75 protein-coding genes (1 of these 75 running past the window's edge) are annotated in these 115,343 nt (G+C 51.9%); 39 read left to right on the top strand and 36 right to left on the bottom strand.

Going from position 1 to position 115,343, the window contains the following annotated elements; translation table 11 throughout:
• Positions 1 to 23: 23 nt before the first annotated feature.
• Positions 24 to 641: a trimeric intracellular cation channel family protein gene (locus EHSB41UT_RS03875; RefSeq protein WP_087107110.1), complete on the bottom strand. Its 618-nt coding sequence runs from the start codon at positions 639 to 641 to the stop codon at positions 24 to 26.
• A gap of 247 nt (positions 642 to 888) precedes the next feature.
• Here EHSB41UT_RS03875 and EHSB41UT_RS03880 point away from each other — a divergent pair, with 247 nt between their 5' ends.
• Positions 889 to 2,139: a C1 family peptidase gene (locus tag EHSB41UT_RS03880; RefSeq protein ID WP_165767137.1), complete on the top strand. Its 1,251-nt coding sequence runs from the start codon at positions 889 to 891 to the stop codon at positions 2,137 to 2,139.
• Here the strand turns inward: EHSB41UT_RS03880 and EHSB41UT_RS03885 are convergent.
• From EHSB41UT_RS03885 to EHSB41UT_RS03895, 3 genes are read right to left on the bottom strand one after another with little or no spacing between them, the layout of a single operon-like run.
• A complete protein-coding gene (locus EHSB41UT_RS03885; RefSeq protein ID WP_087107113.1) occupies positions 2,126 to 2,920 on the bottom strand; it encodes a hypothetical protein in 795 nt (264 codons plus the stop codon). The two genes, EHSB41UT_RS03880 and EHSB41UT_RS03885, sit on opposite strands and share 14 nt — an antisense overlap.
• A 48-nt stretch (positions 2,921 to 2,968) precedes the next feature.
• The gene (locus EHSB41UT_RS03890) at positions 2,969 to 3,763 is read right to left on the bottom strand and encodes an aldo/keto reductase (RefSeq protein ID WP_087107115.1); all 795 of its coding nucleotides are present in this window, start codon (positions 3,761 to 3,763) and stop codon (positions 2,969 to 2,971) included.
• A 27-nt stretch (positions 3,764 to 3,790) separates the two neighbouring features.
• Positions 3,791 to 4,996 carry an FAD-dependent oxidoreductase gene (locus EHSB41UT_RS03895; RefSeq protein ID WP_087107117.1) on the bottom strand — a complete coding sequence of 402 codons (1,206 nt, stop codon included), beginning with the start codon at positions 4,994 to 4,996 and terminating at the stop codon, positions 3,791 to 3,793.
• Between the two features lie 160 nt (positions 4,997 to 5,156).
• Between EHSB41UT_RS03895 and waaA the strand changes: the two genes are divergently transcribed.
• A complete protein-coding gene (gene waaA / locus EHSB41UT_RS03900; RefSeq protein ID WP_087107119.1) occupies positions 5,157 to 6,455 on the top strand; it encodes a lipid IV(A) 3-deoxy-D-manno-octulosonic acid transferase in 1,299 nt (432 codons plus the stop codon).
• Positions 6,456 to 6,702: 247 nt separating this feature from the next.
• The gene (locus tag EHSB41UT_RS03905; protein WP_087107121.1) at positions 6,703 to 7,980 is read left to right on the top strand and encodes an NRAMP family divalent metal transporter; all 1,278 of its coding nucleotides are present in this window, start codon (positions 6,703 to 6,705) and stop codon (positions 7,978 to 7,980) included.
• A gap of 82 nt (positions 7,981 to 8,062) precedes the next feature.
• On the opposite strand, the gene EHSB41UT_RS03910 is transcribed toward EHSB41UT_RS03905, so the two are convergent.
• Together EHSB41UT_RS03910 and EHSB41UT_RS24595 are read right to left on the bottom strand one after the other, a co-directional pair.
• Positions 8,063 to 9,466 carry a TolC family outer membrane protein gene (locus EHSB41UT_RS03910; RefSeq protein WP_165767138.1) on the bottom strand — a complete coding sequence of 468 codons (1,404 nt, stop codon included), beginning with the start codon at positions 9,464 to 9,466 and terminating at the stop codon, positions 8,063 to 8,065.
• 162 nt (positions 9,467 to 9,628) lie between these two features.
• Positions 9,629 to 9,775, bottom strand: coding sequence for a hypothetical protein (locus EHSB41UT_RS24595; protein WP_165767139.1), 147 nt, complete (start codon positions 9,773 to 9,775; stop codon positions 9,629 to 9,631).
• A 262-nt stretch (positions 9,776 to 10,037) separates the two neighbouring features.
• On the opposite strand from EHSB41UT_RS24595, the gene EHSB41UT_RS03915 reads away from it, so the two are divergent.
• From EHSB41UT_RS03915 to EHSB41UT_RS03925, 3 genes are all read left to right on the top strand, one after another.
• Positions 10,038 to 10,529 (top strand): DUF1249 domain-containing protein, encoded by a 492-nt coding sequence (locus EHSB41UT_RS03915; RefSeq protein ID WP_165767140.1) that lies wholly within the window; start codon positions 10,038 to 10,040, stop codon positions 10,527 to 10,529.
• Between the two features lie 84 nt (positions 10,530 to 10,613).
• Positions 10,614 to 11,405 carry a 3',5'-cyclic-AMP phosphodiesterase gene (cpdA, locus tag EHSB41UT_RS03920; RefSeq protein WP_165767141.1) on the top strand — a complete coding sequence of 264 codons (792 nt, stop codon included), beginning with the start codon at positions 10,614 to 10,616 and terminating at the stop codon, positions 11,403 to 11,405.
• Between the two features lie 136 nt (positions 11,406 to 11,541).
• The gene (locus EHSB41UT_RS03925) at positions 11,542 to 11,775 is read left to right on the top strand and encodes a PA3496 family putative envelope integrity protein (RefSeq protein WP_087107129.1); all 234 of its coding nucleotides are present in this window, start codon (positions 11,542 to 11,544) and stop codon (positions 11,773 to 11,775) included.
• Between the two features lie 22 nt (positions 11,776 to 11,797).
• On the opposite strand, the gene EHSB41UT_RS03930 is transcribed toward EHSB41UT_RS03925, so the two are convergent.
• The gene (locus EHSB41UT_RS03930; RefSeq protein WP_087107130.1) at positions 11,798 to 12,592 is read right to left on the bottom strand and encodes an alpha/beta fold hydrolase; all 795 of its coding nucleotides are present in this window, start codon (positions 12,590 to 12,592) and stop codon (positions 11,798 to 11,800) included.
• A 111-nt stretch (positions 12,593 to 12,703) separates the two neighbouring features.
• Here EHSB41UT_RS03930 and EHSB41UT_RS03935 point away from each other — a divergent pair, with 111 nt between their 5' ends.
• The 4 genes from EHSB41UT_RS03935 to EHSB41UT_RS03950 all read left to right on the top strand — a co-directional run bounded on the left by EHSB41UT_RS03935 (position 12,704) and on the right by EHSB41UT_RS03950 (position 18,994).
• The gene (locus EHSB41UT_RS03935) at positions 12,704 to 15,478 is read left to right on the top strand and encodes a xanthine dehydrogenase family protein molybdopterin-binding subunit (protein ID WP_087107132.1); all 2,775 of its coding nucleotides are present in this window, start codon (positions 12,704 to 12,706) and stop codon (positions 15,476 to 15,478) included.
• A gap of 87 nt (positions 15,479 to 15,565) precedes the next feature.
• Positions 15,566 to 17,383 (top strand): Na/Pi cotransporter family protein, encoded by a 1,818-nt coding sequence (locus EHSB41UT_RS03940; protein WP_087107133.1) that lies wholly within the window; start codon positions 15,566 to 15,568, stop codon positions 17,381 to 17,383.
• A 24-nt stretch (positions 17,384 to 17,407) separates the two neighbouring features.
• Positions 17,408 to 17,974, top strand: coding sequence for a DUF4202 domain-containing protein (locus EHSB41UT_RS03945; protein ID WP_207626560.1), 567 nt, complete (start codon positions 17,408 to 17,410; stop codon positions 17,972 to 17,974).
• Between the two features lie 108 nt (positions 17,975 to 18,082).
• Positions 18,083 to 18,994, top strand: coding sequence for a DMT family transporter (locus EHSB41UT_RS03950; protein ID WP_087107137.1), 912 nt, complete (start codon positions 18,083 to 18,085; stop codon positions 18,992 to 18,994).
• Positions 18,995 to 19,008: 14 nt separating this feature from the next.
• On the opposite strand, the gene pdxR is transcribed toward EHSB41UT_RS03950, so the two are convergent.
• Positions 19,009 to 20,490 (bottom strand): MocR-like pyridoxine biosynthesis transcription factor PdxR, encoded by a 1,482-nt coding sequence (gene pdxR / locus EHSB41UT_RS03955; RefSeq protein WP_087107139.1) that lies wholly within the window; start codon positions 20,488 to 20,490, stop codon positions 19,009 to 19,011.
• A gap of 96 nt (positions 20,491 to 20,586) precedes the next feature.
• Between pdxR and EHSB41UT_RS03960 the strand changes: the two genes are divergently transcribed.
• A complete protein-coding gene (locus EHSB41UT_RS03960; protein WP_087107141.1) occupies positions 20,587 to 21,222 on the top strand; it encodes a pyridoxamine 5'-phosphate oxidase family protein in 636 nt (211 codons plus the stop codon).
• Positions 21,223 to 21,228: 6 nt separating this feature from the next.
• Here the strand turns inward: EHSB41UT_RS03960 and EHSB41UT_RS03965 are convergent, their stop codons facing one another.
• The 4 genes from EHSB41UT_RS03965 to EHSB41UT_RS03980 form a co-directional block, all read right to left on the bottom strand.
• Positions 21,229 to 22,365 carry a protein-tyrosine phosphatase family protein gene (locus EHSB41UT_RS03965; RefSeq protein WP_087107143.1) on the bottom strand — a complete coding sequence of 379 codons (1,137 nt, stop codon included), beginning with the start codon at positions 22,363 to 22,365 and terminating at the stop codon, positions 21,229 to 21,231.
• Positions 22,366 to 22,432: 67 nt separating this feature from the next.
• Positions 22,433 to 23,266: a thymidylate synthase gene (locus tag EHSB41UT_RS03970; protein ID WP_087107145.1), complete on the bottom strand. Its 834-nt coding sequence runs from the start codon at positions 23,264 to 23,266 to the stop codon at positions 22,433 to 22,435.
• Between the two features lie 2 nt (positions 23,267 to 23,268).
• On the bottom strand, positions 23,269 to 24,153 hold the full coding sequence (gene lgt, locus EHSB41UT_RS03975) for a prolipoprotein diacylglyceryl transferase (protein WP_087107147.1): 885 nt from the start codon (positions 24,151 to 24,153) through the stop codon (positions 23,269 to 23,271).
• A gap of 18 nt (positions 24,154 to 24,171) precedes the next feature.
• The gene (locus tag EHSB41UT_RS03980; RefSeq protein ID WP_087107149.1) at positions 24,172 to 24,966 is read right to left on the bottom strand and encodes a sulfite exporter TauE/SafE family protein; all 795 of its coding nucleotides are present in this window, start codon (positions 24,964 to 24,966) and stop codon (positions 24,172 to 24,174) included.
• Between the two features lie 98 nt (positions 24,967 to 25,064).
• Here EHSB41UT_RS03980 and EHSB41UT_RS03985 point away from each other — a divergent pair, with 98 nt between their 5' ends.
• From EHSB41UT_RS03985 to EHSB41UT_RS03995, 3 genes are all read left to right on the top strand, one after another.
• On the top strand, positions 25,065 to 25,862 hold the full coding sequence (locus tag EHSB41UT_RS03985) for an NRDE family protein (protein ID WP_165767142.1): 798 nt from the start codon (positions 25,065 to 25,067) through the stop codon (positions 25,860 to 25,862).
• 105 nt (positions 25,863 to 25,967) lie between these two features.
• On the top strand, positions 25,968 to 27,206 hold the full coding sequence (locus EHSB41UT_RS03990) for a hypothetical protein (protein ID WP_087107153.1): 1,239 nt from the start codon (positions 25,968 to 25,970) through the stop codon (positions 27,204 to 27,206).
• A 488-nt stretch (positions 27,207 to 27,694) separates the two neighbouring features.
• Positions 27,695 to 30,598, top strand: coding sequence for a hypothetical protein (locus EHSB41UT_RS03995; protein WP_133060384.1), 2,904 nt, complete (start codon positions 27,695 to 27,697; stop codon positions 30,596 to 30,598).
• Here the strand turns inward: EHSB41UT_RS03995 and EHSB41UT_RS04000 are convergent.
• A complete protein-coding gene (locus EHSB41UT_RS04000; RefSeq protein WP_087107157.1) occupies positions 30,573 to 31,553 on the bottom strand; it encodes a Gfo/Idh/MocA family protein in 981 nt (326 codons plus the stop codon). The genes EHSB41UT_RS03995 and EHSB41UT_RS04000 overlap by 26 nt on opposite strands.
• Positions 31,554 to 32,004: 451 nt before the next feature.
• Here EHSB41UT_RS04000 and EHSB41UT_RS04005 point away from each other — a divergent pair, with 451 nt between their 5' ends.
• Positions 32,005 to 32,802: a hypothetical protein gene (locus EHSB41UT_RS04005; RefSeq protein ID WP_087107159.1), complete on the top strand. Its 798-nt coding sequence runs from the start codon at positions 32,005 to 32,007 to the stop codon at positions 32,800 to 32,802.
• Here EHSB41UT_RS04005 and EHSB41UT_RS04010 read toward each other — a convergent pair.
• From EHSB41UT_RS04010 to nirB, 4 genes are all read right to left on the bottom strand, one after another.
• The gene (locus EHSB41UT_RS04010) at positions 32,799 to 35,483 is read right to left on the bottom strand and encodes a nitrate reductase (protein WP_087107161.1); all 2,685 of its coding nucleotides are present in this window, start codon (positions 35,481 to 35,483) and stop codon (positions 32,799 to 32,801) included. The two genes, EHSB41UT_RS04005 and EHSB41UT_RS04010, sit on opposite strands and share 4 nt — an antisense overlap.
• 124 nt (positions 35,484 to 35,607) lie before the next feature.
• Entirely contained in the window at positions 35,608 to 36,843 is a 1,236-nt protein-coding gene (locus EHSB41UT_RS04015) for an NAD(P)/FAD-dependent oxidoreductase (protein WP_087107163.1), read from the bottom strand.
• Positions 36,843 to 37,202 carry a nitrite reductase small subunit NirD gene (nirD, locus tag EHSB41UT_RS04020; protein WP_087107165.1) on the bottom strand — a complete coding sequence of 120 codons (360 nt, stop codon included), beginning with the start codon at positions 37,200 to 37,202 and terminating at the stop codon, positions 36,843 to 36,845. Before nirD ends, EHSB41UT_RS04015 begins: the two co-directional genes overlap by 1 nt.
• 10 nt (positions 37,203 to 37,212) lie before the next feature.
• Positions 37,213 to 39,762, bottom strand: coding sequence for a nitrite reductase large subunit NirB (gene nirB, locus EHSB41UT_RS04025; RefSeq protein ID WP_087107166.1), 2,550 nt, complete (start codon positions 39,760 to 39,762; stop codon positions 37,213 to 37,215).
• Between the two features lie 319 nt (positions 39,763 to 40,081).
• Here nirB and EHSB41UT_RS04030 point away from each other — a divergent pair, with 319 nt between their 5' ends.
• Positions 40,082 to 41,032 (top strand): hypothetical protein, encoded by a 951-nt coding sequence (locus tag EHSB41UT_RS04030; protein WP_087107168.1) that lies wholly within the window; start codon positions 40,082 to 40,084, stop codon positions 41,030 to 41,032.
• On the opposite strand, the gene EHSB41UT_RS04035 is transcribed toward EHSB41UT_RS04030, so the two are convergent.
• The 4 genes from EHSB41UT_RS04035 to rppH form a co-directional block, all read right to left on the bottom strand.
• On the bottom strand, positions 41,029 to 42,084 hold the full coding sequence (locus EHSB41UT_RS04035; protein WP_087107170.1) for a fatty acid desaturase family protein: 1,056 nt from the start codon (positions 42,082 to 42,084) through the stop codon (positions 41,029 to 41,031). The genes EHSB41UT_RS04030 and EHSB41UT_RS04035 overlap by 4 nt on opposite strands.
• Before the next feature lie 42 nt (positions 42,085 to 42,126).
• Entirely contained in the window at positions 42,127 to 44,469 is a 2,343-nt protein-coding gene (locus EHSB41UT_RS04040; protein WP_087107172.1) for a molybdopterin-dependent oxidoreductase, read from the bottom strand.
• Between the two features lie 90 nt (positions 44,470 to 44,559).
• On the bottom strand, positions 44,560 to 46,836 hold the full coding sequence (gene ptsP, locus EHSB41UT_RS04045) for a phosphoenolpyruvate--protein phosphotransferase (protein WP_087107174.1): 2,277 nt from the start codon (positions 46,834 to 46,836) through the stop codon (positions 44,560 to 44,562).
• A 63-nt stretch (positions 46,837 to 46,899) separates the two neighbouring features.
• The gene (gene rppH / locus EHSB41UT_RS04050) at positions 46,900 to 47,424 is read right to left on the bottom strand and encodes an RNA pyrophosphohydrolase (RefSeq protein WP_087107176.1); all 525 of its coding nucleotides are present in this window, start codon (positions 47,422 to 47,424) and stop codon (positions 46,900 to 46,902) included.
• Positions 47,425 to 47,731: 307 nt separating this feature from the next.
• Between rppH and EHSB41UT_RS04055 the strand changes: the two genes are divergently transcribed.
• Both EHSB41UT_RS04055 and EHSB41UT_RS04060 read left to right on the top strand, forming a co-directional pair.
• Positions 47,732 to 48,391: a histidinol-phosphatase gene (locus EHSB41UT_RS04055; protein WP_087107950.1), complete on the top strand. Its 660-nt coding sequence runs from the start codon at positions 47,732 to 47,734 to the stop codon at positions 48,389 to 48,391.
• Positions 48,392 to 48,575: 184 nt separating this feature from the next.
• A complete protein-coding gene (locus EHSB41UT_RS04060) occupies positions 48,576 to 49,304 on the top strand; it encodes a hypothetical protein (protein ID WP_133060385.1) in 729 nt (242 codons plus the stop codon).
• A 91-nt stretch (positions 49,305 to 49,395) separates the two neighbouring features.
• On the opposite strand, the gene EHSB41UT_RS04065 is transcribed toward EHSB41UT_RS04060, so the two are convergent.
• The 4 genes from EHSB41UT_RS04065 to tcdA all read right to left on the bottom strand — a co-directional run bounded on the left by EHSB41UT_RS04065 (position 49,396) and on the right by tcdA (position 52,852).
• Complete coding sequence (locus EHSB41UT_RS04065; RefSeq protein WP_087107180.1) at positions 49,396 to 50,715, bottom strand: TPM domain-containing protein; 1,320 nt, start codon at positions 50,713 to 50,715, stop codon at positions 49,396 to 49,398.
• Positions 50,693 to 51,325, bottom strand: coding sequence for a LemA family protein (locus tag EHSB41UT_RS04070; protein WP_087107182.1), 633 nt, complete (start codon positions 51,323 to 51,325; stop codon positions 50,693 to 50,695). The genes EHSB41UT_RS04065 and EHSB41UT_RS04070 overlap by 23 nt, the downstream gene beginning before the upstream one ends.
• A gap of 120 nt (positions 51,326 to 51,445) precedes the next feature.
• Positions 51,446 to 52,015 carry an HD domain-containing protein gene (locus tag EHSB41UT_RS04075; protein WP_087107184.1) on the bottom strand — a complete coding sequence of 190 codons (570 nt, stop codon included), beginning with the start codon at positions 52,013 to 52,015 and terminating at the stop codon, positions 51,446 to 51,448.
• A gap of 51 nt (positions 52,016 to 52,066) precedes the next feature.
• Positions 52,067 to 52,852 carry a tRNA cyclic N6-threonylcarbamoyladenosine(37) synthase TcdA gene (tcdA, locus tag EHSB41UT_RS04080; protein WP_087107185.1) on the bottom strand — a complete coding sequence of 262 codons (786 nt, stop codon included), beginning with the start codon at positions 52,850 to 52,852 and terminating at the stop codon, positions 52,067 to 52,069.
• Between the two features lie 142 nt (positions 52,853 to 52,994).
• Here tcdA and EHSB41UT_RS04085 point away from each other — a divergent pair, with 142 nt between their 5' ends.
• On the top strand, positions 52,995 to 53,528 hold the full coding sequence (locus EHSB41UT_RS04085) for a rhodanese-like domain-containing protein (protein ID WP_087107187.1): 534 nt from the start codon (positions 52,995 to 52,997) through the stop codon (positions 53,526 to 53,528).
• Between the two features lie 20 nt (positions 53,529 to 53,548).
• Here the strand turns inward: EHSB41UT_RS04085 and nrdG are convergent, their stop codons facing one another.
• The 3 genes from nrdG to EHSB41UT_RS04100 form a co-directional block, all read right to left on the bottom strand.
• Complete coding sequence (gene nrdG, locus EHSB41UT_RS04090) at positions 53,549 to 54,031, bottom strand: anaerobic ribonucleoside-triphosphate reductase-activating protein (RefSeq protein ID WP_087107188.1); 483 nt, start codon at positions 54,029 to 54,031, stop codon at positions 53,549 to 53,551.
• Positions 54,032 to 54,052: 21 nt separating this feature from the next.
• Positions 54,053 to 56,185: an anaerobic ribonucleoside-triphosphate reductase gene (gene nrdD / locus EHSB41UT_RS04095; protein WP_087107190.1), complete on the bottom strand. Its 2,133-nt coding sequence runs from the start codon at positions 56,183 to 56,185 to the stop codon at positions 54,053 to 54,055.
• Between the two features lie 234 nt (positions 56,186 to 56,419).
• Positions 56,420 to 58,594: a hypothetical protein gene (locus EHSB41UT_RS04100; protein WP_087107192.1), complete on the bottom strand. Its 2,175-nt coding sequence runs from the start codon at positions 58,592 to 58,594 to the stop codon at positions 56,420 to 56,422.
• A gap of 234 nt (positions 58,595 to 58,828) precedes the next feature.
• Here EHSB41UT_RS04100 and EHSB41UT_RS04105 point away from each other — a divergent pair, with 234 nt between their 5' ends.
• The gene (locus tag EHSB41UT_RS04105; protein WP_165767143.1) at positions 58,829 to 60,178 is read left to right on the top strand and encodes a YdgA family protein; all 1,350 of its coding nucleotides are present in this window, start codon (positions 58,829 to 58,831) and stop codon (positions 60,176 to 60,178) included.
• Positions 60,179 to 60,339: 161 nt separating this feature from the next.
• Here EHSB41UT_RS04105 and EHSB41UT_RS04110 read toward each other — a convergent pair whose 3' ends face one another.
• The 3 genes from EHSB41UT_RS04110 to EHSB41UT_RS04120 all read right to left on the bottom strand — a co-directional run bounded on the left by EHSB41UT_RS04110 (position 60,340) and on the right by EHSB41UT_RS04120 (position 68,405).
• The gene (locus tag EHSB41UT_RS04110; protein WP_165767144.1) at positions 60,340 to 65,346 is read right to left on the bottom strand and encodes a hypothetical protein; all 5,007 of its coding nucleotides are present in this window, start codon (positions 65,344 to 65,346) and stop codon (positions 60,340 to 60,342) included.
• A 160-nt stretch (positions 65,347 to 65,506) separates the two neighbouring features.
• Entirely contained in the window at positions 65,507 to 66,913 is a 1,407-nt protein-coding gene (locus EHSB41UT_RS04115) for an L-serine ammonia-lyase (RefSeq protein WP_087107198.1), read from the bottom strand.
• A 220-nt stretch (positions 66,914 to 67,133) separates the two neighbouring features.
• Positions 67,134 to 68,405: an SLC5/6 family protein gene (locus tag EHSB41UT_RS04120; protein WP_087107200.1), complete on the bottom strand. Its 1,272-nt coding sequence runs from the start codon at positions 68,403 to 68,405 to the stop codon at positions 67,134 to 67,136.
• A gap of 512 nt (positions 68,406 to 68,917) precedes the next feature.
• On the opposite strand from EHSB41UT_RS04120, the gene thiS reads away from it, so the two are divergent.
• The 5 genes from thiS (at position 68,918) to EHSB41UT_RS04145 (ending at position 75,749) form a co-directional block, all read left to right on the top strand.
• The gene (thiS, locus tag EHSB41UT_RS04125; protein ID WP_087107202.1) at positions 68,918 to 69,118 is read left to right on the top strand and encodes a sulfur carrier protein ThiS; all 201 of its coding nucleotides are present in this window, start codon (positions 68,918 to 68,920) and stop codon (positions 69,116 to 69,118) included.
• Between the two features lie 57 nt (positions 69,119 to 69,175).
• On the top strand, positions 69,176 to 69,940 hold the full coding sequence (locus EHSB41UT_RS04130; RefSeq protein WP_087107204.1) for a thiazole synthase: 765 nt from the start codon (positions 69,176 to 69,178) through the stop codon (positions 69,938 to 69,940).
• Complete coding sequence (gene thiH, locus EHSB41UT_RS04135) at positions 69,940 to 71,085, top strand: 2-iminoacetate synthase ThiH (RefSeq protein ID WP_087107206.1); 1,146 nt, start codon at positions 69,940 to 69,942, stop codon at positions 71,083 to 71,085. The genes EHSB41UT_RS04130 and thiH overlap by 1 nt, the downstream gene beginning before the upstream one ends.
• 728 nt (positions 71,086 to 71,813) lie before the next feature.
• Complete coding sequence (adhE, locus tag EHSB41UT_RS04140; protein WP_087107208.1) at positions 71,814 to 74,504, top strand: bifunctional acetaldehyde-CoA/alcohol dehydrogenase; 2,691 nt, start codon at positions 71,814 to 71,816, stop codon at positions 74,502 to 74,504.
• A 240-nt stretch (positions 74,505 to 74,744) separates the two neighbouring features.
• On the top strand, positions 74,745 to 75,749 hold the full coding sequence (locus tag EHSB41UT_RS04145) for a hypothetical protein (RefSeq protein WP_133060386.1): 1,005 nt from the start codon (positions 74,745 to 74,747) through the stop codon (positions 75,747 to 75,749).
• Between the two features lie 97 nt (positions 75,750 to 75,846).
• Here EHSB41UT_RS04145 and EHSB41UT_RS04150 read toward each other — a convergent pair whose 3' ends face one another.
• Positions 75,847 to 76,323, bottom strand: a complete 477-nt coding sequence (locus EHSB41UT_RS04150; protein WP_087107212.1) for a hypothetical protein — start codon at positions 76,321 to 76,323, stop codon at positions 75,847 to 75,849.
• A 208-nt stretch (positions 76,324 to 76,531) separates the two neighbouring features.
• On the opposite strand from EHSB41UT_RS04150, the gene EHSB41UT_RS04155 reads away from it, so the two are divergent.
• Positions 76,532 to 77,257 (top strand): response regulator, encoded by a 726-nt coding sequence (locus EHSB41UT_RS04155; RefSeq protein ID WP_087107214.1) that lies wholly within the window; start codon positions 76,532 to 76,534, stop codon positions 77,255 to 77,257.
• 8 nt (positions 77,258 to 77,265) lie between these two features.
• Positions 77,266 to 78,693: an ATP-binding protein gene (locus tag EHSB41UT_RS04160; RefSeq protein WP_165767145.1), complete on the top strand. Its 1,428-nt coding sequence runs from the start codon at positions 77,266 to 77,268 to the stop codon at positions 78,691 to 78,693.
• 12 nt (positions 78,694 to 78,705) lie between these two features.
• Here EHSB41UT_RS04160 and EHSB41UT_RS04165 read toward each other — a convergent pair whose 3' ends face one another.
• Both EHSB41UT_RS04165 and EHSB41UT_RS04170 read right to left on the bottom strand, forming a co-directional pair.
• Positions 78,706 to 81,612 carry a hypothetical protein gene (locus tag EHSB41UT_RS04165; protein WP_133060387.1) on the bottom strand — a complete coding sequence of 969 codons (2,907 nt, stop codon included), beginning with the start codon at positions 81,610 to 81,612 and terminating at the stop codon, positions 78,706 to 78,708.
• 257 nt (positions 81,613 to 81,869) lie between these two features.
• On the bottom strand, positions 81,870 to 83,057 hold the full coding sequence (locus tag EHSB41UT_RS04170; RefSeq protein WP_087107220.1) for an amino acid permease: 1,188 nt from the start codon (positions 83,055 to 83,057) through the stop codon (positions 81,870 to 81,872).
• A 596-nt stretch (positions 83,058 to 83,653) separates the two neighbouring features.
• Here EHSB41UT_RS04170 and EHSB41UT_RS04175 point away from each other — a divergent pair.
• The 12 genes from EHSB41UT_RS04175 to EHSB41UT_RS04230 all read left to right on the top strand — a co-directional run bounded on the left by EHSB41UT_RS04175 (position 83,654) and on the right by EHSB41UT_RS04230 (position 98,039).
• Positions 83,654 to 85,153: a DnaJ domain-containing protein gene (locus EHSB41UT_RS04175; RefSeq protein WP_087107222.1), complete on the top strand. Its 1,500-nt coding sequence runs from the start codon at positions 83,654 to 83,656 to the stop codon at positions 85,151 to 85,153.
• A gap of 66 nt (positions 85,154 to 85,219) precedes the next feature.
• Positions 85,220 to 86,782 carry a metallophosphoesterase gene (locus EHSB41UT_RS04180; protein ID WP_087107224.1) on the top strand — a complete coding sequence of 521 codons (1,563 nt, stop codon included), beginning with the start codon at positions 85,220 to 85,222 and terminating at the stop codon, positions 86,780 to 86,782.
• 300 nt (positions 86,783 to 87,082) lie between these two features.
• Entirely contained in the window at positions 87,083 to 87,955 is an 873-nt protein-coding gene (locus tag EHSB41UT_RS04185) for an inositol oxygenase family protein (RefSeq protein ID WP_087107226.1), read from the top strand.
• Between the two features lie 139 nt (positions 87,956 to 88,094).
• On the top strand, positions 88,095 to 89,156 hold the full coding sequence (locus EHSB41UT_RS04190) for a DUF2804 domain-containing protein (RefSeq protein ID WP_087107228.1): 1,062 nt from the start codon (positions 88,095 to 88,097) through the stop codon (positions 89,154 to 89,156).
• A 110-nt stretch (positions 89,157 to 89,266) separates the two neighbouring features.
• Positions 89,267 to 89,533: a nicotinamide mononucleotide transporter gene (locus EHSB41UT_RS04195; protein ID WP_087107230.1), complete on the top strand. Its 267-nt coding sequence runs from the start codon at positions 89,267 to 89,269 to the stop codon at positions 89,531 to 89,533.
• A 121-nt stretch (positions 89,534 to 89,654) separates the two neighbouring features.
• Complete coding sequence (locus EHSB41UT_RS04200) at positions 89,655 to 90,179, top strand: general stress protein (protein WP_087107952.1); 525 nt, start codon at positions 89,655 to 89,657, stop codon at positions 90,177 to 90,179.
• Between the two features lie 482 nt (positions 90,180 to 90,661).
• Entirely contained in the window at positions 90,662 to 92,794 is a 2,133-nt protein-coding gene (locus tag EHSB41UT_RS04205; RefSeq protein ID WP_242667233.1) for an ABC transporter substrate-binding protein, read from the top strand.
• Between the two features lie 2 nt (positions 92,795 to 92,796).
• Positions 92,797 to 93,774: an ABC transporter permease gene (locus tag EHSB41UT_RS04210; protein WP_087107234.1), complete on the top strand. Its 978-nt coding sequence runs from the start codon at positions 92,797 to 92,799 to the stop codon at positions 93,772 to 93,774.
• 1 nt (position 93,775) lies between these two features.
• Positions 93,776 to 95,158 carry an ABC transporter permease gene (locus tag EHSB41UT_RS04215; protein WP_087107236.1) on the top strand — a complete coding sequence of 461 codons (1,383 nt, stop codon included), beginning with the start codon at positions 93,776 to 93,778 and terminating at the stop codon, positions 95,156 to 95,158.
• Positions 95,155 to 96,756 carry an ABC transporter ATP-binding protein gene (locus EHSB41UT_RS04220; RefSeq protein ID WP_087107238.1) on the top strand — a complete coding sequence of 534 codons (1,602 nt, stop codon included), beginning with the start codon at positions 95,155 to 95,157 and terminating at the stop codon, positions 96,754 to 96,756. Before EHSB41UT_RS04215 ends, EHSB41UT_RS04220 begins: the two co-directional genes overlap by 4 nt.
• A gap of 30 nt (positions 96,757 to 96,786) precedes the next feature.
• Positions 96,787 to 97,137, top strand: coding sequence for a hypothetical protein (locus EHSB41UT_RS04225; RefSeq protein WP_087107240.1), 351 nt, complete (start codon positions 96,787 to 96,789; stop codon positions 97,135 to 97,137).
• Positions 97,138 to 97,280: 143 nt separating this feature from the next.
• Positions 97,281 to 98,039 (top strand): hypothetical protein, encoded by a 759-nt coding sequence (locus EHSB41UT_RS04230; protein ID WP_087107241.1) that lies wholly within the window; start codon positions 97,281 to 97,283, stop codon positions 98,037 to 98,039.
• A gap of 136 nt (positions 98,040 to 98,175) precedes the next feature.
• On the opposite strand, the gene EHSB41UT_RS04235 is transcribed toward EHSB41UT_RS04230, so the two are convergent.
• Both EHSB41UT_RS04235 and EHSB41UT_RS24320 read right to left on the bottom strand, forming a co-directional pair.
• Positions 98,176 to 98,868: a hypothetical protein gene (locus EHSB41UT_RS04235; RefSeq protein ID WP_087107243.1), complete on the bottom strand. Its 693-nt coding sequence runs from the start codon at positions 98,866 to 98,868 to the stop codon at positions 98,176 to 98,178.
• A gap of 155 nt (positions 98,869 to 99,023) precedes the next feature.
• Positions 99,024 to 115,343: the 3' portion of a type I polyketide synthase gene (locus EHSB41UT_RS24320; protein WP_165767146.1), read on the bottom strand. It continues 7,053 nt past the right edge of the window; the window shows 16,320 of its 23,373 coding nt (coding positions 7,054-23,373); its start codon lies off the right edge, out of view; it ends in the stop codon at positions 99,024 to 99,026.

Here is a 115,343-nt window from a genome sequence, read left to right on the forward strand (position 1 = left end):
ATCGTGGGGCAAGTGTAACTGATTCAATGCCACCTATCGCTACGATAGTAAAAACGCGGCAGTTCCCAGTTATAGCGGATGGCCAGACAACGCAGGGTAAAACCAAAACCCAGCGTAATAACAATACTGACCCACTCCGGCAGAGAGGTTTGCAGCAGGCCGATATGCAGCCAGGCTGCAGCAAACGCCACGCTGGCATAGAGTTCAGCCTTGAACACCAGAGGAATCCGGTTGCACAGGACATCCCGCAATATCCCGCCAAATACCCCGGTAAATACCCCCATCAGAGCAGCAATAAACCAGCTGTGCCCAAGTGCGAGAGTCTTTTGCACACCAATAACCGTGAAGGTCATCAGCCCAATACCATCAAGAGTGAGGAACAGCAGCCGCAGCGAGCCCATCCAGCGACTGACAAAGATGGTGATCAGGGCGGCAGCCGTCACGATAAGAATAAATTCCGGACGAGCGACCCAGACCAGGGGGTAGTTGCCGATCAGCACATCCCGGACCGAACCACCGCCAATAGCGGTACAGCAGGCAATAAAGATAACCCCGACAGGATCCATATTCCGGCGCCCCGCCGCCAGCGCACCCGACATACCTTCGACAGTAATCGCCAGAATGTAGAGGGCACCGAGCATATTCGTTCCTGATTCTTGGTTGTGTCTGCTTTTAACCAGTTTAGGTAAGAAGCCAACAAAGTTGGTACGAATGGTCGCTTTTCTTTGCAAAGCCACACTGACGGCATCCTTTCGTGGTCGGCGATTGCTGCCGGTTACACAAACGCAAAGCTGTTAATTGAGGGACAACCTACGCACAACATAAGGCCACAACCGGCTGTGAACTTCTGCCTAGAGTCGAAATACTCCCATGAGATGGCGACCGGTTATGCGTACAAAATGCTTACTTATCGCTCTGCTGCTATGCTGCGCATCCGGCCTTCAGGCTGCGCCCTCAATCAGGCTGCCTGAGGCAATTTCAGACTATCTGCGCCTGCCAACCACACCAGTGAAGGATCAGGGAATGTCGGGAACCTGCTGGTCTTTTGCCATGACCTCGCTACTGGAATCCGAACTACTGCGTCTTGGAAAAGGTGAACACGACCTTTCCGAGATGTATCTGGTTCATATGAGCTATCTGGACAAGCTCAAACTCGGCCAGAAGTTCGAGGAGCCCGACTTTGTTTCCGAAGGGTTTGATATGGAAAGCGCGCTGGATCAGGTCATCGACTACGGCATGATAAAGGAGCAGGCCTTCGACGGCCGCTCCCCCAAAACCAGAGGCGATGATCGTTTCAGCTTCCACGAGGAAATGGCTGAAACCCTGCACTTCAATGCGGAGCAGGCCATCAATTCAACCCGGACATCTGTTCAGTTCTTCTGGTATTTCAATTATGTGAGAAACCTCAATGCCATGATGGGCGAAATACCCGATGCGGGGAGCATGCACGAACAATACACTACGAATGCCAAAGCTCTTACTCAGCTTGGGATCAACAGCAGCGACTATGTAGTTCTGACACCATCCGACCAGAAGGATTATCAAGGTTATTCCCGCCCCTGGCAGAGCCTGTCCCGCCAGAAGCGCCAAAAATATATTCCCAAGAACAAAGTCATCGCCATGATTAAGCATGCCTTGAAGCGCGGTTATACCGTGGTCTGGGCCGGTGATGTTGGACTGGACGGTTTCTCCTACGGACTCGGTGTGGCACAGGGTGGCGTTATCGATGATGAAGAAGATGAAGACGAGGATATCAACGAATCTGCGGAGGGAGGTGGCTCTTTTCGGTCCAAAAGACGCTCAGACTGCTTTCAATATATGTATGGTCGCGCAGACGGTGATGAAGATAACGGTCAGTGCCCTGCACCCGAAGAGCACGAACCAGCACTTCATGCCATGCATATCGTTGGGTTGGCAACAGATAAGGTGGGAAATGAATATTTCGCTACTAAGAACTCTTGGGGAGATAACAATTTTCGGGACGGGTATCTCTATATGGATGAGGAATATATCGAGAATGCAACCTGGTCACTGCTGACGCATATGGATGCCATAAATGGTGGAATGCGGGAAGATCTGTTTTCCTCGGCAGACTTACCTCCAGAAGAAGAAAGAGACACCGCTGCTATGTTCGAGTGAAGAACTCTGAAAGTGTCAGTGCAGAAACATCTTTCTGCTCCCATTCCCCTTCAACCAACTGATAAAAATGACCGGTGGGGGACGATTGACTATCCAGCTCCATCAACACACAAAAGCAGTTCGGGTCATACCGGCTGACCAATTCTCCCTGCCCACTGGTTGAATGCTCAAAGATATCCTCTGCATGTCGGAGGTTAATCATGTCAGGCAGCTCAACCGTGATCGGGTATACCAATTGCAGGCTGGCGGTTGGTTCATGCACATAATAACCGGCAGGCCAGGATTCCGACTGGAAGCTCCTCAAGGTTACCCAGGGCAGAAAAGCGGAAGGACAAATAGCCAGAGTCGATTCACGCTCAAGACAGTACGGATCGGGCAACAGCTTTCCTTCACGGACAAAGCCATAGATCAATCCATCCTGAGCAATAGGAAGAACCTCTTCCATCAATTCAGCCCAGGCGGTCTGCAAAGGCTGATGCAGGTTTTCTTCCGGTACATACCCCGAAACCAGCTTGAGTGTGCTGCCCTGTTGTACCAAAACCAGAGCCTTGCGGCCTTTGTGTTCCACCACCAGTTGCAAGGAAACACCGAGATTGGCAAACAGCTGCCCCTCAGACACCTGCTGAATACTCCCCTGTTTACGAAGAGTCTGCATCTCTAAAAAGCTGAGTGGATCACCAAAAGGCTTGATCTCGCCAGACGGTGTTAACACCACCTGACGAGTCTGGAAATGATCTGCAGCTTCCCTGCGCAGTTCTTGTCTGGCGTGTAAATAAGACAAGATCGTCTGTTGTCCCTATCTTGTATCAACCAATGTTCAGTGATGAGCTCAGGTATGGCTGAGAATCACCTGGCGCACGGCCTGAACATTCTGTTCCATATGTTTCGGGTTAATGGTGCCCAAAACCGCACTGGTCACGCCTGGATGAGCAAAGACAAAATCCATGCTCTTTTGTACCGGATCTTCACCGGCAGCAAGATGCCCACTGGCCAGCGCCTTCTTCACCAGTATGGATTTACCATGACGGGCTGCGTAATCCAGCACCTCACGTTCACCCTGCTCGTTCAGGTTCCAGGTCACCATGGCGCAGTCAGCCTGCTCCAGCACCTTGATACCGCCTTCAACCGTTTTAGTAGACATGCCGGTTGCACGGATAAGACCTTCCCGCTTCAGATCATTCAGCACATCCAGGCAGCCGTAACGCTCAATAATCTCAACGTCGTTACCATCTGAGTGTACCAGTACCATATCCAGGTAATCGGTCTTCAGTCTTTGCAGACTGCGCTCGATACTTTTGCGAATATGCTCCGGGGTAAAGTCAAAGCGAGATTCCCCATTCTCAAACTCCTCCCCAACCTTGGTGCAGATGATCCACTGGTCACGCTGCCCCTTGATCAAGCCACCCAGACGCTCTTCACTGGTGCCATAGGCTGGCGCGGTATCCAGCAGATTGATTCCCAGATCACGGGCCAGCGCCAGTAACTCAAGCGCCTTCTTATCATCCGGGATTTCAAATGCAGTCGGGTATTTCACCTGCTCGTTGCGACCCAGTTTGACCGTACCAAAGCCCACAGGGGAGATCATCAGACCGGTATCAGCAACCGGGCGCAGCCAGTTATCCATAGCATGCTCTGTCAAAACGTGTCTCCGTTAGTCCTGCAGCCGACCTTCCCAGAACGGCTTGGTGATTTCGGGATGAGGCAGTTCCGCCACACTGAAACCTTCATTGCCTTCCGGCGTAATACCCTGGGCTTCCAGGCTCTTGATCACTTCATCGGCAAGGTTTGGCGCCAGTGCCAGTTTAGTCGGCCAGGTGACCAGACCATTGTGAACCGGCTTGCAGAATGCAGCATCCGGACGCAGCAGTTTATTCTGCTTAGGCTCGGCACGATTCACCCGCAACGTTCCCCAGCGGGCACGGCCAAAGTCCACCCATGGCATCAGCTTGGTCAGCTCTTTTTTGGCCAGAGCAATCTGTTCATCAGCTTCACGCTTCACGCCGGTTTCTGCCAGCTCACCGCCCATATACCAGACCCAGCGACCATCTTTGGTTGGATGGCTGGTAATGGTGATGCGCGGAACAATATCGGTTCCCACACAGTGGGCATACACCGGATGCTGGAAATCATGTTCCATCATCACCATATGCAGAGGGCGTACCTGCTGTTGAGGCGCATCCTGTTGCCAGAGTTTAAGCAGGTCGGCAGTGCCTTCACCGGCCGTGAAGACAAACTGCTTGGATTCGATTACCGTGGTTTTGTCACTCTGGGTGATCTCAATGCCGGCAATGGAGTGATCATCATTCAGCTTCAGGGTAGTGTCACTGTTCCAGTCCACCTTGATCATCCGATCTTCCAGACCTTTTACCAGCGCTTCAATCACGGTTTCCACATCCAGAACACTCTCACTCAACTTGTAGAGCTTGCCCTTGAATTGCGGGTTTCTGAACGCTTCCGGAAGATCGCTTTTGGACACACCTTCCACACGACCGCGCAGCGCCTTGCTGCCGAAGAAAGTTGCCAGACGGGAGCCAAAGCCTCCCGGCGTCCACATATATTGGTGATCAGAAAGAACCCGAACATTGGTCAGGTCCAGCTCGCCATCACCACGCATGGCCGCCTGCCAGCGAGCCGGCATACCGGCGATGCATTCGGAAGCCTTGGTCAGGTTGCCGGACAGAGCGTATTTGATGCCACCATGAATAATGCCCTGGGATTTGATCGTCTGACCGCCGCCGAGGGTGTCATTCTCCAGAAGCAGGGCCTTGTAGCCCATATTGTTCAAACGCCGGAACAACCACAGTCCGGCAATACCGCCGCCGATAATGGTCACGTCGGCTGCAACTACCTGGTTCATAGTTAGCGATTCGCTATCTGACATATAAGAATGATGGGCAGTATATATAAGGATCACTCAGGTCTGAAATGGCAGTTCCCGCAAATACCATGACACAAGCTATGGTATACGCCTGAGAGGTTGCGGATAATGGTCGTCCGAACCCGATAGACGCACTCGAATGTCACGCTTTTTTTACACCCTGATTTTCTACCTAGCTCTGCCGCTGGTGATGCTCCGCCTGCTCTACCGCGCATGGCGGGCACCGGATTATGTCAAACGCTGGAATGAGCGCTTCGGGTTCTTCAAGCTGCCAGCCTTTGAAGGCAAACGTATCTGGGTGCATACCGTGTCAGTTGGCGAATCTATCGCTGCGGCGCCGCTAGTGAAAAAGATGCTGCCGACCTTCCCGGAACACCAGTTCGTGATCACCACCATGACACCAACCGGTTCTGAGCAGGTTCTGAATATCTATGCCAGCGAGATTGCTGCAGGACGGGTCGTGCACGTTTATGCCCCTTATGATCTGCCGGATGCCATCGCCCGTTTTCTGAACAAGGTGCAGCCTGAGCTGGCGGTGTTTATGGAAACAGAGCTGTGGCCCAATACTGTGGCCGCCTGCCACAACCGTGGCATTCCTTCTCTGCTCACTAACGCGCGTCTATCTGAGCGTTCCGCCAAAGGTTATGCCCGTATTGGTTCACTGAGCCGCAATATGCTTTCCCAGCTGTCGTTTATTGCCGCGCAGGGTTCGGCCGATGCAGAGCGTTTTATTGAACTGGGCTTCCCCAAAGAGCGTCTGGAAATAACCGGCACCCTGAAGTTTGATATCTCCGCCCCAACCGCCTTGCTGGAACAGGGAAAAGAACTGCGGGAGAAATGGCTGCATGGACGTGGGGAACATGCCCGCATCCTGATTGCCGCCAGCACCTACAAAGGTGAGGATGAGCAGATTCTGGATGCCTATGCCCATCTGCGTCAGTCACTCACAGATGTGCTATTGATTCTGGTGCCTCGCCATAAAGAGCGCTTCCAGCCGGCTTACGAGTTGATCAAGAGTCAGGACTGGAAAGTTGCACGACGCAGTGCCGGTGAAGTGGTGAATGCAGAAACCGATATTCTGCTGGGCGACACTATGGGTGAACTGATGCAGCTGTATGCGACAGCTGACGTTGCCTTTGTCGGCGGCAGTCTGATTGAACGTGGCGGCCATAATCCTCTTGAGCCGGCTGCCCTTGGCATTCCGGTGATTTATGGCCCTCATGTTTTCAACTTTGCGGCAGTTAATGAAACCCTGCGCGACGCCGGTTGTCTGTTTACCGTACACAGCAGTACAGGCCTGACCCGTGAAGCCGAACGTCTGCTAACCGATCAGGAAGCCTGGCAACAGGCCAGCGACGCAGCCCGCGCAGTAATGGATCGCAATCGCGGTGCTCTCGACCGACAGCTGAAACTGACCGCTTCTCTCCTCAATAGATAAAATCCATCGCCTAACGGTGGAAATCTCCATTCCCCCAATGACATAATCGAATGAGAGGCTCTGGCACAGGGCCTCTCATTCGATTACATAACAACACATCCATTCTAAAAACACATAAACGTCAGGCAGTATTTATGGTTATCGATACCAAATTACGCTCCGGCCCCAACCATCCGTTAGGCGCTTGGATCACCTTCGATGCATCCCTGAACAGCACTACAGCAGCTCGTGTGGAGGCACCGGAATAATGACGACTCAGACCATCTCACACGATAACAACACCCGCCCAACACAAACCAAACCCTCTCTGCTGAACAGTCTCGGCCCCGGTATTATGATGGCCGCAGCCGCAATCGGCGGTTCACACTTGATAGCTTCAACCAAAGCCGGTGCCATTTATGGCTGGCAACTGGTCGGCCTGATTATTCTGGTAAACATTTTTAAATACCCCTTTTTCCAATACGGTGCCCGCTACAGCGCAGCTACAGATGAAAGCCTTGTACGTGGCTACGCCCGCATGGGGCAGCCATGGCTGCTGTTGTTCCTAGGGCTGAACGCCTTCGCCTCAGTGGTAAATATTGCAGCCTTGCTGGGACTGACCAGCGCACTGCTTGGCGCCGTATTCCCCGGTATCCCGACACTGGTTATGGCCGGTGTGGTGATTTCGGTCTGCCTGCTGATCGTATTGCGCGGGCATTACCATCTGGTGGACGGTTTCTCTAAATGGATCGTAGTGATTCTCTCAGTCGTGACTGTTGCTGCCACCCTGCTGGCCTTTACCCAGCCGTCTGCTGCGCCAGCAGAGTTTGTAGCCCCTGATCCCTGGGTACTTGGCTCACTGGCCATGCTGATCTCCCTGATGGGCTGGATGCCGGCACCGGTTGAGGTGTCTGCCATGACCTCACTCTGGGGCCGCAGCAAGGCGCAGGAAGACGGTCCGCGTAGCATGAAAACGGCTCTGCTTGATATGAATGTGGGCTATATCGGTACCACGATTCTGGCTCTGTTCTTTGTTGCCCTCGGTGCTCAGGTTATGCACGGCTCCGGTATTGAACTGGCAAAGAGTGGCGCGGCATTCAGCCAACAGCTGGCAGATATGTACGCCTCGGTGATGGGTGATTGGAGCCGCTGGCTGGTTATTATTGCCGCAGTCTGCTGCATCTTCAGCTCACTGCTGACCTGTGTAGACGGTTACAGTCGTGTGAACAAAAGTGCCTGGGATAACCTGCACGGAAATGACTCCCCCAACACCGAAAGCCCGCTACTGGCGCTGGCGATCAGCGCTGCTGCCATCACACTGGTGACCCAGTTTCCGGGCAGTATGCTGGCCATGCTTGAGTTTGCAATGATTGCAGCCTTTCTGACGACGCCGGTCTTCGCCCTGCTCAATTACCGGTTGATGAATGCCAGCCATGTACCGGAAGAACATAAACCAGGCCGTGCCCTGACACTGCTGAGTCAGGCCGGATTGATCTTCCTGTTTGGCTTTGCCGCACTGTTTATCTGGTGGAAGTGGATGATGTAAACAACATCAAATACCGCAGAAAGAAAAAGACCCGATGTGTTATTCACATCGGGTCTTTCATTACGCAATGATAAAACTCTTATCAGCTTTTGGTACAGACAGACGTCAGATCATTATTACCACTGGTGTTCATCCAGTTGTTCAGATCTTTCAGATCCTGCGGGCTCAAAGTACCGGCGTTCTGCTTCAGCTTCAGAGTATTGATGATGAAGTCATAACGGGCGCTCAGGTAGTTACGCTGGGCACCGTACAGGTTCTGCTGGGCATTCAGTACGTCAACAATATTACGGGTACCAACTTCATAACCGCTTTCGGTTGCTTTCAGAGCACTGTTAGCAGATTCAATCGCGCGGCACTGTGCGTCAATATTCTCGGCATCCGCATTGACGGTATTGAACAGATTACGGGTATTCGCAGTCACTGTACGCAGGGACTGGTCATAGTTCAGCTGGGTTTCTTCCAGCTGGTAACCTGCCTGACGCACCTTGGACTGAGTAGCACCACCGGAGAAGATCGGTACGCTCAGCTGCAGGCTGTAAACCGTTGAGTTGTTCTTGTCATTAGTATCCGGTTGAGCATAGTTAACATTATGACCGTATGTAGCAACAGCATTCAGTGTTGGCGCATGGCCAGACTTGCTGACTTTCAGCTGGGAGCTGGCGGCATCAATACCCTTACGGGAGGCTTCCAGACTCAGGTTCTGAGCAACGGATGTCTTCACCCACTCCTGGGCAATAGCCGGAGTTGGCTTGGAGACTGGCATGGTCTTGTCCAGTGACTCCAGCTTGGTGATAGAGGTATTGGTCAGAGTCCACAGATTTTCATAAGCGACGCTAACCTGGTTATTGGCCTGAATACGGGTAACGCGGGACTGGTCATAAGCAGCACGGGCTTCCAGAACATCCGTTTCAGCGATCAGACCAACTTCAAAACGCTGCTGGGTCTGTTCCAGCTGACGCTGCAGAGCTTTTTCTTCCGCAATAGTGGTTGCCAGAGTTTCTTCTGCCAGCAATACATTGAAGTAAGCCTGGGCTACACGCAGAACCAGACTCTGCTGTTCAATGGCCAGACTCAGACCAGCCTGTTCAGTCAGATAACCCGCCTGCTCAAATGCAAACCAGGATTGCAGATTAAACAGCGGCTGAGTCAGGGATGCACTCCAACCATGGGTATTGTAGTTGTTAGTACGATCACCAGCAGGCAGTGGTGTGGAGTTCAGATTCACGCCTTTGTTATCTGCAGTCTGTGCAGACAAACCAATCTGTGGCAACAGGGCGGCACGGCTTTGCGGAACGGCTTCTTCCGCCGCTTTAAAGGAAGCACGGGCAGCTGCCAGTTGTGCATCGTTCTTCACAGCCAGTTCGTAAACCTGCATCAGGTCTACCGGCTCGCCGCTGGCAGCATGAAGCGCGCCACTGAACAGTGTTATAGCTGGTGCCATCATTGCGGCACTGATTCCCACGAGCAATCGCTTGGGTAGCATCATTCGCATTCCTGTATCACAAAAATCTTGCTGTTTCTGATAAGCCGGAGGGAGATCTTCTTTTAGTGATGAAGTGATCTATCGGCCTTTAAACCGTGACGGGAACGCATCCCGCCCCTCTCGATCAATGTCTATTTTACTGCCGGAACAAACATTGATATTGGCTTAACCATCAAACCAACGAGCAAAACTACCACTACCAAGGGCAGAATTTAAGCAGATATTCTCATCAATAGGTATTTCAGTTGTATTGAAGTGTATATTGGCTATTTTTTGCACACCCCATAACAACTGTTGTGCTTGGTAGTACATGCTGTTTCCTGATGGCGTCCTGCCAACAACCCGTATATCTCGGGCTGGCTTATTAAACCATAAAAGCCCGGCGTACGTACTCAGGATTTATCCTGCGCGCCTGCCCGCCGAAATTATGAAAATAATAGAAGGGAACGAAACAACAGTCGTGTTGCCTTATTTTTGATACATTCTATCCCAGAACACAGGGAGGCCACTTGCTCTTAAACGACACCAAACGCTATTTATGGGAGCAGCTATGAGAGGTACAGCCAGATCGACGGTGCCAGCATTGACTGCACCGTCATCAATCAGCCGACCGGCCCGATATAAGATGGATCTGGCAGGACTTCAGGCTGTATGTGAAGCCAATTACCGTCAGTTATTTAAAGTGGCGCAGGATGCCCTGTGTGCGCAAAAGGGTTCTGTAAAGCTGCTCTCGAGTGAATGGATGAACCATTCATCCAAAGCTCATCTGGAAGTGCTGGAACAAACCCGTTATACCAGTCTGGTTGCTCTCAGCCTGACCTCTCGCCTGCATGACTGGCTGACACTGCCGCAGATGCAGATTCGCCTTTACCACGATGTTCAAATGGCAGAGGTTGTTTCGGCGGACCATTACCGGAACCTGTCAGCCGTTTACGAGTACCCGAACCCGGCCATGCATCTGCCGGATGAGAAGCATCAGCTCAATCTTTTGCTGGCCGAATGGCTTGCCCATTTCCTTGAAACCGGTTTATCGACTGAACCACTGTCTAAAAAACTGCCAACCTGATAACAGAATCCCATTCCCCTATGGAGTCTGGCGTTTTCTGTGTTTATGATGCCCTAAACAACACCAACCATAACTGGAAAAACCTTGCTACACCGTCCATCCACTCTGATCCAGATCAGCGACTCTCATCTGTTTGCCAATGATGAGCGCAGCCTGTTGGGTATTAAAACCCGTCAGTCGTTTGCTGACGTGATAAAAATGATCAGGGCGCAGGAAAGCGAGATTGACCATATTGTGGTGACGGGAGATATCTCTCAGGACGACTCCATGGAGTCCTATCACTACTGCCATAAGGTGTTGTCAGATATGCATGTGCCCTTCTCATGGCTGAAGGGCAATCATGATGATATGTCCACAGCGGCCAGCGTGATGTATCAGGCCAATTTCCCGGATATTCAGGAAGTCGGTAACTGGCTGATTCTGATGGTGGATACCCACGTATCCGGCGAGATTCACGGCATGATCTCCGAAGAAGCTATGGCCCGACTGGAAGAGCAGCTGGTTACCCATCAGGACCGCCCTCTGCTGGTCGCCATGCACCACCACCCGATCCCGGTTCACAGCCGCTGGATGGATGATATCTGTCTCAGCAACCGGGAAGCCGTGATGACCCTGCTCAAGGGTTACCCTCAGGTGCAGGCCGTCATCCATGGCCATACCCACCAAGAGCGGGATCAGGTCTATAACGGTATTCGTGTGCTGGGTATCCCCTCTACCTGTGTACAGTTCGCGCCAGGGTCAGAGGATTTTGCCGTCGATAACCAGCAGCCAGGCTACCGCAGACTGCGTCTCTTCCCCGATGGCCGGATTGAGACAAGCGTCCACAGACTGCCGGATAACACCTGGCTGCCAGACCGCTCTCAGGCAGGTTATTGACGCCTGAACCACCGCCCCAAACCATCGGCAACCAGCCCTGCTGCCTTTATTCTAATTAGATATTACAGCGCCTTTTTACCCTGCTTCTTCTTTCCTAAATTTGAACATGAGGCAGCAGTACAAAGGATTTGTGATCATGTCCCGCCCGCAGTATGAGTCTGAGACATTCGCTCCCGGTGATGGTCTCCCTGAAGGTCTTGAACACCGCAAGAGCAAATCAGAACGGCAAAGATGCAAACGCAAACGCGCCCGCAGCATTCGCAAGGGTATCGATTCCTACTTTGAGAAGAAGAATCTCAGAGATCAGATCGGCGACGATTTTGATGATGACGATCTGGATATGGGAGAAGAGGAGAGCTGGTATCACTGATACCGGCTCTTTCAAAATAAGCTCAAAGCTCTGAGAGAAAACGTTCAACGATTCCGTTAAACAGCTCCGGCTTTTCGGCATGCAGCCAGTGCCCCACACCAGATACCACCTTCAGCGATGCATTCGGGAACAGCGCCCCGATTACCGACTTATGCTCCGGTAGCAAGTAATCAGACTCCCCGCCTTTTACAAACAACACCGGCCCGGTAAATGACTTGCCAGTGTTATCCGGTTCAGATCGGATTTCATCATAATTGGCCACCAGCGCCGGAGCATTCATACGCCAGACAAACTCGCCCTGATCGTTACGCATCAAACTTTTGATCAGCAGCTGCCTTACAGCGGGCATCTCTATAAATCGTGCAAACTGGGCATCAGCTTCTGCTCTGGAGGTCGCCAGCTCCGGCTGATAGTTCTCTATAGCCTGAATCACATTCTCATGCCGGTGGGTGTAACTCACCGGAGCAATATCACCAACAATAATGGCCTTGATACGCTGCGGGAAATCCAGGGCCATCTGCATGGCCGTTTTACCGCCCATGGAGTGCCCAAGTACGATTGCCTGCTCAATAGCGAGATGGTCCATCAGGCGTACTACATCAGCAGCCATCACCTGATAGTTCATTTCCTCATCGTGGAAAGAACGACCATGGTTACGCAGATCAACGGAAATCACCTGATACTGCTCTGCCAGCCTGCGGGCTACAGGCGTCAGGTTATCCATATTGCCAAACAGACCATGCAGGATAAATAAAGGCTCGCCTTCCCCCTTCTCTCGCCCCTGCACTCGATAATTAAGAATTCTGTCGTCAGTCATATCGTACCGCTGTCATTTTTTATAAGGCTAAGTATCCCATCATTCCATCGCTCTGCCCAAGAGCTTGCTACTTTATCAACAGTGACCGGAACCAGAACGGCCAGGCCGCCTATGCCACACGACGAAACACAACTATCGTCCCTGTTTCAGCAACGTTGTACACGCAGACGGTTTATCAAAACAGCGGCCGGTACAACCGTGGTCGTTCACTTTATCCCGATCAGTGCTTTCAGTGATATCACTCTGCCAAAGGAGAAAAGCTCTAACTGGCAATCGGAACCCGGTGTAGCCAAACAACGCATTGATGGCCATGCCAAGGTTACCGGCCAGAAAATCTATGCCCGGGATTTTCGCTTTTACGATATGCACGGATGGCCGCAGGACGGTCAGCATATCGTTATTGTTCGAGCCAAAAATACCACCAATCCCTTTACCGGCTTTGATTTAAAGAAGCTGGGATCAGAATGCCAGCCAGTACAGGTTCTTTATGGTGACGAAATCATCAGTCGCCTGCATCGCCCCCGACATAGCAAACACTTCAAACATCAGGATCACCCAATTCCCGGCCCGGTTAACCCGGTGCCAGATATGGCCGAGCACCCTTATATTGTTCCCCGAGGAGAGACGGCCAACTACTACGGCCAGCCGCTGGCCTTTCTGTACTTTAATAATTTGAGCTGCAGCCTGAAGGTGCAGGAGCTGCTGCGTACCAAAGAGATTGCCACCTATGATCCTGAGCTGGCTGACCTGCCTTATCAGGCTTCGCAGGGAATGATGCACCTTGTGCGGTACCATGACGGCAACCGGGACCTGTTTTCTTTTTATCAGAATGGTGGCGCAAAGGATTATCAGAAACAGGCTGACCAGTGGCAGCAACGGATACAACAGGAGATTGATCAATCTGACCACGGGTTCCACAAGATGAGCTGCTCCATGCAGGCGATGGATCCGATGTTTATGGAACCGGAGAGTGGCATGGCCTGGTACGACAGCCCCTCCAAAACTCTGAACATGCTGCTGGGCACCCAGTCACCGGGTGATGATGTGAATAACATCCTAACCGCCTTCTCCCATCCAAAAGCACCCGCCAGCGTTAGCACCGTTAATTTTTATACCTGCTATCTCGGTGGCGGGTTTGGCGGACGGGATCGCTCCATGCTGCCCTTGAACCTTGCGATTGCAGCTGTCGCCAGCGATGGCGTGCCCATCCGCATTGCCAACACTCGCTTTGAACAGTTTCAGTCAGGCGTTAAACGTCATGGAACAAAAGCCATTGAGCAGCTGCATGTGGATGATCAGGGCTTTATCCAGAACCAGGTTGTCGATATCACGCTTGACGGCGGCGGACGCAAAAACCTCAGCCCCTTTGTGGTTCAGCAGGCAGCTCTTATGTCGTGCGGAGCCTACAGCATTCCCAAAACCTCCGTGCACACCAGCGCCGAGTTTTCCGAGAATATTATCAGTGGTGCTCAGCGCGGCTTTGGTGGTCCGCAGGCTTTCTTTGCTATTGAAACCCTGCTGGATGATATAGCCCGAACCCGGGAGCTTGATCCCATATCCCTACGAATGCAGAACCTGCTAAAGCCCGGTGGCACCTTTCTGACCGGCTCGATGGTTAACGACAATCTACAGATGCCACTGATGCTGAAAACCGCTCAGCAGCACAAGATCTGGCAACAACAGAAAGCACAACGCGAACACTGGCATCGTCATCACAAGCTGCTCTATGGCGTTGGCTTTGCCATGACCATGCAGTCTTTTGGCACCGGCGGAGAGGGGCTGACGAACAAAGTCCACCTGAACCGTGATGGCACCATTGAAGTCGCCACAGAGTCGGTAGATATGGGCAATGGCTCAGCCACCACTCTGGCACTGGCGACTGCAGATGTACTGGGAACCAATGCCAACAATATTCATATGGGCCAGAGTAACCTGTTCCCTCTACTCAATATGCACACTGGTGGTGAGACGCGCTGGAAGGATGACCGCTGGACGGCTGTGGGGGTGAGTTCTTCCGGTGCCTGTGAAACCGCATACCACCAGAGCTTTATAGTTGGGCAGGCTGCCCGGGTTTTATACGACGCCGCACTGATTCCAGCCGCTCTCGCTCTGTGGCAGCGGAATGAGTCACCGGCCAATATGCGTTGGCATAAAGGCCTGTTGGTTTCAGACGACGAAAGACTTACACCTCTTTCCATGCAGCAGCTTGCCGAGCAAGTCTATCAGGATCATGGCATCACCACGGCTTTGGCCCACGGTTTCCATCTGCGGAACTGGGTCACAGCGGATTACCGGATAAACAACCAGACTTACCGCTGGGTCATTGATGGCCTGGCTGTACAGCGGGCCGGCAGTCAGAAGCTGGATTATGTGCCTCGCTTCAATGGCCAGTATCCCGATCCAGCGGATCAATATATGATCCGGGCACTATTTACTCCCTGCGCCAGCCTTATCGGACTCACCGTGAATGCCCATACCGGTGAAACCAAAGTCCGAGAATCAGCCACCATTTTGAATGCCGGCAAAGTCTTATGTGAACCTCTGGTATCTGGCCAAAGCCAGGGCGGACTGGCGATGTCTATTGGCTACACATTGATGGAAGATATTCCGCCGGGTAAAGACGGTGCTGCCAGCGGCCAGTGGAACCTCGATAAATACCAGCTCCCCAAAGCTCAGGATGTTCCTATTGATAATCAGGAACTGGTCTTGATTCCACCTTTGCCCGAGCAGGTTGCCGGACGAGGGATTGGCGAGGCCGCCATGTGCGCCGTCCCTGCTGCAATTTCCAACGCGATGATGGATGCTACCGGGCATCGCTTCACCAGCATGCCGATTACTTCCGCCAAAGTGCTGGCTCGACTGCAGGGCAAACCACAGCCAGCCTAACCTCGTAAAACTCCAGAAGTCCGACGATCAGCCGATAACCCTCGATTGCATATTTCATTCACAGATTTTGCTTCAGGGTTTGGGTTCATGTTTCGCAAGGTTTTCTTTCTCGCCATTATTGTTCTGCTAACCACCAGCTTCTTTTTTCACCCGGAAATTCTGACCATCACCGCAGGTGTATCGCTGTTTCTGTTTGGCATGCTGTGTCTGGAACAGGGCTTCCGGCAGGCCAGTGGCGGTGTATTGGCTCGCATCATTGAACGGGCCACCGGCAATCGCTGGAGTAGTTATGCGACGGGAGCCTTTGCCACCAGCCTGCTGCAATCCAGCTCGCTAAGCTCAGTGATTACCGTGTCCTTTGTCAGTACCCGGCTGGTCACCCTGAGTGCCGGGCTGGCTCTGGTGATAGGTTCCGGGCTGGGTTCCACCTTCGGCACCTGGCTGATGGCGGCCTACGGCATGAAAGTGGCTATCAGTCATTACGCCATGCCCATGCTGGTGATGGGCACCTTGTTGCAACTTCAGAAAGGTCATCGAACCCGCAGCAGTGGTTATATCCTGCTCGGAATCGGCTTCCTGTTCTTGGGAATTCATTATATTCGTGAAGGGATGGCCGAGGCGGGCGATCTCTCGCTTCTTACCAGCAACTATGGTCTGCTGGGTGGCGTACTGGCCGGAACGGTTCTGACTGTTCTGATGCAATCCAGCCACGCATTACTGGTGCTGGTTATCGCTGCCATGGCCAACCAGCTGCTGTCACTGGAACAAGCTCTGGCGCTGTGCATTGGCACCAATATCGGCACGACCACCACCGCAGCTTTGGCTTCAATCAGTGCCACCATCGACGGTCGTCGTCTGGCACTCGGTAACCTGCTGTTTAAACTCTGCGCCACATTCATAGTCTTGCCGTTTATGCCCTGGTGGCAAAGTCTGGTGATGGCACTCTCTCAAACGCTTAACATCGCTGATCAGCCGATGATGCAGCTGGCACTGTTTCATTCCCTGTTCAACCTGGCGGGTGCATTGTTGATCATTCCCGTACTGGGGCTGACTGTTCGCCTGTTGCAGCTACTAATTCCCACCAGAGAAAAGAACACCAGCCTGGAGCTACCCCTGCCTCAGCAACAACCAGTGCGGGCAAAGCTTCTGACCAAAGCCATGCAGGAACACCCGGATGCGGCACTCAAAGCCTTGAATACCGAAGGCGGTGAGCTTTACCAAAGAACCATCGCCCTGATCAGCTTTGGTCTCTATATCCAGCCAGAGCTGCTGTACAACGACCAGCAACCACTGGACGACACTATCCCGCCCTGGCCCAACTGGCGTGTTGGCAAGCTGTATAAGCTGCAGATCCGGGAACTATATGACGATATAACCCGCTTTGCCGACGATATCGCTTCAGATATCAGCCCCTCTCAAAGAGAAAGCCTGCATGCCATCCTGAGTGCCTGCGAAAACTTTATCTCGGCGATTAAACAACTGCGGCTGCTACAGAAAAGCCTGCGCCGTAACCTTAACAACGAACATGATCCGGTTCGGAAGCACTATCTGATGCTGCGTAAACGGATTATCAAAACCATCCGTACCATTCACCAACTAGCGGATGATGAAACGCTGGATATCACCGAAGCTGTACATGCCCTGAAAAAGGACCTCTATAAGCAGGACCTGTTAACTGGTGATTCCCTGTCCAACTTCCTAAAAGACGACGAGACCACCCCACTCCACGCCATGCAGCTGATTAACGACAATGGCACTGCACACACGATCTGCAACAGCCTGATTGATGGCGCTGTGATTCTGCTGGTTCAGGGTGAACGCAATATTATCCGCCAGCGTGATGAAGCCGTGCAGGATTACCTGAGCTGTGGCAATTGGTCGGAAAAAGGATTACAACCCCAATAACGAATTCAACACTCGAGAATAATAATGTCCCGTCTAGAAGCGACTCTGCAGGCAATTGATGAGCTACATAAACAGGATCCCAAAACTGTTGACGGTAAAGCCGAAGAGCTGACTTACGCCGAGCACTGTAGCCGCTGGCTTGACCGGTTAGCTCCTGACGCTTCGGAAGAACTGCAGATTGCCGTACGCAGCCAGCATCTGTGCCGCTGGGAGATTCCCCGGAAGGATTATCCTATGGACAGAACCGGCTATCTGAAATGGCGCACCGCATTGGGCAAGCTCCATGCCGACAAAGCCATTGCCGTGATGCAGGCTCAGGGTTATGAGCAGGAGAGCTGCGAACGGACAGCGACCATTATTCGTAAGCTGGGCATCAAGCGCGATGCCGAGGTACAGACACTGGAAGACTGCGCCTGTCTGGTATTTCTGGAAACCGGCTTTTTGGCCTTTGCTGAGAAACATTCCGAAGAAAAGATCATTTCTATAGTGCAGAAGACCTGGGCAAAAATGTCAGAAACGGCTCAGCAAGAGGCACTGAAGTTGCCATTCCCGGATCAGGCACTCGCTCTTCTTAATAAAGCCCTGAACTAACCTCCTCCCAAACGACCACATACGTACAATCCGAACTTCATCTTTCTTGCGCTCTTAACCAAAACAGGGGAAAAGAGCGCAAATCGATTTCCACTCCAACACTCCAAGATGACAAACCAGAAAAACCAGAAGCTGGCACTGCTGTGTGGCCTGGCCACAGTACTGTTATGGTCAACAGTTGCCAGTGCTTTCAAAATATCCCTGATGGTACTGACACCACTCCAGCTTGTTTCCGGGGCTGCGATTGTTTCTCTGGCCGCGCTGCTGGTCAGCGTCAGCATAAGAGGTCAGCTGCCGCAGGTTATCCGCGCTTTAAAACAACGGCCTTTGTTTTATCTGGCTCTTGGAGCACTGAACCCAACAGCCTACTACCTGGCTCTATTTGCCGGTTATGATCGCCTGCCTGCGCAGATCGCATCACCGGTCAATTACACATGGGCTGTTCTGCTGCCCCTGCTGGCAGCCCCCATTCTTAAACAGGCGCTGACCCGCTGGCAGTTGATGGGCTGCCTGGTTGGTTATCTTGGCGTCGCCGTGATTGCTACCCGCGGGGAGTTTAATGGCCTCAACAATGTTGACCCGCTGGGCCTCGGGCTGATCCTTGTCTCGGCCGTACTTTGGTGCCTTTACTGGATTCTTAATACTGGCAATAAAGAAGATGCCATTGTCAGCCTGTGCAGCTGCACACTGTGTTCTCTGCCAATGCTGCTAATCATTAATATTATTCAGGGAGACTGGCCGACCCTGACGGCAGGTGCACTTGCAGGTGCCGCCTATGTGGGACTGTTTGAAATGGGCATTACCTCCATGCTCTGGCTGCAAGCTCTGAAAACCGCCGAGAACACCTCGCAGATTTCCAGCCTGGCCTTTCTCTCGCCACTGCTGTCCATTATCTGGATCAGCACCGTGCTGGGAGAAACCATTCACCCGACCGTCTACCCAGGTATGGCACTGATTCTTATAGGTATGGCAATTACCCAATGGGCTGATCGCCGCCGCGCAGTTCCCAGTGCGGCCTGATTCACACTAAAACATCAAGACTCTGGCTGACTGCGCAACAGCTCGGCCAGAGTCTGAATCCCTTCTTCTCTTTCCTGCTCTGCCGTATGGGCAAAACCCAAAGTCAGCCCTGATCGCACCTCTGAACCATAGTAGTAACTGCTCAGCGGTGATGAGCCATAACCTTTTTGATAAAAACGCTGGCTGATCACACGATCATCAAGACTTTGGTCATCGAAACTTACAGCCAGATGCATGCCCGCACTTTGCACGACTGGTGTCATCAACCCCTGAAGATGCTGCTGACAAAGTTCGCGCATATGCTCCCACTTTTGCTGATAGAGCCTACGACTTCTGCGCAAATGCCTTGCAAAATGACCTTCACCAATAAAATCTGCCAGTACCGCCTGAGACAAGATGGGAGACTCTCCACTCCCCGCGGCTTTAGCCGCTACAAAGGCATCCACCAGATGCTCAGGCACCACCAGATATCCGAGTCGCAAACCGGGTAGTACCGTCTTGCTGAAACTCCCCATATAGATCACCGGTGTCTTCTCTGCCATTCCTGCAAGTGCAGCGACTGGCTGTCCGTAATAGTGAAACTCACTGTCATAGTCGTCTTCCACGATCCAGCACTTCTGCTGCTCGGCCCACTGCAACAGTTGTAACCGTTCATGGGCCGGCAGTATTCCACCCAACGGATACTGGTGCGTCGGCGTGCAATACAGCAAGCGATGCTGCCCGGTTTCGGGCAGTTGATCGACCGCCACCCCATGCTTACCCATCACCACGGTTTCCAGACGGGCACCGGCCGAAAGAAAGGCTCTTTGTGCACCGCGATAACCCGGCTCTTCAATCAAGGCCGCTTCCCCTGGCTCGATCAGTAGCTGGGCACATAAGGCCAAAGCCTGCTGGGCGCCCTGGGTAATAACTATCTGCTCCGGACGACAACGCAGTCCGCGACTGGCATTCAGATATTCAGCCAGCGCCTGCTGTAACGGCCAGTAGCCCTGTGGGCTGTGGTAGCCACCCAGAACCAGACGATCACTATGGCGTCGGTAAAGCTGTTGCCAAAGCCGGAAGGGAAAGGCACGAAGGTCAGGCAGACCGACCGTAAACGGAAGATTCGCTTTGTCTCTTGCCGCATATTTATCGGCTGCCTTTTGCAGGGTTTGCCCATAGCGGGAAAGTTGTGGCCACTCTTCCACCGAATGACTGATCGCCGATTCCGGTGGTGTATCGCCTGTAGGTAAACGACGACTGACAAAGAAACCGCTACCCGGAAGACTGTCCAGATAACCTTCCGCCTTCAGCTGTTCAAAGGCGCTGTTTACCGTATTACGACTCAGGCTCAGATCGCTGGCCAAAGCCCGGGATGAGGACAGCCGACGACCAGCCGACAGCTGTCCGTTCATAATTTTACGGCGCAGAGCCTGCGCCAGCTGCTGACTTAAAGACGGGCTGTTGCCAGAGGTCTCACGCTCAATATGAATATCCCGGTATTCCAGAACCGACAAACTGGTACCTTCAAAAATTAAAAACTGGAGCTTTATAGAGTACCGATAAACCAGAAAACTATTCCAGCCCCTTATGGATTGACTGGTTGATTCGCAATGACTGACACAACTCCTGACATAACAGCCCCGGAACTTTCTACCGAATGTTTCGTCCCCACTGACCGTTCACGGGTTCGTCGGGGAGCCAAGCGTGCCAGTTATAACAAAGTTGATGTTTTCCGTTTAATTGATGATCTGAAACTGGGCCATATGGCCTTTAATGATCCCACCAGCCAAAGTCCGGTAATTATTCCCATGACCTTCTGGCGTGTAGGCGAACACCTGTATTTCCATACCCTGAACAAATCCCGCCTCGACAAGCTGATTACCAGTGGAGCCGAAGTCTGTATCTCTTTTGCTGAAGCCAGTGAGTGGGTGCTGTCCAAGTCCGCCTTCAACTCCAGCGTCAACTACCGTTCAGCCGTTCTCTTCTGCAGCGGTGAACGCATTGATGATGCCAAGGAATTTGATAAGGTCTTTAAAGCTATCTTTGAAGATATTGAACCGGGCCGCTGGGAACATATCCGCCCACCCAGCCATACCGAGCGGAAAGCCACCGCGCTGCTGAAACTCACCATTCATGAGGCTTCTTACAAACGTCGAACGGGCGGCCCGAATGAGGAAGAAGCCGATATGGCCTTGCCTGTGTGGAATGGCACCAAGCCCATCGGGTGTCCATTCCACAGACGTTAAGGATTACTACTCCCGCTTGTTTTTAAACACAGATATTTCCTTGTACTGATAGTCCCACTCCAGAGGACCAAGCTCATCCCCCAGCCCGTTGGCAATCAGCCAGCGGGCATAGTGCGCAAGGCCGTGATGGGCATAGAGATCAACATCGTTATACCCGGTTCGCATCTGGGCGAATCGCCGGGCATAAATTCTGGCTTCCTGGTAAGGCGTGCCTTCACGCATTTTGATGGATGCGCTGAGCAATCCTGTTCTGTCGACACCGTGGGCACAATGGATTAGCTGAATTCTCACGCGTCCATCGGGCGCTGGCTCGGTATTTTCTGTTCTTATTTTTTCAACCAGTGCCGGCAGATTGGTCCATGTCAGATAGTAGGGAAAAAAACGCTGCAAACCATTCTGTACCATGGTGGGCAGCCAGTCCTGGGGAGGAAGAATCGCGCCGGTAATCGGGTGGGGCTTAAAATCAATTGATAACGGCTGAACATCTTCAACGCCATAACGTCTTGGCCGTTTACGCACATCTACGGCGCGCTGCATGCTTTCCCAATCGGGGTGTTCAGCCATAAGGTTTTGCAGGGTATAAATATCCCAGTGGGTATTCTCCCGAGTTAAGGTCATCCCTGCCCCAGCTCCTTGTTCATTAAGATGATCAAGAATCGCCTGCTCCTGAAGTTCGCCCTCTTCATTCAGAGGCAGGTTTGAGCGAATAATCAGATTGCCAGAACCCACATCCACCTTCACAACTTCGCAACGCTCTCGATCAAAGCCTTTTTCGGGCAGACTCCAAAGTGTGGAAGTGGCGTACCGCCATAGACCCACATGACGTCCAAGAGATTGGGGAGTCCAGTGGCCCAGAGCCATATCCAGAGGCAGACATACCGTGCGTATGCCATAACTGACTGTGCGGGATATGCCAGCTTTGCAAAGCCCTACGCCCGCTGACAACGCTCGTCCCGGCACATTGCCAATACTCTGCAAAGCGCTGCTGATTGCCGGATTAAACCATTGCACACCACCTTCTGGCATAGGCGGAGCCATTGTTGCAGTTAAGGCATCTGTTTCACCAGCACTCACCTTTAAAGAAAGGCAGCACAGAATAGTCAGTGAGAAAGCCAACAAAAAAGAGAGGCGTTGGGAATGCATATCTGTTGCCACCACACTGCCGAAAAGGGTCGACAGTGTAGCAGCGGCAACAGGGGCTGCCGGCGAATTACACAGCGACCGGCGCCTTGATATGAGGGTGAGACTGATAATTCACCAATTCAAAATCATCGAAGGTGAAATCAAACAGATCAGTGATCGCCGGATTCAGTTTCATCTCAGGTAGAGGCAGTGGATTACGTGACAGCTGTTCATCAACCTGTTCCATATGGTTGGAGTAAAGGTGTGCATCACCAAAGGTATGCACAAAGTCACCCAACTCAAGCTCACAGACCTGAGCAATCATCATCGTCAACAGGGCATAGCTGGCGATGTTGAACGGAACACCCAGGAAAATATCCGCACTGCGCTGATAAAGCTGACAGGAGAGTTTGCCGTTCAGCACATAGAACTGGAACAGACAGTGGCACGGCGGCAAAGCCTGACGACCATTGGCCGCATTATCCCGGGGGCTCATGGACACATCCGGCAACACGGTCGGGTTCCAGGCAGAAATCACCAGACGACGCGAGTCCGGGTTCTTTTTAATCTCGTTGATCAGATCCTTGATTTGATCAACAACCTCACCATTCGGGCCTTCCCAGCTGCGCCACTGCTTGCCGTAAACCGGCCCAAGGTCGCCGGTATCATCGGCCCACTCATCCCAGATCGAAACACCGTTCTCTTTGAGATAACGAGTATTGGTTTCACCTTTCAGGAACCACAGCAGCTCATGAACAATCGAGCGCAGATGGCACTTCTTGGTGGTCACCAGCGGAAAGCCTTCGGCAAGATCAAAGCGCATCTGGTAGCCAAACACACTGTAAGTACCGGTGCCGGTACGATCATCCTTGAATACGCCGTTCTCTTTTACGTGGCGCATCAGATCCAGATACTGTTTCATGTTTATCCCTTGTTCCGGGCTTTTTTCGAGCGAGCGATGGGTGTTTTTTGTGCGGTGCCAGCAACCGGAGCAACCCGGTCATCGGCATTAATACCATCCACCAGAGGATAACGCTTGTAGCCATACACCATCAGGGCAATACCAGCGATCACCATTGGCAGACTTAGCAGCTGGCCCATGGTCAGCCAGTCCCAGGCCAGGAAGCCCAGCTGGGCATCCGGCTGGCGGAAGAATTCGGCAACAATACGACCACAGCCGTAAAGAATCAGGAACATCCCGGATACTGCCATGCGGGGGCGGGTTCTGGCGGAGAACCACCAGAGCACGGCAAAGATCACAATGCCTTCAATAGCAAACTGGTACAGCTGGGAAGGGTGGCGGGCGACCTGCAGCGGATCGGTTGGAAATATCATCGCCCAGGGTACATCACTGGCCCGGCCCCAAAGCTCACCACCAATAAAGTTACCAATACGTCCGGCACCCAGTCCGAACGGAACCAACGGCGCAATAAAGTCAGTCACCTGAAAGAAGGACTTACCGATTCTACGGCCGTAAAGATACATGGCCAGGAATACGCCCAGCATGCCGCCATGGAACGACATACCGCCCTGATCAATCCGGAACAGCCAGAGCGGGTTCTGCAGGAAGTAATCGAAGTTATAGAAGATCACATAGCCAAAGCGACCACCCAGCACAACACCGATGGCACCATAAAAGATCAGATCACCCAGCTGCTCCTGGGTCCACAAACCATTGGAACGTTTGCAGCGCAGGCTGCCCAGAAACCAGGCACCGGCAAAAGCCAGCAAATACATCAGCCCGTACCAGTGCACCTGCAAAGGTCCGAGATCAAGAGCAACAGGGTCTATAGCCGGGTATTGAATCAAGCCAGTGCCTACGCGATATCAACTGAAGAAAATAAATTTCACTCCAACCACCAGCATCAGGCCTGCAAACAGCTTTTTCAGTTTGTCTGCCGGCAGCTTCTGTGCAAGCTTTGCCCCGAGTCTGGCGAAGGGAATACTCATAATTACTATACCGGCAAACGCAGGCCAGTACACCAGACCAGAACTGTATTGGGGCAGGTCAGTCAGTTTTTCACCAAGATAGATATTTGCGATGGCACCCATCAGCGCAATGGGTATGCCACAGGCCGCAGACGTGCCCACACATAAGCGCATGGATTGCCCCAATCGGCTGAGGAACGGAATGGTCATCACACCACCGCCAATACCGAAGATCGACGAAACATAACCGATCACACTCCCGCCCAAAGCCAGAAGCCAATGCCGTGGGTGATAATCGGAAGCATCATCGGCTGAGGTTTTCTTCAGAAACATATTGATCGCCAGCAGAACCAAACCGACGCCCAGCGCAGTCTGCAGCGTCGAGCCACTCAGGGAGATCGCGGTCATCACCCCCAGCCAGCTGCCCAGCAAAATAGTGGGTGCCAGAATTTTAAAGCTCAGCCAATCCACCCCACCCTGACGCTTGTGAGCCATGGTCGAACTGATTGAAGTGGGAATCATGGCAGCCAAAGAGGTACCAATCGCCATATGGGTCGCCAGAGAGTCCGGTAACCCAAGCAGGGCAAAAAGAAAAATCAGCGCAGGAACAACAATCACACCGCCGCCCACGCCAAACAACCCGGCCAGACCGCCCGCCAGAATACCGGTCAGAAGGTATCCGATCACTTCCACAAAATAGTCCTCAAGAGATGCACATTGCACCCGGCTCAGGTAGCTTATACACACTGCACACTTACACTTTGCCTACTCGGCTACTGGAAGCAAACCTTATGTGCCTGATCGCCCTGAACTGGAACCCGAACAGCCGTTTCCCGCTGGTCATGGTTGCCAACCGCGATGAATTCTATCAGCGTCCGGCCCGTGAAGCGCACTATTGGGAGAAAGATCCGGCCATCTTTGGCGGTATCGATCTGCAGGCTGGCGGTACCTGGCTGGCCGTAAGCACCACAGGTAAGCTGGCCACCATCACCAATTACCGGGAGCTGGACAGCAGCGGCGAACGTACTCGCGGAGAACTGACCAGCGACTTTCTGCTGAGCGACCTGAGTGCTCAGAATTATCTTTTAGATGTCCACAGTCGCCGCTCTCACTACGCGGGGTTTAACCTTCTGCTTGCTGATAACACCGGGCTGTGGTTTTACTCCAACCGGGAAGACCTGATCCGCAGACTGGAACCCGGCCTGTACGGTTTGAGCAATGGTCTTCTGGATACGCCCTGGCCGAAAACCCTGCAACTCAAACAGCTGCTGGAAAACCATCTGGCCAGCGAAGATCCAGATCCCGAAACTCTGATCAGTCTGCTCCATGATCAGCACCAACCGGAAGACAGTGACCTGCCAGATACCGGCATCGGACTGGAGTGGGAGCGCCTGCTCTCGACCTGCTTTATCAACTCTTCGGTCTACGGTACCCGTAACAGCACTGCCTTGATTCTCGATCAGAATCAACAGCTGCACTGGCATGAACAGCACTACAACAGCGATGGCCCGGTTCCGCCTGTACGCACTGAAACAATGTCCATGCCTGCGCACTGGTTGAGTGCCGCATCTCTTTTGGCAACCCTATAAAGACAACGCCCTGCTGCCAGAATGGCTAACACCGTAGTTGCCAGACGGAATTCTTCCTGAAAAATACCAGTCATACGCTCAGGACTGTTTTTCAGGAAGAGTTGAATGAGCGCGATAACCACCCCACCCAATAACCCGACTATTGTCACCCACTCCCTCCGTTCCGGCATACAAACGCTGGATCAACGCGGCAGCCATGAGTGCCAGATCACTCTGACCAGCAATCAAGAGGTCACCCAGCAGCTTTATATTTCTGGCCGCGCTGCAGAAGGCGATGGACGAGTCATAAGCCATACCAAGAGTGATGGAAAACCTTTAACCGAGCGCAGTCGCGTCTCTTTCTATCTCGATCATCAGCACAGCTACCTTCACCTGCACCGCCCCGGCACCGAAGATCAAAAGCCAGTGGATATCGTCACCGGCAAATACGCCCGTAATACCGGTCTTCTGAAATTCGCAACCAGTATGCGAGCCACCTCTGCGGCACTGCCCAACGGACTGCGACAGACACTGGGAATGGCCATGTACTTTGTGGCAACAGCTCTAATGGGAGCGCGAACGCTGATTCCTTGCAAAGCCTCCCTGAATGATGAAGTCCGGCTTTACCAGCAATTTGGTGAAGACTGGCGGCATCATCCCCATGTGACCTTTGAGCTTGATGATCAGCAGGCTGATCAGCTGCAGGCCTGGGTTCAAAACCTGCAGAAACTGTCCCGTGAGGGGAAATATCCTCTTACCTTCAAGCTGGCTTCTAACAACTGCCACGGTTTTACCCGGGAAGCCTTTACCAAAACCGGCTATCCCGGTCAGTTTATTGATTACTTTGATAATCTGGCTCTGCAAAGCCGTGGCTTAGGTACCGCTGAAAGTGTACGGGCAGTGCATGGTTTAAAACCGGCACTGGCAAGGATTTATCAAAACTTCATTCAGCCTTGGCTGCAGTGGAAACCCTCGGTCGTCTACCAACCCAGGATTTCCTCAGATTATCTGGATAATCTCCTGACGGCTGCACAAGAACAGCACCAGAAAGCGAACTTGAAAGCCGAGCAAGCCTCTGTGCCAACGCCTAAAGGTTGTATGGAACGCATCAAAGCCTATCTGAGTTCAGGCTCACCGCTCGCCAGCGCGGAGCGTCTGCAGAAGTGTCGCCGCTACACGGAAGCCCAGACCATTCTGGCCAAAGAGCTGACCAGACTGGAAGACAACATCAGGCTGCTAAAGGATAAGCCTGATCCCACGCTGCAGGCTGAAACAATCCGGGATCTGAACCTGGTCTTTGCCATTGCCCAGAAAGTTGCCCATAAAAGCGCGATTGATATCGATCGGATGAAAAAGGACGTCTGATCACTCTCAAGGTGTCAGTCTGGCTAACAAGCTGCTTAGCCAGACTGACACCCGCTTTATCCTTTGCGTTGAACTCCTGTCGGTAATGGATTTCTAAAAACACCAGCAACACGGAATGTTGAAGGGGTTTGGGTGTGAACAATGAGGCAATTAACGGGCAATCATCCCCCGTCATTCAGAAACACGATCTGCCAGTGAGTGGCGATCAAGCAGATACGACAACAAGCGCTTCAGCTCCAGTTCCCCTAACCGGCCCGAATACTTTCCCCTCAGAAGACGCTCAGCTATCGCATCCCCGGCAAACCAGCCTGTCTGATCGAGCCACAGAGCAAGTGTCGCATGAGCCGCCCCGGACAACAGCCCAACACAAGCCGGATATGACCGTCATTCTGCGAAAAATTTTACTGCCAAGCATTCTGTCTTTGACTAATATCCGCACAGATGCTCCCTGCGGCCCCGTTGTAACCGGACCGGCTGCCGATCTGTGTATGGCCTCAGCGCAAATCAATCTTGCCTCATTGATAAGCGACACTCGGCCCCTGTCGGCGCTGGTACCACTGGATCAATTAGAACAGTGCACAGATATCACTCTGTCCTGTTTTACCCCGGCACAACTGGAACAGTTGCAACAAGCTCTACGAGAACTTCCAGAACAAAGCCACCTGACGGGAAAGATCACCAGCTTCAGCGGTGTTTCACAAGCAGGTCACGAGGTTTTCACCTTCAACGCTCCCAGCGGGCATATCATCAATATTCATCTGGAGCTGCTGCCCATTTTCAGCAACCCGCCACGGATTGAGAGTTATGCCCTGACCTTTGGTACAGCCAGCCCGCCCGTTTTGTTCTTTACCTCACACCATGTCAGGCTGGTCTCGCTATGGGAGCGGCTGCATACGGAAACAGTTACGCCGGAATCCCTTAACCAAATGGTGAATGAGATCAATCAGATCAGCGCATCTGGTCTTATCCAACAGCAGGACGCTTTCTTCTTCCAGGCCATTATGAACCGTCATCTGGAACTGTTTCAGTTACTGAGCCAGCACATCCAGTTGCAGCATTTTGGTCCCGGCTATCAGGACTTTGAACTGGCCATGTACCAACAGCAGGCGATGCTGCCCGGCTGCCAGGATGCCGTTATGGTGCTTAACCGGGATCAAAACACGCTTCAGCCCCTTGGTTACCAGACGGTTCAGACGCTGGCCATGCCCGAGCAACGTTCAATCACTCCACCAAAATCCCGCAGCCCCAGCCCTCATGGTTCTCCTGCGGGTGCACAAACCAGAAAGCAGGCCAAGAAAAACAAAAAGAAGGTCCAAAAATTCTGGAACGAGTTCGGCCAAGGTATGAAGGAGCTCGAACAAGGTGATCCCAAGCGCCAACAAGAACTTAATACGGCAATGGGAGAGCTGAGCCAGATTCTTGGCAAGATGGGACAACACCATCAAAAAAGAACAGCGCTCCAGACGCTGTTAGGGGACGAATGCGGACAATTACTGTCGAATATTTTCGAGACAGAACGCCTTGCTGGTGTCGTTAAACACAACTTCCCGCCATGCCGCTATCTAGGCGGCGCCTGCTGCGATTATGCGGCCCAACGGGGTTTGGCGGAAAGTGCCGAGAAATATAAGCGCCCTGAGCAAAGTCATCAGGAGCTGGCCGGCCTTCTGTATAAGGCTCTCGAAATGCTGTTTGATCAACTGGCTACAGATTCACAAACATTTGCTGCCGACCGGCAAAAGCTGTATGCGCTACTGGTTCAGGGGCTTATGAAGTTCTCTGTTTATGCCCGCACAACACCTAACTACCAATTGTTAGAACAACATCAGCACCTTGTTAATCGTTTGCTGGATACCATCACACCAGTAGTTACGGATATTGCCAACCAGAGTCATACGCCAACAGCAGCCGATGAGCTTTGGTATACATTGCCGGAAGGTTTGCTGATTTTACTCACCAGCCTGCCCTCCAGACTGATTGAACCTCTCCCAAAGGAGATTCAGAACAAACTGCTGGCAACCAGCAGTCTCATTTTGCAGGCCGCATTGATGCAGGGGCGGTTGTCTCTGGCAGCCGCTGTCGTCAGCACGTTATCTCAGCCCCTGTTAGTAACTGCCCTGGAATCCTGCAGACTGCATGATCAGGCTCTGGCCGACCAGATCTGTGCCCTGTTGCGCATATTGTATGCCCAGACTCACGGTGGCATTGAAGGTTCTGAGGTTCAGTTCCAGGCGGCAGAGCGACTTGGGGAAATAGATTCCGACCTGCGTAGGCTGCCTAAATCACTGCTGGACAGGCCGGACATCTCGCAATGTCTGAAACAATGTCGTAAATCTTCAGCGGCCGTTATCAGCAAGAAAAATGCTGAGCTGAACAAGCTCCGCAGAGAGCTGCAAAAAGAGAAAAAAGAGGCAGAAGAGCGTAAGAAGCAACTGAAAGATAACCTTCAGAGTGGTTCTTCCGGTGCGACTGCGACCAGTAGTGATAAGGACAACAATAAACTGGAGCAGGATACCGACACATCAGAGACAACCTATTCTCTGGAAACGCAGCCACTGGCCCTTACAGTTCAGACCGCTGCTGCCCCTAAAGAGAAGGTTCACCCATGGCAGGCTCCACTGAAGGGTTATATCAAGAAGATCAAAGCCGGCGATGAGGAAGCCAGCAGACAACTCAAGGTTGAAGCACTGACGAAAGCCGAATCCGCAATCCACAAGGCACATATTTATACCTTGTGTGGTGATGCCCACCTTAACCATGGTGAGAAAGACTGTTCACTGTCGCAAATATTCTTTCTGGCCCGCAATGCCGCCTCCAGCCATGAGGCCATTGATGGCATTTATAAACAGGCCGTCGCATGGCGAAAAGGCGTGCCCGTGTGCAGCCCTCTGGAAGGTAAAAGATGGCTGTGGCAGTTTAAAAATTTCATCCCTGAAATCACGCTCAAGGAGCTGGTTGATCAATACCCGGCTCCCAAGCTGCTCGCTAAATTATCGCAAGGGATTCAACAGGCCTGTGAAAATTACGCGCAGGCGATTAATCAGCTGCAAAGCTGTTCAAAGGAAGAGCTTGCGGGTGAGGGTGAAGCCCTGCTGGCCATCATGGCGGATGAACTTTGCACATTGGCACATAAGAAACAGGTGATTCTCGCGATTCGGGAGAACCTGGAACAATGCCTGGCGAAACGCAGAGAGACCATGAAAACACTGGAAATTTATGGGTCTGGAAAACATACAGCGCCCACCAAAGGAGCGCTGAGAATAGCAGCGGAGTCTCTGGCCCGGAATACCGCCAGAATGGAAAGCCTGTATCCGGAAGGTGGCAATCGCCGCGTTAGCCTTGATGTCCTGATCCAGAAAATTGATACCGTCAGAGCGCGTCTGCAGGATAAGTGATCCCCAGCTGGGCTCTGGCTTCGGTCAGTATCCGGCTGACTTCACGGGTTTTCTCCAGCCCCTCATGGTCGTAATTGCCCTGCTCAATCAGATCAGCAAAATGGTGAGCTTCATAGACCATCTCATTATCAGACTGGTGCAGAGAAACATTCCGCTCTGGCAACCCTCGCTCATGGACAGTTAACTGTTTGAAGCGGGAGATCGACTCAATCATCAAACTACCGTTTTCACATTGAATCTCTGATGGCAGATAGCTGTCGCTGACCTTGGAGTGGCTGAGCAATACTTCAAAGGTGTCGTATTTGAGAGTCAGTGAACCATGGGCATCCACACCAGAATCCAACAATTGGCCGCTGGCTGTAAACGACTTCGGGATACCAAACAATTCCAGTGCCGCACTCAGGGGATAAACGCCGATATCCATCAGCGAGCCGTTGGAGAACTCTGGATTAAAGGTATTGGGGTTCTTGCCATCCAGATAGCGCTGGTAACGGGAAGAGTACTGGCAATAGGATAGAGAGGCTCTGTGCAAAGGTCCCAGAGTGGCCAGAACCTCTTTGGCTCGGACCAGGTTCGGCGTATAGCGGCTCTTCATCGCTTCCAGCAGCACCACACCGTGTTCTTTGGCCAAAGCGATTAATGCTTCGGTTTCTGCCAGATTGGACGCCATCGGCTTTTCCACAATGACATGCTTGCCCTGCCGGATAAACAGCGAGGCCTGTGGTGCATGCAGAGAGTTGGGGCTGGCAATGTAAACAGCATCAATATCCGGCTGTCCGGCTATCTCGTCCAGATCATCATAAACCCGGGAAACACCATACTCATCCGCAAAGGTCTGTGCCGTTTCCAGTGTTCGTGAATACACAGCCACCAGCTCCAGACGACCGGACTCCTGTGCAGCCTCACAAAAGGCATGGCTGATCCAGTTGGTGCCCACAACGGCAAAGCGAATCATCTCATCTCCTGAAAAATAGGGGCCGGAAATCCTGATTCTAGAGATTCCAACGCACTTCTGAACGGATACAGATCAAGATATCACGACAGTCAGCATAACCGGCTGGTTATAGCTCTGCTCCTCAAAACCATTAAAGTCAGGATCTTATGCCTGCGCCCGACAACCGAGAAAAGCCATGCTGCCAAATCTATCCCCAATACACGGTCATAACCCCCGTAATCCGTTCCGAAGATCAGGACCAGTTATTACCCCGATGATAGAAATCATCCCGGCGACCCCAGAACCGTCGCTTCCTGAGATTACGCCTGCACATTCAAAATCCAGAACCAGAAAGCCGGTTACACACACCAGACGCGGCCGCTCGATAAAACCAAAAACACTTCCGGCACCGCAAACAGCAACTACAACAGCAACGGCCTCTGTCCCACAACCATCCAGACAGATACAAGAGGTGCCTGTACGCACCCAAAGCGGTGTTCAACGACTGCTGACCTGGGCGGTAAAAGTCGATAGTGGAACACCTGACGCGACGGAAGAGGAACTCCGGCTGAAAGCTCTCCGCCTGCACCGCCAGTCATGGGGGCAGGGTCACAATATGGAACCTTACAAGGCCCGCAACTGGTTGCGGGAGCTGCAACAGCTGCGCGGACTACAGGTGATGTTCAAAAGCCCAAAGATGGAACAGGAAGCTCCACTCGCCCTGGCTAAAGTCCCCCGTATTCCATTAAAGGGAACCAGTGTCGTTATTCAACGGCATGGTGACAACGGCATACCTCTTGAGGCGACGCTGCATATTTGTTTCAAACGGCCAAGATTTCTACAGGAGCATATGATGTGTACCGGGTTTGCCGAACTGATGCACGCCATGCCTATTATTCAAAGCATCCATATTTCCCCGTTTCCACAATGGAACCACCGCCCGGATGAGATCATTCTCAACCTGAATCACAAAAATCCAGAGAAGATCAAACAGCTGGCTGAACGCTGCCAGACTATCTGGCGAGGGTTACTCAGCAACGAAATGTGCGGCTGGGAATGGGCCGGTGGTGGCCATAGTCTGGGCGGAGGCCTATTCCTGCGGGAGTGCACTCAGGGGCAAAGCTCTACCCTGCCGCCTCACAATTACATCCAAAGCGATGCTAAGACTGTGAGCAAAGCGGTAGCCCGCTATCGCAAAGAGCGAGGAGACCTGAAAGGCCATCTCGATCAGGTACTGCAACCGGTTAATAACAGCGTCGAAAACGACTAAACCTCTTCCACCTGAATGGCAGTCAGTAGCTGCCTTAATTCAGGAATACAGGAGCCACAGTTGGTACCGGCCTTGAGTGTTTTGCCAATATCCTCAACACTCTCCAGATCCTGCTCACGGATAGCAGCAGTAATCGTTTCCTGCCCCACACCGAAGCAGGCGCAAACCTGCTTTCCACCGGCACATCCTGATGTTGGTACGCCGGCCAGAACCTGCCACCAGCTAGGCTGTTCCGGGGCATCAGAAGCAAACAGGGTTTCCAGCCAGGAGCGATCGACCTCAGTCGGGTATTCAGATCCAATCATCAGCACGGCAACTGCTTTGCCATCATCCAGCCACAGGGTTTTCTCAATACCCAACTCAGAATCCTGATACTGCACAATATGCGGCCCCAGCGCTGCCATCAATTCAGATCGCAAACCGTCTAAACCGTTTTCGGTATCAGCCAGTTCATAGCGATAGCAGTCCGTTCCTTTTACCAGCACGCCATAATCCGTATCAGGCAAAGGTCGTTTATCACGGCATATCAGAACGGCATGCTGCCGGGCATGAAAGGCTTCTATCTGAACTGGTGTGCGTTTCAGATCCGGCTGTAGGGAATAAGGGTCAACCTCGGGATGCGCAACACTGCAGATACGACCGGTTTGGCTGTTCTGAGCCGTCCAGTGCATGGGGGCAAAGACCTGCCCTGGCTGCACCTGATCGGTGATCGTAGCCCTGAGCACGGACTGTCCATAGGAGGAGCGTACCGTTACCAAAGCCTTATCGTTGATTCCCCGGCTGGCAGCATCGGCAGGGTTTAACTCAAGAAACGGTTCATCTTTATGGCGGTTCAAACGGGGTGCCAGTGCCGTACGGGTCATAGTGTGCCACTGGTCGCGGATGCGGCCGGTATTCAACAATAATGGGTAGGCCTCGGTAGCCTGGGCTGATATCGTCTCCTGAATGGGGACAAACTGCGCCTTGCCTGAAGGGGTATAGAACTTCCCATCAGCAAACATTCTCTGTGTACCGTTATCAGTCCTGCTACGCAGCGGCCATTGCACCGGTTGCAGCTGGTCATATTCCTGATCGGATAACTCAGCCAGACCACCGATATGAAAATCTCTGGGTCTTGCCTCCGGGTCATTATCCAATGCGGACAATCGGGCATGTTCCCGGAACACATCTGCCGGACACTGATAAGCAAACGCCTCGGCATGCCCCAGACGCCTGCCAACCTCAGAGAGGATTGCCCAGTCAGCGCGAGCCTCGCCGGTCGGCGGACGAAAACGACGCTGGCGGGAGATACGTCGCTCGGAGTTGGTCACCGTACCATCCTTCTCACTCCAACCCGCTGCGGGCAGCAGAATATCGGCACACTGCCCGGTATCGGTAGGGGCAATACAGTCAGAGACGACAACCGTTGGACATATCTGCAGGGCAGCCTTTACCCTGTCGGCATCAGGCATACTGACCACTGGGTTGGTTCCCATAATCCAGATAAACCGGATCTCACCGGACTCCACAGCCCGAAGCAGATCAACCGCCGTTAAACCAGGTTGCTGCACCATATTCGGTGCCTGCCAGAAGCGAGAGACCCGTTCGATATCATCGGGTCGGTGAAATTCAAGATGAGCCGCCAGTTGATTGGCCAGACCGCCCACTTCCCGCCCGCCCATGGCATTCGGCTGACCGGTTAGAGAGAAAGGTGTGCTGCCCGGAAGCCCGACTCGCCCCGTAGCCAGATGGCAGTTAATGATGGCATTGACCTTATCAGTACCGGCACTGGATTGATTCACCCCCTGAGACCAGGCCGTAACCGTCTTTTCATGGTCTGCGAACATCCGGTAAAAACATTCCACATCGACTTCGCTTAACCCACACTTCTCCGCCACTGTGCCGATATCCGGCGAGGTTTCATAGGCTTTGTCCAGTGCATCAGCAAAGCCTTGGGTAGACTGTTCAAGGTAAGCGTCATCAACCTTGCCATGCAAAGCCAGCCAGACCAGCAGACCATTAAATAGAATCGAATCTGTGCCCGGCCTGATCGGCAGAAACAGATCGGCAATATCACAGCTATCTGTCCGGCGTGGATCGATCACCACCACTTTTGCAGGCTTTACCCGACGCTCCTGCGAAGCCCGAATCCGTTGAAACAGAACCGGATGACACCAGGCTGTGTTAGATCCCACCAGTATCAAACAATCCGCCAGTTCCAGATCTTCATAGCAGCCCGGAACCGTATCGGTACCAAAGGCGCGCTTATGCCCGGCAACCGTCGAGGCCATACAAAGCCGGGAGTTGGTATCGATATTGGCGCTGCCAATAAAGCCCTTCATCAGTTTGTTGGCGACATAATAATCTTCGGTTAGCAACTGACCGGAGCCATATAAAGCCACAGACTCAGGGCCATACTCCTCGATAGTTTGCTTCAGCCGTTTAACCAGCTCATCTAAAGCCTGGTCCCAGCTGGATCGATAACCATTGATTTGCGGATAGAGCAGTCGCCCTTCATCAATCAAAGTTTCCCCGAGCGCACTGCCTTTGGAGCAGAGTCGGCCATAGTTGGCGGGATGGGTTTCATCACCGGCTACCGCGATCAGCTGCTCAGCTTCTTTAGCAACCGGAGCACGAACACCACAACCCACACCACAGTAGGCACAGGTTGTCTGAATCGATTGTGGAGGGCATTCCGTCATCAAAAGCTTCCGCTGACTTCTTTTTCTCTTTACGGACCAGGCATCATCTCATTCCCACGGTCTCCGTGGGAATGCATATAGGTTCCCACGCAGAGCATGGGAACCAGATTGCATCAGAACAGCGCTAGGCTGCTGCTGTAAGCTGCCTGCCAAACAACAAGTTCTGCCCCAGTGCAGAAATATCTTCTTGCTGCTCCAGCAAGCTTTGATACCAATTGCCATCCAAGGTGTCGCCATAAAGCAGTATGCCGACAATACGCTGCTCTCTGATTACTAGACGACGATAGACACTGGCATGTGGATCATGGAGAGAGAGAATGCGATCATCTGGCCTCCCTTCAAAATCACCGCTGGAAAACAACTGAACACCTGTCACTTTCAAACGCACAGGTGTGGTCGGGGAAACAAAAGCGACTTTCTTTCCTGCCTGCTTGGCTGCCAGACAATGTGCGGCCACACGAGCCTGCTCATAAACAGGTTCAACAATACCGAAGGTCTGCTCACCAAACTGCACACACTCACCAATGGCGGTGATGGACGCATCACTGGTCTGCAAATGCTGATCCACCAGAATGCCACGCTGACATGACAGACCCGCCCGTGCCGCAAGCTCTTTATTAGGCTGCACGCCTGTCGCAAAGACCACCAGCTCGGCAGGAACACTCTGGCCACTGTCCAGAACAACCTGTTTAACCTGCCCCTCACAGCCTTTTAGCTCAACCGTACGGGCAGGCTTGATAAAGGTAATCCCCCGTTGCTCCAGCTCTTGCTGCAACAGACCACCGGCCACGCTATCAAGTTGACGGTTCATCAATACCTGACGGTTATGCACCAGAGTGACAGACATTCCCTGCTGACTCAGTGCACTGGCCGCCTCCAGCCCCAGCAGGCCACCGCCAATCACAACAGCGTTCTTGTGCTGTTTTGCAGCCTGCAGCATGGCATTAACATCGTCATGGGAACGAAAGGCCATAACACCATTGAGCGCACTGCCGGGTAAATCCGGGATATTGGCCCGTGAACCAAGAGCCAGCACCAGATGATCGTAAGACAACACCTGCCCATTGGCTGTGGCTAACAGCTTGCCACTGCGATCGATGGCCGTAACCCGAGAGCCGGAGCCCAAACTGAGCGTGACCTTGTGATCCCGGTACCACTGTCTGGGCTTGAGTACAGTCTCAGAAATACTGATCTCCCCCGCCAACAGAGGTGACAACATAATCCGGTTATAGCCGGGGCTGGGTTCATCCCCCAGAACGGTGATGTCAAAGCGATTCGGGGCAAGATCCAGCAAGGTTTCCAGAAAACGTACGGAAGCCATGCCATTACCGACGACTATCAGCTTCTGCCTGACAGACATCAGGCTGCTTTGCTCTCAGCGACGGATTCCGAAGAGACTTGTATCAGTCCATCCTGCATACGTACGGGATACACAGCCAGATGAATGCTGTCATCTTCAAGGCAGGCACCTGTTGCCAGTGAAAAGTGCTGTTTATAGATCGGCGATGCCACCACCAGCTCGCCCTTTAGATCACCCACCAAACCGCGGGATAACACATTGGCGCGGCTGAACGGATCATAATTACTGATTGCATAGAACTGCTCATCCACCAGAAAAACAGCGACCTGCTCATTGCCAACCAGTGCACAGACACCAAGATAGGGCACCATGTCCTCTTGGGTACAGACCGTGATCCACTTGCTCTTTGCTGTGTCCATCTCTTTCCCCTCAAGCTATCGCGATTAACTGTTGTTTCTCTTCATCCAGGGCCGGGCGTATTTGCTTGCGCTCGGAAACAAAAACAACGTTGTCGTCCGTTGCATCACTGTTCACAAAGTGGCGGAAGCGCTTGAGTTGCTCGGGATCTTCGATAGTGCGTTTCCATTCACACTCATAGTTGGCAATCAGGCGGGCCATATCTTCATCCAGCTGCTCACAAAGTCCGAGGCTGTCTTCCAGAATCACTTCCCGCAGATACTCGAGGCCACCTTCCAGATTTTCCATCCAGACAGACGTACGCTGCAGCCTGTCACCGGTGCGGATATAGAACATCATGGTGCGATCAATGGTACGGATCAGTTCTTCATCATTCAGCTCTGTGGCGAAGAGATCACCATGACGAGGCTTCATACCTCCATTACCACAAACGTAAAGGTTCCAGCCTTTTTCGGTGGCTATCACACCAAAGTCTTTGCTCTGGGCCTCGGCACACTCACGGGTACAGCCGGATACCGCCAGCTTGATTTTGTGAGGTCCGCGCACGCCGCGATAACGGGTTTCCAGGGTAATGGCCATACCGACACTGTCGAGAACACCATAACGGCACCAGGTACTGCCAACACAGGATTTCACGGTACGCATAGACTTGCCGTAGGCGTGACCGGTTTCAAAACCGGCATCCACCAGTCGCTTCCAGATATCCGGCAATTCGTGAACCCGGGCACCAAACAGATCAATCCGCTGACCACCGGTCACCTTGGTGTAGAGATTAAAATCCCGGGCGACTTCTCCAATCACAATCAGCTTATCCGGGGTTATTTCACCCCCGGGTACCCGTGGTACAACCGAGTAGGTGCCATCTTTCTGAATATTGCCCAGGTAGTAATCATTGGTGTCCTGCAGATGGGCATGGTTCCGGTCGAGCACATAGTCATTCCAGGTTGAGGCCAGAATAGAGCCAATCGTCGGTTTGCAGATATCACAGCCATGTCCACCTCCATGGGCGTTCAAAGCTTCCGCAAAGCTTTTGATTTCGCCTACGCGGATCAGGTGATACAACTCCTGTCGTGAATGAGGAAAATGCTCGCAGATATCCTTTTTCACCTCAACACCCAACTGCTCCAGCTCGTGGTCCAGCACCTGTTTGACCAGAGCGGAACAGCCACCACAACCGGTTCCGGCACTGGTATCGGCTTTCAGTGAAGCGAGGTCCTGACAGCCTGATGCGACAGACTGGCAAAGGTCACCCTTGCTGACATTGAAACAGGAACAGATCTGGGCAGTTTCCGGCAAGGCAGCCACACCAAGACCTTTCGGCGCTTCACCATTGGTTGCGGGCAGGATGAGCTGGGCGGGTTCAGCAGGTAGGCGAATATCATTGAGCATCATCTGCAGCAGTGATCCATAGTCGTCAGAATCACCGATCAGCACAGCGCCCAACAGTTTTTTACGGGATTTGGATACCACAAGACGTTTGTAGACTTCTTTCTCTTCATCAACAAACTGATAACTGAGTGCGCCTTTTGTCTGGCCGTGGGCATCACCGATACTGGCCACATCCACGCCCATCAGTTTTAGCTTGGTGCTCATATCCGCGCCGGCAAACTCGTTCTGTGCAGTTTCGTTTAGCTGATCCGCTACTACCTGCGCCATCTGGTAACCCGGAGCCACCAGACCAAAAATTTTTCCCTGCCACAAAGCACACTCACCTATGGCATAGATCGCGCGATCGGAAGTACGGCACTGATTATCAATGACAATGCCGCCTCGCTCTCCGATCTCAATATCAGAGTCACGGGCAAGCTCATCCCGAGGGCGAATACCGGCAGAGAATAAAATCAGATCAGTCTCAAGTTGCTCACCATCGGCAAACTGCATCTGATGCACTGCCTGTTCACCATCAACTATCTGTTGAGTATTTTTACTGGTATGAATGGAGACACCCAGCTGTTCGATCTTTCTGCGCAGCATGCGACCACCGCCATCATCTACCTGAACAGCCATCAGGCGAGGGGCAAACTCAACAACATGGGTTTCCAGCCCCAGATCCTTCAAGGCTTTGGCGGCCTCAAGCCCCAGCAGACCGCCGCCAATAACGGTGCCGACTTTGCAGTGGGCGGCACAGGCCTGAAGGGCTTCCAGATCTTCAATGGTGCGATAAACAAAACAGTTCTTGCGATCATGCCCGGGCACAGGAGGAACAAAGGGATAGGAGCCAGTTGCCAAAACCAACTCATCGTAGGGAGTGACTTTCCCCTCGGTATCAATAACAGTTTTTTCAGCCCGGTTGATTTGTTGAATACGACGATTCAAAACCAGTTCAATACCGGCCTGTTGATAAAATCCTTCTTTAACAACTGAAAGGTCATCGGCACTCTTTCCGCTAAAGAACTCACTCAAATGAACACGATCGTATGCCGCTCGAGGCTCTTCACCAAAAACAACGACATTAAATTTATCCAGCCCACCGCCATCAATCAGGTTTTCCAGAAAGCGATGCCCAACCATGCCATTACCAATAACAACGAGCTGCCTTTTATTGTGTTCTGATTGGTTCATTCCGGCTCCTGTTATTGCTTTATTACTCAACGCATCAATGAACCAATAAAAGCAAACGCTGCACCAACCCTTCACTTTTCTTTTCAATAACAGAAACTTATCGAATTAAATGCACAAGCAACCGCCCGATATGAATCCACAAACAAAGAGTAACGCCCCGAATAAGAGCAAACAGATTTAGCCACCCGCCACAAACAAGTGCATCATCCAAAAAGGCTGGCACCATTCAAAAGCAAGAAGAGAATCGAAGGAAAACAGGCTGTTTCCGCATTTTGATCCATCATTAAACAGGAATACCTGCGGAACAAGGATTGTGCCCATGCTCAGCACACTGCGCTTACTCTTACCAGCATTGCTGCTGTTACTCAGCCTTCAGGCTTATGGGCATGGGTCAGGACTGTGCTCCACCAGTAAGATGGGGGCCCGGGATAGCCATACCGATGCAATGGAAGCCATGTTCCCACCTGAGGCTTTCGTACTGACGGCATCCCAGGCTTCTGCCGGCGCCAATAATCTAAAAACCGCTATCGCCACCAATAAGAACAGCGGCAAACAATGGTTTGTAAAAATCGCCTCCGCCGCCAATTGCGACCGTATGAAACAGGATAACGAGTTGGTCGCACGATTGATGGATACCGATCTTGAGTATTTAAGCCAAAACCAGGTATCCATCGTTTTTCCTGAAATTATCGGGCTCTACAATATCGGGAATGATATCTACAAGATTCAATCCTTCCCCCTGATCAAGGAACCCAACCTTAAAGACCTGACGCTTGCCTTCCTCAACGACGCAGCGGATAACCAAATATCACTTTCCGCATTCCAGGGTGAGAGCTATCAGACACTCGTTGCAGGGCATACCGCCTTTGGTAAAGCTATTGCCGCTCTGGCCTACGGCCCTCAACCCACAGAGAGGGAAAACGACAGTTTCTTTGAAAAGCCTGTCTATGCACCTCTCGCCGACAGGAACCCCGGCAATCAACTGTACAACAGGGAGACAGGAGAGCTCTGGCTGATTGATGTGGATTCTGAAGACAGCGAAAAGATTACCCAGGCCGGCGATCTGGTCAGATTGACGCTGCTGGAGTGGCGTGTCTCCAAGGGACGGGTTATGTCCTGTGGCTGCGAATGTCTGACGATTCTCTATCAGTCATTTCGCAACGGATTCACCCAATACCTCAGCAAGGGTTACAGCCCCGCTGAGGTTGGGGACTGGCTGGACACTCAGTTTCAGGATACAAACCCGAACGCCTGCCCACAGAAGGGTTAATTTACGGGCTGCCCCATAGTCCGAAGATGCCGATAGTGCCCCACCAACGCCTGCCAGAAGGTGGGGTAAACCCGATGCTCAATACCTAACTGCCCGCACCTCTCTCGCACCAGTCCATAAAGCTCCGGGTAGTGGGCATGGCTGATGCGGGGAAACAGATGATGTTCGGTCTGGTAGTTCAAGCCCCCCAGGCACCAGGTCAGGAAGCGGCTATCGGGTGCAAAGTCCACGGTCGTTTTGAGCTGATGTACCGCCCACTCATCCTGCAAACGTCCCATCTCGTTTAATTCAGGAAACTCCGCTTTATCCACAACATGGGCCAGTTGAAAGACCACGGTAAACACCGTACTCATAATGGCGTGCATCAGCAGAAAACCAACCAGAGCCGTCTGCCAGCCCAATACCAAGATGGGGATAATCAGGTAGAGCACTATGTAGGACGCCTTACTCAGCCAGAACAACAGGCTTTCACTGCGGCTATAAGGCCGGGAGTAATTCCGCTCCGCAATCTTCTCAGAGAAATAAGCTTTGTAGTCCAGAAAGAAAAACCAGATCAGACTCACCGTTGGGTACATCAGCCAGACATACAGATGCTGGAACCGATGAAACCACCGCTGGGGTTGATGGGGACTCATGCGCAACATCCCGAAGGATTCAATATCCTCATCAATCCCGCTGATATTGGTATAGGAGTGATGGCTGAGATTATGTTTCTGCCACCAGTAATAGGCATGGGAGCCGATCAGGTTGAAGCTTCTGGCAGCCCAAAGATTAAGCTTCTGGCTGCTGGTCAGACTGCCGTGCCCACCATCATGCATGATATTAAAACCCACCAGGCAGGTGGTCAGCCCATGAAACAGCCAGACCAGCACATTGAGCGGCTGTGGCAATAACAGCAGCAACAGATAACTGCTGCTGTGCAGGGCAAGAATAATCCAGACCTTGCGGTGCAAAGCGGTGTCGCCGGTTCTGTGCTCACCACGATCCTGAAAAAAACGGTTCACAACCTCAGAGAGCGCCGTGTAAACCGGTCGGGCTGATGCCATTGTCATTGTTGTTCTACGTCTTATTATTTTTATTGTTCAGCATTTCGCTCAAGCGACGGAAAGCCTCACCGGCACTGTTTTATGAAACGGTGTTTTGGCAATCTCATCGCAATAGTCAGCATCGGTCAGCAGATTAATAGCCGGACCATTTTGCTGCCAAGCTCCACCTTCATCCCGATATTTCATACCGTAACCATGGGGCAGCGTCACCATACCCGGCTGCACCGTGTTATCCACTTCAACCGTCACCTTAATCCTTGCCCGAGCTGACTCGCAGTAAAGACTGTCACCAGTTTGTACTTTGAATGCCTCGGCATCATCGGGATGCATACGCATGGAACCGTCGATATCTTTTTTGCGCCAGTCCGGATTGCGATAGATCTGGTTGGCATTCCAGGAACGACGTTCTCCAGCCATCAGAGTAAATGGGTACTCACTATCCGTAGAATCCCTATACGAAGAAGCTTCATCAGCTAAAGACTGCAACTGTTCCAGCAACTCCGGAATTGCCAGATGAACCTTTTTGTCCTTGTGACGCATCAGCTTCCAAGGATCGACATTGGCATCAAAAGATCCCAGCGGTGAAGCGGTATCGGTGGCGAGTATACGCTGAAACAGTTGATGTCCCAGCTGCATCCCCTTGCCTTGCAAGCCTGTTGCCTGAACCTGTTTAGCCCAGCGCTGAACAAAGAATTGGCAGATACCCCAGACAATTGCTGCTGTCTCCTGCCCTTTGGGCAATGCCCGCCCCAACGTGCTGTAAATGATCGCTGAGGCATAAGGAATCATCTTTGGATTGCTTTTGAAATATACGGCCATGGCCAGAGGAAAAGCTCGGCTGCCCGGATGCTTCAGATAAAAGCGAGCCAGTTTTTCCATCACCGGGAAACGTTCGGGAATCACACCCAAAGCCACACACATACGACGATAGATTTCTGGCTCGGTCAGCGTATCGCCTTTGGCTTCAGACACCGCCTTGCGCAGATGGAAGAAGGTCGTGGGCTTACCCTGCCAGTCATTGCCGTAGGTAAAGAAAGACGCTTCCATCTTCTCAAACTGAGAGGGTGCCGGAAGGATATAGTCGGCCAATGCTGTGGTTTCTGTTTCAGCAATATCGACAGCCACCAGCAGATCAAGCTTTTCAAAGGCTTCTACATAAGCCTTGCTGTCTGCTCCCGTCATCGCCGGATTACCACTGTCCACCCACACAGCTCTGACTCGCTCGGGGTGATCAGTATTAATTTCCCGTGGCAGAACATTGGGTGGGAATATCTTGGCAATAGCCCGAGCACCAGTAACCCGAGTTACCATACCACCGTCGTCAGGGTCCGGAGAATGAGCAATCAAAGGTGCAAACAGTGGGGCGAGATAGTTTCCACCTTCTCGGTTGAAGTTACCGGTTAACAGGTAGAGTAGCTTTTCCAGATAAGAGTTCAGAGTGCTGTGCAGGCTTTGCTGAATACCCAGATCGGCTCTTACGCAGGCGGTTTTGGCGGTGGCAAAACCATGAGCCACCTGTTTGGCCAGAGATTCACTGATACCGGCATATTCACAGTAGGCGCCAATATCAATGGCAGAGAATACCGACTGAACCTGTTGATAGTCAGTAGTGTGCTGATCAATAAAGTTCTGATCCACCAGTCCATCACGAATCATAATGGCGATCATGGCTGACAACAGATAGGCATCCCGACCGGGTTTAACCTGCAGATGGATATCCGCCATTTTCGCGGTTTCCGAAACCCGGGGATCAACGACAACCAGCGTACGCTTGTCGTCTTTCTTTATGTCCTGCAGGACTTTACGGGCCTGAGGCATACCATGAGCAATCCAGGGATTGGCACCCAGCACCAGTGAATAGTCTGCCGTGTGCATATCTTCTGAGACAAAGCAGCTCTGTCGTCCATAGAGTTTGCCATTTACCCAGAAATCACCTGTCTTCTCCTGAGCCAGCGCAGTGTAGACATATTCAATGCCCAAGGCTTCACGGAAGGCTGAACTATAGGCTCCACCAAGATGATTGCCCTGACCACCACCGCCGTAATAGGCAATGGCATGGCCTCCATGTTCCTGTTTTATGGATTTGAGCCTGGCGGCAATCTCTGAAATAGCCTGCTCCCAGGCAATCAGTGAGAACGAGCCATCAGGCTGTTTTTTTAACGGTTGGGTTAAGCGTCCGTTGTGATTCTGGTAATGATTAAGCCGACCGGCTTTCTGGCAGAGATAGCCTTCCGAAGTGCCATGGTTCTTGTCCCCACGTATTTTCAGGAACTCGCCATCTTTTTCGAGTACCTGAATTCCGCAGTTAATGGAACACAACATACAGGCTGTTGTTTTCCAGGTACCGGAGTCATTATTTATTGCTTGATCTTTTTCTGGAGCAGAAACCATAAAGCTATACACCTGCCTGACATCAGGACAGTGTAGCGGGAAGTCAGGTTGAAAAACTGGCCTGAACAGGACAGTTCTCAGGCACTGCGGTCAGTTGATTTCCGAACGACCGCCAAGGACCTTATCCAGTCCGCGACGGCGCAAAGCCAGCTCCATGGCACTGCGAATCACCCGGGGATTATCCATCTCCAGTACTTCATCCAGCAGCACCTTGGCATCGGTCAGAGGAATATTACGCAAAGCCCACTTCACCCGTGGCAGGTTGGTGGCATTCATGGACAACACATCAAAGCCCATGGCCATCAACAACACGGCAGCGGATGGATCACCGGCCATTTCTCCACAAATGGAAACCGGCTTACCTTCCAGATGGGCATCGGTCACTACCTTATGCAGGGCATGCAATACAGCAGGATGGTAAGGCTGATAAAGATCGGCAACACGAGGATTATTACGATCAACCGCAAGAATATATTGGGTCAGGTCATTACTGCCGATGGAGAGAAAGTCTACACGGCGGGCAAACTCCCGCACCTGATACACCGCAGCCGGCACTTCGATCATGACGCCTACCGGCGGCAGCTGAATATTCACGCCTTCACTTAACACTTCGTGGTAAGCACGATGAATCAGATAAAGCGCTTCTTCGACCTCCGGCACACCGGAGATCATCGGCAGCATGATCCGCAGATTATCCAGCCCTTCGCTGGCCTTAAGCATGGCGCGAATTTGTACCAGGAAAATTTCCGGATGATCGAGGGTCACTCGAATGCCCCGCCAGCCAAGGAACGGATTCTCTTCCTTGATCGGGAAGTAACCCAGTGATTTATCACCACCAATATCCAGCGTACGAATGGTGACCGGACGGGGAGCAAAACTCTTCAGTTGCTCCCGATAAATATCTTCCTGCTCTTTCTCACTGGGGAACCGTTCCCGGATCATAAAGGGCACTTCGGTGCGATAAAGGCCCACACCTTCAGCACCATGATCCAGCGAGCGAATGGCATCCGTCATCAGTCCGGTATTTACCCAGAGTGGCAGGCGGTAATGGTCAGGCGTGATGCAGGGTTCGTCTTTTAGGCTTTCCAACCCTTCAACAAAAGCCAGCTCTTCATCAATCAGGCTGCGGTACTGATTGATCAGTTCCGGTGCCGGAGAAACATAAACCCGCCCGAGGTTGCCATCAACAATCAGCTCCCGGTTAGCCATCCGATCCCAGGGCAGGTCTACGGCCCCCATAACAGTCGGTGCGCCCATCGCCCGGGCCAGAATCGCCACATGGGAGTTACCGGAGCCTTGCACGGAAACCAGCCCCGCCAGCTTTTCCCTGGGTACTTCACCCAACACCGAGGGTGTCAGCTCCTCACTGATCACAATGGCATTGTCGGGCCAGGCAACATCATCCTGCTGCTGTTGTTGCAACGCCGCGAGAACACGACGACCCAGATCACGAACATCGGTGGCCCGTTCCCGCAGGTAAGGGTCATCCATCATTTCAAAATGGCGGACATGCTCAAGAATCACCGCCTTCAACGCACCCTGAGCCCACTGCCCTTTCCTGATCAGCGCTTCAATCTCTGCGCCCAGTGCGTTGTCATCCAGCATGCGCAGGTAAACATCAAAGAGCGCCTGTTCCTCCGCCGGAATCTGTCCGGAGAGTTTTTCTGCCGTGGCACTCATCATCTCCCGCACACTGACCAGCGCCTGACGGAACAGGGTCAGTTCAAGTTCAATATCATCGGTATCTTTTTCAGGAACGGCATTGATATCTGCGGGGGGAGCAAGAACCACTGCGGTGCCAATCGCAATTCCCGGGGCACCGGCCACACCGATAAACCGGGACTGTCGCGGTCGTTCATGGGCAGATGTGGGAAAATGCAGAGAACCTGTGGCTTCGGCATGGGCAATCACGCCGGCCAGCTGCGCCGACATGGTGACCAGAAAGGATTCTTCGCTTTCGTCAAAGCGCCGCTGCTTGGTCTGCTGGATAACCAACACACCCAGAAGGCGACGATGATGAATAATAGGAGCACCGAGGAAAGAGCGATAACGCTCTTCCCCGGTCTCTTTGAGATAACGGAATTTCGGATGCGAAGCAGCATCTTCCAGGTTGATAGGCTCTTCCCGAAGACCCACCTGACCGACCAGACCTTCGGAGCGGCCCAGAGTGACCCGCCCCACTGCCTGCCGGTTCAGGCCTTCCGAGGCCATCAGCGTATAACGGTTGGTATCTTCGTTGTACAGGTAAACGGAACACACATCGGAGCACATCGCCACACTCACACTGCGAACAATAACATCCAGTGCAGTCTGGAGGTCCCTTGCGGCCCCGACTTCCTGGACGATTCTTCGCAACGTGCTCAGCATGCTCTGCTATCCCCGATTCCAAAACTCCCTGTACAGACTTTCGTCCGGGATTCTGACTGGCCGTTACTGGTAACTGCCATCAGTCTCCGTACCCGCGTCTTCCCCCGGCTTTCTCAGCTGAGGAACCCGGGGAGCCAGTTCTTTCATGGCCCGACGATACACATCCCGTTTAAAGGTGACGACCTGCCCGACCGGAAACCAGTAGCTGACCCAGCGCCAGCTATCGAACTCCGGTGAGGACGAAAGATTTACCCGTACCCGTTCATCAGGACTGAGCAGCTGCAGCAAGAACCACTTCTGCTTTTGTCCGATACACAGCGGTCGGCTGTCCTTGCGGATCAGCCTCCGCGGGAGCCTGTAGCGCAACCAGCCCCGGGTGCAGGCAAGTATCCTGACATCCTCCGGTTCCAGTCCTATCTCTTCATAAAGCTCCCGGTACATGGCTTCTTCCGGTGACTCGTCACCATTTATACCACCCTGGGGAAACTGCCACGCATCCTGTCCGATCCGCTTGGCCCACAGCACCTGTCCCCGCTGATTAGCGAGGATGATGCCGACGTTTGGGCGGAATCCATCAGAATCGATCACGTGGTTGCCCTGGCAAAGTCTATTACCTGCATTGTTCCACAAGGGTGGGACTTCGGCAAACCACGAATAGCTCAATTAAAAAAATGCGGCACTATTTTTGCTGCTTTTTGTTTACAGATTAATGTCTGCACTCTTGCTGACATTATCCCGCCCCCCAGAAGACCCGATAACTATAGCCAGCATTTCCCTGCTCATGCATTTGATTTGAGCGGATTCTGCCAAAGCAACTCTGGTGACAAAGGTGTGCCGCCGCTATGATGGCCAACACAAACTACCCAACAATAATTATTTCCCCGGGGAGCACCAGGTGACCGTTGCCATTTTTGATCTCGACCACACACTGATTGATACCGACAGCGATCATGCCTGGGGCGAATTTCTGGTTGAAAAGAAACTGGTCGACAGCGATGTGTTCCAGAAGGCCAATGAATATTTCTATCAGCAATACAAACAGGGCACGTTGAATCTCGATGAGTATCTGGACTTTGCCCTTAAGCCTCTGACAGAACATGAGCCGGAAAACCTGTACCAGCTCCGGGAGGAATTTGTTGCCGAGCGCATGAAGCCATTAATAAAGCCTAAGGTCGCTGCACTGCTGCAAAAGCATCGCGAGCTTGGTCATGCCCTGCTGGTGATTACCGCAACCAATCGCTTTGTTGTGGAACCGATTATTGCAGCCATTGGCATTGAGGACTTTCTGGCCATCGATCTGGAAATGAAAGACGGACGCTATACCGGTCGCCCATCCGGCATCCCCAGTTTCCGGGAAGGAAAGATCACCCGCTTCCAGCAATGGCTGGATAACAATCCCGGCCACGATTTTGAGTCGGCCTGGTTCTACAGCGATTCCATGAACGATCTGCCGCTGCTGGAGAAGGTTGGCAACCCGGTCGTGGTCGATGGTGATGAGCGTCTTATCAAGACAGCACAGGAACGGAACTGGCCCGTCACATCCCTGAAACAGTAAGTCACAAAGCCCCAACCCACCTGAAAGACATAGGCAACAAAACGACCGGAATCCGTAACAATTTTCAACGTCCGGTCGTATGCCCTGACCTATACTCATCAGCCATTTCAGGCTGGTGAGCTTCCCCATGTTCAACTGCTCTCAACGGTTTTTTGCAAAAAGGCTTTCGACAGGTCTTCTGGCCGTGGCACTTGGCATTGCCACCGCCTCCCATGCACAGATTGATGCTGCTTCTGCGCCGGTGCCAGTCATCGCTGCTAAGCCGGCTCAATCAGCTTCCCAACAGCAAACAGCTGTTAAGCCTGTTACAACCGTAACGGAGGAGATGGTGCTACAGGAGATAGATAGCATCAGACGGCAGCTGGACGATCTGACCGGTCAGGAACGCATTTCCGTCGCCACCCAAACCGCTGCAGGCGCAGTACTGGCAACTATCGCTTATGGCGTGGCTCACGCTCAGCTGGTGTGGCTGTTTAATCCCTCGTTCTATAAGGTCTTTGCAGTTGTCCCCGGCCCCAGCTGGATCAATGCCATATTGCGAGGAATTATGGACAGCCTGATTCCAGGTATCGGCCTCGGCGCAGTATTGGCAACAGCCAACACTCTGCCTTATTCCATCCCGGCTCTGGATCCGGAAACTCTGATTGAGCCTGCAGGTATGGCCGTGGTCTCAGCACTCGGGCTCTCCATGCTAGGCGCGAGCATGTTTCCATTCCCTTGCTGCACCAGCTTTGGATCTCGCATGTTTAACTCGGCTCTTTCTTTCTCGGGTCCGTTAACTGCATTGGGACTGTTCTCTTACATTTTGAGCAACCGTCAGGAACTGCTGGAAGAGAAGCTGTCACTGAAAAGTCAGTTAAAGGATGCCAGAGATACGCTGGCAAACCTGAGGGCAGCCGGAAAGAATATGTAAGCCAAACAGAGCCAGCGGGACATCTACGTAAAGCCCATCTGATATCGACAGATGGGCTTTTTGTTTTTCTGGGTGATGCAGTAATCAGCTTTTAAGGCTGCACCATGGCCAGCTCAAGTCTCTGCCCCTGTCTCTGAATTGAGAGCTTAAATTTCTCACCACTCTCCAACGCATCCAGTTGGGTAAAGAAGGCTCTTCGATTATCAAGTACCTTACTGTTAAAAGCCGTGATGATATCCCCTTGTTGCAGTCCCGCTGCTTCAGCACGGGAGCCGGGAATAATCCGTGATATCCAGGCCAGTGGTTTTGCCCTGCGATCATCAACAACGGTGAGCCCCCACGTATAGGAACGATTATTTTTTCGGGGATAACCATTGCGGTCGAGATTCAGATCCGAGAAGCCAAACCAATAGTGATGAAAGGCTTCCCGGTTCACCCGCCACTGGTTGTTGGCATTAAAGCGAATCGCATGCTGCATCATGGTTAGATCCAACTTCCAGACATCACCCTCACGGGCCAGAAACCAGGGTGAACACTGCCTCTGCTCCACCGGATAACGCATAACACCCAATGTGTGATCATGGTTCAGCATAATATTGGCAGAGCCACAGGATTTATAAGTGTGGGACATGTTTTTCATCTGAGATGAAGTCACCACCCAGTCTTTCAGCATTTCCTGCGTCTGCGCGGTATAAAATGACAGAGTGGGATTGGTATCCTGGTGCTCCATGGCGCTCATGTATGCAAGCACAGGATCCTGAGGCTCATTTCTCACCACGAGCGAAAAACTTCGGTTTTGGTAATCCTCTTTTGAAGCACCTTGCCCTAATTGCGCCTCACTCTGTGCGCCGGCACCGCCACTGCCTTTAACCCAAAGTTCAGAACTGACATCTACGGATACAGCAGCATTCTGGAAACGGTTCACAATAAGTTCTGTTGTCGCAACGATGCCATCAGCTACACGCATCTTTTGGAAAAAAGGCACCATCTGCTCACTTTCGATATAGGCGACAAAAGCATCCAGCATGATGGGTTCAAGACTGTAGCCCACTTCCAAGCGAACCTTGTCGGCATCAGGCTGTAAAACTAACAAAAGGCCTTTACCTGCCTGACTGTAATGCCCTACGTCCATAGCCCGAAACAGGTCTGCAGTTAGAATGGCAATATCATCTTGCCCGGGAATAATGACGATCCGGTAATCCACATCAAACTGTTCCAGCAGCCGAGAATGATATTGACCTAAATAATTCTGCTCGCGTTGATCGAGAAGGCCATAGTGATCATCCACGAGTACCGGTGTCTGTTGCAGTTGCCAGGCCCTAACAGCCAATATTCCAAGCACAACTGCAAACAATAAAACCAGAGCTATAGCCCCAGAGGTCAACCAGTCAGATGTCGAGTTGCGGTGCATGCCGACTTCCCTTTTCAGCCTTGAAGTAAACACCGGGAGTAAAATCGCCCAAACGGGCCAGCAGAAAACCCGGAAAGCCTTTCAGGGTTGCGTTGTAAGTTTTCACTTCACGATTAAAACGAACGCGGGCAATGTTGATCCGGTTTTCAGTTCCTTCCAGCTGAGCCTGTAAAGCCAGAAAATTTTCCGAGGCTGTCAGTAATGGGTAACTTTCTGCCACTGCAAAAACATGGTTCAGGGCACGATCTACCGATTGCTGTTGTTCGGCCAATTGCTGCACACCATCACTGTTCTTCCAGCTGATGGGCTGAGCTTTATTATTTTCCAGCATCTTGGAGAGTTCAGAGACCTGAGCGAGGGAGTCAGTTAATGCCCGCTGGGCCGTCACGTTCACCAGAACGGTTTGTTCATGGTCGGCACTGGCACGAACGGTTTTGACCAGAGCCGGGATCAGATCAGCCCGACGCTGATACTGACTTTCCACCTGCGCCCAGGCCTCATCAACAGATTCCTGTTCTTCAATCAGGTTATTCCACTGCCAACCAGTAAAAGTAAACGCCGTGATCATCGACAGGACCAGCAGCCCTGCAAACCAGGAGAGAAACTTCATAAAGTGGCTCCTTGCCGCTTTTTATTATTTTTCTACCGGGTAACAGCCTCCATACCCTGTGTACAATCAATTGGAACATATATCCGGATAAGCACCCACTCACCCGAATAACGGGCGTACTCAGGCGACTTCGATTTCTCGCTCAAGCACGCTCTGCAGTACAGCTTCGATGCTGCGCAGACCTTCGGTGGCCTGCTCCTGTTTTTTGGCCGCTTCGTCATACCGGCGCAGCGCGATAACATCATCCAGATCCTTGCGGCAACTGAACTCCGAGACCTCATCAGTACTCATTACACCGCCCTGCCAGTGCAGGGTTTCCTTGCTGGCTTCCGAAAGCTGATCGTAATAACCCGGCTCCATGGCACAAAGATAGCGTTTGGCCTGTACATGGCTGGCCACCAGTGTTGCTACCCGCTCAGGAAAGCCCAAGCTGCGGAGATAGTCTGCGCCCAAAAGATCGTGAGCCATGGTGCCATAGTCACCCATAGGTGCCGCGCCCTCAATTTCCAGCAGATGGCCAACATCATGCAGGAAGGCGGCCGCAACAACCTCATTATCACGACCCTCGGCAATAGCCAGATCTGCAGCCTGCAGGGCGTGATCAAGCTGGGAGATATCTTCTCCGTAGCTTTCCGCCCCATGATGGCGATAAAGGTCGATAATTCGGGCTATTGCTCTTTTGCTTTCCATAATACTCTCCAGCCTCTGACGGCTGTATTATAAGTCTCTGAACCGATGTCCTTACCGGTTCATCTTCTGGGTTAGTTTCTCAATGATCCGCGATACCGCAACAAAACCAAAGGTGGCTGTCACCATGGTAGCGGCTCCAAAGCCACTGGAACAATCCATCTTCATGGATTCACCTTCGGCACCCGGCTTCTTTTCACAAACACTGCCATCCGGCTGGGGATAACGAGCAGCCTCTTCAGAGAACACACACTCGACAGCAAAACGGCGTTTGGTATTTTTGGAAAAGTTATATCGGTAGCGAAGGAAATCCTTTACTTTTTTTGCCAGCGGATCCTGGAATGTTTTGGTTAAATCTGCCACACGGATTTTCAGAGGGTCAACCAGACCGCCTGCACCTCCCACCGTGATCACAGGAATCTTCTGCCGCTTGCAGTGAGCAATAATCGCCGCCTTGACCCGAAACGCATCAATAGCGTCCAGAACATAGTCGAAATGCTTGCCCAAATACTCTGCCACATTATCTTCGGTGACAAAGTCTTCAATTTGATGAACGGTCATATCCGGATTGATCGCCAGCATGCGCTCCGCCATCACCTGGGTCTTGGACTGACCAATCGTCTCTTTCAGGGCATGAATCTGGCGGTTGGTGTTGGTCACACAGATATCATCCAGATCAATCAGTGTCACCGTCCCCACTCCCGTACGCGCCAGCGCCTCAGCGGCCCATGAGCCGACACCGCCAATGCCGATCACGCAGATATGGGCATTGTGCAACGCTTCGCTGACCGGCTGCCCATACAGGCGCTGGATGCCACCAAAACGAGAGGAATAAGACATAACAGCAGATACTCAGAGGGATCAAAAGCAGAAAGCCGGTGATTATAACATTTGTGGCGAAGCGTTTTCAGAGTCACAGGAAAAAACAGTTTTCTCCAGCAGCTGACTATACTCCTGCAACATTTATGCAGGAGACGGCCTGATGCATTTTCTGGCGTCCTCGTTCCGCTCTATAGCCCTTCTTTTTACAACATTTCTGGCTCTTGTTTTTGCCACTATGGTGAGCGCAGAACAGTTAACGGAAAAGGCTCCCCCGCCTCAAACCGCACAAGTCGTAAAGGATGCGCCCAAAAGCAACCCCAAAGACAGTAAACGCCTCGATCCGGAGAAATATAAGATCTACCAGAACCGATTTCCCGATATCACTCTCAAAGAGCTGGGAGACAAGATGGCCAATGGAAAAGTTATTCTTATTGATGCCAACCGGGAAGATACGTATCAGAAAAATCACCTGCCAGGCGCTTATTCCCTACCGGCACTGATTGCAGAAAAGAAACACCTGCCTGATAACAAGAACACACTGGTTGTTGTTTACTGCGGAGGCCCACAATGCAGCGCCTGGATGAAGGCGGCTGATTATGCAGCCAGCCAGGGCTTCAAAAACATTCGCCATCTGTCGGCTGGAATAAAAGGCTGGACGGCCCAGAAGCTGCCAGTCGCTTCCGGGCCTGCATAAAAGCTATAGGGCCATAAAAACTAAAGGGATAAGTCGCCCGCCTCACGGCGAAGAATGCGCTGGTTGCGGCTGCCTTTCCAGGGCTGAGTAATATCTCGCTCAGCCTGGATATATGGCCCATCAACCAGTACATCCACATAAGCGACAACATCCCACTGGGCTGGTGTCAGCTCTTCCCGAACATAGCCGGTCCACATCCAGATGTTTTTATCCGGATAAGTCTCCTTCACCCGGCGCGCCAGACGGCCGACAGCTTCCAGATTCCCCGGATAAAGAGGATCGCCGCCGGAGAGGGACAGTCCGTTGCGAATAATCCGAGGATCGCCCAGATCTTTCAGGATCTGCTCTTCAAGCTCCAGAGTGTAGGGATGCCCGGAATCAGGCTTGATGGTACTGGCATTATGGCAACCTACGCACTTGTGCTCGCAACCACTAACGAACAGCGTGCAGCGGGTTCCCTCCCCATTGACGACGTCAATGGGGTAATACTGGTGATAGTTCATAAACGACTGAACCGGAATGTATTAAAGATGCTTAACCCGACGGGTCACTTCTTCCTGCTTGCCCTTGATAAAAGGACGACTGTTCGGCTGACCAAGGTATCCACACACACGACGGGTTACTGACATCTTGCTGGAATCACGATTCTTGCAGGATGGGCACTCGAATCCACGGGCCGTAGCATCAAACTCGCCTTCATAACCGCAGGAGTAGCAGCTGTCGATTGGCGTGTTGGTTCCGTAATAAGGCACCTTGTCGTAGGTATAGTCCCAGACATTTTCCAGCGCCTGGGTGTTGTGCTGCATATTCGGGAACTCGCCGTAGCAGATAAAACCACCGGATGCGTGATGCGGGTATTCCATCTCAAAGTCCACCTTATCGTAAGGTGTCACCTTCTTCTCCACATCCAGGTGGAAGGAGTTGGTGTAATAACCTTTATCTGTCACACCCGGCACCACACCAAATTCCTTCTCATCCAGTCGGCAGAAGCGATCACACAGACTTTCGCTCGGCGTGGAGTAAAGGCTGAAGCCATAGCCGGTCTCTTTCTTCCACTCTTCAACAGCACTGCGCAAACGCTGAACAATCGCAAGACCTTTCTCACGCAGCTGTTCGTTATCGTAGATATGCTGACCATCTTCTTTATTGCCATACAGGGCATTGATGGTTTCATGGATACCGATAAAGCCCAGAGAGATACTGGCACGGCCATTCTTGAAGATATGACTGACCTTATCCGTTGGCTTCAGACGAACACCACAGGCGCCTTCAACATAAAGGATCGGTGCAACACTGGCAGTGACATTATCCAGACGATGAATACGGCACATGAGCGCATCTTTGGCAACGCTCAGACGATCTTCCAGCAGTTCCCAGAAACGCTGCTCATCACCATGGCTTTCCAGTGCGATACGTGGAAGGTTCAGGGACACAACGCCCAGATTGTTACGGCCATCGTGAATCAGCTCGCCATTTTCTTCATACGCGCCCAGGAATGAACGACACCCCATTGGCGTTTTAAAGCTGCCAGTCACTTCCACCAGCTTGTCGTAGTTCAGGATATCCGGGTACATACGCTTGCTCGCACATTCCAGTGCCAGCTGTTTGATATCGTAGTTCGGATCGTCTTTGCTGAAGTTCACACCCTTGCGAATGGCAAAGACCAGCTTCGGGAACACCGGGGTCTTGTTGTTCTTGCCCAGACCACGAATCCGGTTCTTCAAAATAGATGTCTGAACCAGACGCTCTTCCCAGCTGGTACCAAGGCCAAAACCAAAGGTCACAAACGGCGTCTGGCCATTGGCGGTATGCAGCGTATTGATCTCATATTCCAGCGCCTGATAAGCGTCGAAGCAGTCCTTTTCGGTCCGTTCCATCGCATAGGCTTTGGCCTTCTCTTCCTCACCAATCCAGCGCACGCCTTCAGCCAAATGCTTGTCGTAAGTTTTACGGACATAAGGCGCATGGATTCGATCAATCTCGTTAATGCTGGTGCCGCCATAAATATGACTGGAAACCTGGGCAATAATCTGGGCGGTAATCGCGGTCGCGGTCAGAATGGATTTCGGCGTTTCAATCTCGGCGTTGCCCAGCTTGAATCCGTTGGACAGCATGCCTTCCAGATCAATCAACATACAGTTGAACATCGGGAAGAACGGAGAGTAATCCAGATCGTGGAAGTGAATATCACCCTTGTCGTGAGCTTCGCAGACATTACGCGGCAGAATATGCTGGCGCGCATAGTAACGGGCAACGACACCAGCCAGCAGATCACGCTGGGTCGGGATAATCTTGGCATCCTTGTTGGCATTTTCGTTCAGGATCTGCTCATTGTCCTGATTGATAATGCCGAGGATTTCCTGATTCAGGGTATTACGGGACTCGCGTTCAAGATCGCGGGTACGACGGAACTCGATATAGCAGCGCGCGGCATTTTTGTAGCGGCTGCGCATCATAATATTCTCAACACGAGACTGGACATCATAGATATCCACGGTCTCTTTCTCTTCACAAGCATGGCGGACGGACTCAGCCACAGACGCGACAAAATCATCATCTCGAAGGCCGGCATCATTCATGGCGCAGGCCACAGCCTTGATAATTCTCTGAATATCGAAAGGCTGCCGCGAGCCATCGCGCTTGATGATATCCGTCATTTTACAGCTCCAGAAAAGGAAGAGAGAAAAACTATATGTTGTAGTCGTAGAAATTTTAAACACTACATATTGTTCAGGCGTCGCATATTAGTGCAGAGAACGAAACTCCTGCAATATAGGAATTTCGCACTTGCAAATTGCAAAAATGAGGGAAAACAGAGAGACGTAAGTGTTCGCATACCTGCCAGAGGCTCATGCGACCACCACGGAGAAGAACAGGTAAAAACACTTACATCAAACTAAGCATCTCACCTGCGCTGTTTTTCGCGAGGTCTTGCTCTGCTCAAGAACAGGCCGCACTAGTTTTTGACTCACCCGGTTCAGCTTGTTTTTCTTTCTGGCAGAAAAGACTCTGCGCTCCAGAGATTTAAGCTGCTGGTTATAAGCCTCCCGCGCCTGCTGACCAGCCTCTTTAAGCTCTTCAAACCCTTTAATGTGTATACTGGAAGAATTCGGTAACAGGCGACGAACAATCGACTGATGCTTCTGCTCGCAAAATACAGTGTCAATGTCCGCTCCCAGCTGCACAGGGCGATCTATACGCTTCTCATAGAAATGGCTAAAACTGCGCGCAGCCGGCAGTGAGGTTGAGCCCAGCACCACGCCAAAGTCCTCATCGCAGCCCCAGCTTGGAGGCTGACAAACGGTGTTGTTTTCTCCACTGCAGTTTTTTTCAAGGCCGTTTTTTTCAAGACAATGCTCACGCAGAAAGGTAATCGCCTGCATGGCATTTTTCCAACGATGATGGACGTAGGCAAAATCCTCAAAGTCTTCAGGGGCCGGATCTACATAGTCTTTGTACTCTTTGATTGTTTCCAGATGGGCCAGTGAACCATCAATCATCTGGCAGGCTTTCTCTATCAGTGGATAGTATTCCTTTGCCTGTTCAGGGAACCATAGCTTGAGACGCTGATAACTGTAGGCAAGCGACTGAAACAAGGTATCGTCGTAGCAGAACTCGCGCATATAGCGATAGCTGACTTTACGGGAATAGACTTCCTGATTACCTTTCTCATTCTCTTCCAATCGTTTCAGAGCATACTTGACCCTGCCAATCATACGGTCACGAATTTTGTCGAAGCGGACACTGTCGGCATAATCCATGACCATAATCGGGCTTTCCAGCCCCGCTCCGGATAAGCCGGCTTTATTGACTGAGGCATGGGAGCAGACCTGAAACTCTCCTGCCAGAGGAACAAACCCGCACCCCACCAGATAACCACTGGGGATAACCATCTGACCGGAAGCGCAGATCCCATGGAGTGCAGATAACCTTGTGCCATGCAGAAAGGTCAAATGGGTAGCCGTATCTGTTGGCTGATTTTCCCGCATCCGGAAGTCAAGCCAGCAGTCATACATCTGATCAAACAACTGTGTTTCCCCATCACTGCAATCCAATGGATATTTGCCAAGACAGACTGAAGCCAGAGTCTTCTGGGTTATGTGAACACCTGAGCGGTGATTGCTTTGGCTGTACAGAGCCTGTTGCCAGAGATGAAATTCCTTCTGGCTATCCGAATTACGGCTACACAGACGTGCGATCAATTTCTCTATAGTGACGATCTGCTTTTCATGCTCCTCACGCCGAGAAGATGAACCCACAAGAATAGAGTTCCGCAAATAACCAAGATAACGAGTGATAGGGCGAGAGTGATTAGCCAGAATTTGTTCTGTTACAACCAGATCGGATTCTGAGAGTTGTTCCATATAAGCTCGGCCTTGGTCAACTTCTTCACACAGAACTTCAAGGCCGTCATAACAATTCTCTGGTAAAGGAGTTAACTGACATTGAGCAATCACTTTCAAACCAGCCATAAAGTCCGCGGGGGTCACATCGGCGCGGGCAGCCATATCCAGCAGCAGGACAAACGCATGCTCTGATGACAGAACATTTCTATTAAGCAGCGAACCAAGACCCCAGGCAGAACACTGTGACATAGCTTCCCTGGCTTGTGGCGATAGTGCGTATGCAGCAAGCCATTGATTTAACAGCGACTGACATTGATGGCTGATTTTTTGTTCGTTAACAAACGGAAAGAGAAACTGATCGTCATTTTCACTTGCTGTCTCAGCCATCTGCTGTGATGCAGTTTCATAGGCAATCAAGTAAACAACGAACAGAAAGGGGGAGTCGATATTTGCGACCGGATATTCATAACCACAGACTTTTTCGCAGGTTGTCTGCAGATCAAAGTCCGGCATTCTTTCCAAAGCCTGCACCAGCAAGGGATGATTCATCACTTGCTGGACAACGGTCTGCTCCTCACCAGCAAAAACATCTTCGTCATCTGAGAGGTTAAATTTATTTCCCTCAAGCTTAACTTTGCTTTCTTCAAGCGTCTGACTTTGCGACCGCGTAACAACACCTGAATAGCCTGTAGTCAACAACCGGTTATCTGTAGACAGCATCACACCATCCCCTGGCAATCAATTCAGGGCTTTGAGCGTTAATAGTTTTGAGTGTTCCTCGGGAATAACTGTCGCGTTAGTCCATTCAGGTTGGCTGAAATGAACCTCATTTAGGGCGCTTTCGGCCTTTAAAATAAACGTCAGTGTTGTAACATCGGCCCGTCTGCCGAAATTGAATCTGGCAGAATATCCATGACCAATAACAACGTTCATACAATCCACGGACAGGACATAATGAAAAAAGTCGTTCTTGCTTCATCCGTTATCGTGCTTGCAGGTGTTCTGGGAACGCCTGGGCTGGTTGGCTCTCTCGCCAAAGACCGTTTTGATGAAACCTTTGCAAAACTCTCCACTCCCGATATTCGTATTGAATGGGAAAGCTATGAAAAGAGCTGGTTCAGCTCCAAGGGTGTAGTAAACACCCATATCAACCTGCCACTGGACCCGACCAAGCCGCCGTTAAAACTTGATCTGAAATATCAGGTCACCATGAATCATGGCCCGGTTATTCTGGGAGATGGCCTGCAATTCGGCTGGGCCAGCTGGAACAGTGATATGACCAATGCCGGTGAACTCATGGCCGACTGGCCCGTTGAAGAGATGCCGGCCATTACCCAGACGGGCCTGATCAACCTGCTGGGAGATATCCATTTCCAGGATACGGTTTCTGCTTTTGTTCTGAAGGACGATGAAGATCGGGCCAATATTGGCGCCTTTACCGGTACTGGCATGCTCTCCGGTGAAAACTTTGCCTATGAAGGTGGCGTTGAAGAGATCAAGGTTATGGCTAAAAAGGCCGGACAAGATCTCATACTGAAAAAACTCGCCGTTACCATGAATGGTATTATGCCCAGTGACTATACCTATGGCGATATGATGCCTGGTCACTTTGGCTTCACCGTAGACGGTCTCTATGCCGGCGACGAGTACCTGTTCGATAAGCTGGGGGTCTTTGCGGACGTCACGCTTAATGAGCAAAAGGATGCCGGTGATATTACCGTTACCTATTCGGCTGATAGGGTACAGACCCCGGAGCTGATGCTGACCCACGCCAAAGTCGAAGCTTCTCTGCGTAACTACAGCGTCGAATTCAATCGTGCTTACACGCTGGCTCTGCAGGAATATATGCGTGACGGTGGCGATCTGGCGAAGGCTGAAGAGCAGATGCTGATGGTTCTGACAGAATCCTTTGACAAGCTGATGGCTGGCAAGCCTGAACTAGATATTGCCAACATTACCTTTACTCTGCCGGAAGGTACCTTTGCCAGCAGTGCCAACCTCAAGCTGGATAACTATGACATCACCCTGCAGCAACTTATGGATCAACACTTCCTGCGGTCTAATATGAACTTCAGTGCTTCCGCATCCGCTGACGAGCTGCTGGCTAAAAAACTGGCTCTGATCGCAGTGGAAAGTCAGGCACAGGGACAACCTGTTGATGAGATGCAGGTCGAAATGATGCTGGGCATGATGACAGCAACCGGCATGGTGACTCTGAAAGATAATAAATATGTTTCAGAAATTTCCATGAAGAATGGCTCTGCCGTTGTGAATGGTCAGCCTGTTCCGCTGCCGGGTGCTTAACGCACCAAGCAATAATCCCTCCCCAAAAAAAGAACTGATGCCCTGCTAAAGGCATCAGTTCATTCTCTTCGCAATGTTTAGCTATATCTCCGAGATACCAATTCTTTCCTTGTAGCCAGAAGGAAGAACCCGATCTGTTTGGGTTACTTCCCTCCAAACCGTTATTGATAAGTCTTGTTCATGCCATTGCTGATAGACCGAGCAGTCCCCTGCGGGTTTAATGGCGGTGGTTGTACCATAAGCCCACTGACTGGTTGTACTGCCGGTTGCATAGGCGGTGGCGACTGATACCCTGATGGAAGCGTAGGTGCCATGTTTCCTCCTCCCATCGGCATCATATTGGGCATCCCGCTCATATTCATCATGTTAGGAGGCACTCCCATCATATTGGGCATTCCCATCATATTGGGCATCCCACCCATACTCATCATGCCAGTCCCTCCCATCATGTTAGGCATCCCACCAGAGAACCCTCCCATACCAGGAAAGCCAGAAGGAGGTGTTGATGCCTGTGAGGACAGAGAAGTCATACTCACGGAAGGATCCACCGTTGTTCCTGCTGGTGAAAAACCGGTTTGTGAGCCAACCGATCCCTCAGAGGACACCACCGTATTCTCTGGTGATGTACTGCCACTATCCGTTTGGCTACCCACCTGGCCACCGGTATTGCCACGCATACTCTGCATTTGTTGTTGCTGCTGCCACATCTGATGCTGCCACATCTGCTGCTGCATCTGCTGCTGCATCTGCATCTGCATCTGCATCATATTTAGCATCATCTGTTGCTGTTGCATGCTTGTCTGATTCGGATCCACCCCACTCGCAAGAGAAGAGTTAGAAGCTGACGAAACTAATGGCCTCTGATATTTGGTTAAATCCTCATAGTCATCCTCTCTATTCCCTCCCCCAATACTGTTCGATCTCAGACTATTAGATCCTTCATAGTGCCCAGTTTTTAGTAGAGCTTGAGCCGTCTCATCGGGGGGAGGAGGTGGCAGAGGTACATGTCTTTTACCAACGGAACCGGAACCTGAACCAATGCTGCCTCCGTAAGTCATTGAGGTAGTCTCAGAACTCACCTGACTACCCAAGGAGTCCGGTGGTAAATCCACTAACATCTGATTTTTGCTCTCGACGCTTCCCACGGGTGAGTTTGGAGCATTGCTCGACCCTGGCGTTACCGCATTTGAGGAAGGGGTTGTATGCTGACTTCCTGAATGGCTGTTATGGGAGTTCTGCCGAGAGGTTCTTCTGCCAAAGGTGCCAAAGAGACCGCCTCCGGAAGAAGACGGCACATTCACAGGCTCACTGCTGGTAATGGACCTTGTGGGCGCCGCAACAGTGACATCTAGAACCCCTGCTGAGGCATATAATGCCTGTTCCGCATTCAGGTAAAACTTCCAGCGCTCATCCTTCTCCGTCTCCAACGGAACGGATTCCATGGCCACGAAACCTTCCCCTTTACTGACCGTCATTGCCTGACCGCTCTTTTGGGATCTGGAGTCACTAATCACTACCTTTAGAACTTCCTTGGCTCTCTTATGCTTATTGGGCCGAGTCACTGCAAGTTGAGAATATTTCCCCTTCATTTCAAACCCCTTGAAATCCGGACGTTTGGCATGCATCTGACTTAAGGCAGGGGAAACATCCCAGCGCTCGGTATCCATCTGATCCACCAACGCGGCCAAATCATTCTTTTGCTTTTCCAGGCTTCTCTGCGGCTTTATTTTGGTCTGCTGGGTCACCAGCCTTTGATAAAGCACCGTTACCTCACCCTTTTGTGTGCGTTGAGGCGTCACACTTTTACTCAGCGGCACCTTGAGCCTGGCTTTCTTGATGTCATTAGCAGGCTGGAGGTGAACGTGCCTCTTTGAATGATCAAAAGTGGAAAGCGTGCCATCATGACCTTCACTGGACTGCACCCTGAAACCAACAGCCGTTTGCACAGGCCGGAACGTCACGCTATCCACCAGCGAACTCTTATCGTCAACGCTTGTCTCTGAAACCACATCCATTCGCATTGTTGGTGTAGGTTTCGCCCCATTATCCATCCCGGGGTTAAGAAAGAAGTGGGCGTAGGCTCCTGCTCCGATCGCTTCAGAATGAACCAGATACTCACAATTAGGGCAACGGCCCACATAAGTGGCGACTTTCGGATGGAAACTCATAACATTCAGCTTGAATGAAAACTCCCCAGTCTCTTTACTAACCACACCATAAACAACACCCTCTCCGTTGAAATCTGCTGAGTGCTTTAAAACAGGTTGAACTTCCAGCTGATAATCCAGTTCTGGATGAGCATCTTCAAAGAGGTACTCATTAGCCCGTCCCACAGTCTTGGACAAATTCAACACATGGGACGATTCTCCCTGTAAAGTATTGCCTTGCCTGAGCACCAAACGATAATAAATATCCGCGGCTTCTGAGTGACCTGCCTCAAGATCTTTGTTAAAGGTCAGCAAAATTTTTCCATCGCCACGGATAACTTTTAATTTTACCGGTTGACCCAGAATTGATAATTCAACTTCATGGGAGCCTACTGGCATAGTTCTCCTATCTGTCCAGCCACTGATAGAGACTAGCGTGCTGCCCTGTTCATATGCCGAGAAAACACTGGCAACTGGCTGATCCAGAACCTCGTAGAAAACGGCATGATCCTGCTCAGGGTCGAGAAGATCCGGCAGATTGTCGTTATAAAAAACTTCTTTTTTCGTAGATCCCGTTACCTCATTTCCCGTCACATAGTGCTCATTGGTCGATTCCCGCTGATATGAAGTCGGCTTAACAGCTCTCAATGCCGATTCATGGCCTGATGTTAACGCCACCCTCATCACCTGATCCTTCACACCAGGCTTGATACTCAGATAGTGTTCCAATGACTCCCGGTGCTGGGAAGCAGGGAACTTGTTTCGTGGGCCAGGAGTCCATTGACTGGACAGGACTCCACTGGGTGTATACATCAGCGGGAGTGCCAGTGTCGCATCATTGACTCGTAGAAAACGATGATAACGACTGCCATCTCCGATGCGGTAGGATCCCAAATAGGGTGCATTGGTCATGGGTTGTGGGGAACTCTGAGCTGTTGGTGTCAACTGGATGGACGAATAGCCAATTGTCAGATCAATCTTATCGTCTTCATGCAGTGCCAATAGCTGGCTGTCCTCGGAGATATCTATATAGAGGTTGTTCCCGGAGCGGGATTTATGGAAAGGCTCGATCAGGCTAGGTCTGGATGCTAATGCCAGACTGCTGTGATTGTTACCCCGAAGCGCTACTGAAGCCAGAAGAACCGGTTCAATTTTCGTCGCTCCGGCAAAGCCTGTTTGCTGGGTTTGAAAATTGGACTGCTCACTCACCCGAAGCTTCATAACCTGGGCTGCATTTTTATAGCCTGGCACCCAGGATTTTTTCTTATCCTCCCGCTTAATAATCGTGTCATACCTGCCGCCCTGGATAAAAATACGCCCCAGTGCCCCCTCTGCAGGTTTGCTGAAAATAAACGGGATATTCGGTTCATTTTCCCGACGCATCAACTGCCTGCCAGACAAGGTATAACGCGATACATCAGTGATCTGAATTTCTTGTGCAGGTAGTCGCGAAGCTTCTGAGTCGAGCAGGTAAAAGGCTGAACTCTGAGATTCGACTTCCTTCCACATAAACTGCTGATCCGGCGTATGCACCAATTCAACCCCAAGGTGCGAACCCACCCGCTGATTCAGACGTGGCAAACGGATTTCTTTTGACGGCATTGCCGGCGCTATCAGTTTGTGGCCGTACTCATCTTTAAACCTCACAAAAGCACGAAAATCACCGGAGCTATTCGCGCTTACATAAACATCCTTATGGAGATTATCCCTGAAAAGAACCAGTTTCTGCGTGGAGGTATTCAGTGACGTTATCATGGCAGATGAGTCAGAAGGTTCATCAATACTAACAACCAGCACATCTGTTGTTTGCATCTCCCTCCCAATATCAAAACTCACGACTGGGCCGTTACCTTCCATAGCCTTATCAGAAAATTGCCTTCCTGCCCCACTCGAATTCTCTTCATTTAAAGTGGACAATTCAGACAGCGATCTCTCGGCGACCCTATCGACAGGCTCGATCTCCATTTCCAATGCGAGGTCGCCATCTGCCGAAGTAAACGTTTGGGAAAATAAGGTATCAACCTGAGCATCGCCATTGACCGGTAAAACCCGGTACAGTTCATCGGTTTTGAGTCTGGCAATAAACCAGGGAGAAGCTTGTTTCTCTACCTCCATAACCTGTGCTGGAGCTGGAACTGAAACCGGAACTGGAGCTGAAGAGGTCTTCACCTCCATATCATCATTAATCCCCTGGAGCTCAGATAGTGTAGGTTTTTTGACTGATGTCGGAGCAGGCTTACTAGGCACTTCTTTATTGCCATCGCCATCGCCGAGATTCATTGAAGCCAAATCCCCGACCAGTTTTGCCGTCGTGCCGGGGGGTAGCTTGAGCCCTCCTGTATTTTCTGCTCCCGATACCAGAGGATCCAGCTCAGAGATGTCCGACGAATCATTGTGCGTACTGGGCACCGGGCTGGGAACCTGAGAATCCATCACATTCCCACTTGTGGGGGGGTCTCCAACAGAGGATGGAGAGGTGAAATCAAGAAGGCTGTCTTCCCCCTCGTTGGAAGCGGGTATGTGAGCAATCGAATCATTTAAGGGAGTTATGGAAGAGACATTCGCAGGGAGTGGCTCATCCATCAACGTACCTGAAGTATCCTCCATGGTAACATCAGCCAGGAGCGGTACGTCACTATCAATACTTTCAACGACTTGAATAAACTGCCCATCGGGAATAGGCGGCAGCGTCTCAAACTCGCTGACAGAAGAAAAGCTAAGTGTCCATTGGTCCTTACCTTCCTGCCGGTTTCTAACCAGCTTCACTCTTCCTTTGCGTTTGTCTCCAACAGGAATCGCACCTTCCGTATAGAAAGTATCAATTTGATTTTGTTGATCCGTCAGGCTGTCTGAATTTCGATTTATTGAAAAGGTATAGACCTGTTTGCCAGAAGCCTTGGACGATGTCATCACTACACCTTGTCCATAAGCTGCGGGCATATTTAAGGATGCAAGAGCACCTAGCAGACTTCCCCCACAATACACGACCAAACTTGCCTTTAACTTCAAAGATAAAGACATATCCCCCATACCCCTTTATTCGTGGAAGGAGCAGTATAGAAAGGGATTGAGATTGCAAAAGTTTTTATTATGGCTCTATAGTTCCAGATTAAAATCTGGAATCAAAAAAATCCCGCGTTGTTTCCAACGCGGGATTCTTTATTCAAAAATAATCAGGGAATCAAGCCACACACTGCGGCTTGGCAAAGACTGCCAGACCACCGGTGGAGGTTTCACGATACTTGCTCTGCAGATCCAGACCTGTGCGGTACATGGTCTCAATACAGGAATCCAGAGACACTTCGTGGTTACCATCGCCACGCAGCGCCATACGGGTTGCCGTAATCGCCTTGATCGCCGCCATACCATTACGCTCGATGCATGGCACCTGAACCAGACCACCGATCGGGTCGCAGGTCATGCCCAGGTTGTGTTCCATACCGATCTCGGCCGCGTTCTCAACCTGATTGATGGAGCCGCCCATAACTGCTGCCAGTGCACCGGCCGCCATGGAACAGGCAGAACCCACTTCTGCCTGACAGCCTGCTTCCGCACCAGAGATAGTCGCGTTCATTTTGTACAGCATGCCGATCGCAGCAGCAGTGGCCAGGAAGTCACGCACACCCTGCTCGCTCACGTTGTTGGTGAAGCGGGTGTAGTAGGCCAGAACCGCAGGAATAATACCGGCTGCACCGTTAGTTGGAGCGGTGACCACACGACCGCCACAGGCATTCTCTTCATTCACGGCCATGGCGAACAGAGTGACCCAGTCCATAATCGCGAAGTGATCTTTCAGCATCGCTTCCGGACTGCCCAGCAGCTGCTTGTACATGGTGGAAGCGCGACGCTTCATGTTGGAAACCGGCAGCAGACCTTCCATACGCAGACCACGGTCGATGCAGTTACGCATCACTTCCCAGATCGCGTCGATTTTGCCATTCACCTGTTCCATATCGCCATCAGCCAGTGCCTTCTCGTTGGCAAATACCAGTTCAGCGATAGTCAGGTTGTGCTGCTTGCACAGCTGCAGCAGTTCAGCAGCTGTCTTGAATTCGTAAGGTACAGTTGGTGCAGAAGAAACGGCTTCCAGCTTGCCGGCTTCAGCAGGGGCATTGAACTCGTCCGCACACACAACAAAACCACCACCGACAGACAGGTAAGTCTTGTAATAAACAACAATACCGTTCTGGTCAGCGGCATAGATACGCATGCCGTTTGGATGTTCCAGCTCTTCGCCGTAGTGGAAGATCATCTGGCTGTCATAGTCGAACGCGATTTCACGTTCGCCGGCCAGCATCATCACGCCTTTGTTGACGATGTCTTCAAACACCTGGTCAGCGGCATCCGGATCGATATTGTCCGGGCGGTAGCCAGCCAGACCCAGCAAAGCGGCCTTGTCGGTGCTGTGACCCTTACCCGTCAGTGCCAGAGAGCCATACAGGCCAACACGCACAGAGGTGATACTGTCGAGAATGCCCTTCTCGCGCAGATCATTCAGAAAGCGATGACCTGCCCACATTGGGCCTACGGTATGGGAGCTGGAAGGACCGATACCAATCTTGAAGATGTCAAAGATGCTGAGTGCCACTGTCGGCTGTTCCTGTAAAAGACGAATGAAGACGTTGACTGTCTGTCGATAAACTCAATATGTCTTCTGGTTAACTTTTTTATTTTTTCTTATTTGTACCAGAGCTATCTGTTTCAAACAATTGTGACAGCATTAATTGGTTAAAAAATAGTGAGGGAGCGCAAGGCTCCCTCTTAAATCGAAACGCTGTTGTGATTAGCCGTTTATAACCGCGGGCCGCTTACAGCAGCTGGGAAGCGATAAAGCCAGTGATGGCAACCACACCCATGATCACGGTAAAGATGTTCCAGGCAGATTCGTACTTCTTCATGGAAGGAATCTTCTTCACTGCGTATACCGGCATGATGAACAGGATCATGGCCAGGATTGGAGCAACCAGAGATTCGATCATGCCCATTACGGATACGTTCGCGTAAGCCACAGCCCAGACAGTCAGAGTGATGAACACGATGATGCCACGGTCAACCAGCTTCATGTTTACCGGACGGCCTTCACGCTTGGCCTTGTTCACGATCATGCCCTGCAGACCTTCACGGGTACCCATGTAGTGACCGAAGAAGGAGGAACCAATCGCTACTATCGCAACAATCTGAGCCAACCAGCCGAAGATGGCACTGTCAGTGTTCTGAGCGAAGTAGGACATGATGGACAGGTTCGCAGCCTTGGCTTCCAGCAGCTGAGCTGGAGACAGGGTCAGTACACAGGAGTAAACGAACAGCATGGTGAAACCAACCAGCATGAACGCAGTACGCTTCAGGGTCTTGTTGGTCGCTGCTTCAGCGTTGTCGCCTTCGTCCTTACGGTAAGCCGTTGCGAAGGAAGAAACCGCTGGAGAGTGGTTGAACGCGAATACCAGAACCGGAATGGTCAGGAACACAGTCTTCACAAAATCAGCAACAGAAACAGATGCTTCAAACTGGGCAGTGTTCCACTGTGGGATCAGGTACAGGGAGGTACCGAACAGTACCACCAGCAGTGGGTATACCAGCGCGTTGGTGACTTTCAGAACCACTTTCTGACCACAGGTCATAACACCAACCAGACCGGCAACCAGTACAAAGCTCAGCAGTGCACGGTTAGGCGTTTCCATACCCAGCTGGTTAACCATCAGGGAGGAAATGGTGTTGGTGATACCGATGCCGTAGATCATCAGGATCGGGTAGATAGAAGCGAAGTAACCCAGGGTAATCAGAGAACCAGCCTTAGGACCGAAGTGCTCAGCTACAGTTTCGGTGATGTCAGAGTCAGCCTTCTTGGAAGACAGACAGAAACGGGTCAGACCACGGTGAGCCAGGAAGGTCATCGGGCCGATCAGGATAGTCATCAGGATCAGAGGCCAGATACCGCCAAGACCAGCGTTAATAGGCAAGAACAGAACACCGGCACCGATCGCGGTACCGAAAAGGGTCAGCATCCATTCTGTGTCACGCTTGGTCCAGCTTTTAGCTTTCGCATCAACAGATGCAGCGGTATGAGTTGTGCCCTGGGCCATGAAAACTCCAATGTGTTTCAAAGAGTGCAGGTAATTGGCTTACGGTTAAGGGGATATGAGGGGGCTCCCCTTTGAGGGCGCAAACTTTACAAACCTTACAAATCAAAAACATTGATCTGTGCCGTACTTATTTGCTTAAAAAATGCCCAAAACACGCACAAAATATGAACAAATCGAATGCTTAATAGGCAACTTGAGCTCGCCCAATGCGGCAATGACTCGACAGCAGGAATAAAAAAGAGAGAAAACGCGAGAGTGACAGGGAAAGTCACAAAAGGAAGTTATGATCTGCGGTGCGCCCCCCGCACCACAGATCACACACACTGAAGTTGAGGCGGATTTTAACCATCCACTTACCGCTGTCAACAATATTTGAATTTTATTAAATTATTTCAATATTTGTTGAATATGGAACTTTGGGTCACCGAAACCGCCCCTTCCCAAGACTGCGGCAGCCACCTACAATCGGCAAAAAATTGTAGATAATACAGTTACCGTCCAACGGGTTTCTCATGCATATCTCTGTGAACAACAAGCCTTACGAACTGCCTGCCGAACTCTCACTGGCGGAGTTGCTGGCGCATATGGAGATCCCTGCCAAAGGGACAGCCATCGCCCGCAATCAACAGGTGGTTCCACAATCCCAGTGGCCACAAAGCCAACTGTGCGAAGGCGATGCCATTATGATTATCCGGGCGACTGCCGGTGGCTGAACAGTTAATCAACCGCTCTAAAAACAACACCCATTTTCAACAGGACTCCCTCATCCCATGTTGACCATTGCCAACCAGACTTTTCATTCACGCCTGTTTCTCGGCACCGGTAAGTTCAGCAGCCGTCAGGTTATGGCTGATGCGGTCAAAGCCTCCGGGACCGAGCTGGTCACCATGGCACTCAAGCGTGTCGATGTGCACGCCAGTGATGACGATATCCTTGCTCCATTGCTGGAATGTGGCGTTAACCTGCTGCCCAACACCTCCGGCGCCCGCACCGCAGAAGAAGCCATCTTTGCCGCACAACTGGCTCGGGAAGCTCTCGGCACTTCCTTTTTGAAACTGGAGATTCATCCCGATCCGCGTTATCTCATGCCGGATCCGATTGAAACGCTTAAGGCCGCTGAAGAGCTGGTTAAGCAGGGCTTCCATGTGCTGCCATATATCCATGCTGACCCGGTGATCTGCAAGCGCCTGGAAGATGTTGGCTGTGCGGCCGTTATGCCGCTGGCGTCGCCTATCGGCAGTAACCTGGGTCTGCGCACTAAAGACTTTATTCAGATTATTATTGAAGGCAGCAATGTCCCGGTGGTGGTGGATGCCGGTATTGGTAGCCCTTCTGATGCCGCTGAAGCGATGGAAATGGGCGCTGACGCTGTGTTGGTCAATACCGCCATTGCTGTCGCCGGTAATCCGGTGGTGATGGCTGACGCTTTCCGCATGGCAGTGACAGCGGGTCGCATGGCCTATGAATCCGGCCTTGGCGGACGCCAACTTAAAGCAGAAGCCAGCAGTCCGCTGACCGCCTTTCTGGAGTCATGATGTCGTCAGCCCAAGCCCAACATAATTTCAGCGATACGCTGCCTTCCCTGAACTGGGATGATGCCCGTATGCGGGCTCACAGTTATACGGAAGCTGACGTTCATATTGCCCTGACTAAAGCCCGTAAGACGCCCGATGACTTCCTGGCTTTAATCTCCCCGTCCGCCGAACCATTTCTTGAACAGATGGCTGCGGAGAGCCTGCGCCTGACCCGCAAACGATTCGGAAATACCATCCAGCTCTATCTGCCGCTTTATCTTTCCAACAAGTGTCACAACATCTGTACCTATTGTGGTTTCAGTCTGGAAAACCCGATTCGCCGGGAAACCCTGACCACCGAACAGCTGGACAAAGAGATTGCCGCAATCAAACGCATGGGCTTTGAACATATCCTGTTGGTAACGGGTGAAGCTCCCGGCACTGTCGGCATGAAGTACTTCCGGGAAGTGATTCCGTATATCAAACAGCACTTTGCCCACGTCAGTATCGAAGTGCAGCCTCTTGATGAAGATGAGTATGCCGAGCTGATTAGCCTTGGGCTGGATGCAGTGATGATCTACCAGGAGACCTATCACCGCAGTGCTTACGGCGATTACCACAAGCGGGGCAGCAAAAGTAATTTTGTCTACCGCCTTGATACTCCTGATCGTCTCGGTCGGGCCGGCATCCGGAAAATAGGCGTGGCCGCCCTGCTTGGCCTTGAAGATTGGCGGGCAGACAGTTACATGACGGCGTGTCATCTGGACTACCTGCAAAAGACGTATTGGAAAACCCGCTACTCGGTTTCCTTCCCGCGTATCCGTCCCTGTGAAGGTGACTTTCAGCCACGTTCTCCAGTCAGTGACCGGCAGCTGCTTCAGCTTATCTGTGCCTGGCGTCTGGTATTTCCAGAGGTGGAACTCAGTCTCTCGACCCGGGAATCAGAACTATTCCGCAACAATGTTGCCAAACTGGGCATTACCAGCATGACGGCAGCATCCAGCACTATGCCCGGCGGTTACGCCGAACGGGAAAACCATGAAGAGAAGCAGGCACTGGAACAGTTCAGCATCGATGATGACCGTTCTCCAGCAGCAATTGCGGAGATGTTAAAAGCGCAAGGGCTGGAACCGGTATGGCGGGATAAGGAATTAACAGGAAGGTAAATAAAAAAAACCATGGTCTGAGGTTCTGCAGGTTCTCTCACCTCCTGCGTCAGACCATGGTTTGAAGACCCGAGGGGGATAAGTTCGGGTTGCCTTATTGCCAGTTAAACCACTACAACAGCAAAAATCGGGGTCACAACACTTGGGGCTGAATCTTCAAGCTACTTTTCAGGAAATCTCCAGGAAAGTTCTTAAGAAGGCCGCGTCAAAATGTCATGGTGCTATTTAAACGCAGTGTTGTCTTACAAGTGTGACAACGGCAACGAAATTTGTCGCAAGATGTCTCAGCCGATTAACCGAGTGTTACGATCATTAAAGACCGCAGTTTTTCGCTCTGTTTGTTATTAACAAAACCAAAAATTGCGCTTCAAAATTTAAAATAAACGACAATCATCAAACATTAAAAAGCAAACTGAAAAATAAAAAACGTTTCATTATGGACGTCTGTGTTTGCTTTGTTTTGACTCATCCAGCCCTTGATTCAAATCAATTTTTCAGCCATTGCCAGCCCTATAATCACCTCAAACAAGGCAAAAGGGACGCATCAAAACACCCTTTAATGCCCGACATTAACTAGCGAAAAACATCAAAAACCAAAAACGCACGCACTTACAACAGATGCTATCAGCCGACCGCAAAACCTGCATTCAAGGCTTCTGCCATCTGGCGTGCTGTGATCCTTATCTTTTACCAATGGGTCTCATATACAGTACCCAGAGGGAGGTTGTATGCCTGTCAAAACGCTTGATGACTTGAATGATTTGGTAGCCCGGGTAAAAACAGCACAGCGTGAATTCGCTAATTACTCCCAGGAGCAGGTTGATAAGATTTTTCGTGCGGCATCACTTGCTGCCAACACCGCCCGCATCCCTCTGGCCCAGATCGCTGTTGAAGAAACCGGAATGGGTATTGTTGAAGACAAGGTGATCAAGAACCACTTCTCTTCCGAGTTTATTTACAACAAATATAAAGATGAAAAGACCTGCGGCATTCTTGAAGAGAATGATGAATTCGGCACCATGACCATTGCCGAACCGGTGGGCATTATCTGCGGTATTATTCCAACTACCAACCCCACCTCAACCGCCATCTTTAAATCCCTGATTTCCCTGAAAACCCGTAACGCTATTATTTTCTCTCCACACCCTCGCGCGAAGAACTCCACCAACACTGCAGCAAAGCTGGTTCTGGATGCCGCCATCGCAGCCGGAGCCCCCAGAGATATTATTGGCTGGATTGACGAACCGTCTGCCGAGCTCTCCAATGCCCTGATGAAGCATAACGATATCAACCTGATTCTCGCGACCGGTGGCCCGGGCATGGTGCGGGCGGCCTATTCCTCAGGTAAACCAGCTATCGGTGTGGGTGCCGGTAACGTTCCGGTGGTAATTGATGAAACCGCCGATATCAAACGGGCGGTTGCCTCAGTACTGATGTCCAAGACTTTTGATAACGGTGTCGTCTGTGCCTCTGAGCAGGCGGTTATTGTGATGGACGAAGTCTACGACGAGGTGAAAGCCCGCTTCGCTTCCCACAAATGCCATATCCTGACGGCTAAAGAGGCCGACAAGGTGCGTGATGTTCTGTTTATCAACCATGCCCTGAACGCCGATATTGTTGGCCAGCCTGCCGTCAAAATTGCAGACATGGCAGGCGTGACCGTGCCTGCCGATACCAAGGTTCTGGTCGGTGAAGGCCAGGAAGTGACGGCTGACGACGTTTTTGCCCACGAGAAGCTGTCACCAACACTGGGCATGTTCCGCGCAAGCTCTTTTGAAAATGCCGTTGAACAGGCGGTACGGATGGTGGAGATCGGTGGCATTGGTCACACCTCCGGCATTTATACCAATCAGGATGTTAATCAGGATCGCATTCGTTACTTCGGCGACAAAATGAAGACCGCCCGTATTCTGGTCAACATCCCAACGACCCATGGCGGTATTGGTGATCTCTATAACTTTAATGTTGCGCCTTCCCTGACTCTGGGTTGCGGCTCCTGGGGCGGTAACTCCATTTCCGAGAACGTGGGCCCGAAACACCTGATCAATACCAAGACCGTCGCCAAGCGTGCTGAAAATATGCTGTGGCACAAGCTGCCCAAGTCCATTTACTTCCGCCGTGGCAGCCTGCCTATCGCACTGGGTGATCTGGCCGGGAAGAAGCGGGCCATGATTGTCACCGACCGCTACCTGTTCAATAACGGCTATGCCGATGACGTTACCACCCTGTTAAAAGCTCAGGGCATGGAAGTGCAGACCTTCTTTGAAGTGGAAGCTGATCCAACACTGGCGGTGGTGAGAAAAGGGGCGGAAGCCATGAACAGCTTCCAGCCGGATGTGATTATCGCCTTTGGTGGTGGTTCACCTATGGATGCTGCCAAAATAATGTGGGTTCTGTACGAGCATCCGGAAACCAGCTTTGAAGAACTGGCGATGCGCTTTATGGATATTCGCAAGCGGATCTACAAGTTTCCAAAAATGGGCGTGAAGGCTGAACTGGTCTGCATTACCACCACCTCCGGTACAGGTTCCGAGGTCACGCCTTTTGCTGTGGTCACCGATGAACAGACCGGCACCAAGTACCCACTGGCCGATTATGAACTGACCCCCAACATGGCCATCGTGGATGCCAACCTGGTCATGAATATGCCGAAGTCTTTGACGGCCTTCGGTGGTTACGATGCGGTGACCCACGCCCTGGAAGCCTATGTTTCCGTGCTGGCCAATGAGTATTCCGATGGGCAAGCACTGCAGGCACTGAAACTGCTCAAGGAGTATCTGCCATCCAGCTATGCAAACGGTGCCAATGATCCGATTGCCCGGGAAAAAGTCCATAATGCCGCAACACTGGCCGGCATTGCGTTTGCCAATGCTTTCCTTGGTGTGTGTCATTCCATGGCTCACAAGATCGGGGCGGAGTTTGACCTGCCACACGGTCTGGCCAATGCCCTGCTGATCTGTAACACCATTCGCTACAACGCCAATGACAACCCAACCAAGCAGACGGCTTTCTCCCAGTACGATCGCCCTCAGGCCCGTCGTCGCTATGCGGAAATTGCCGAACACCTTGGTCTGGCGCAAGCCGGTGATAGAACCGCCCAGAAGATTGAACGCCTGCTGAACTGGCTGGAAGAGCTGAAGACTACGCTGCATATCCCAGCCTCTATAAAAGAAGCCGGGGTTAACGAAGCGGACTTCCTGAACAGCCTGGACAAGCTGTCTGTGGATGCATTTGATGATCAGTGCACCGGCGCCAACCCTCGTTATCCGCTGATCACAGAGCTGAAAGACGTGCTGCTGGCCTCTTACTACGGCAAGCCCTTTATTGAAGGGGAGTCCTTTGAAGGCACAACCGTCATCAAAAAGGCGGCCGACCGTAACAAGCCCAAGCCCCGCCTGAAAGAGGTAACCGCCGCATGATTACCGTCGTATCCTGACCATTGCCCCAATCAAGCCCGCCTACTGCGGGCTTGATTTTACAATCTCCGGCACAGCCATAACGCACTGTCACCGACAGACACATGCTGTTTTCTATCCACTCGACGGGCAACAAAAGACTACCGATTGCCATCAAGCCCTCACGCTTCATCCACAGCGCTCACCTAAGCAATAGCTATATTGTCTCGCTTGGTCATTCTCAGACTCACAGGCAGGGCGTTCATGGACAAAAGGCATTCGCAACGATTAACAACAACTCCTTTTATGCGTCGGGTATTTCTGGTGCTACTCCAGGTCTGCATTGTCTTGCCTTTTAGCCATGCACAGGCTGAAGAGAGCAAGCGCACAGCAGCCTCGATAGAAGCTTCCAACAAAGTCCTGGCCAATATCTTTGGGATTGAACTGATGGGTAATGATCAATCTGATCCTCTTATCGTCGATGCCGTTAAAGATATCCTGACCAATACACTGGACAGGAACAAAGACGGCTTACCGGATAATCCTGAACTGGCCGAATTCACAGCTCAAGCAAGGTTTAAAGCCCTGATTTTATCCCGTCCTGATGCCATTAAGCTGGATAGGAACGATAGCTATGTACACGAAGACAATATGGTGTGGGTATTCAATGATTTCCTGAGCATGGACTCCTACCTCATATCCGCTCAAGGTATTCTGGATGGCTCCTACACCTCCTATTTACGCTTTAAGAAAGCCAATGGAGATGCTGTCGCTGAAGCGGAATTGAATGATCTGGCACTGGCTCTGGGGGAAATACATGACAGCGCTCTTCGACTGAAGGCTGGTGATGATTTCGTTGAAGATACTCAGGATACGAGTGATGACACTGAGAAGGTGATCGACAGGCATTTCTATTACATTTTCTTTGCCCAGCTGGCATCCGCAGGATATATCCCGAAAATTCTGGAACGGCGGATTGAGAGTTTCCAGAAAACCATCGAGGCAGCCTCAGAGCTGACCGGTAAAGAGTACAGCTACAACCTGTCTTCCACCCTGACGCCCTGGTTCCACCAGTGGAAAGATGTCAGCAAAGAGACTTTGAGACTCCATGCCCCACGGCTGATTGACTGGTTGGATAGACACCACTTACAGCTGCCGGACATCGACCTGAACAGAATTCCGGTGATCGCAGAGGATATGACAAAGAGGGAACTAAAAAGACTTGAAGAGGTTTCCTCAAGTTACGAGGTTATCAGCCAGCCTGAATAATTGGTTCTGGGCTTTCTGTTTAGGTCATACAATTTAGGGGCTGTCACAGCAACAGCCCCTCACACTCTCAGCTCTCAATCTTTATACGGGCTGATCGTTATCCGTTCTTGCCCATCCGCTGCTGACGGTATTTCTCACGCTCTTCCATACGCTCAACCATTTGCAGTGGCAGGCCGTTCTTGGCCAGTTCCAGGGTGTCTACCAGATCGCCGGACTTCACAGTTACGATACTAACGCTGTAACCATCACTGGTCGGCTTCACTTCACCCACTTTGATATTTTCGTTACCGTGCATAATCAGGCGGGCTTCAGCCAGAGTCGTTACCTGTTCAGCTGTCAGTTCACGATCAAGGCGTTCCTGCCACCGGTCCATGCCACCGCGCATACCGGCACCATGGAAGCCACCCATATCACAGCCGCCGTTCTGCATCTGGTGGTAGCCACGTCCATCGCGATGACCACGACCTTCACCATCGTTGTTACCCCAGCCCCATGCCATGGCACCGCCGGCAAAAGTCATTGTGGTAGCAATAACAGCAACCTGACCAATCTTTCCGAAACCTGACTTTTTCATTTTAACTCTCCTTGCCTTCGGGCATTTCGTTCAGGCTAAATTAAACACCCGTCTTGTACTGAGAGTATCTTGCAGAAGAGTAAGAGTGTGTGAAGATGTCGCAGCAATGTAAAAACGACTTTTACCGTGCCCAACTTTGCTACAACATCCAGGCAGCCAAATCCATATAATGGGCACAAAGTTAGGCTCTAGGGCGTGTTGAGGTTTTATGGAAAACAATGAACACATTCTGGTGGTTGATGATCACCATGAAATCCGGGATCTGCTCGGACAATACCTGAGCCGCCATGGTATGCGCGTTACGCTGGCCATGGACGGTGTCAGTATGCGTGAAGCACTGAACGAACACGACGATATCAATCTGATTGTTCTGGATCTGATGATGCCGGGCGAAGACGGTCTCAGCCTGTGTCGTCATGTCCGCAGCATTGATGGCCCGCCTATTATTATGCTCACAGCCATGGGTGAAGAGGCTGATCGTATTGTCGGTCTGGAGATGGGTGCAGATGACTATATCAGCAAGCCGTTCAGCCCGCGGGAACTGCTCGCCCGCATCAAGGCGGTTCTGCGTCGTTCCAGCCGCTCCAGCCAAAAAGAAGAAAGCTCAGAAGACAGTGATCGCCTGCGCTTCGACCGCTGGGTACTGGATAACAACCTGCGCCAGCTGGAAGACGACAGTGAACTGGTTATTCCTCTGAGCACCGCGGAATATCGTCTGCTGTCCGCCTTCACCAACAACCCTCGTCGGGTATTGAGCCGCGATCAGCTGCTTGATATCACCCAGGGGCGGGAAGCCATGCCATTTGACCGCAGTATTGATAACCAGGTCAGTCGTCTGCGCAAGAAGGTAGAAGTGGATCCCAAGAACCCGACACTGATCAAAACAGTGTGGGGCGGTGGTTACATGCTCACTGCGGAAGTTGTCGCGGGATGAGGGGTGGAATGCGTAAATTTTCCCTCCGTAGAATTCCGCTTCTTCCCAGAAGCATGACGGCTCAGATGGTGCTGGTTGTTTTACTGGCACTTCTGGTCGCCCAGATTATTACCGCCATCATCCTGTTTGATGCTCACAAAGCCAACTTCTATCACAGTGCCCAGGGGCAGGCGATTCAACGGACAGTCCTGCTGGCACAAAAGCTGTCGAAGTCTCCGGCAATTCTTCATGGCGCTATGGTTGATGCCGCCAGCACTCCGCTATCCCGCTACAGCATAACCCTGCGTCCTGTATTGAAGGATCGGGGCAGCTTCCATGAGTGGCGCGGAGGTATTTCCCGGCGTATCGAAAAATTCCTCGGCCCGGGATTCCACGACAAGGTCAGAATACAGATCACCACCCATGAGCGCCGTAAGACCTGGGATGAAGTCTGTACCATAAACCCGCTGACCAATGAGGAGTCCTGTCGTCCGATTCCCCGCAAGCGCGGAAATGAGCAGGATACCGAATTCACCGCCATGTCCATCCAGCTCCCGGACAAGACCTGGCTGAATCTGGTGGCAGAAGCTCCGGCGATGGAACCTCTGGCAGCCCGCCAGACCATCATTTTCCTGATTGTCGCATCAGGTCTGGTTTTGGTCGCCATGACCATCATGGTACGGCGTATCACCCGACCACTGCGAGCCATGTCCATCGCCTCCAATCGTCTGGGCCGTGGTGAAGATGTTGAGCCGCTGCCGGAAGAAGGCCCCGACGACGTACGTCGTGCCACCCGCGCCTTTAACCGGATGAACCTGCGCCTCAAGCGGTTCGTGGAAGACCGGACCAATATGCTGGCCGCCATTACCCACGACCTGCGCACTCCGATTACCACGCTGCGTCTGCGGGTCGAACTGCTGGATGACAGTGTCGAGCAACAACAGTTGCTGGCCACGCTGGATGAGATGCAGCACATGGTGGAAGCAACGCTGACCTTCGCCCGGGAAAATGCCGATAAGGAGCCATCCAAAAAGGTCAATCTGGATGCCCTGCTCGACAGTACCTGTGAAGATCTGGTGGAGATTGGTCTGGATGTCAGTTACGAGGAAGGTCCGGATATCGTGACGATCTGCCGGCCGCTAAGCCTGCGTCGTGCACTTCGTAACTTAATTGAGAACGCGGTGAAATATGGACAGCGAGCCCATGTTTCTCTTGGTCGCGACAGTCAGAATATCCTGATCACCATTGACGACGATGGCCCTGGAATGGACGAAAAGGATATGGATCGGGTCTTTGAACCTTTTGTCCGGCTGGAAGACTCCCGCTGCCGGGAAACCGGAGGTATCGGGCTGGGTATGGCCATTGCCCGAAATATTATCCACGCCCACGGCGGTGATATCGCACTGAGTAACCGTGAAGAAGGCGGGCTGCGCATTACTATCAGCCTGCCGGCCTGAGCGGGAGACTGATTACTCAGTCTCGGCCTGCGGCTTTTCTTTGAACTCGACTTTTAATCGTTCCACTGCAGCCTGCCACCATGTGGCAGGCTTTTCATTCATAGCCGCTTCCAGAGCTTCCGGAGTCAGGGCGGCTTTGAGCCCATCCTCATACTCTTTCCGCAACATCAGTATCGCTGCCGTACGATCAGTGTGTGAGATACGCTGCTTATCATAGAATGCGGTTCTGTCCTTTAACTTCTGCTTGTAAGCCGCTTCCAGCTCCTTGGTAATCTCATTGCGCAGCCCTTTCTCGATCGCCAGAGCCCGATAGTGCAGCTTCTCCTCATCCTGACGACCATCCGCAACCAGAATCACACCATCAGAACCCAGCATTTTTTCATGCTTCTGATACTGGGCCGCGGCCAGGCTATAGAGGCGATGCCGGCGGAATACATCCAATCCCTGCTCATCCGGCACCGGCTCGTTAGGTACCTTGGGAAAGTTGATAGTGGCATAGGTTTTATCATCCCCGGCATGGGTCAGTGCCACCATTAACGGCTTCTTCACTTCCCGCCCCATCGTGGCCACATGTTCAAATATTTTATGTTCCAATGACTGCGCCGCTTCCTGCTCTTTCACAAAGTCCTTAAATGCTTCGTCATCTGTGAAAGAGTCGGTATTGGAAGCTGGCTTGTAGGTACGAATATCAGCACACCAGATCAGGTTATCCGCTTTTCTCAAAGCCTTAAGCAGGCGGCCATGCTTCATATCAACAATATCTTCCGCCTGATCACCGGTATCCCCCACCAGAATCTCGACAAACTCCACGGGCTCATCAATACCCTCTACAGCGGTGGGCTCGTACTTCCGACGGATAAAGTCCGGAGCATTGGGGTCAGCTGCAGCTCCCTTTCTGGCCGGAAGAGTTCCGGCCAGCTGTTTCATAAAGGCGCGGTTCCCTTCCCGATCCCGGCCCATAACAACTATTCGTCTTGTTTTGTGCGCCCCTGAGACAACAAGCTCCGGACTGGCTTCCGGCTGTGAAACAACACTGGTTGTCGCGGACTCTGAAGTTTTGTCTGAATCGTCAGGTTCACTGCTGTCATCATCACCACTGCTTCCGGGGGCCTCATTGTCCACAGAAACCTTCTTTGCGGAGGAGTGTTTTGAAGCAGCCTCCCTATGATCCGATGACTGCCGCGATTGGGAACTTTCACTGACAGAATCAATCTCAGAAGCCCCATCACGGCTGACCATGACAGATTGAGCCTTCGTCGAGGACAATGTGGCGGCACTGGACTGTACGGATCCACTCGACGGTTCCCCATCGGATGAATGTGAAGACGATGTCAGGCTTTCATTGCTTTGTTTAGCGCTGGGTTCAGAGCTGGCCGAAGATTCTTCCGCGTCAGACGAAGCAGCACCACCGCTATCAAAATTGGCCTGCATTAATTGCCGGCGCATCCTCTTCAGATCCTTCGGACTGCACTTATCTTTGGACTCGGGATGCTCTTGCATCCGACTGGCCAGCCGACGTGTTCCCCATTCAAAGGCTGACCGATAGGCGGTCGAGCGTAACACCCCGGCACCCAACTTCCATAAACCTCTGGCAGGAACCGGAGTGCGATAACCGTTCAAAGACTTCAGCGCACGCCGGGTAATATCATCAAAGAGAGTGCTGGTATCCAGATAGAGGTCTGGCAACTCAAAGCTTTGATGGTAGTGAGAGTCCACAACCACACCGCCAGACTCACCGGACGAAACGGCAAACAACATATCTCCGGCAGAAATCGGATCATCTCCGGAAATATATACTGGCAGCACACGACTACCGGTCAGAGCAGCAACCACCTCTGCAAGAATATCCACATGCAAAGGGTTAATAACCTGTCGGCCAGACGAATCAATCTGCTTCTTTTGTAACAGCGTGGTCCACCATATAGAACGGGAACCTACACCGTAATGCCCGGGAATATTATAGAGCCGGCTGCTGCGCCCGCCTTTCCAGTACCGGGCCCAGAGTTTGAGCTGGCCGTTATCCATATCCGGATAGATATGAACCCGCTCCACGCCCTCTTCACGAGCCCAGCGCCTCAGGTTCAACAGCTCTTCTTCCAAATCATTGCTGGCCACCGGGGTATGCAGACGCCAGGGAAATTCGAGTGATAACCAGGGCTGTCCGGTATCCGGCGAGTAGTTGTGATCCGGGATGTGGTAATACAGCGTTACGGCTTCACACAAATTGCTGTTAAGGCAGGTAAACTTGCGCACACCGCTGATACCCGGCTGCAGCTGGCGAGAAATATCCGGCCAGGTTTCTTTCAACAGCCAGGCATGGGAAAAGACATAACGCATCAGATAGGCAGGCACTGTTCCCATCCGTTCCTGTCCGGCCCAGGCCACCACACTCAAGGCTGAACGTAAGGCAAGGTCTTCCCAACTTTGGCTGGTGAGAGCATCAACCCCAAGATCGGAGGCCAACAATCCGTAATTTTGCAGAAACGGGCCGGCTTTATTATTCAGCAAAGACTGTAAGGTAGTGCGGCCATAGGCAGAAAGCGCCATCATCGAGAGCGCTGCCCCACCGGCCAGAGCTTCCTGTTTTAGCTGGTCTGCAGCCCAGACACCCCAGCCATAGGCTGAATCACGGAAAGACAGTTGTTTGTCTGCTGGCAGGCTGGAGATAAAGTTTCTACGAACGCTATCCACATCCCGAATCTGAAGATCCTGATAGATCTGTTCCAGCTGCACGACCGGAGGAGCCGATACATCCGGCGTATCTGTAAGCAGGTCATCTTCAGAAGGTTGAGGCAACGCTTCATCCAGAGCTTGATGAAGCTGCTCATCACTCAGCTCTATCATCGCCTCCGATGAAGGCTGGTCAGCCATCACCGGAGCACAAACAATAGCTGCGGCCAATAGCCACAACGGGAGCAATACTCTCCCCGGATATTCCCCCCGGAATACTTTCGACAATCTGATCCGCACTGCAAGGCTCCATACGGTGCAAGGCAATCCCCGGTGTACGGAAAGCGAAATCAGCTGTTTAAAGCCTTCGCCCTGCCCGCCCCTCTTGCCTGTCCATTACCTGAGTAACAGAAAGCAGCCTCCTTGGTGAGACTGCCCTCAGGTTTATTCAGTTATGGCTGTTGCTGTTGTAGTGCGAAATAAAGTAGTCAAACAAATGCGAAACGTCAGGAAATCCCACCCAGCATGCCCGTGGCAATGCCAATCTGGGAGCCGGCAATCAGAATACCGCCCACGACCACAATGATCAGGGATGGAGAAAAACGCTTCTCAGTGCGTACCTTCCAGACCATGGCAGCCGGAAGGAAAGCAGCTAGAAATACCAGAGCCAGAGCTGCATAGCCCAATGCGGCGACAAAGCTGCCCGGGGCCAGAATCGCGATAGCCAGCGGTGGCAGGAAGGTTACAGAGATAGCAGGAGCCCGGCCTTTGATCTGACGGCCTTCACAGGCTTCCAGCAGGTAGTCGTACAGACCCAGTGCCACACCCAGGAAGGAAGTCACCAGTGCCAATGCCGCGAAACCGGCCACAGCAGTAGAGATCCAGCCAATACCAGTGTGAGCCGCCAGGCCACCCACCATACCCGCAACCGGGTCACCAGCGGAGACGGCCGTCATGCCTTCACTGCCCAGCACACCATTCACTATCAGCTGCCAGAACAGGTACAGAACCACAGGAAGCAGACTGCCCATGATTACCGCACGGCGCACACTGGTGTGACAGCTGTCCATGTAACGGCCAATAGAAGGGACAACCACGTGGAAGCCAAAGGAGGTGTACAGCACCGGCAGAGTTGCCAGAATGACACCGGCCGTCAGATCAGCAGGTTCAAATTCCAGGTGAGCCGGTTCAACGGATGGGCTCAGCACTGCCAGTACCACGGCCAAAGCCACCAGCATCAAAGGGAACAGAATACGGTTGATGCCATCCACACGGCGGGTACCGGCACTGACAATAAAGGCGGTAATCGCGGTCACAATCAAAGCCGCTACTGTGCTGTGCAGCTGCACATCAAACAGCACCCGGGCTGCCAGTTGCAGCTGCGAGCTGCAGCCGCTGATGTAGGCCGCACAAAGAGCGTAGTAGAGGAACATACTGGAACCGGCAGAGACAAACTGTCCCTTACGACCAAGCAAGGTTCCGGCCATACCATGCAGGCTGGTATCTTCAGGGCAGGCGTTAGCTGCCTCAGCCATTAACAGGCCACCGGCAGCCGATACGGCCCAAACCAGCAGCATCAGCATAACGGACATGCCCAGACCAACGGATGTCGTAATCAGTGGCAAAGCCAGCATACCGGCACCAATCGTTGTGCCAGCTACAATCAGGGTACTTCCCAACAAGCGATTTTTCATAATGTCCCAGCAATCATTGTTATAAGTCGAAAGTAATAAACAGCTGTCGTCGACAGGCGCTATCAAGGCTGGGATTAAGGGGGATATATGGAGAGAAACTTTCAGTGCTTTTTCAGCTGTGTGCCATCCAAACCCTTATCCTCGAACCCGGGATAAGCGCCAGTGGCAAAGCTGCGTTAAGGTTTTATCAGCTAGCCACCGGCGGCGGTAAACTGATAGTAATAAGACACTGAAATGGTCATGCTCTAATCGTTCTGTAAAGGGAAATCTAAAGTCGTATTTATAAAATACAGATACTCAAACGACACCGCACTAGGTATAAACCGAAGTGCAAAGCTATAAGCTGAAATCTTATTATTACCGTTTTTTCCACAACTTCTGTGGATAAGTCTGTTGGTTGTTCTGTTAAATTTTCAAATTTTGTAGAACCACCATGGGATGGCGCAAACTGTCTATTTTTTAACCAGCCACATTTCTTAATCCCTGCACTCTTATAACGACAATGTCAGCCCGTCTGTCATGTCGGTATCGTCTCGGAACTCTCTTCCTGCCACCACACACTAACCTCCATCACCCCTCTTTCTATTGGCAGGATCATGGCGACACACTACGAATTGCGCTGCCGCGGCACGAGTGAACGCGATGTGCATACCAACCCTGCCAGGGGCGAAAGTCTCGGGTCTGTTATCCCTTCATCCAAAAACTTTTCAGGTCGTAAAACCACCAAAGGAAAAGGGCGGATGATGTACACACCGGATTCAAGTGAAGGTTCCAGCTTCCAGTCTGAACAGAGCCTCTCTGGCATGAGGGTTACTCGTTCACTGCACGCCTGCCTTTGCCAAAGCCTCTCCCTCCCCCCTTTGCCCATGAACCGGGCACAGGTCGATCTCTACCATCGTTTTACCCTGGAGCTGGCAAGCACAGATCCGGAGATTTATCAGGCTTTAGAATCAGCCACACTGGATAACCGGTTTCCCATGTACCGCTCACCCAGTCCGCAATATTGCCCGCTTAGTATGCCTCTGGAAGACGCCAAACTGCTGGCAAACAGCAAACTCGGCATGCTGGATGCTTTTGTCAGTGAATGGAAAGCGAAAACCCAACAACTGAAGCGAGATACCAATCAGCACATCAGTGCACTGGCCAAACAATATGCCTACATCCTCGTGCAGAACGTCAAACTGTTTAATCAGGAATACCCCGATAAAAATATCCCTGAGCCCTCTGGCTATAACTATGACTCCTTGCAGGAAAGCGATCCCTCAGATGAGGACGAATGTTGCAATGCCCGATCAGGTCGCCGTATAGGAAAGCGAAGACGATTAAGACACAGAGGGTCTGTAAAGCACCATCGCAGAAACAACGATACAGAAGAAACCTCAGCTGCAACCTCCAAAGCGGTGCAGACTTACTCAGGTCCTAAAGATTCCGGCAAAGACAGCCATAAACGTTTATCCGATGCAGCACTGGAAGCCTTCCTTGATCTGTTTGAGATGCAGACGGATCTGTGGATTAGCTATATCTCAGGAATGGGCGAGCTGGATCGCAAAAAATCATGGCCTGGCCGCGAGGCTGAAGCTATCTCGACAACTTACCACCAGCTCCCCAAGACATACGAAGTCAGCCCTGATGATGCAGACGAGCTGAGGGAAACCCGTTCGATTCTGCACGAGTTACACGCTCAGCTCTGTGACCCGGAATGGATTGAGAGGGTGAATGAGATCCAGAGCAGCTGGTCTAATGCTTATCAGGCAAGTACTGATAAAGTGATGGAGATAATAGGCTCACTCTCCCGGGATCTTAAGGAGATGGGGGAAAGAATGTTCCGCTCAACAACATTTGGGTACTTCTCATCATCAGTGCCGTATAGCCAGGCAGAAATCACCATGGCCTATCGTGATCTTGAACTGCCCCAGGATGCCAGTCTTCAAGAGATCAACAGGCAGTACCGCAAGCTGGCCCGCCAGTATCATCCTGATAAGGTTTATATCCATCACGATGACCAGAACTACCAGCCGACTCAGGCAGACCGAGACAGATGGGATCGCATTCTCTCCGCCTTTACCAAGCTTTCTGCACATAAAAAAGCATCCTGATTACCCGCCGGCCTGACGGGTATCGACTAGGCTGTCTCCTCCATTCCCACAACACCTGCCTGAAATATGAAAGCATCGACTGTTTTTTGCCGTACCCCTCTGGCTGCATCTGCTCTCTGTCTCAGTCTTACCCTGTTTGCATCCACAGACATTATTGCCAATACACCGCCACCCGCCCAAGCCTGTGAAAAAGGCCAGGTCTTTTACGACAGTGTTCCCAAACAACATAACTCCTACTTCCGCAATATGCTCGATTGGCTGGAAAACACTACGCTCGATAAACAACAGCAGGCGGATATAGACAACTTCTGGCAGGAGCTGGTCACCCGGGAGGAAAAACTGCGCAATTTTATCGACAATGCTGACTCGGTAGACAGCCCTGAGCTGGATGAACATGCCCAGTCACTCTTTGTTCTGAATCATATTCTTCCGGACATCAGTGCTGGTCTGAAACACAAACTCAATATGCCCTGCACCTCGATTCTGAAGAGTGAATACCAGAAAGTGATGGGGACACATCACGAAACTCTGGAGCAAAAGCTGAAAGACTTCTCATTCCACGATCTACCGATCAGCGGTTTTCTGGATCAGGAAGGTAATCTGTACAACCCAGCCAAATACTCCCAGCTGGATCCTGGCTGGAGTACGGCTCTCGCCTATTACATCGGTTATAAAACAGGGTTTATCCAGAAGGCACCGATGAATCAGCCAGCCTATCTGGATCTCAGTGATAGAACGGATATCTCCATTTTAGTGGTTGGCGACTGGGGCACGGGGTACTGGACCGATGGAACCGACCCAAGCCCGGCCCAGATGGTTATGAACGCCATGCAGCAGCATCAGGCGACCATAGCCATACATCTGGGGGATGAGTATTACGCAGGAACACGCTACACCATGGATGGTCATCCGGGCGAAGAGGCCTTTAATTTCACTTCACTGTGGGATCCCGGCACCGAATACTCTTTCGCTTTGGGTTCAAACCATGGCATGTACGACGGTGAGAACGGATTGCGTTACCTGACACTGGAATCGCCAAAGTTTGCCGCCCAGAACAAAAGCACAACCTTCGCCATTGAGCTGTCCGACTGGATTATTGTTGGTCTGGATACCGCTCGAAACGATCCAAGCACACTCTTCCAGGATGGTGCACTTGATCCTGTGCAGGGAAAGTTTCTGAAGAAGATGGGAGAAAAGGGCAAAAAGCTGTTACTGCTGACCCACCATACCGCTATAAGCCTTGATGGCAAGAAACAGAATGACCCGCTTTGGAGCCAGGTGAACAAGTATCTGGGACGCCAGCCGGATTACTGGATCTGGGGACATATCCATCAGGGCATTGTCTATTCACCGTCGTCTGCTGCCGGAAAGATGGTTGGTCGCTGCTGGGGACATGGCGCTATTCCGGTTGGAACGGCTAAAGAGCTGCTCCAGAAAGACGGTAGCTGCATTCCGGAGATTTCTTACTATAGTCATACTCCTTACCCCAATCCAGATCGGGAGCAGAAACTGCGTATCCGTAACGGTTATGGTTTGTTGAACTTCTCCGGGGATCAAGTAAATGAGCAGCTGTATGATCAATACGGCAACCTGCAATGGGAAGATGCTCTGAACTTCTCGGACGAGTAATCACACAAGGGCGTGTTGAGGTTTTATGATGCGGCTCAGTGGGACTGGAAGCTGTTCATCGTTAGAAAGGCTTGTGAGAATCGTAGTTGCCCTACATTAAGCAAGCCTGACGCAACGAGGGACGGCTTCCATGGCGTCGTTGCAGCGATTTGAAAGAGAACCCCATTTCTTTAAAAAAGGGGTCTTCATCGCTGCACCGGTTTGCCCCCTTGCGGGGTAGCCCTGAAAACTCTCGGGAAAGCTGAGCGCGATCATAAAACCTCAACACGCCCTATAACCGGGGATGCCAGACAAGATATCATGGCTATTACACGACGTGATCTGCTGAGCTATTCACTGGCATCTCCACTGCTTGCCAGCGCGGCAGAAGTACTGGCTGGAACCGCTGACGAGAAAAAGGATTTTCGCGATTTCGCTAATGCCGATGACCGCGTGCAGGCGTTCTACCGGGAACACCATCAAAAGCAGACTCATGCCTTTGCCCTGTTGAAACGCCAACATTACAGCCAGCTTAAGCAGGCTCGTGTTTCCGCATGGGAGATGATGGAACGGCTGGACACCCTTGTAGACGACAGTGATCCGGATATAAGCCTGTCACAGTTTGAGCACTCCTATCAAACCGCAGAAGCTATCCGCAAGGCTGGTTATCCAAAATGGCTGCAACTGACTGGTTTTATCCACGATATGGGCAAGTCTTTGGTGTTCTGGGGTGAGCCCCAGTGGGCCGTTGTAGGTGACTGCTTTCCCACCGGTTTGAAATACAGTCCGACTATTGTGTACCACGAACATCTCGCCCGTAATCCTGACAGTCATACCCCCCGGTTCAATACCAATCTTGGCATCTACAAGCCAGGCATCGGTCTGGACAGTGTTATTATGACCTGGGGGCACGATGAGTATCTTTATCAGGTTTTAAAACAACAGTCCCGCCTGCCCGAAGAAGCCCTTTTTGTTATTCGTTTCCACTCCTGTTATCCACTCCATACCGGCATGGAACCCCGCTACCTGATGCTAATGAACCAGCAGGACTGGAGAAACATGCCTTGGGTGAAAATCTTTAATCGTTATGATCTGTACAGTAAATCTGATGAGGTTCTCAGCCAGAGAGATGACCTGCGGGATTATTATCAGGCACTGACAGAGCACTATATTCCAGGAGTGCTGCGTTGGTAGAAGCCATCTTTTTTTTCTGGCCATAAAGGTGAACTGTCGCTATGGCCATTGTTTTCTGTGCCCAATATTTAAAATAATCGTGGCAAAACAGATGACTCGGAATTACTTTTCCCTTTCCTGATTGGTGCAAATAACAACAATGACCAACACACAGTTCAAGCTCATCGAAAATGGCCGGGTTAAACAGGGCCTTCATTCACAGCCAGTAGATGAGATCAACTTCCGTGATTTTCATCTGCGCACAGCCATGGGGAAAACAGCCGGGGCATTTAAGCGCTGGTTTGGTTTCAATCAATTCCAGTTTGTATCAGCCATCTGTCCAGAGCTGATTGTCGGTGCTGCGATTGTTGATACCCGCATCGCAGTTGTCTCATTCGTGTATATCTATCACACCGCCTCCGGCAAGCTGCACAGCTACCAGTTCAAGGCACCGACCTTCGGTGGCTTTTCCTCCGTGAACCAGACACCGGATAATGGCACCTGGTACTTCCGTCAGGGCCAAAACAGTGTGGAACTCAGCTGCGCCAATAACGAACGCACTCTGACTGTTCGCCTGAAAGATGGCACCTCTGTGGATATGACCTTCCCGATGGAAGAGTTTGATCCGATTCGTCTGGCAACCCGGGTGGATATTAATGGCTTTGCCTACACCCAGAAGATGGCCGGTGTTCCCTGCAAAGGACAAGTCTCCTGCAAGTCCGGCACTTTTGATCTGGAAGAGCTCAAGGCCTGTGCCAGCCTCGACTGGTCGGCAGGCTACCTGCGCCGCCGCTGTTTCTGGAACTGGATCTGCCTGTCAGGACAGATGGACGATGGTCGAGCCATTGGTGTGAACGGTGCCTGTTTCACCAATGAAAGCAGCTTTAATGAAAATGGCTTCTGGGTTGATGGCAAGCTTTATATCCTGCCTGGTATCGCCTTTGACTATGATCCCGACAAGCTGTTTGAGCCTTGGAGCATCTATTCTAATAACCAGCATTCCAACAACACCGTTGAGGGGCAGCACCCAGGCGGCAATAAACTCAATCTGACGTTTTATCCCGAAGGCGCGCAGGTTGAGAAGAATAACTTCATGATTATGGCCAGTAACTTCCACCAGCTGTTTGGACACTTTGAAGGTGAACTGACCACGGCGGATGGCGAAGTGATTACCATCGACAAAATTTATGGCTTTACTGAAGAGCACTACGCCAAGTGGTGATAATGCTGTGGTGACAAAGCAGACATGACAGAGCAGTGGAGGCATATTGATCAGGCATCGTAACCTTTCAATATGCCCCAGAAATACAACAATAGAACTGCGATTTTAAAATGGATTATCTCAATTATTACGGCATCGACTGGATCGCTATGGTTCTTACCTTTCTGGCAATCTGGCAAATCGGAAACAAGAATAAAATTGGCTTCCTGCTCATGATGGGCGGAAATTCCAGCTGGATTGCTATTGGTTATTTGTCTGAAAGTATGGCCATGATTATTGCCAATATCATTTTCTTTTCTATGAATTTGCGGGCCATCATCAAGTGGTCAAAAACCCATGATTCCGCACCTGCGCCAAGCGAACCTCTGAAATCTTAAATGCAATGCCATTGATACAACCCGCATCACCCTGATGCGGGTTTGACTGCCCCCACCCTTCATCTACCTTTACTGCGCGTTATCCCGCCTCCGCAGTCAGACCATGAAGGGAGTTGCTTCCATGGGTACACCCAAAACGTGCGTTGCCATCTACAAGACACATCATGCCGCTGATGATGCTGTTAAACGTCTGCAGAAAGCCGGCTTCGATATGAAAAAAATCTCGGTGGTCGGTAATGATTACCACACGGAAGAGCATGTTGTTGGCTACTACAACACCGGCGATCGAATGAAAGCCTGGGGCAAGATCGGTGCGTTCTGGGGTGGCCTCTGGGGTATCCTGTTCGGTGCCGCCTTCTTTGTGATTCCCGGTATTGGACCGCTGGTTGTTGCCGGCCCACTGGTTGCAGCTATTGTTGGCGGACTGGAAGGTGCTGTTGTCGTGGGCGGTTTAACGGCGATCGGTGCAGGCCTTGCCAGCATTGGCATTCCGAAAGACAGCATCGTTCGTTATGAAGAATCGCTTTCCGCTGGTGAATTTCTGGTGCTGTTCAATGGCCCGGATGAAGATGTCGCTCGCGCCGCTGCCCTGCTGATGCAAGATACTGACCACACAGGTGTAGAGACTCACGAGAAAAGCGCCTGAACAAAAACAATTGATAACGAGCGGTCTATTCTGGCTGCTCGTTTTCATCAGAGATTCAATCCAAGCTCTAGGGTCTGTTGACGTTTTAGGATGCGGCTCAGTGAGACTGGAAGCCGTTCATCGTTAGGAAGGCTTGTGAAAATCGTAGTTGCCCTACATTAAGCAAGCCTGACGCTACGAGGGGCGGCTTCCAGCCTCACCCGAAGGGCTTTCCCGAGAGCTTCCAGGGCGTCGTTGCAGCGATTTGAAAGAGAACCACTATTCCTGCATCGCTGCGCCTAGCCCTGAAAACTCTCGGGGAAGCTGAGCGCGATCATAAAACGTCAACAGTCCCTACCCATAATCTCAACCGGCTTCAAAACTGTCCCCTTCGGACAATCAGTGCCACATTTATTAAATACGGTTGGCTTTCTGGCAGACTCTCTATGCCCCCGACAGGGACAGTAAAACAATTACTCATCGGGCTGATGCTGGTTATGATAATGACCGGCTGCACCGACACGTCCTGGAACAACCCAAACCCGCCAGAGCAACCCGGCGAGACCGTTTACTACGGCAGCTTCTCTACTCGTCTGCAGCATCTTGATCCGGTTCGCTCCTACAGTGCTGAAGAAGCCCTGTTTATCGACCAGATTTACGAAGCGCCCTACCGTTACCATTTTCTGAAACGACCTTATGTGCTGGAACCCGCGCTTGCCAAAGGCATGCCGGAAGTTTCCTATCTGGATAAGCATCTCAAGCCGGTTCCAAGGGACAGCTCTCAGCCGGCTTACAGTGTTTACATCATCACCTTAAAACCGAATATTCGTTATCAACCTCATCCTGCTCTGGCTAAAGATGAGCAGGACAATGCTCTATATCTGTTCAAAGATGAAAGCTCTGCACTGCAGTACAAGACCCTTTATGACTTTCCTCAAAGCGGAACCCGCGAGCTGATAGCCGCCGACTTCGCCTATGGCATCAAGCGATTGGCCGATCCGAAAAATAAATCCCCGCTGCTTGGCTTCCTCTCCAATTACATCGTGGGGATGGAGGACTTCAGCAAAACCGTTATGGCGCAGGATCGGAGTGGCTGGCTTGATTTAAGAACTCTGCCGCTGGAAGGAGTCGAGGTCGTAGACAAGTACACACTGGCTATCCGAATCAAGGGCCTTTATCCCCAATTCCGTTACTGGCTGGCCATGCACTTTTTTGCCCCCATGCCCTGGGAGGCTGACAGATTCTATCACAATCCCGGTTTTCAGAACCGCAATATGACCGTGGACTGGTATCCCATCGGTACCGGCGCCTTCATGATGACCCGCAATGATCCCAACAGTGGCATTACCCTGGAGCGAAACCCCAACTATCGCACCGATCTCTTTCCCTCCGAAGGCGCACCGGGCGACAAAGAGAAAGGCTTTCTCACCGATGCTGGTAAGCCCATGCCTTTTATTGATCGAGCTACCTTTCGGCTGGAAAAGGAGAGCCTGCCCCAATGGTCCAAATTTATGCAGGGCTGGTATGACCGCTCGGGGGATGATGGCGCCAATATCAGCTCCAGCAATTTCGACCGGGCCTTCACGGTGTCCGGCAATGGTGTCGATCTCAGCCAGGAGATGCTCGATCGGGGAATTACTGTCAGTACCGAGCTAAAGCCGTCTATTTATTACTACGGCTTTAATATGAAAGACCCGGTGGTGGGCGGCACGACCGAAGCCAAACGCAAACTGCGTCAGGCCATCAGCATAGCTATCAATACCGAAGAGTTTCTGGAGATCTTTGCTAATGGCCGGGGACAGGCCGCGCAAGGGCCCATCCCTCCCGGGATTCCCGGGTACGTGGAAGGCAAGGCCGGCATTAACCCTTACATCTACGACTGGGTCGATGGCAGACCTCAGCGAAAATCCGTTGAGCAGGCCAAACGTCTGCTGGCCGAGGCTGGCTATCCTAATGGCCGGGATAAGAATACCGGCCAGCCGCTGATTCTTTATCTCGATACCACCGGAGGCGATGCCGGTCCGATCGCCGACTGGCGCAGACGACAGTTTGAGAAGATTGGTATCCAGCTTGAATACCGCACCAGTGACTATGTGCGCTTCAAGGAGAAAATGCGCAACGGCAATACCCAGATGTTTGGCTGGGGATGGCTGGCCGATTATCCCGACCCGGAAAACTTCCTGTTCCTGCTTGATGGTTCCCAGACCAGTGAGAACTGTCAGTGTGATGGTGCCAATACCAGCAATTACGACAACCCGGCATTCAACCTCCTGTTCCAACAAATGAAAGCCATGGACAACAGCCCCGAACGGGAAGCGCTTCTGGCACGTATGGTCGAAATGGTACGAAAGGATGCGCCCTGGTTTAGCGGTTATCACACCAAAGAGTACTACCTGAATAACAGCTGGGTCAGCAATGTGAAGCGTCATGGCATCGCCAAAGATACCTTCAAATATCTAAGGCTGGACACCGCTGAACGCAGCCAGAGGCAAGTGCAATGGAACACACCTGTTGTCTGGCCGCTCATCGCAGGATTGGCCGGAACCGCCATTATTATTTTTCCGGCGATTCGCGCCTACCGCCGCCGGCAGACCCAGACCATCAATAAAAGCACGAGCCAAAGGGGGAACGGCTGACCATGTTTGCCTACATCATCCGGCGGCTGCTCTACGCCATTCCGATTCTGGTTGGCGTTAACCTGATCACTTTCGTGCTGTTCTTTGTGGTGAACAGCCCGGAAGATGTCGCCCGCGCCCATCTCGGCGAAAAATACGTTACCCCACAGGCCATTGAGAACTGGGTGCATGAGAAGGGCTACAACCATCCGCTGATGTATAACGCTGATGCCGATGGCCTGAACCGGATTACCGACACCATCTTCTACCAAAAGTCTCTCAAACTGTTCACCCTGGATTTTGGGCAGGCCGATGATGGCCGGGATATCGCTACTGATGTACTGACGCGTATGGGCCCAAGCCTTGCGCTGGCTATTCCGACGTTTGTTATTGGTATCTGGATCAACATCTGTGTGGCGCTGATTGTGGTGATGTTTCGCGCCACCCATCTGGACAAGGCCGCTGTTGCACTGTTTGTATCGTTGATGTCGATCTCCGGGTTGTTCTACATCATCGGTGGCCAATATATGGTGGCAACCCTGTGGCGGCTGGTGCCGATCTCTGGCTTTGAACCCGGTGCCATGGCCTGGAAGTTCCTGATTCTGCCGGTAGTGATTGGAGTTATTTCTGGTATTGGGTTGGGCGCCCGCTGGTATCGCACGCTGTTTCTGGAAACCGTGGATCAGGACTTTGTTCGTACCGCCCGAGCCAAGGGCGTGAGCGAACTGGGCGTGCTGTTCCACCATGTTCTGCCCAACGCTCTGCTACCGATTCTGACCGGTGTGGTCGTGGTGATTCCCTCGCTGTTTATGGGCAGCCTGTTGATGGAAGCCTTCTTTGGTATTCCGGGGCTGGGCAGCTATATGCTCGATGCCATTCGCGCTCAGGATTTTGCCATTGTTCGCACCATGGTGTTCGTGGGTTCGGTGCTCTATATCCTCGGTCTGATTCTCACGGATATCTCCTACACCATGGCTGACCCACGGGTGAGGTTGAACTGATATGGATATCTTCACCGTCAAGCCGGTAATCCTTTGGACCGATCTTATGCTATGGCTGCTGGTTATCAGCATCACCGCCTTTCTGTTCAGTCTGCGCAGCAACCCGGAATCCCGTGATCAATGGCGGCAGGTATTCAGTTCCCGACTGGGAATGGCCACCTTTATTATTATTTTGTCGTACATAACACTGGCACTGATCGACTCCCTGCATTTTCGCAAACCACTACCGCCTGCTGCCGGACAAAACCCAGAAACCACCTATTACTCGAATAAAGTCCACAGCGTACTGGATCTGATTCTGGGAGAGATGGGCGAACGTAAGGAACGCTCCTACTCCGAACCCTTTGCCTTGAAGTCTTTCACTAAAGAAAACATGACCAACGAGCAGGGTCAGACTTATCGGGATTATCCGGACTTGGAACACGCCGGCAGTCACCTTGAAAACAAAGCTGAACATCATAGAGATCTGCTTTGGCAAAGCCTGATAGGCCTAACCAAAGGACTACTCTTCGGAGTCATTCTCTGCGCCTTGATGAAAGGGACGACACGCTCAAGTTCACTCCCCTGGGGAACAGCCATGACCACCATTCTGGTGATCTGTATGCTGCTTGGCTGGTTGCTTCATGTCGGCAATCTCTACCATATCCTTGGCACAGATCGAGCTGGCAACGATACGCTTTATGACTCGATAAAAGGGATACGGACCGGCGTTCTGATCGGCACGCTGGCAACGCTGATTATGATGCCGATTGCCATCACTCTGGGTATCTGTGCCGGTTACTTTAAAGGCTGGGTCGATGACACCGTTCAGTACCTGTACACAACGCTGAGTTCCATTCCCGGCATTCTGCTGATTGCCGCGGCGATTCTGCAGTTTCAGGTATTTATTGATTTGAACCCCGGCTTCTTTGAAGTGGGTCTGGAAAAGGCCGATGCCCGCTTTCTTGGGTTGTGCTTTATTCTCGGGATTACCAGCTGGGCCGGACTTTGTCGTCTGTTGCGGGCCGAGACCTTAAAGATCAGTCAGCTGCCTTATGTTCAGGCAGCCCATGCTTTTGGCGTGTCCCATATTCGGGTGATTCGGCAGCATATTCTTCCGAATGTGATGCATATCATCCTGATTACCTTTGTACTGGACTTCAGTGGTCTGGTGCTGGCGGAGGCGGTGCTGTCGTATATCGGTGTGGGTGTTGATTCCTCCATGCCCAGCTGGGGCAATATGATCAACCTTGCCCGCTCGGAGCTTTCGCAGGAACCTGTCGTCTGGTGGAACCTGGTCGGTGCCTTCTTCTTTATGTTTACGCTGGTACTGGCCGCCAACCTGTTCTCTGATCTGGTAAATGAAGCCTTCAACCCGAAAAACCGGCAGGAGCGTGCCCAATGACACAAGCCTCCGTGCTTTCGGTCAGGAACCTGAGTGTCGGTCTCAAAAACCGGTCACAGGATGCGGTCTTAAAGAACATCTCTTTTGATCTTACCCCCGGTGAAATCTACGCCCTTGTTGGTGAATCCGGCAGCGGCAAATCGGTTACTTCACTGGCTATGATGCGTTTATTGCCTGATGCGCTCACCGTAACAGAGGGCGAAGTGCTGTTTGAGGGGCAGGATCTGTTCAGTGCCACCGAGCAGCAGATGACGGCCGTGCGTGGCCATCGCATCGCCATGATCTTTCAGGATGCGTTAACGTCGCTTAATCCGGTCAAGAAGATTGGTACTCAGATCGAAGAAGCCCTGAAGCTGCATACGACTCTGGATAGCAAAGCGCGACGTAAACATATTATTGGCCTGCTGCAGGAAGTCGGCCTGCCAGAGCCAGAACGGCGGATTGACTGGTATCCCCATCAGTTGTCAGGCGGTCAGCAGCAGCGGGTTATGATTGCCATAGCACTGGCCTGTGAGCCGGATGTGTTGATTGCCGACGAACCCACCACCGCCCTGGATGTCACCATCCAGAAGCAGGTGCTGGATTTAATTCACAGCCTGAGCCGCTCCCGACAGCTGGCTGTTCTGCTGATCACCCATGATATGGGCGTAGTACGGGAAACTGCACACCGGGTTGGGGTAATGTACCAAGGCGAGATTATCGAGGAAGAAAGCTGTGATCGTTTCTTCCACAACCCACAGAAAGATTACAGCCGTCGCTTAATTGCCAGCCTGCCGGATCAACGGCACTTCCGGGATTCCACCCCTGTCGATGCGTTATTGTCTGTCCAGAATCTCAAGGTGCACTTCCCTCAACGACAAGGAGCTCTGCAGCGTATCCATAACTGGACCAAGGCCGTCGATGGGGTCAGTCTGACCCTTGGTCATGGTGAAACTCTGGCTTTGGTAGGCGAATCCGGCTGTGGAAAAACCACCACTGGACGCGCCATCCTGAATCTCGATCAACCCACCTCTGGCCATATTACTTTTGAAGGTCATACCCTCAATACCTTGTCCCGCAGTGCCATGCATCCTCTGCGCCGAAAGATACAGGTGATCTTTCAGGATCCGTATTCTTCAATGAATCCAAGAATGACTGTGCTGCGGATTATTGAGGAAGGAATGATCAGCCTGAAACTGGGTCTGACACCGAACCAGCGGGAAGAGCGGGTGATTGAGCTGCTGCAGAAGGTGCAGCTGGAACCGGAACACCGACACCGCTATCCCCATGAGTTTTCCGGAGGGCAACGCCAGCGTATTGCTATTGCCCGGGCGTTGGCGGTTAATCCGCAGCTGATTATCTGTGATGAACCGACCAGCGCTCTTGATGTCTCAACCCGTGCTGAAGTATTAAAACTGCTTCAGCAGCTGCAGCAGGAGCTTGGGGTTTCTTACCTGTTTATTACCCATGATTTGTCTATCATCCCCCAACTCGCCCATAGGGTTGCGGTGATGAAAGAGGGTAAGATAGTGGAGCTGGGCGTTACAAAAGCCGTTCTTACGCAGCCTCAGCACAGCTATACGCAAGAGCTGTTGCGTGCGGTTCCCCAATTGGAATAGCCTTATTAAGTCAGCAAACAGGAGACCAACATGTTCACCATCGCGATGATTGTTGCCTGTGCTGTTCTGTTTACTATCTGGCTGTGGCTTACGGTTCTAGCCGTGTTATGCCTGATTCTTGATCCTGAACTCACCAATATCCAACGCTGGGGGCAAAGCCTGATTGCTCTGCTCTTTCCCTTCCTGGGCGCAGCCTTTGTTTTACGATTGGTGAAAGATCATTCACCGGAAGTGATTGCACGATTCCGCTATCCTTGGCCTTTTAATAATTTAATTCTTGAGAAACCACTGCGCTCCGGCGGAACGGGAAATAATGGTGAAGTCATTCCCGGTGCCCACGGACACAACGGCGGTATTGTTCACCACCACGATAACAACTGAAGCCTTCCTCCAGCTCAGTGTTAACTTTTAAGACCAGCTTGTCATCTTCCCTTTAGAACCATTAATTAATAAGCACATCAAATACACATCTCAATTTAATTTGACTCACCTCTTTCAGAGCGATGATTTAGGGTGCAACTAAAATGTTAGAACCATTTCAAAACATGTTAATTTTGGACAAAGTAAAGAATAAACTTCTCATTACTTTATTTTTTCTACTTGCTCTTAATGTACACGCTGCAAACCATGGCAAAGAAGAAGCGATAGAGGTGAGAATCTATAGTTCACCTGAAGCCTACCAAAACATTCAAATTGAAGAGGAAGAGCGTGATTATTACTTTCTTCCTTTAAAGATGGCAAGGTTAGGCCATTACGTTGAAATAGAATATCGTGGTGTAGTATTACCACTCCATCAGCTGGATTTATTACCATACCATTCACATTTAGCGCCAAACCACGGCACACCAAAACTCAATATGAAATTGATGAAAAAGAATTCATCAACACCTATTATCCTTCCAGACCACATAAGCGAAAATATAGTTAAGATAATTTTACATGGGGTTCAAGAGATAATCTGTGACTGCTACTGTTTTGCTGGAATTTTACAGGGCAGTGATGCTTACAGTAATTTTGTAGCCAACAATACGAATGATCTTAGCTTAATGAATGAGAGTCCAATATTTAAGCCTGGCGACTTTGTTCAGCCTCAAATTTACCACGATGGATCTTTAGCCTACAACCACATAGCTACAAATATTGGTGAAGATCTATTCATTTCAAAAACGGGTCTTTTTGGATATTTAATTATTTCCGATCTGGAACTTATAAAAACAAAATGGGGAAGCAAAATAATACATCATTGGCCAACATCACCGCTAGAATGTGATGAATTCGATTAAACAAGCTATGAGCGATTGTTTTAATTCCCAAGTGCCTATGAACAGCGCCTCTGAATAGCGGCCCTGAAAAACAGGACCACTGGGTACTGGATATGTAAGTGGTCAGTACAGCTGAAAATAGATAATGCTCCTTTCTCTACCCTGGGTTCAGCATTCTCAGCTCAGCAAAGGACAACCGAACTTCCTGCCAGACGATATAAGCCACGGCACTGCCATACATCAGCGTTAGCTGGGAAATAAGGTTTGCTGCGTAAGGGTGAGATGGAATCATCCAGGCCAGCGTGCTGCCTACAGTCTGAAACGCCATGGCCATAATGCTCTGTCGCACAGCAGCTTCCAGCACAATATCCCGCGCCTTGGGATAGCCGATAATATCCACAAACTCAGAAATATTGATACTGCCGGTCACCAGAGTATCCGCAGTTGTATACAGGCCAGCATAAAGCACAGGGTTCAGACCGTAACCAAAGCGGGCAAGGTAGTGATAGAGCACACCCGACACGCTCGCCCTGAGTGTGCTTGAACTGAAAATGGAGCCTGCCTGCCAGAGGCTTTGGGTCGGACACTCCAGTACCTGACTGGTGACTCTGCGCACAGCCATATCCACCAGCCCTACCAGCGCCCCCGCTTTGGCAGGTTCGAGAATATTGCTGAACAGCGCCGCATCTGGAGGCTGATACGCAGCGGCTACATGACCTGCCATCACTGCGGGCAACCGGTTATTCATTAAGTTGGGAAGGTCTGTGTAAATAGCAGGGCTGACTGATGGCATCAAAATCATCATAAACGCCAGCAACCGCAGCCAGTTGATTGGTAATTGCCCCACCATCGTCAATTCCTCAGAAAATGGCTTCTGAGGCTAGACGATTTTTCACAACTCTTATGGCGTTACATCACCAAAATAACAAAGAGTTTCAAAAATTTTCACGATTTTTCTTCGGGCTGATGAGCTTCCCTGCTTTTAAAGCATGGATAATAAGTCACTCACTCTTTCTGAAACGATCCGGCCATCGAAAACGAGACCATTACATCTCCATCAGCTTTAGCCTCCGGGCTACCTTGATGATCCGTCTCCTCAATCCAGTAGCGCTCACGCTGGAAAGGATAAAAACCAGGATTCAACCATTCCGGAGGCTCTTGGTACAGTAGTTCCCAATTAACCTCCCCCCCATTTGTGTACCAATATGCCAGAGCCTGCAAAGGGTGTGATAAATCCAGCGCTACGGGCGAGCAATCATTCGCACAGATATCACTTTTCTGACGGGATACCAGCATTGTATAGGGAACTGTTTCTGCACCGAATTGCGGCTGTGAAGCCAGCCTCAATTCACAACGAGGAGTGGTGGTTTCCTCGGTATCATGATCAATATCAGCCTCTCTACCCCAAAGGCTGTTCAGAACTGATTCTAGATGAGCATGTCCACTCAATGCCTGCGCCGTTATTTCACCAAGGCCAGTGGCTTCAACATAATCCGGAACGACTCCCCATTCATTTAATTGCAGAGCTATCGCCAGTTCGATCGAAGCGCCTAGCCGTTGGGCGTCATCTTGCTTAAGCCACTCATGGGGAGATATTTCCTGTATTTCTGCGCACAGGTTTATAACCTGTGCAAACATGGGAAGCCCCTGGTAATACGAAAGCAACTCCTGACTTTTTCGCTCAGGCCATTCCCCCGTGAGCTGATAGCAACACAGAATCGACTCCGGCAGCTCTGCACCAGACATTAACGGTGAGCAGGCAGAAGACCGTAGCTCATTAGCGTTGCGGCCCAATATCACTGCCCGATGTTCAAAGTGGGAACGTTTTAACGCAAAGAATGCACACAGTGCCGATGCATCAAAATCAGGGCCGTGTTCATTCAACCAGCTTTGAATATGGCTAACCCAAGCCTGTAAAGCCTGATCACTCCTGGCAGACAGTGGTAATAGATAAAGCGACAATGGACACTCACCACCCGTTTCAGTGCTTTCTTTTTCGAGTACTGGCTCAAGTACGATATGGGCATTGGTACCACTGAAGCCAAATGCGCTAACGCTGGCAGACAGTGGTATGCCATTAGAAGATTCCGGCCAAGGCTCTCCGAGAACGGGCATTCTGACTCTCAATTCTTGCCAGGGAATACGGGAGTTTGGTTCGTGACAATGCAGATTCCCGGGGACTCTTCGGTTGTGCATGGCCAGTGCCGTTTTAATCAGCCCGAGCACACCGGCAGCCGCTTCCGTGTGACCAGCAACGCTTTTTAGAGCGCCTAATATAAGTTCTGTCTGACTAGACTCACCAGCTCTCTCCATCGCCTGGGCAATAGCCTGAACCTCAATAGGATCGCCAAGTAGTGTTCCCGTGCCATGTGTTTCAAGGTACCCAACATCTCCCGCCTTATATTCGGCCCGTGCCAGAGCCTTTTGGATAACGGCTTCCTGGGCTTTGCCGCTTGGGGCCGTTAATCCCTGGCTACGACCATCCTGATTGGTGGCCCAGCCTTTGATAACACCATAGATACGATCATGATCGGCTTGCGCCTGAGAAAGGCGCTTGAGTACCACCATTCCGCAGCCTTCTGAAGGTACAAACCCGTCAGCATCATCACTGAAAGTACGACAGTGACCTGTTGGTGAAAGAGCTTTAAGCTTTCGGAAATACTGATGCCGACGCGGGCTCAGTATCAAATTCACGCCACCACACAATGCCAGATCAACGCTGCCATTGATTAACGCCTCACAGCCCATAGATACCGCAACCAGTGATGAAGAACAGGCAGTGTTAACCGGCATGGCCGGCCCCTTAAGATTCAGCCAGTAAGCCAGCTTTCCGACAAGAGTGCTGTGTTCGCTACCCAGCGCCGACCAGGCATCAAGTTCCTGCTCAGGCTGGCGGTAGATGCGCTGCTGATAGTCGTTGTTGTAGATACCCAGATATACAGCTGTGCGGCTGCCCCAAAGCTGTTCATAGGTCATGCCCGCATCTTCAAAAGCCTGCCAGGAGACCTCCATAAAGACTCTGGCCTGCGGGTCAAGCCAGGGCGCCTCACGGGGAGGAATTTCAAAAAACAGCGGATCAAACTGGTCTATATCCTTGAGGAATCCGCCAGACTCGCGGCCCTCAGTGTTAGACCAGCGATCATCCGGAACCGAGCCGACAAAGTCATGGCCTGATAGCAAAGCCTCCCAGAACGACTCCGCACCCTCTACCCCATCAGGCAAACGACAACCGATACCGACAATCGCAATCGCCTCGGAGCTTGTTTCAACAACCGTTTCAATAGCCGCTTCATCAGCTTCAACACCCTCAGAACCATCTTCACGCTGATTCATCAGATGCTGAATTAGCATGTCCAGTGTTGGATACTCAAATAACACCGTCGTAGATAGCGAAAGTCCTGTTCTCTTAACCAACTTCTGGCGTAGTTCGACAGCCAGCAGGGAGTCTAAACCTTGCTCGCTTAGAACCACGTTCTCTGAAAATTGACGAGTAGGGTCACGTAGCACCTCCCGCAGGCTGGTAACAATCAACTGGTGCAGGTCATTTCGCTGCTGTCCCGGACTCATGCCCGTTATGGGAACCTCAGCATTATCTATCTGCGGACTGGCGGTATTAGCCCATTTATGCGGTTCAAGGGGTAAAACATACTGAGTGCAATCCCTGCGATCCTCCGTTACCAAATGGTTCAGGCAGGCCACGCTTTGATCAGGAGACAGCGATAACAAACCATTTTCCTGCAACAGGCGTTGCATAGGCTTATTGCTGGCCTGAAGGTTAGCTACACCTGTTTTTGCAACAGCCGGCCAGCCAATGGTGGTTATGGGCAGACCTGAGTCTGTTCCAGCCTTTCCAACAGCTTCCAGCGCAGCATTCGCCGCCACATACGAACCCAATCCAGGAGGCGACATAACAGTGGACGCTGAGGAGAAGAAGACAACAAAATCCATAGGATTCTGCTCGACAAGCTGCAACAGGTTTAAGCCACCAATAAGTTTGGGACGTAGAACATTTCTGATTCTATCGACCGTAAGGTTGGCACATACGGAATCATCGAGACTGCCTGCACAATGGATAATGCCGCGTATGAGAGGCTGGTCGGGAGTTCTAAACAACTCAGTCAATCTGTCCAGATCTTCGACAGATGCCTGCACAATCTCAATAACAACCTGGCCTCGAAATGCCTCTATTTCCTGATTATCGGTATCAGAAAGAGAGGCATTCCGGCTTATCATGACAATATGCCGAGCGCCGCGCTGGATCAGCCAGCGAGCCGCCAAACGAGCCATTCCTCCGCTTCCACAAATCAGGTAGCGGCTATCAGACTGACACTGAATATTCTTTGGAAAGCGATCTGATGCTGGTTCCGAATTCAGCGTCAGTTGAGATCTCTGCCCCTGTTGCCAAAGTACATCGACAGCACGCAGCTTTCCCCTATTCCTGCGTTGCCACCGAAGCTCTCTGACCAGATCAGATAGACCTTCCGTCTGTTCAAAGGTTATACGTCCAACACCCAGTTCCTGATATTCCCGCCCGACCACCCGGCTCAGACAAAAGAGCGGATGATGGACAATCTCCGTCATATCTCTATCAGCTCCCGCTGCTGAGCTATGATCCCGGAATGACGCCAGCCAGAGGCGGGGCGTCACACCCTTATGCCCCAGCAGGAGCTCAGGGAGCTGCAACAAAATATCCAAATAATGCAGACTGCTATTAAGCAGTTCTTCACCTTGCCGGTAGTTCCCTCTGACCATTCCCAGCGCAAAAATCACATCAACAGTGTCGGCTGATATTTCTACAGACGCTTCTGTTGCCAAAAGCGTGCATAACTTGTCCTGCCAGCCTTCATCCAGATTGATAAACGACAGCGAATAACCATCGCTCTGAGGAAAGGTATCGCCCGTTAATACAATGATGGAATGATGATCTGCCCCAGAATCACAGGCACGGGCGGTAATAATGGCTTGAGGTGCATCGTCGGCCATCAGGCTTTGGCCGTTATCAAAACCATACTGCTCCAGAAGCTGGCACCAGCGGCTGGCAGGTAAAAGAGGATACCCTTTGCGGGCAGGATCTTCTGCACATTGCCACCAGCCTTCCAGAAGACCGAAAGTCAGATCCGTCCAGATTCCGGGGTTACTGGACTCGACGATCAACACCAGTCCAGACTCTTTTACAATCTCGCGAATAGAGGTGAGGCTGCGCTTCAAATAAGCACTAATATGAACGACATTGACTGCCAGCACTAGATCAAACAGCTCGCCGTTGCCTTCCCCCTGCTCTGACAGCTGATCCGAAAGAGACTGATTGAGATCGAGAAGCACAAACGACACCATATCAATATCAGCAAAACGACGGCGCGCCTGTTCAATAAATGATGCCGAAACATCGGTAAACAGATAATTGATCCGAACGCCGTACTCCTCTGCCACAGCGACTAACTCAGGGATTATTTTATGAGTGAGACTCCCTGTGCCCGCCCCCAGCTCAACAATGTTCAGTGGGGCACCCGAGGAAGCCTTTGCCGCTTCCCGCACAGAGGGAATAATTGTCCGAATGACCTGATCGATCATCTCGCCAGAGCTGTAGAGGCTTTCAAGCAAGGGGCGCCCAATATCACCCAACATCACCTCAACAGGGCTGACTTTCCCCTGCAAAACCCCAGCCAAATGGTTTCCACAGTGGGCCAGAAGCTGGCCGGCTGGTGTCTGGATGGGAGTAAGTTCGGCTGTCGCATCGTCTTCGAGCAACCCACCGTCACCGTACTCCTGAACAATCTCCAGCATTCTCTGGAACAGAGGCCGCTGGCTGACAGGTATGTCATAGCGATCTGCCAGTTTGTGAACACCCTCTCCAGACGACTGTGGACTCGCAGTCATCCCCATGGTTTTTAACGTTTGGGCAATCCAGCGAATAGTGTGCTGTTCCAGGCCTCTTCGCTCGTCAATATCGTCAGAAGAAACTTGCAGATTTCTCTTTTCCGGCAGGGGCAACAAAGAGTGTATGGGAGCCGGTACCTTCCGTTCCTCCATAAACCATTCATCGGGCAGAAGTTCCGGTGCGATGCTGTTGCAATCTTCTTCCAAGCTCTCGACAACTTGAGAATACAGGCGCTCAGTCTCAAGCCAGTAGTGCTCCAGCTGAAATACGCGTGGAGGCAAGGCAGGCCGGGTAATTGTTTGCTGCGGCTCCGGGCTTTCAATAATGAGATGGGCATTGGTACCACTGATGCCAAAGCTGCTCAGTCCCAGACGCAGAGGCTCCTCGCCATCAAAAGTGCAGACCTCTCTACAAACCTCAACGGATATATCTCGCCAGTTCACCTTGGTATTCAATTCACCCTCTACAGCTTGGGGTGGCAGGCTGCGGTGCTTGAGACAAGCCAGTACTTTAGCGAAGCCTGCCAGACCTGCGGCCGATTCCAGATGTCCAATACGACTCTTGATACATCCCAGTTTGAGCGAACTTTGTCGTACAGAGCTCCCGTAAACCCTATGCAAGGCGCTGACTTCAATAGGATCGCCCAGTATGGTTCCGGTACCGTGCGCCTCGACACCTGCGACCTCATCAGCTTTCAGGCCCGCATTATCCAGCGCAGCCTGAATCACCTTGACCTGAGCATGCTCATTGGGAACCGTAAGAGCACTGCTTGATCCATCATGGTTGACAGCACTGCCTCGGATAACAGCCAGTATCTGTTCACCGTTACTGCGCGCGGTTGATAAACGACGTAAAGCGATAACAACGCATCCCTCACCCCGTCCATAGCCATCGGCCTGCTCCGAGAAGGTCTTGCAGCGACCATCCGCAGACAGAGCCCTTGTACGCGACAAACCAACAAAAGGAATGGGGGAAAGCATCAGCTGCACCCCACCCGCCAGTGCCAGATCACACTCACCAGCACGCAGAGCCTGCACCGCAAGATGCACAGCAACCAATGATGAAGAACAGGCTGTATCTATGGCCATACTCGGCCCCTGCAGCCCGAGCAGATAGGAAAAACGCCCAGCGGAAAAACTGGTATGGGTTCCGGTCACATCCTGCCCGCTGATCTGGTCAAGGCGATCATCGCGGCACAGGTCATACTCACTGGGACCAATGCCCAGATAGACGCCGGTTTGACTATTTTTCAAATCCTCAGGCTGCAACCCTGCCTGCTCCAAAGCCCGCCATCCACACAGCAGAAGAAGCCTGTGCTGGGGGTCCATAGCCGCAGCTTCCCGGGGTGTCAGATCAAAAAGCTCAGCATCAAACAATCCGGGATTTTCAATAAAACAGCCTCTGCGGGTATAGCTCTTGCCGGGCTGATCTTTGTCATCACTGAAAATGGCATCGCTATCAAATCGCTCTGCCGGAATATCAGTTGTCAGTTCCTGATCATCCAGCAGCATTGTCCACAGACTATCAAGATCGCTGACACCACCCGGAAGATTGCAACCAAAGCCCACTACCGCTATGGGTTCATTTTTCAGGTTTGGCGCTTCCCCATGAGGAGCCTCTTCTCTTGATGCACTAACATTGACGAACTGGCTAAAATCAATTGACTCCAGAATCCGTTCTGAGAGATCGGTAAGATTGGGCGCAGTCACCGCCCAGGTGACAGGAAAGTTTATTCCCAACAACTGCTGTATTTTCTGGGCGAAGGCCACCACCATCAGGGAATCTATCCCCAGCGAGAACAACCCTTTACCAGCCAGTTTTTTATCGTCCAATCGTGCCCTGATTTCTGCCGGCAACAATGGCAGAAGTTCATCCATCAGCAGATTCAGCAGTGCATTGTGACGTAGCTCTGCCTTAGTCTGCTGTATCTGTAAAAACGCAGGTGTAGATTCAGAAGGTGGACATGCCGGTGGCACATCGTGGGTCATATCGCCAAGTACCGGACTCAGCCAGTCTTTCGGAAACTGTTGCCAATCCAGAGCCAAAGCCAGCCAATAACCAGTGTCCGATTGTGGAGCCTTGAGAATGGCGGAAAGAATCCCCAAAGCTTCACCACTCTCAAGGTCTCTGGACAATCCACTCCAACGTGCGGATGACTCACGAATAATGGCACTCTCACCCCAACCGCCCCAACCAATACTGATCGCAGGCAGGCCACAGCGTTGACGGCACTCGGCTAACTGATCCAGTCCAGCATTGGCAGCCAGATAGCTGGCCTGACCACTATTGCCTGTGACTGTTACCGCCGAACTGAACAGGACAAACGCATCCAGTTGTTTATCCAATGTCGCACGATGCAGATTAAGGGCTCCGGTTACCTTGCTGTTGGTAACCACCTGCCAGTCATTCCTGCTTTGCTCTGTCAGCAGGCCACTGGAGTAAACCCCAGCCAGATAAAAGACAGAGGTCAGATCATTCAAGCCAGCGACAAGCGCTTCAACCTCTGCCCACTTGCAGACATCGACCTGACGGTATTCCACCCGTGATGTATTCAACTGTGAAAACCACGGTTTATGGCGCTCCGGCTGGCTGCGCCCAACAATCACAATATGCTGCGCCCCCTGATCAAGCAGCCACTGGACAACAAGACGACCAATATCCCCTGCGCCACCAACCACCAAAATGGTGCCCAGAGAAGCAGAAAAACCGGTGATGCTGGTTTGTTCTGCCGATGCTTCCAGCCGCAAATGACACCAACCATCATCCCGCAGGCATAGTCGCTCATCCGCCCCCTGCTCACCGTACTGCCCCAGATAACTCACCAGCCAGGACAATTCCGATGCAGAGGGGGAGCGATGAGACTCAATCACCCCTCCCCGGAACTTCGGCAGTTCACATGCCAGTGCCCTTGCCAGCCCCCGGCACATTCCCCTCACGACCTCTCGCTGGCAATGGGCAGGATTATCCGTTGCCGACGTTTCAAGCAGAAACCACAGAGGCATAGAGGCCTCGGTGTTTTTCAACCAGCGTTGTAGTTGTTCAACCCAATCCAGCCATTCGTCTACGGTGTTGACGGTCACGGGTAAAAGGACAAACGCGGGGGTGATCTCAGGACTGTTTATATTCTCCAATGTCGAGCGAACGATTAACCCGTCCTGCTGTTGCCAGCATTCTACAAAGGCCTCTAAGAGTTGAGATGCGCCAGACTCCAGCAGTAATACTGGTTCCGTTGGCAGACTTTGGGATGAACTGACTTGTACACGCACAGGTTGCCACTGCACCTGGTAACAGCGGGCTGGAATGTCAGCATCGGGTTGTGGTGACACATCATTGGCTTCAAGCCAGTAGCGTTTCCTGGTTGTAGATGAGTGTTTTGGTAAAACAGCAGGCTCAACGTTTTGTTCTGCAACCAGGCTCTGCTCACCGTCGTGTAGCCCACGCACCAATAAATGGACATTGGTACCGCTAATGCCAAACGAGCTGACGCCTGCCACCCGGGGAAATCTATTTGAGGAGGGAAAATCCGTAGCAGTCTGCACAACACTGACAGGAAGGGTGTCCCATTGCAGGCGCGGGTTCAGCACCTGACTATGCAGTGAGGGCGGTATGATGCCTTCGCGCAGACATAAAATTGCCTTTAACAGCCCTGCACTGCCAGCCGCTGTTTCGGTATGTCCAATATTGCTTTTGATAGATCCCAATAACAGTGAATCGCTTCGCTCCGAGAAAACCTCAGCCAGTGCTTCAACTTCTATCGGATCACCCAATTCAGTGCCAGTACCGTGGGCTTCTACATAACCCACTTGCTCTGGAGACAATCCCGAAGCTGACAACGACTGACGTATAACAGTCTGTTGTGCAGGACCATTGGGAGCCGTTATACCCTGGCTGCGCCCATCCTGATTCACTGCCGAGCCGGTTATCACCGCCTCAATTTTGTCGCCATCACCCAGGGCATCTTTCATGCGCTTTAACAGAAGCAGCACACAACCTTCCGAACGGACAAAGCCGTCGGCGGCCTCCCCAAAACTATGGCAATGCCCACTTGGAGAAAGGGCATTCACTGTACTGAAATAGGCACTGCCCCGAGGCTCCAGAATAATATTTACGCCACCCGCCAGTGCCAGATCGCACTCATTCTGTCGCAATGACTGACAGGCAAGGTGGGTTGCAACAAGGGAAGATGAGCAGGCCGTATCAACCGGTAGATTGGGACCTTTCAGGTTCAACCAGTAGGACAGTCGGCCCGCCATTGTGCTGGCCAGACTGCCAGACATGGACCAGGGCTGGATCTCACCGTGGCCAAAGAGTGATCGTTGCTGATATTCGCTGCTTCGCAGACCAACAAACACTCCGGTACGGGTGCTGTCCGTTTTGTCTGGCGGATAATTGCCCCGCTCAAGACACTCCTGACCAGTCTCAAGCAGCAAGCGCAACTCTGGCGCGATGAAGGGAGCTTCTTCCTCACTGATGCCAAAGGCCTGAGGATCGAACTGTTCGATATCGTCGAGAAACCCTCCTCTCCTGTTACAGATTTTTCCCGGCTGGCCCGGGCCATACCAGTCATCATTGGACCAGCGGGAGGCGGGAACCTCACTGACACTCTCCTCGCCAGCCATAAGCTGTTGCCACAGTTGCTCCGGAGAATCGACGCCACCGGGTAAACGACAGGCCATACTGATAACCGCAATATCGTCTAGTCGTCCTGTATCGCCTTCTGGACCGGACACTAACGGCTCATTCTGAACCTCATTACCTTCCTCATTGTCAGCATCAATCGCTAACTTGCTACTGAGATAACAGACCAGTGCCTCAATGGTCGGATGATCAAACAGCAGGGTGGTTGAAAGCGGGATTTGCAGCTGACGAGCCAGCCGGTTACAAAGTTCGACCGCCAGCAAGGAACCAAGCCCGAACTCCTGCAGAGCTCGGTCTGACGGGATAGCCTCATGCAATGACAGAATGCCTCTGACTTCCCTTTGCACCAGCTCTTCAAGCGCGCTTCGGCTCCATTGACCTTTGCTGACACTGGCAGCCGTATTGGTGTCTTCTCCTGAAATATTCTCCTGTCGCCGGTTAATGATCAGGGCACGACCTTCAGGGAACTGCTCCCGCTGCAACAAAATCTGTTCCAGCTGCTCCAGAAAATCCTCAGGCGAAAGAAAGCCAAGACCTTCCGCTTCCATCTGCGCCTGAACGGCAGGAGCCATTGAGGCCGCCGAGCCAATATCCGATATCGGCCCAACATTAATGCTTATAGCATTGATATTCTGGCGCCTCTGCCATTGGGAAAGCTGATCCAGATAACTGTTGGCAGCGGCATGATTAGCCTGACCATTGGCGCCATAAAGGCTTACGACAGAGGAAAGGTAAACACAAAAATCAGGTCGTTTATCTAGCGGCTGTGCGACAATGGCCTGATGAATATGCCATGCCCCCGTGACTTTGGGAGCCAGTACCCGCTCGAACGCCTGCTTATCCTGTTTCAGGAACAGGCCATTATCCAGAACACCCGCGCAATGGAAGATACCTGCATAAGGTTGTTTATCGGGGGCAAACAGAGTGTCCAAAGGTTCTGATCCGACATTCAGAACCACGGTTGTCAGATCGGCATCCGGAGCCTCGGAACGCAAAGACTCCACCACCTCGCTATCCATAGGATGTCGTCCCACCAGAACCAGCCTGCGGGCACCATGGCGTATCAGCCATCTGGCAATCAGAAGCCCCAGCCCCCGTGATCCGCCGATCACCAGATAACGGGCATCCGGTCGGCAAATAAAAGGATGACTATGGGAGCCATCCATATCCAGAATCACCTTACCGACGGTTTTACCCGCCTGCATGTCCCGCAAGGCATCAACTATACGTTCAGGTGCATAGATGGAAGCAGGCAAAGGCTCAAGCTGCCCCGATGCTATCAGGGATGTGATTTCAGCCAGCCAGTTCTGAACACGCTCCGGCTCCTGTTCATTGATCCGGGCGACATCAACAGCCTGATAGCGCACATCGGGTCTGACCGAATGAACCTGCTCTGCTGTCCATATCTCCCTTTTGCCCAGCTCCAGAAAGAAACCACCCTTCTGAACAGCACGTAGATTCGCATCTATAAACCCCGGCGCGCTCAGGCTGTTTAAAACAACACTGACTCCCTTTCCGCCGGTTTCCGTGAGGATGGCATCAGCAAAGGCGGTGTTCCGCGAGGAGTAGATGTGAACGGGCTGGCCCTCGCCAGAACTGTTGAGATAACTTTGCAGCCAGGTCTGTTTGTGCGAACTGGCTGTCAGGATGAAACGAGCACCCCGCAGGCGACAAACCTGGATAGCCGCGAGACCAATGCCACCAGCGCCAGCATGAATCAATACATGGTCTTTCTCGTTTATACCGGCCAGCTCTACCAGACTGTGCCACACCGTAGTGAAGGCTGCTGGTAATGTTGCTCCCTGATCCTGACGAAACCCTGCTGGCAAAGCACAGACATGAAGAGCATGAGTAGTGAGATACCGAGAAAAACTGCCCCCGGAGAGGGCTATCACCCGCTGGCCCACGGCAATATGGTTCACGCCTGCGCCGATACGAACAATCTCTCCGCAACATTCCGTGCCTAACTCTTTATCGGGATCCTCAAGGCCCGGGTACTGGCCCAGACAAATCAAAAGGTCACGGAAATTGACGCCCGTGGCCGATACATGGATTTCAACTTCACCGGCCCCAGGTGGTGATCGCGAGACATCACTCCAGCTCAGAGAGTTCAGATTACCCTGACTCTCTTTAATGCCAGAGAGATGCGGATTATTGTCTGGATGATAAGCCAGCCGGTTATTTTCAGGCTGAGGGATGACTCTGTGAATCCAGCGGTGGCCCTGACGACAAACGACCAAAGTATCCTGTTTATCCTGCCAGACAGCGTTAAGCTCCCGGGCCAATGCCCTCATCTGATCTGCAGGGACATCCGCCGGGTCCAGATCGACCTGACGCCAACTGATTTGTGGCATTTCACGAGACAAGGTACGAATAATACCGGTAACAGTGGCCTGTATGGGATCAACCCCTGTACCGGTTATTGGCGCCCCTGCCCCCCGGGAAACAATACAGGTCCGTATCTTATGTTGTTCCGCAAGAACACTGATCTCAGTTGCCATGGCAAAGAGTGCGTTACGCAACGCCATTGCCACACCTAAAAGCTCACTCCCATAGCTTTGTTCATCGGGGATAAAGTAAATAAACGTCTGATGATCATTATCAACCTTGGGCAGCCCATGGTTTGAGTTCCAAACCTCCACTGTTTGACCGACTTTCCCCAACACCTGCTCTAATGCTTCTGAAGAATCTGATGGTGCGTACAACCAGTAGCGCTGGCTGCTCGAAGAGAGATACGGAGGACGGTCAGTAAGATCGCTTTTATCCTGAAGCCCTCGGCGCGCCATAATAACGGCCTGGCCGGATTCCCCATGCCCTGCCGGTAGACAGCTATCAACCGGCAGGGTCTGAACAGCATCAAAGCCAGCCTGTTCCAGCGCAGATTGCCACTGTTGGGCAGACAGTATCGGGCTGTCATCTGGCAACCCCTCATCCTGATAACCGTCCCAGCCCTCGAACAGACCAAACACTGTCTCCACCCAGGGTATCCGGCACATGGTTTCCAAAAAAAGGAGGACACCATTAGGACGCAATAGCTGCCGAAGCCCCAGCAAGGTAGCGTGTAAATCGGTAGCGGTATGCAGCGCGTTAGCCGCAATAAGAATATCCATACCACCTTTAAGATCAGAATGATTCTCCTGCTGGTCGGACGGCTGGTTCAGGTCGTAAACAGCTGCGTCGACAAATCCGCTGGCCTGAAACTGCTTGCGGGCGCTATCGACCAGAAACGGACTGACGTCGGTCATCGTATATCTGATGCCGTCAGGAGGCAGCACAGGCAACAGAGCCTGGGTAAGTCCGCCGGTTCCTGCCCCCACCTCCATAACCTGCAACTTTCGCCCACGCCCCAGGTTATCAACCAGCGTCACCATCACCCGACGAACCAGGCTGTTACCAGCAATAGCGGCAGGCGTATCCCGGTAAAGAGCAGTCAAGGCGTCACGGAAACGTGAATGGTTAAACAGATCGGAAATCTCACGCTTCCCGGTCAGTAAATCCGGCAACGCCTCCCCCACGGTTTCCAGCAGGGTGACAGCCGGACCGGGTGGCAGTTCAGCGGATTTATATCCCTCATCAGACAAGACAAACTTGCGGTACTGTTCCACAAGGCGATGGTAACGAGGCACCACAGCGACCTCTGCCAGGAACTCAGCCACATCCCATTCATTGGATGTCGCGACCTTGGGAAACAAGCTGACCAGCGCCTGTTTGACGATAGACCTGGCCATCGACGTCAGTTGATTCTGTGAAACATCCTTCGGCCAATCATGATAAGCCGGTCCAAAACAGAGATCGGGATTTCCCTTCAGGGAGGCAAACAGCCCGGATAATGCCTCCGTGTGTGGGAGAACATCGAGACTGCGTTCTTGTTCATCAAGGGGCTTATTGACAGTGTCCAGCTGCCAACAAGGTTTGCCCGCATGGTCAGCGCCCTGAATCCGGAACAAAGCACGACCTATCGCACCAATAGCCAAACCCTGGCTATCGCGGATATCTATTCTGCAGCTGGCTGATCGGGTGGTTGTTTCAAGAAGAGTGACCCATACCCAGACTTCAGTCGTGGTAGCCGCTTCCAACCGGAGTTCATCAAACGCAGCGGGAACAATCGCATGCTCCGGAATGGCTGAGCCATCCTTCTGTTGCATTGCCTTATTAATTAACAATGCGCCGGCATGGAGGCAGCCATCCACCAGCAAGGGATGCAGTACACGCTGACTGCCTTCTATAGGCATAGATTGATCAAGAGCAACTCTGGCAACAGCGACCGGAAGCCCGCCCTCGGAGGTATGCCAGAGCTGTCGTACAGTATGAAAGGCAGAGCCAAACTTGATGCCGCTATCGGCCAGCATCTGATAAAGGTCCGCAAGCTCCTGTTCTTCTGCCTCCCTGCTGAGATGGCTGACCATCTCTCTCAGGTTAACCGGCGATGGCAACGTAGAAGCCTGTGAACCTGTATCACTACACCCGCCATGACCGCTGGCAAGATGGACAACATCCGCGCCCCCAGTTTGATTCACGGATCGCGCGGTGATCCGGATTGCCTGTTGTTCCTTCTGTACCGCGATCTCCCACACATCATCGGCACCCAGCATCAGTGGCTGCTGCAGGGTCAGATCATTGAGACAACCGGGTTGATCACTGTACTCAAAGTAGGCTGCCAGCAATAACGTACCGGGAACAATAATCTGGTCGTTGACCTTGTGATCAGCCAACCAGGGATATCGCGTCATTGAGAGTGTTTGCCAGAGAAACGTTGTCGTCTTCTGTGATGCTGGCTGCTGAGAACCATAAGGTTGAAACCAGCAGGAAATTCGCTGAAATGGTACCGCTTCCGTATTGAATACTTGGGCGGCTACTGGCTGGTGAGGTTCTTCCACAATCAGGTGGACATTGGTACCGATCAATCCAAACGAGCTGACCCCGGCACGTCGCCGATGCCCCGGTCGTCGAGGCCAGGGCCGCCCCTGACACAACACCTCAAGACGAGTACTTTCCCAGGGGATATGAGGGTTACGCTCTTCGGCATGAAGACTGGCAGGCAGATGTTCATGCTGCATCGCCAGAACAACCTTCATTAAACCCAGAATACCGGCTGCCGCCTGGGTATGCCCCAGATTGCTTTTCGCGGAGCCCAACAACAGTGGCTCGTGACGTTCAGCAAAGATTTCCGCCAGTGCTCCAGCTTCAATGCTGTCACCAAGGGGTGTCCCGGTCCCATGGGTTTCCAGATAGTCCAGCCCATTCACATCACAACTGCAGCGTTCAAGCGCTGATCGCACCAAAGCCTGCTGTGAGGGACCATTCGGAGCGGTCAGTTGCTGACTCCGACCATCCTGATTCACCGCCCCTCCGCGAATTATGGCGAGAATCGGATCACCATCGTTCAGGGCATCCTGATAGCGTTTAAGCAGTACAACACCACAACCTTCCCCCCAACCGACGCCGTTAGCTCCGGCCCCAAAACTGCGGCATATTCCATCAGGGGACATCCCCTCAAGACGACTGAATTCCAGATAAAGCAGCGGAGTCAGCATCAGGCTGACCCCTCCCGCCAAAGCCATATCGCAATCGTGATTCAACAAGCCTTTACAGGCGGCATCCACAGCAGCCAGAGAAGAAGAACACGCCGTATCAATGGTCAATGCCGGACCGCGCAGCCCCAGGCAATAGGAGATACGTCCCGATGTCGCAGCTGCCGCCGTCCCGGTGCCGGTCAAACCGGTGTGCTGGGCCGGTGCCGTACTTTGCAGGGACTGGTACTCATACGACATTTGCCCCATATAAACACCGGTCAGGCTATTGTTAAGCTGATCCCGGGTATAACCGGCATTCGCACAGGCCTGCCAGCTACATTCCAGTGCTATACGCTGCTGGGGGTCCATAACATTAGCTTCATGAACCGGGATACCAAAAAAGGCCGGATCAAACAGGTCGATGCCATCAATAAAGAAACCGGTTCGGCACGTTATGGTTCCGGGGATACCCGGATCCTGCACATATAAAGCCTCCGCATCCCAGCGGGAATCCGGTACCGGCGTAACCGGGCAGGCTTCCCCGTCCAATAAGGCCCATAACTGTTCCGGTGTCTCCACATCTCCGGGAAAACGGCAGCCCATACCGATAATGGCAATCGCAGTCTCTGGCACCGGCTCCTCAGTAGACGGCTGTTCCTCGATAGGTGACGTTGTGACCGCCTCAACATTCTCCCGTTGTGGTGGCGTATAGTCAGGTAGCAAATAGCCAGTCATAGCTTCCAGAGAGGGGTAGTCAAACAGCAGCGTGGCCGGGAGCTGGCGCTGGAAGTGGGGTTGCAGGCTTCTCCGCAGCTCAAGAGCGGTAATCGAATCAAAGCCCTGTGCGGTTAAGGGTTCCTGCCGGTCCATTTCTTCTGCAGGCAGCTTGAGGATTTCCGCCACCGCATTACAAATCAGCTGTTGCAGACTCTCCCGTTTATCACCTGATTGAGGCTCTGCTTCTGGTTTGGGTTTGCCTTGTGGCCAGGGTGTATCTGATTTGGTCGATACCTGGCTGGCATTCTCCCCTGCCTGGAAACACGTACGGAACGCGGAGAACAGTGGTTGGTGCGGGCAGTGCTGGTGATAAAATGCCGCCAGTTTTTGAGGATCATAGTGTAACAGTACCCGCTCACCGCTCTCGCTCTTATCACCACAAAGAAGAGTCGCCAGAGCATCCAGAGTTTGTTCCCGTGAGCTATCCGCAATCCCCATGGCGTTCTGGCGATTTTGGGTCTGGCTATCGCGACTGGCAATATGGGATGTTTTCCCGACGGGCCCAAGACACAGACTGGC

Source organism: Parendozoicomonas haliclonae (assembly GCF_900174585.1).
Lineage (GTDB): Bacteria > Pseudomonadota > Gammaproteobacteria > Pseudomonadales > Endozoicomonadaceae > Sansalvadorimonas > Sansalvadorimonas haliclonae.

What these genes read in the sequence shown, in the direction of transcription:
- EHSB41UT_RS03875 (WP_087107110.1), bottom strand. Translation starts at nt 641, where the DNA reads ATGCTCGGTGCCCTCTACATTCTGGCGATTACTGTCGAAGGTATGTCG.
- EHSB41UT_RS03880 (WP_165767137.1), top strand. Translation starts at nt 889, where the DNA reads ATGCGTACAAAATGCTTACTTATCGCTCTGCTGCTATGCTGCGCATCC.
- EHSB41UT_RS03890 (WP_087107115.1), bottom strand. Translation starts at nt 3,763, where the DNA reads ATGGATAACTGGCTGCGCCCGGTTGCTGATACCGGTCTGATGATCTCC.
- EHSB41UT_RS03895 (WP_087107117.1), bottom strand. Translation starts at nt 4,996, where the DNA reads ATGAACCAGGTAGTTGCAGCCGACGTGACCATTATCGGCGGCGGTATT.
- waaA (WP_087107119.1), top strand. Translation starts at nt 5,157, where the DNA reads ATGTCACGCTTTTTTTACACCCTGATTTTCTACCTAGCTCTGCCGCTG.
- EHSB41UT_RS03905 (WP_087107121.1), top strand. Translation starts at nt 6,703, where the DNA reads ATGACGACTCAGACCATCTCACACGATAACAACACCCGCCCAACACAA.
- EHSB41UT_RS03910 (WP_165767138.1), bottom strand. Translation starts at nt 9,466, where the DNA reads ATGATGCTACCCAAGCGATTGCTCGTGGGAATCAGTGCCGCAATGATG.
- EHSB41UT_RS24595 (WP_165767139.1), bottom strand. Translation starts at nt 9,775, where the DNA reads ATGTACTACCAAGCACAACAGTTGTTATGGGGTGTGCAAAAAATAGCC.
- EHSB41UT_RS03925 (WP_087107129.1), top strand. Translation starts at nt 11,542, where the DNA reads ATGTCCCGCCCGCAGTATGAGTCTGAGACATTCGCTCCCGGTGATGGT.
- EHSB41UT_RS03930 (WP_087107130.1), bottom strand. Translation starts at nt 12,592, where the DNA reads ATGACTGACGACAGAATTCTTAATTATCGAGTGCAGGGGCGAGAGAAG.
- EHSB41UT_RS03935 (WP_087107132.1), top strand. Translation starts at nt 12,704, where the DNA reads ATGCCACACGACGAAACACAACTATCGTCCCTGTTTCAGCAACGTTGT.
- EHSB41UT_RS03940 (WP_087107133.1), top strand. Translation starts at nt 15,566, where the DNA reads ATGTTTCGCAAGGTTTTCTTTCTCGCCATTATTGTTCTGCTAACCACC.
- EHSB41UT_RS03945 (WP_207626560.1), top strand. Translation starts at nt 17,408, where the DNA reads ATGTCCCGTCTAGAAGCGACTCTGCAGGCAATTGATGAGCTACATAAA.
- EHSB41UT_RS03950 (WP_087107137.1), top strand. Translation starts at nt 18,083, where the DNA reads ATGACAAACCAGAAAAACCAGAAGCTGGCACTGCTGTGTGGCCTGGCC.
- EHSB41UT_RS03960 (WP_087107141.1), top strand. Translation starts at nt 20,587, where the DNA reads ATGACTGACACAACTCCTGACATAACAGCCCCGGAACTTTCTACCGAA.
- EHSB41UT_RS03965 (WP_087107143.1), bottom strand. Translation starts at nt 22,365, where the DNA reads ATGCATTCCCAACGCCTCTCTTTTTTGTTGGCTTTCTCACTGACTATT.
- EHSB41UT_RS03970 (WP_087107145.1), bottom strand. Translation starts at nt 23,266, where the DNA reads ATGAAACAGTATCTGGATCTGATGCGCCACGTAAAAGAGAACGGCGTA.
- EHSB41UT_RS03985 (WP_165767142.1), top strand. Translation starts at nt 25,065, where the DNA reads ATGTGCCTGATCGCCCTGAACTGGAACCCGAACAGCCGTTTCCCGCTG.
- EHSB41UT_RS03990 (WP_087107153.1), top strand. Translation starts at nt 25,968, where the DNA reads ATGAGCGCGATAACCACCCCACCCAATAACCCGACTATTGTCACCCAC.
- EHSB41UT_RS03995 (WP_133060384.1), top strand. Translation starts at nt 27,695, where the DNA reads ATGGCCTCAGCGCAAATCAATCTTGCCTCATTGATAAGCGACACTCGG.
- EHSB41UT_RS04000 (WP_087107157.1), bottom strand. Translation starts at nt 31,553, where the DNA reads ATGATTCGCTTTGCCGTTGTGGGCACCAACTGGATCAGCCATGCCTTT.
- EHSB41UT_RS04010 (WP_087107161.1), bottom strand. Translation starts at nt 35,483, where the DNA reads ATGACGGAATGCCCTCCACAATCGATTCAGACAACCTGTGCCTACTGT.
- EHSB41UT_RS04015 (WP_087107163.1), bottom strand. Translation starts at nt 36,843, where the DNA reads ATGTCTGTCAGGCAGAAGCTGATAGTCGTCGGTAATGGCATGGCTTCC.
- nirD (WP_087107165.1), bottom strand. Translation starts at nt 37,202, where the DNA reads ATGGACACAGCAAAGAGCAAGTGGATCACGGTCTGTACCCAAGAGGAC.
- nirB (WP_087107166.1), bottom strand. Translation starts at nt 39,762, where the DNA reads ATGAACCAATCAGAACACAATAAAAGGCAGCTCGTTGTTATTGGTAAT.
- EHSB41UT_RS04030 (WP_087107168.1), top strand. Translation starts at nt 40,082, where the DNA reads ATGCTCAGCACACTGCGCTTACTCTTACCAGCATTGCTGCTGTTACTC.
- EHSB41UT_RS04035 (WP_087107170.1), bottom strand. Translation starts at nt 42,084, where the DNA reads ATGACAATGGCATCAGCCCGACCGGTTTACACGGCGCTCTCTGAGGTT.
- EHSB41UT_RS04040 (WP_087107172.1), bottom strand. Translation starts at nt 44,469, where the DNA reads ATGGTTTCTGCTCCAGAAAAAGATCAAGCAATAAATAATGACTCCGGT.
- ptsP (WP_087107174.1), bottom strand. Translation starts at nt 46,836, where the DNA reads ATGCTGAGCACGTTGCGAAGAATCGTCCAGGAAGTCGGGGCCGCAAGG.
- EHSB41UT_RS04065 (WP_087107180.1), bottom strand. Translation starts at nt 50,715, where the DNA reads ATGCACCGCAACTCGACATCTGACTGGTTGACCTCTGGGGCTATAGCT.
- EHSB41UT_RS04070 (WP_087107182.1), bottom strand. Translation starts at nt 51,325, where the DNA reads ATGAAGTTTCTCTCCTGGTTTGCAGGGCTGCTGGTCCTGTCGATGATC.
- EHSB41UT_RS04075 (WP_087107184.1), bottom strand. Translation starts at nt 52,015, where the DNA reads ATGGAAAGCAAAAGAGCAATAGCCCGAATTATCGACCTTTATCGCCAT.
- tcdA (WP_087107185.1), bottom strand. Translation starts at nt 52,852, where the DNA reads ATGTCTTATTCCTCTCGTTTTGGTGGCATCCAGCGCCTGTATGGGCAG.
- EHSB41UT_RS04085 (WP_087107187.1), top strand. Translation starts at nt 52,995, where the DNA reads ATGCATTTTCTGGCGTCCTCGTTCCGCTCTATAGCCCTTCTTTTTACA.
- nrdG (WP_087107188.1), bottom strand. Translation starts at nt 54,031, where the DNA reads ATGAACTATCACCAGTATTACCCCATTGACGTCGTCAATGGGGAGGGA.
- nrdD (WP_087107190.1), bottom strand. Translation starts at nt 56,185, where the DNA reads ATGACGGATATCATCAAGCGCGATGGCTCGCGGCAGCCTTTCGATATT.
- EHSB41UT_RS04100 (WP_087107192.1), bottom strand. Translation starts at nt 58,594, where the DNA reads ATGCTGTCTACAGATAACCGGTTGTTGACTACAGGCTATTCAGGTGTT.
- EHSB41UT_RS04105 (WP_165767143.1), top strand. Translation starts at nt 58,829, where the DNA reads ATGAAAAAAGTCGTTCTTGCTTCATCCGTTATCGTGCTTGCAGGTGTT.
- EHSB41UT_RS04110 (WP_165767144.1), bottom strand. Translation starts at nt 65,346, where the DNA reads ATGTCTTTATCTTTGAAGTTAAAGGCAAGTTTGGTCGTGTATTGTGGG.
- EHSB41UT_RS04120 (WP_087107200.1), bottom strand. Translation starts at nt 68,405, where the DNA reads ATGGCCCAGGGCACAACTCATACCGCTGCATCTGTTGATGCGAAAGCT.
- thiS (WP_087107202.1), top strand. Translation starts at nt 68,918, where the DNA reads ATGCATATCTCTGTGAACAACAAGCCTTACGAACTGCCTGCCGAACTC.
- EHSB41UT_RS04130 (WP_087107204.1), top strand. Translation starts at nt 69,176, where the DNA reads ATGTTGACCATTGCCAACCAGACTTTTCATTCACGCCTGTTTCTCGGC.
- thiH (WP_087107206.1), top strand. Translation starts at nt 69,940, where the DNA reads ATGTCGTCAGCCCAAGCCCAACATAATTTCAGCGATACGCTGCCTTCC.
- adhE (WP_087107208.1), top strand. Translation starts at nt 71,814, where the DNA reads ATGCCTGTCAAAACGCTTGATGACTTGAATGATTTGGTAGCCCGGGTA.
- EHSB41UT_RS04145 (WP_133060386.1), top strand. Translation starts at nt 74,745, where the DNA reads ATGGACAAAAGGCATTCGCAACGATTAACAACAACTCCTTTTATGCGT.
- EHSB41UT_RS04150 (WP_087107212.1), bottom strand. Translation starts at nt 76,323, where the DNA reads ATGAAAAAGTCAGGTTTCGGAAAGATTGGTCAGGTTGCTGTTATTGCT.
- EHSB41UT_RS04155 (WP_087107214.1), top strand. Translation starts at nt 76,532, where the DNA reads ATGGAAAACAATGAACACATTCTGGTGGTTGATGATCACCATGAAATC.
- EHSB41UT_RS04160 (WP_165767145.1), top strand. Translation starts at nt 77,266, where the DNA reads ATGCGTAAATTTTCCCTCCGTAGAATTCCGCTTCTTCCCAGAAGCATG.
- EHSB41UT_RS04170 (WP_087107220.1), bottom strand. Translation starts at nt 83,057, where the DNA reads ATGAAAAATCGCTTGTTGGGAAGTACCCTGATTGTAGCTGGCACAACG.
- EHSB41UT_RS04175 (WP_087107222.1), top strand. Translation starts at nt 83,654, where the DNA reads ATGGCGACACACTACGAATTGCGCTGCCGCGGCACGAGTGAACGCGAT.
- EHSB41UT_RS04180 (WP_087107224.1), top strand. Translation starts at nt 85,220, where the DNA reads ATGAAAGCATCGACTGTTTTTTGCCGTACCCCTCTGGCTGCATCTGCT.
- EHSB41UT_RS04185 (WP_087107226.1), top strand. Translation starts at nt 87,083, where the DNA reads ATGGCTATTACACGACGTGATCTGCTGAGCTATTCACTGGCATCTCCA.
- EHSB41UT_RS04190 (WP_087107228.1), top strand. Translation starts at nt 88,095, where the DNA reads ATGACCAACACACAGTTCAAGCTCATCGAAAATGGCCGGGTTAAACAG.
- EHSB41UT_RS04195 (WP_087107230.1), top strand. Translation starts at nt 89,267, where the DNA reads ATGGATTATCTCAATTATTACGGCATCGACTGGATCGCTATGGTTCTT.
- EHSB41UT_RS04200 (WP_087107952.1), top strand. Translation starts at nt 89,655, where the DNA reads ATGGGTACACCCAAAACGTGCGTTGCCATCTACAAGACACATCATGCC.
- EHSB41UT_RS04205 (WP_242667233.1), top strand. Translation starts at nt 90,662, where the DNA reads ATGACCGGCTGCACCGACACGTCCTGGAACAACCCAAACCCGCCAGAG.
- EHSB41UT_RS04210 (WP_087107234.1), top strand. Translation starts at nt 92,797, where the DNA reads ATGTTTGCCTACATCATCCGGCGGCTGCTCTACGCCATTCCGATTCTG.
- EHSB41UT_RS04215 (WP_087107236.1), top strand. Translation starts at nt 93,776, where the DNA reads ATGGATATCTTCACCGTCAAGCCGGTAATCCTTTGGACCGATCTTATG.
- EHSB41UT_RS04220 (WP_087107238.1), top strand. Translation starts at nt 95,155, where the DNA reads ATGACACAAGCCTCCGTGCTTTCGGTCAGGAACCTGAGTGTCGGTCTC.
- EHSB41UT_RS04225 (WP_087107240.1), top strand. Translation starts at nt 96,787, where the DNA reads ATGTTCACCATCGCGATGATTGTTGCCTGTGCTGTTCTGTTTACTATC.
- EHSB41UT_RS04230 (WP_087107241.1), top strand. Translation starts at nt 97,281, where the DNA reads ATGTTAGAACCATTTCAAAACATGTTAATTTTGGACAAAGTAAAGAAT.
- EHSB41UT_RS04235 (WP_087107243.1), bottom strand. Translation starts at nt 98,868, where the DNA reads ATGGTGGGGCAATTACCAATCAACTGGCTGCGGTTGCTGGCGTTTATG.